This is a genomic window from Vreelandella sp. ssv (genome assembly GCF_059448525.1).
This window is the reverse complement of record NZ_CM182545.1, coordinates 805844-921186: the sequence shown is the minus strand read 5'-3', so window position 1 is coordinate 921186 and position 115343 is coordinate 805844. Positions and strand designations below refer to the sequence as shown.

General features: G+C 54.5%; 98 protein-coding genes (2 of these 98 running past the window's edge). 46 read left to right on the top strand and 52 right to left on the bottom strand.

The window, feature by feature from the left end; all coding sequences use genetic code 11:
• The 4 genes from AC5TBW_RS04275 to AC5TBW_RS04260 all read left to right on the top strand — a co-directional run.
• Positions 1–203, top strand: the 3' end of a protein-coding gene (locus AC5TBW_RS04275; protein WP_495510882.1) for a gamma-glutamyltransferase family protein. The gene continues 1405 nt to the left of window position 1, outside the view; only the last 203 of its 1608 coding nucleotides appear in the window; its start codon lies off the left edge, out of view; its stop codon occupies positions 201–203.
• A 143-nt stretch (positions 204–346) separates the two neighbouring features.
• Positions 347–2194, top strand: a complete 1848-nt coding sequence (locus tag AC5TBW_RS04270) for an ABC transporter ATP-binding protein (RefSeq protein ID WP_495510881.1) — start codon at positions 347–349, stop codon at positions 2192–2194.
• Between the two features lie 163 nt (positions 2195–2357).
• Entirely contained in the window at positions 2358–4028 is a 1671-nt protein-coding gene (locus AC5TBW_RS04265; RefSeq protein WP_495510880.1) for a methyl-accepting chemotaxis protein, read from the top strand.
• A gap of 137 nt (positions 4029–4165) precedes the next feature.
• The gene (locus AC5TBW_RS04260) at positions 4166–5413 is read left to right on the top strand and encodes an EAL domain-containing protein (protein WP_495510879.1); all 1248 of its coding nucleotides are present in this window, start codon (positions 4166–4168) and stop codon (positions 5411–5413) included.
• Here AC5TBW_RS04260 and AC5TBW_RS04255 read toward each other — a convergent pair.
• Complete coding sequence (locus AC5TBW_RS04255) at positions 5338–7578, bottom strand: ATP-binding protein (RefSeq protein WP_495510878.1); 2241 nt, start codon at positions 7576–7578, stop codon at positions 5338–5340. The two genes, AC5TBW_RS04260 and AC5TBW_RS04255, sit on opposite strands and share 76 nt — an antisense overlap.
• An 18-nt stretch (positions 7579–7596) precedes the next feature.
• Positions 7597–8112, bottom strand: a complete 516-nt coding sequence (locus tag AC5TBW_RS04250; protein WP_495510877.1) for a putative pterin-binding protein — start codon at positions 8110–8112, stop codon at positions 7597–7599.
• A gap of 170 nt (positions 8113–8282) precedes the next feature.
• Here AC5TBW_RS04250 and AC5TBW_RS04245 point away from each other — a divergent pair, with 170 nt between their 5' ends.
• Complete coding sequence (locus AC5TBW_RS04245; protein ID WP_495510876.1) at positions 8283–8996, top strand: response regulator transcription factor; 714 nt, start codon at positions 8283–8285, stop codon at positions 8994–8996.
• Between the two features lie 281 nt (positions 8997–9277).
• The gene (locus AC5TBW_RS04240; protein WP_495510875.1) at positions 9278–9526 is read left to right on the top strand and encodes a hypothetical protein; all 249 of its coding nucleotides are present in this window, start codon (positions 9278–9280) and stop codon (positions 9524–9526) included.
• 105 nt (positions 9527–9631) lie between these two features.
• On the opposite strand, the gene arfA is transcribed toward AC5TBW_RS04240, so the two are convergent.
• Together arfA and dkgB are read right to left on the bottom strand one after the other, a co-directional pair.
• Complete coding sequence (arfA, locus tag AC5TBW_RS04235; RefSeq protein ID WP_495510874.1) at positions 9632–9793, bottom strand: alternative ribosome rescue factor ArfA; 162 nt, start codon at positions 9791–9793, stop codon at positions 9632–9634.
• Positions 9794–9890: 97 nt separating this feature from the next.
• Complete coding sequence (gene dkgB, locus AC5TBW_RS04230) at positions 9891–10709, bottom strand: 2,5-didehydrogluconate reductase DkgB (protein ID WP_495510873.1); 819 nt, start codon at positions 10707–10709, stop codon at positions 9891–9893.
• A 92-nt stretch (positions 10710–10801) separates the two neighbouring features.
• Here dkgB and AC5TBW_RS04225 point away from each other — a divergent pair, with 92 nt between their 5' ends.
• Positions 10802–12061, top strand: a complete 1260-nt coding sequence (locus AC5TBW_RS04225) for an MFS transporter (RefSeq protein ID WP_495510872.1) — start codon at positions 10802–10804, stop codon at positions 12059–12061.
• A 20-nt stretch (positions 12062–12081) separates the two neighbouring features.
• Here the strand turns inward: AC5TBW_RS04225 and AC5TBW_RS04220 are convergent, their stop codons facing one another.
• The 3 genes from AC5TBW_RS04220 to AC5TBW_RS04210 are packed head-to-tail and all read right to left on the bottom strand — an operon-like array spanning position 12082 to position 17428.
• Positions 12082–13803, bottom strand: coding sequence for a bifunctional protein-serine/threonine kinase/phosphatase (locus tag AC5TBW_RS04220; RefSeq protein WP_495510871.1), 1722 nt, complete (start codon positions 13801–13803; stop codon positions 12082–12084).
• Between the two features lie 3 nt (positions 13804–13806).
• Positions 13807–14703: a uroporphyrinogen-III C-methyltransferase gene (gene cobA / locus AC5TBW_RS04215; protein ID WP_495510870.1), complete on the bottom strand. Its 897-nt coding sequence runs from the start codon at positions 14701–14703 to the stop codon at positions 13807–13809.
• Positions 14663–17428 carry a nitrate reductase gene (locus AC5TBW_RS04210; RefSeq protein ID WP_495510869.1) on the bottom strand — a complete coding sequence of 922 codons (2766 nt, stop codon included), beginning with the start codon at positions 17426–17428 and terminating at the stop codon, positions 14663–14665. The genes cobA and AC5TBW_RS04210 overlap by 41 nt, the downstream gene beginning before the upstream one ends.
• Before the next feature lie 764 nt (positions 17429–18192).
• Here AC5TBW_RS04210 and AC5TBW_RS04205 point away from each other — a divergent pair.
• Genes AC5TBW_RS04205 through nirD form a run of 3 tightly spaced genes read left to right on the top strand, consistent with a single transcriptional unit; the run spans position 18193 to position 22466 of the window.
• Positions 18193–19500, top strand: coding sequence for an NAD(P)/FAD-dependent oxidoreductase (locus AC5TBW_RS04205; protein ID WP_495510868.1), 1308 nt, complete (start codon positions 18193–18195; stop codon positions 19498–19500).
• Complete coding sequence (gene nirB, locus AC5TBW_RS04200; protein ID WP_495511911.1) at positions 19500–22022, top strand: nitrite reductase large subunit NirB; 2523 nt, start codon at positions 19500–19502, stop codon at positions 22020–22022. The genes AC5TBW_RS04205 and nirB overlap by 1 nt, the downstream gene beginning before the upstream one ends.
• A 36-nt stretch (positions 22023–22058) precedes the next feature.
• Positions 22059–22466: a nitrite reductase small subunit NirD gene (nirD, locus tag AC5TBW_RS04195; protein WP_495510867.1), complete on the top strand. Its 408-nt coding sequence runs from the start codon at positions 22059–22061 to the stop codon at positions 22464–22466.
• Between the two features lie 63 nt (positions 22467–22529).
• On the opposite strand, the gene AC5TBW_RS04190 is transcribed toward nirD, so the two are convergent.
• Complete coding sequence (locus tag AC5TBW_RS04190) at positions 22530–23366, bottom strand: alpha/beta fold hydrolase (protein WP_495510866.1); 837 nt, start codon at positions 23364–23366, stop codon at positions 22530–22532.
• 168 nt (positions 23367–23534) lie between these two features.
• Here AC5TBW_RS04190 and AC5TBW_RS04185 point away from each other — a divergent pair, with 168 nt between their 5' ends.
• Complete coding sequence (locus tag AC5TBW_RS04185) at positions 23535–24470, top strand: cation diffusion facilitator family transporter (RefSeq protein WP_495510865.1); 936 nt, start codon at positions 23535–23537, stop codon at positions 24468–24470.
• Here the strand turns inward: AC5TBW_RS04185 and AC5TBW_RS04180 are convergent.
• A complete protein-coding gene (locus AC5TBW_RS04180; RefSeq protein WP_495510864.1) occupies positions 24460–25641 on the bottom strand; it encodes an MFS transporter in 1182 nt (393 codons plus the stop codon). The two genes, AC5TBW_RS04185 and AC5TBW_RS04180, sit on opposite strands and share 11 nt — an antisense overlap.
• Before the next feature lie 137 nt (positions 25642–25778).
• Between AC5TBW_RS04180 and AC5TBW_RS04175 the strand changes: the two genes are divergently transcribed.
• Complete coding sequence (locus tag AC5TBW_RS04175; RefSeq protein ID WP_495510863.1) at positions 25779–27167, top strand: aminotransferase-like domain-containing protein; 1389 nt, start codon at positions 25779–25781, stop codon at positions 27165–27167.
• Between the two features lie 50 nt (positions 27168–27217).
• Here AC5TBW_RS04175 and AC5TBW_RS04170 read toward each other — a convergent pair whose 3' ends face one another.
• From AC5TBW_RS04170 to AC5TBW_RS04105, 14 genes are all read right to left on the bottom strand, one after another.
• The gene (locus AC5TBW_RS04170) at positions 27218–28708 is read right to left on the bottom strand and encodes an alanine/glycine:cation symporter family protein (protein ID WP_495510862.1); all 1491 of its coding nucleotides are present in this window, start codon (positions 28706–28708) and stop codon (positions 27218–27220) included.
• Positions 28709–28914: 206 nt separating this feature from the next.
• The gene (locus AC5TBW_RS04165) at positions 28915–30492 is read right to left on the bottom strand and encodes an aldehyde dehydrogenase (NADP(+)) (RefSeq protein WP_495510861.1); all 1578 of its coding nucleotides are present in this window, start codon (positions 30490–30492) and stop codon (positions 28915–28917) included.
• A 42-nt stretch (positions 30493–30534) separates the two neighbouring features.
• Positions 30535–31290 carry a FadR/GntR family transcriptional regulator gene (locus AC5TBW_RS04160; protein ID WP_495510860.1) on the bottom strand — a complete coding sequence of 252 codons (756 nt, stop codon included), beginning with the start codon at positions 31288–31290 and terminating at the stop codon, positions 30535–30537.
• 65 nt (positions 31291–31355) lie between these two features.
• Positions 31356–32156, bottom strand: a complete 801-nt coding sequence (locus AC5TBW_RS04155; protein WP_495510859.1) for an NAD-dependent epimerase/dehydratase family protein — start codon at positions 32154–32156, stop codon at positions 31356–31358.
• Between the two features lie 34 nt (positions 32157–32190).
• Positions 32191–33051: an amidohydrolase family protein gene (locus AC5TBW_RS04150; RefSeq protein WP_495510858.1), complete on the bottom strand. Its 861-nt coding sequence runs from the start codon at positions 33049–33051 to the stop codon at positions 32191–32193.
• Between the two features lie 2 nt (positions 33052–33053).
• On the bottom strand, positions 33054–34190 hold the full coding sequence (locus AC5TBW_RS04145; RefSeq protein WP_495510857.1) for a mandelate racemase/muconate lactonizing enzyme family protein: 1137 nt from the start codon (positions 34188–34190) through the stop codon (positions 33054–33056).
• A 38-nt stretch (positions 34191–34228) separates the two neighbouring features.
• Positions 34229–35509: a TRAP transporter large permease gene (locus AC5TBW_RS04140; protein ID WP_495510856.1), complete on the bottom strand. Its 1281-nt coding sequence runs from the start codon at positions 35507–35509 to the stop codon at positions 34229–34231.
• Between the two features lie 3 nt (positions 35510–35512).
• A complete protein-coding gene (locus AC5TBW_RS04135) occupies positions 35513–36049 on the bottom strand; it encodes a TRAP transporter small permease (protein WP_495510855.1) in 537 nt (178 codons plus the stop codon).
• A gap of 62 nt (positions 36050–36111) precedes the next feature.
• Positions 36112–37101 carry a TRAP transporter substrate-binding protein gene (locus tag AC5TBW_RS04130; protein ID WP_495511910.1) on the bottom strand — a complete coding sequence of 330 codons (990 nt, stop codon included), beginning with the start codon at positions 37099–37101 and terminating at the stop codon, positions 36112–36114.
• 100 nt (positions 37102–37201) lie between these two features.
• Entirely contained in the window at positions 37202–38119 is a 918-nt protein-coding gene (gene kdgD / locus AC5TBW_RS04125) for a 5-dehydro-4-deoxyglucarate dehydratase (protein WP_495510854.1), read from the bottom strand.
• Between the two features lie 221 nt (positions 38120–38340).
• Positions 38341–39102 carry a metallophosphoesterase gene (locus tag AC5TBW_RS04120; RefSeq protein WP_495510853.1) on the bottom strand — a complete coding sequence of 254 codons (762 nt, stop codon included), beginning with the start codon at positions 39100–39102 and terminating at the stop codon, positions 38341–38343.
• 92 nt (positions 39103–39194) lie between these two features.
• Positions 39195–40907: a thiamine pyrophosphate-dependent enzyme gene (locus AC5TBW_RS04115; protein ID WP_495510852.1), complete on the bottom strand. Its 1713-nt coding sequence runs from the start codon at positions 40905–40907 to the stop codon at positions 39195–39197.
• Between the two features lie 781 nt (positions 40908–41688).
• Positions 41689–42240: a spermidine N1-acetyltransferase gene (gene speG / locus AC5TBW_RS04110; protein ID WP_495510851.1), complete on the bottom strand. Its 552-nt coding sequence runs from the start codon at positions 42238–42240 to the stop codon at positions 41689–41691.
• A 106-nt stretch (positions 42241–42346) separates the two neighbouring features.
• Positions 42347–43567, bottom strand: coding sequence for an NAD(P)/FAD-dependent oxidoreductase (locus AC5TBW_RS04105; protein ID WP_495510850.1), 1221 nt, complete (start codon positions 43565–43567; stop codon positions 42347–42349).
• A 115-nt stretch (positions 43568–43682) separates the two neighbouring features.
• Here AC5TBW_RS04105 and ltaE point away from each other — a divergent pair, with 115 nt between their 5' ends.
• Complete coding sequence (gene ltaE / locus AC5TBW_RS04100; protein WP_495510849.1) at positions 43683–44690, top strand: low-specificity L-threonine aldolase; 1008 nt, start codon at positions 43683–43685, stop codon at positions 44688–44690.
• A gap of 29 nt (positions 44691–44719) precedes the next feature.
• Here the strand turns inward: ltaE and AC5TBW_RS04095 are convergent, their stop codons facing one another.
• Positions 44720–45334, bottom strand: coding sequence for a LysE/ArgO family amino acid transporter (locus AC5TBW_RS04095; RefSeq protein ID WP_495510848.1), 615 nt, complete (start codon positions 45332–45334; stop codon positions 44720–44722).
• A 137-nt stretch (positions 45335–45471) separates the two neighbouring features.
• Positions 45472–47472, bottom strand: a complete 2001-nt coding sequence (fhuB, locus tag AC5TBW_RS04090; protein WP_495510847.1) for a Fe(3+)-hydroxamate ABC transporter permease FhuB — start codon at positions 47470–47472, stop codon at positions 45472–45474.
• Positions 47473–47660: 188 nt separating this feature from the next.
• Here fhuB and AC5TBW_RS04085 point away from each other — a divergent pair, with 188 nt between their 5' ends.
• From AC5TBW_RS04085 to AC5TBW_RS04070, 4 genes are all read left to right on the top strand, one after another.
• Positions 47661–48593, top strand: a complete 933-nt coding sequence (locus AC5TBW_RS04085) for a siderophore-interacting protein (protein ID WP_495510846.1) — start codon at positions 47661–47663, stop codon at positions 48591–48593.
• A gap of 16 nt (positions 48594–48609) precedes the next feature.
• Positions 48610–49197, top strand: coding sequence for a cytochrome b (locus AC5TBW_RS04080; RefSeq protein WP_495510845.1), 588 nt, complete (start codon positions 48610–48612; stop codon positions 49195–49197).
• Between the two features lie 108 nt (positions 49198–49305).
• Positions 49306–50073: an ATP-binding cassette domain-containing protein gene (locus AC5TBW_RS04075; RefSeq protein ID WP_495510844.1), complete on the top strand. Its 768-nt coding sequence runs from the start codon at positions 49306–49308 to the stop codon at positions 50071–50073.
• A complete protein-coding gene (locus AC5TBW_RS04070; protein ID WP_495510843.1) occupies positions 50070–50933 on the top strand; it encodes an ABC transporter substrate-binding protein in 864 nt (287 codons plus the stop codon). Before AC5TBW_RS04075 ends, AC5TBW_RS04070 begins: the two co-directional genes overlap by 4 nt.
• 1 nt (position 50934) lies before the next feature.
• On the opposite strand, the gene AC5TBW_RS04065 is transcribed toward AC5TBW_RS04070, so the two are convergent.
• Positions 50935–53103, bottom strand: coding sequence for a TonB-dependent receptor (locus AC5TBW_RS04065; RefSeq protein ID WP_495510842.1), 2169 nt, complete (start codon positions 53101–53103; stop codon positions 50935–50937).
• Positions 53104–53297: 194 nt separating this feature from the next.
• Here AC5TBW_RS04065 and fhuF point away from each other — a divergent pair, with 194 nt between their 5' ends.
• Positions 53298–54086, top strand: a complete 789-nt coding sequence (gene fhuF / locus AC5TBW_RS04060) for a siderophore-iron reductase FhuF (protein WP_495510841.1) — start codon at positions 53298–53300, stop codon at positions 54084–54086.
• Between the two features lie 5 nt (positions 54087–54091).
• Here fhuF and AC5TBW_RS04055 read toward each other — a convergent pair whose 3' ends face one another.
• The 5 genes from AC5TBW_RS04055 to AC5TBW_RS04035 form a co-directional block, all read right to left on the bottom strand.
• Complete coding sequence (locus AC5TBW_RS04055; protein WP_495510840.1) at positions 54092–55744, bottom strand: multidrug ABC transporter permease/ATP-binding protein; 1653 nt, start codon at positions 55742–55744, stop codon at positions 54092–54094.
• An 84-nt stretch (positions 55745–55828) separates the two neighbouring features.
• Positions 55829–56917 (bottom strand): DUF1513 domain-containing protein, encoded by a 1089-nt coding sequence (locus AC5TBW_RS04050; protein WP_495510839.1) that lies wholly within the window; start codon positions 56915–56917, stop codon positions 55829–55831.
• Between the two features lie 3 nt (positions 56918–56920).
• Entirely contained in the window at positions 56921–57946 is a 1026-nt protein-coding gene (locus tag AC5TBW_RS04045; protein WP_495510838.1) for an imelysin family protein, read from the bottom strand.
• 23 nt (positions 57947–57969) lie between these two features.
• Entirely contained in the window at positions 57970–59421 is a 1452-nt protein-coding gene (locus tag AC5TBW_RS04040) for a di-heme oxidoreductase family protein (protein WP_495510837.1), read from the bottom strand.
• A 108-nt stretch (positions 59422–59529) separates the two neighbouring features.
• Complete coding sequence (locus AC5TBW_RS04035) at positions 59530–60816, bottom strand: imelysin family protein (RefSeq protein WP_495510836.1); 1287 nt, start codon at positions 60814–60816, stop codon at positions 59530–59532.
• Positions 60817–61028: 212 nt separating this feature from the next.
• On the opposite strand from AC5TBW_RS04035, the gene AC5TBW_RS04030 reads away from it, so the two are divergent.
• Both AC5TBW_RS04030 and AC5TBW_RS04025 read left to right on the top strand, forming a co-directional pair.
• Entirely contained in the window at positions 61029–61895 is an 867-nt protein-coding gene (locus AC5TBW_RS04030) for a LysR family transcriptional regulator ArgP (protein WP_495510835.1), read from the top strand.
• A 226-nt stretch (positions 61896–62121) separates the two neighbouring features.
• A complete protein-coding gene (locus AC5TBW_RS04025) occupies positions 62122–63936 on the top strand; it encodes a sensor domain-containing diguanylate cyclase (protein WP_495510834.1) in 1815 nt (604 codons plus the stop codon).
• 10 nt (positions 63937–63946) lie between these two features.
• On the opposite strand, the gene AC5TBW_RS04020 is transcribed toward AC5TBW_RS04025, so the two are convergent.
• Positions 63947–64504 carry a cytochrome b gene (locus tag AC5TBW_RS04020; protein WP_495510833.1) on the bottom strand — a complete coding sequence of 186 codons (558 nt, stop codon included), beginning with the start codon at positions 64502–64504 and terminating at the stop codon, positions 63947–63949.
• A gap of 137 nt (positions 64505–64641) precedes the next feature.
• Positions 64642–65517 (bottom strand): LysR substrate-binding domain-containing protein, encoded by an 876-nt coding sequence (locus AC5TBW_RS04015; protein WP_495510832.1) that lies wholly within the window; start codon positions 65515–65517, stop codon positions 64642–64644.
• Positions 65518–65618: 101 nt separating this feature from the next.
• Here AC5TBW_RS04015 and AC5TBW_RS04010 point away from each other — a divergent pair, with 101 nt between their 5' ends.
• Positions 65619–66497 carry a DMT family transporter gene (locus AC5TBW_RS04010; RefSeq protein ID WP_495510831.1) on the top strand — a complete coding sequence of 293 codons (879 nt, stop codon included), beginning with the start codon at positions 65619–65621 and terminating at the stop codon, positions 66495–66497.
• Between the two features lie 111 nt (positions 66498–66608).
• Here the strand turns inward: AC5TBW_RS04010 and AC5TBW_RS04005 are convergent, their stop codons facing one another.
• Positions 66609–68054, bottom strand: coding sequence for a hypothetical protein (locus AC5TBW_RS04005; protein WP_495510830.1), 1446 nt, complete (start codon positions 68052–68054; stop codon positions 66609–66611).
• Positions 68055–68380: 326 nt separating this feature from the next.
• Here AC5TBW_RS04005 and AC5TBW_RS04000 point away from each other — a divergent pair, with 326 nt between their 5' ends.
• From AC5TBW_RS04000 to AC5TBW_RS03990, 3 genes are all read left to right on the top strand, one after another.
• On the top strand, positions 68381–68761 hold the full coding sequence (locus AC5TBW_RS04000) for a septal ring lytic transglycosylase RlpA family protein (protein ID WP_495510829.1): 381 nt from the start codon (positions 68381–68383) through the stop codon (positions 68759–68761).
• A 260-nt stretch (positions 68762–69021) separates the two neighbouring features.
• The gene (locus tag AC5TBW_RS03995) at positions 69022–70020 is read left to right on the top strand and encodes an NADP-dependent oxidoreductase (RefSeq protein ID WP_495510828.1); all 999 of its coding nucleotides are present in this window, start codon (positions 69022–69024) and stop codon (positions 70018–70020) included.
• Between the two features lie 247 nt (positions 70021–70267).
• Positions 70268–72808, top strand: a complete 2541-nt coding sequence (locus AC5TBW_RS03990; protein WP_495510827.1) for a glucose/quinate/shikimate family membrane-bound PQQ-dependent dehydrogenase — start codon at positions 70268–70270, stop codon at positions 72806–72808.
• A 76-nt stretch (positions 72809–72884) separates the two neighbouring features.
• On the opposite strand, the gene AC5TBW_RS03985 is transcribed toward AC5TBW_RS03990, so the two are convergent.
• Positions 72885–74945 carry a TonB-dependent receptor family protein gene (locus tag AC5TBW_RS03985; RefSeq protein ID WP_495510826.1) on the bottom strand — a complete coding sequence of 687 codons (2061 nt, stop codon included), beginning with the start codon at positions 74943–74945 and terminating at the stop codon, positions 72885–72887.
• A gap of 155 nt (positions 74946–75100) precedes the next feature.
• On the opposite strand from AC5TBW_RS03985, the gene AC5TBW_RS03980 reads away from it, so the two are divergent.
• Entirely contained in the window at positions 75101–75274 is a 174-nt protein-coding gene (locus tag AC5TBW_RS03980) for a YqaE/Pmp3 family membrane protein (RefSeq protein ID WP_035538925.1), read from the top strand.
• Positions 75275–75352: 78 nt separating this feature from the next.
• Here the strand turns inward: AC5TBW_RS03980 and AC5TBW_RS03975 are convergent, their stop codons facing one another.
• Positions 75353–75835, bottom strand: a complete 483-nt coding sequence (locus AC5TBW_RS03975) for a nucleoside deaminase (RefSeq protein ID WP_495510825.1) — start codon at positions 75833–75835, stop codon at positions 75353–75355.
• A gap of 35 nt (positions 75836–75870) precedes the next feature.
• Positions 75871–77133 carry a dicarboxylate/amino acid:cation symporter gene (locus tag AC5TBW_RS03970; RefSeq protein WP_495510824.1) on the bottom strand — a complete coding sequence of 421 codons (1263 nt, stop codon included), beginning with the start codon at positions 77131–77133 and terminating at the stop codon, positions 75871–75873.
• A 540-nt stretch (positions 77134–77673) separates the two neighbouring features.
• Between AC5TBW_RS03970 and AC5TBW_RS03965 the strand changes: the two genes are divergently transcribed.
• The 4 genes from AC5TBW_RS03965 (at position 77674) to AC5TBW_RS03950 (ending at position 79513) form a co-directional block, all read left to right on the top strand.
• The gene (locus AC5TBW_RS03965; protein ID WP_495510823.1) at positions 77674–78030 is read left to right on the top strand and encodes an Atu4866 domain-containing protein; all 357 of its coding nucleotides are present in this window, start codon (positions 77674–77676) and stop codon (positions 78028–78030) included.
• A gap of 263 nt (positions 78031–78293) precedes the next feature.
• A complete protein-coding gene (locus AC5TBW_RS03960) occupies positions 78294–78782 on the top strand; it encodes a DUF6438 domain-containing protein (protein ID WP_495510822.1) in 489 nt (162 codons plus the stop codon).
• 53 nt (positions 78783–78835) lie between these two features.
• Complete coding sequence (locus AC5TBW_RS03955) at positions 78836–79051, top strand: TIGR02450 family Trp-rich protein (protein WP_495510821.1); 216 nt, start codon at positions 78836–78838, stop codon at positions 79049–79051.
• Between the two features lie 255 nt (positions 79052–79306).
• Positions 79307–79513 (top strand): cold-shock protein, encoded by a 207-nt coding sequence (locus AC5TBW_RS03950; protein ID WP_007111402.1) that lies wholly within the window; start codon positions 79307–79309, stop codon positions 79511–79513.
• A 130-nt stretch (positions 79514–79643) separates the two neighbouring features.
• Here the strand turns inward: AC5TBW_RS03950 and AC5TBW_RS03945 are convergent, their stop codons facing one another.
• The 3 genes from AC5TBW_RS03945 to AC5TBW_RS03935 are packed head-to-tail and all read right to left on the bottom strand — an operon-like array spanning position 79644 to position 81451.
• The gene (locus AC5TBW_RS03945; RefSeq protein WP_495510820.1) at positions 79644–80510 is read right to left on the bottom strand and encodes a putative RNA methyltransferase; all 867 of its coding nucleotides are present in this window, start codon (positions 80508–80510) and stop codon (positions 79644–79646) included.
• A gap of 36 nt (positions 80511–80546) precedes the next feature.
• A complete protein-coding gene (locus tag AC5TBW_RS03940) occupies positions 80547–80672 on the bottom strand; it encodes a hypothetical protein (protein ID WP_495511909.1) in 126 nt (41 codons plus the stop codon).
• Between the two features lie 23 nt (positions 80673–80695).
• Positions 80696–81451 carry a helix-turn-helix domain-containing protein gene (locus AC5TBW_RS03935; RefSeq protein WP_495510819.1) on the bottom strand — a complete coding sequence of 252 codons (756 nt, stop codon included), beginning with the start codon at positions 81449–81451 and terminating at the stop codon, positions 80696–80698.
• A gap of 159 nt (positions 81452–81610) precedes the next feature.
• Between AC5TBW_RS03935 and AC5TBW_RS03930 the strand changes: the two genes are divergently transcribed.
• The gene (locus tag AC5TBW_RS03930; protein WP_495510818.1) at positions 81611–84796 is read left to right on the top strand and encodes an acyl-[ACP]--phospholipid O-acyltransferase; all 3186 of its coding nucleotides are present in this window, start codon (positions 81611–81613) and stop codon (positions 84794–84796) included.
• A 95-nt stretch (positions 84797–84891) separates the two neighbouring features.
• On the opposite strand, the gene AC5TBW_RS03925 is transcribed toward AC5TBW_RS03930, so the two are convergent.
• Positions 84892–86676, bottom strand: coding sequence for a mechanosensitive ion channel family protein (locus AC5TBW_RS03925; protein WP_495510817.1), 1785 nt, complete (start codon positions 86674–86676; stop codon positions 84892–84894).
• Positions 86677–86908: 232 nt separating this feature from the next.
• Positions 86909–87871 (bottom strand): AraC family transcriptional regulator, encoded by a 963-nt coding sequence (locus AC5TBW_RS03920; protein WP_495510816.1) that lies wholly within the window; start codon positions 87869–87871, stop codon positions 86909–86911.
• A 170-nt stretch (positions 87872–88041) separates the two neighbouring features.
• Here AC5TBW_RS03920 and AC5TBW_RS03915 point away from each other — a divergent pair, with 170 nt between their 5' ends.
• A complete protein-coding gene (locus AC5TBW_RS03915) occupies positions 88042–89379 on the top strand; it encodes a tetratricopeptide repeat protein (protein WP_495510815.1) in 1338 nt (445 codons plus the stop codon).
• Between the two features lie 56 nt (positions 89380–89435).
• Here the strand turns inward: AC5TBW_RS03915 and AC5TBW_RS03910 are convergent, their stop codons facing one another.
• The 4 genes from AC5TBW_RS03910 to AC5TBW_RS03895 are packed head-to-tail and all read right to left on the bottom strand — an operon-like array spanning position 89436 to position 93716.
• Positions 89436–89966: a GDYXXLXY domain-containing protein gene (locus AC5TBW_RS03910; RefSeq protein ID WP_495510814.1), complete on the bottom strand. Its 531-nt coding sequence runs from the start codon at positions 89964–89966 to the stop codon at positions 89436–89438.
• The gene (locus AC5TBW_RS03905; RefSeq protein ID WP_495510813.1) at positions 89956–91035 is read right to left on the bottom strand and encodes a DUF4401 domain-containing protein; all 1080 of its coding nucleotides are present in this window, start codon (positions 91033–91035) and stop codon (positions 89956–89958) included. Before AC5TBW_RS03905 ends, AC5TBW_RS03910 begins: the two co-directional genes overlap by 11 nt.
• Positions 91032–92003 (bottom strand): DUF2157 domain-containing protein, encoded by a 972-nt coding sequence (locus AC5TBW_RS03900; RefSeq protein WP_495510812.1) that lies wholly within the window; start codon positions 92001–92003, stop codon positions 91032–91034. The genes AC5TBW_RS03905 and AC5TBW_RS03900 overlap by 4 nt, the downstream gene beginning before the upstream one ends.
• Positions 92004–92060: 57 nt before the next feature.
• Entirely contained in the window at positions 92061–93716 is a 1656-nt protein-coding gene (locus tag AC5TBW_RS03895) for an FMN-binding glutamate synthase family protein (RefSeq protein ID WP_495510811.1), read from the bottom strand.
• A 175-nt stretch (positions 93717–93891) separates the two neighbouring features.
• On the opposite strand from AC5TBW_RS03895, the gene msrP reads away from it, so the two are divergent.
• From msrP to AC5TBW_RS03880, 3 genes are all read left to right on the top strand, one after another.
• On the top strand, positions 93892–94908 hold the full coding sequence (gene msrP / locus AC5TBW_RS03890) for a protein-methionine-sulfoxide reductase catalytic subunit MsrP (RefSeq protein WP_495510810.1): 1017 nt from the start codon (positions 93892–93894) through the stop codon (positions 94906–94908).
• Positions 94908–95525, top strand: coding sequence for a protein-methionine-sulfoxide reductase heme-binding subunit MsrQ (gene msrQ, locus AC5TBW_RS03885; RefSeq protein WP_495510809.1), 618 nt, complete (start codon positions 94908–94910; stop codon positions 95523–95525). The genes msrP and msrQ overlap by 1 nt, the downstream gene beginning before the upstream one ends.
• 102 nt (positions 95526–95627) lie before the next feature.
• Complete coding sequence (locus tag AC5TBW_RS03880) at positions 95628–97421, top strand: S8/S53 family peptidase (protein WP_495510808.1); 1794 nt, start codon at positions 95628–95630, stop codon at positions 97419–97421.
• 61 nt (positions 97422–97482) lie between these two features.
• Here AC5TBW_RS03880 and AC5TBW_RS03875 read toward each other — a convergent pair whose 3' ends face one another.
• The gene (locus AC5TBW_RS03875; protein ID WP_495510807.1) at positions 97483–98061 is read right to left on the bottom strand and encodes an NAD(P)H-dependent oxidoreductase; all 579 of its coding nucleotides are present in this window, start codon (positions 98059–98061) and stop codon (positions 97483–97485) included.
• 194 nt (positions 98062–98255) lie between these two features.
• Here AC5TBW_RS03875 and AC5TBW_RS03870 point away from each other — a divergent pair, with 194 nt between their 5' ends.
• On the top strand, positions 98256–99158 hold the full coding sequence (locus AC5TBW_RS03870) for a LysR substrate-binding domain-containing protein (RefSeq protein WP_495510806.1): 903 nt from the start codon (positions 98256–98258) through the stop codon (positions 99156–99158).
• A gap of 205 nt (positions 99159–99363) precedes the next feature.
• On the opposite strand, the gene AC5TBW_RS03865 is transcribed toward AC5TBW_RS03870, so the two are convergent.
• The gene (locus AC5TBW_RS03865) at positions 99364–100101 is read right to left on the bottom strand and encodes a YoaK family protein (RefSeq protein WP_495510805.1); all 738 of its coding nucleotides are present in this window, start codon (positions 100099–100101) and stop codon (positions 99364–99366) included.
• Between the two features lie 276 nt (positions 100102–100377).
• On the opposite strand from AC5TBW_RS03865, the gene AC5TBW_RS03860 reads away from it, so the two are divergent.
• Genes AC5TBW_RS03860 through AC5TBW_RS03850 form a run of 3 tightly spaced genes read left to right on the top strand, consistent with a single transcriptional unit; the run spans position 100378 to position 103595 of the window.
• Positions 100378–100596: a DUF1656 domain-containing protein gene (locus AC5TBW_RS03860; protein WP_044629809.1), complete on the top strand. Its 219-nt coding sequence runs from the start codon at positions 100378–100380 to the stop codon at positions 100594–100596.
• A gap of 35 nt (positions 100597–100631) precedes the next feature.
• Positions 100632–101516: an efflux RND transporter periplasmic adaptor subunit gene (locus AC5TBW_RS03855; protein ID WP_495510804.1), complete on the top strand. Its 885-nt coding sequence runs from the start codon at positions 100632–100634 to the stop codon at positions 101514–101516.
• Positions 101517–101519: 3 nt separating this feature from the next.
• Complete coding sequence (locus tag AC5TBW_RS03850; RefSeq protein WP_495510803.1) at positions 101520–103595, top strand: FUSC family protein; 2076 nt, start codon at positions 101520–101522, stop codon at positions 103593–103595.
• On the opposite strand, the gene AC5TBW_RS03845 is transcribed toward AC5TBW_RS03850, so the two are convergent.
• Complete coding sequence (locus tag AC5TBW_RS03845) at positions 103564–104496, bottom strand: LysR family transcriptional regulator (RefSeq protein ID WP_495510802.1); 933 nt, start codon at positions 104494–104496, stop codon at positions 103564–103566. The genes AC5TBW_RS03850 and AC5TBW_RS03845 overlap by 32 nt on opposite strands.
• A gap of 141 nt (positions 104497–104637) precedes the next feature.
• Here AC5TBW_RS03845 and AC5TBW_RS03840 point away from each other — a divergent pair, with 141 nt between their 5' ends.
• Complete coding sequence (locus AC5TBW_RS03840) at positions 104638–105030, top strand: RidA family protein (protein WP_495510801.1); 393 nt, start codon at positions 104638–104640, stop codon at positions 105028–105030.
• Positions 105031–105044: 14 nt separating this feature from the next.
• On the opposite strand, the gene AC5TBW_RS03835 is transcribed toward AC5TBW_RS03840, so the two are convergent.
• The gene (locus tag AC5TBW_RS03835; RefSeq protein ID WP_495510800.1) at positions 105045–105977 is read right to left on the bottom strand and encodes an AraC family transcriptional regulator; all 933 of its coding nucleotides are present in this window, start codon (positions 105975–105977) and stop codon (positions 105045–105047) included.
• A gap of 170 nt (positions 105978–106147) precedes the next feature.
• Here AC5TBW_RS03835 and AC5TBW_RS03830 point away from each other — a divergent pair, with 170 nt between their 5' ends.
• Complete coding sequence (locus AC5TBW_RS03830) at positions 106148–106891, top strand: SDR family oxidoreductase (protein WP_495510799.1); 744 nt, start codon at positions 106148–106150, stop codon at positions 106889–106891.
• Positions 106892–106990: 99 nt separating this feature from the next.
• Here AC5TBW_RS03830 and AC5TBW_RS03825 read toward each other — a convergent pair whose 3' ends face one another.
• Positions 106991–110050, bottom strand: coding sequence for an efflux RND transporter permease subunit (locus AC5TBW_RS03825; RefSeq protein ID WP_495510798.1), 3060 nt, complete (start codon positions 110048–110050; stop codon positions 106991–106993).
• Positions 110047–111165 carry an efflux RND transporter periplasmic adaptor subunit gene (locus tag AC5TBW_RS03820; RefSeq protein ID WP_495510797.1) on the bottom strand — a complete coding sequence of 373 codons (1119 nt, stop codon included), beginning with the start codon at positions 111163–111165 and terminating at the stop codon, positions 110047–110049. Before AC5TBW_RS03820 ends, AC5TBW_RS03825 begins: the two co-directional genes overlap by 4 nt.
• Before the next feature lie 265 nt (positions 111166–111430).
• On the opposite strand from AC5TBW_RS03820, the gene AC5TBW_RS03815 reads away from it, so the two are divergent.
• The 6 genes from AC5TBW_RS03815 to AC5TBW_RS03790 all read left to right on the top strand — a co-directional run.
• Positions 111431–112246 carry a MipA/OmpV family protein gene (locus tag AC5TBW_RS03815; RefSeq protein WP_495510796.1) on the top strand — a complete coding sequence of 272 codons (816 nt, stop codon included), beginning with the start codon at positions 111431–111433 and terminating at the stop codon, positions 112244–112246.
• Positions 112246–112932, top strand: coding sequence for a response regulator transcription factor (locus tag AC5TBW_RS03810; protein ID WP_495510795.1), 687 nt, complete (start codon positions 112246–112248; stop codon positions 112930–112932). Before AC5TBW_RS03815 ends, AC5TBW_RS03810 begins: the two co-directional genes overlap by 1 nt.
• The gene (locus tag AC5TBW_RS03805) at positions 112901–114349 is read left to right on the top strand and encodes a sensor histidine kinase (RefSeq protein WP_495510794.1); all 1449 of its coding nucleotides are present in this window, start codon (positions 112901–112903) and stop codon (positions 114347–114349) included. Before AC5TBW_RS03810 ends, AC5TBW_RS03805 begins: the two co-directional genes overlap by 32 nt.
• A gap of 12 nt (positions 114350–114361) precedes the next feature.
• Positions 114362–114475 carry a LuxR C-terminal-related transcriptional regulator gene (locus AC5TBW_RS03800; protein ID WP_425356807.1) on the top strand — a complete coding sequence of 38 codons (114 nt, stop codon included), beginning with the start codon at positions 114362–114364 and terminating at the stop codon, positions 114473–114475.
• Positions 114476–114737: 262 nt separating this feature from the next.
• On the top strand, positions 114738–115163 hold the full coding sequence (locus AC5TBW_RS03795; protein ID WP_495510793.1) for a Rid family hydrolase: 426 nt from the start codon (positions 114738–114740) through the stop codon (positions 115161–115163).
• Between the two features lie 130 nt (positions 115164–115293).
• Positions 115294–115343: the beginning of an alpha/beta hydrolase gene (locus AC5TBW_RS03790; RefSeq protein WP_495510792.1), read on the top strand. It continues 1102 nt past the right edge of the window; only the first 50 of its 1152 coding nucleotides appear in the window; it begins with the start codon at positions 115294–115296; the stop codon falls past the right edge of the window.

The following is a 115343-nucleotide window of genomic DNA, read 5'->3' as shown; positions in this document are numbered from 1 at the left end:
GGACCAAAGGCAAAACCATCGAAGTCGAGGCCGACTTCCCTAATCACTTAGCGCTTGCGCTGGCCCGCCGAGGCCACGACATCGTTAAAGTCGCCGATTCCATCAGCTTTGGCCGTGGGCAAATCATTCTACGCGACCCTGAAACGGGCGTACTGCAAGGCGGCACCGAGCCGCGCACCGACGGGGCAGTGCTTCCCTGGTAAATTGTTGCCCTGAAAAGGATCTATACATGTAATTTTCTCTCCGCCGCGCTGCCGTTGAAGGCAACCGGCGGTTGAGCTGGCTATCCACGCTTAACCACCGCATCATGGCACTCCTTTTTTGCTAGATGCTTGCCTGTCCAACTATGTCACCACCACCCTCTGAATCTACCTCCTCACCGATAAGCAGCTTTTTGGGCGTCTTCCGATACAGTCGGCGCGCGCTTGGCTTGGTGTGGGAAACCTCCCGATGGATGATGCTTGGCCTAGCACTGTGCACGTTGGTCGCGGGGGTGCTTCCCGCCGTCGCAGCCTGGGTAGGCCAATTGATTGTGGATGGCGTGGTCAGTGCCATGGACGCTCATCAAGCCGCTTCAGACCCCAACCTGTTGACGTCTATTACCCCCGTATTGAAGCTAGTGGCTATTGAGGCGCTGATCATTGGATTAATCGCGCTGGCCCAGCGCGGCCTTTCAGCCCAGCAGTCGCTGTTAAGAGCGCTATTGGGTCAGAAGGTCAACGTCATGATTCTGGAAAAGGCAGGCACGCTGTCCCTTAGCCAATTCGAAGATTCAGAGCTCTACGACCAGCTCACCCGGGCACGGCGTGAAGCGTCTACGCGCCCGCTTGCGCTAGTGAACAAAACCTTTGGGCTGCTGCAAAATGCCATCTCTCTCGGTAGCTTTGGCGTACTGCTGGTGCAGTTCTCTCCTTGGGCCCTGCTGATCCTGGTCGCTGGCGCTCTGCCAGTATTTGTATCGGAGGCCAAATTCTCGGGCGATGCTTTTCGCCTGTTCCGATGGCGCTCGCCACAAACCCGCATGCAGATTTATTTAGAGACGGTACTCGCTCGGGAAGACAGTATTAAAGAGGTCAAGCTCTTTGGTCTTGAAGGGCTATTTCTTAAGCGCTACCGCGATATTTTCACCCAGCTGTTTGCAGAAGATCGTCGTTTAACCCTTCGCCGGGAAAGCTGGGGGTTTCTGCTCGGCTTGCTCGGCACTCTAACGTTTTATTTGGCCTATGGCTGGGTAGTGATCGAAACAATTGCCGGGGCGCTCACGCTGGGCCAAATGACCATGTATTTGATGGTCTTCAAACAGGGCCAGGCGGCGCTCTCCGCCAGCCTTACTGCCATTAGCGGCATGTACGAAGATAACCTTTATCTATCCAATCTTTATGAGTACCTGGAGCAACCGGTTGAAGCCGAAAGCGGCACGCTAACCCAGGGTGCACAGCCGGGGGATGGGCTACGTTTTGAGAACGTTAGCTTCTCCTACCCTGGCGGCGCTGCTGTTCTACACGATATTTCGCTGCACCTCTCCCCTGGGCAGAGCTTGGCTTTGGTGGGTGAAAACGGCTCAGGCAAGACCACCCTGATCAAACTGTTAACGCGGCTCTACCAGCCTACACAGGGCCGAATTCTGTTAGACGGTAGCGACCTACGTGACTGGAGCGCTCAAGCACTGCGTGAGCGCACCGGTGTTATCTTTCAGGACTTTGTGCGCTATCAGTTGCAGGTGGGCGAAAACCTTGGTGTCGGCGATACTCATGCCTTTAATGACCAAGAACGTTGGCAGAACGCCGCTCGTCACGGCATGGCGGATGAGTTTATTACGCGCATGACTAACGGTTACAAAACCCAGCTGGGACGTTGGTTTAAAAATGGCCAGGAGCTCTCCGGCGGCCAATGGCAAAAAATTGCCCTTTCCAGAGCGTACATGCGCGAAAATGCGGATATCATCGTGCTCGATGAACCCACTGCCGCCATGGATGCCGCCGCAGAAGCCGAAGTATTCACCCGTTTTCGTGAACACAGCCGCGATAAAATGGCGATACTGATCTCGCACCGATTCTCGACAGTACGCAGTGCTGATCTCATTGTTGTTATAGATCAGGGGCATATTATCGAGCGTGGCACCCATGAAGAGTTGCTTGCTGAAAATGGCCGTTATGCGAACCTTTTTCAACTACAAGCGGCTGGATATAAATAAACTCTCAAATATAAATCGTTCTTATTATAATCATAAAAAATGTTATACAGCTAACTAAAAGGCGGAACGTAAACAAAAGTGACAAGTATCATTAAACTATCGACCAAAATAATACTTTAAAGGTAATGTGCTCTCATCGTTTTCCACTACAGGAATGGCACATATGAACCGCCTTCATCAGATAAAAGTTAAGTATGCTCTTGCCTTTATAAGCGTTGCGTTAGCACTACTGGCTATTGTGGTAGCCGATGCGCTGCTCGTTAACATGGTAAAGGGTCGCTTAGATACGTTTATTAAAAATTATATTCCTGCTAGCTCCACCGTACTCAATGCCGATAGAGACCTGTACCAAGCTCGGGTAGCTGAGATCGAGTACCTGTTAGCAGACCCCGGCACGGAGCGTGCATCGGCGCTAATCACCGAATTCGAAGAGAATTCACAGCAGGCTTATGACCGCATGGGCCAGTATGCCGAATATATGCAGGACTACCCAGAATTAACCACACAACTAGCCAACTTTGAAACGTTGTATAGCGATTGGCAACAAGAGGCAACGCGTGTATTTGAGTTGCATCGAAGCGGCAACTCCGCAGCAGCATTAACTATGCTATCCGGCTCATCACTCGCTAATTTTAGTGCACTGCGCGATGTATACGATGTGTCAGGAATGAATATTGAGACGGCCATTAAACAAGCAGAAGCAGCGGTAGTTAATAGAATTCAAGTACAACAAACCTCTACTATCATTATTGCATTAATCATCTTTATTGCAGCAACGCTAATTGCGCTATTAGGGCCGCTAATGATGTCTCGGGCTATCCGCCAAATCAGCGGTCGTATTAAAGATATTACCGAAGGCGATGGCGATTTAACCGCGCGGATTGATAACAAGCGACGCGATGAAATTGGTGAATTGGCACAACAGTTTAACGCCTTTATTAAACGTATTGACGATACGCTTCAGTCAGTTAGCAGCAGCACAGTGAGCCTTCAGCATGCATCCACTGAAATTGCTAAAGGCAGTCAAGAACTTGCAGCACGCACCGAGCAAGCCGCTGCGAACTTGCAGCAAACCTCTGCTTCGATGGAGCAAATAGCAGCGGTGGTCAACAACGCCTCAGACTCCGCCCAGCAGGCTGACCAGCTCGCACTTTCAACCAAAGAGTTCGCACAGCAAGGTTTGCATTCAATGAAGGCTGTTGAGCAGACTATGGGGACGATTAACGACTCTTCATCAGAAATCAGCAATATCGTTAGCCTCATTGATAGCATCGCTTTTCAAACCAATATCCTGGCGCTAAATGCGTCGGTGGAGGCTGCCCGCGCGGGTGAACATGGCCGAGGCTTTGCAGTGGTCGCGCAAGAGGTGCGCATATTGGCCAGCCGCTCCAGTGATGCCTCCAAAAACATTGCCACTTTGATCAATACCTCCTTAAGCCGCACAAAGGCGGGCGTCGACCAAGTGAAACAAACCGGCGTAACCATGCAGGAGATGGTAAAAAGCATTGAACGTGTGGCTGACGTGATTGCCGAAATTAGCGCCGGCGCGAAAGAGCAGAGTGTGGGTATTGGGCAAGTCAACGACGCGGTCAACGAGTTGGACAGCATGACCCAACACAACGCCTCGATGGTGGAAGAGTCCAGCGCTGCTGCGGCAGAGCTAAGAGAACAAGCCGACCGACTGGGCGTGCTGGTGGGGGCCTTCAAGCTCAGCAATGCTAACGAGCAACCAACTCTTGGCCAAGCAGCGCTTGCCCCTGCGGCTAATAAGCCCTTGCCTGCGCCTCCACGTAGACTGGCGACTCCCCAGCAACCTGAATGGGAGTCGTTCTAAACAGACTGTCTCTATGCTTCCTTGGGCTTACATAAGCCCAAGGAATTTTACCGCTTAGCTATAAAGCAGTGTCCTTTCGAACTATCGCGCAAATCGATAACTGATCGTTAAGAGTATGGGGCATCAAGAGAACCACTATGCTGTCGAATGCTTTAATTATTGATGATGATCTTGATGTGCAATTGCTGGGTAAGATGTTATTGCTCCAGCTGGGATATGAGGTCGTTACAGCGGGCAGCCTAGAGGAACTCGCGCGACAACCAGCTCTACTCAATGCCGAGCTCATCCTGCTTGATTTTGGGCTTGGCGAGTTTACAGGCCTGGATATTCTCGACTATCTATACGATTTACACCTAAAAGCTTCAATCCTATTGATCAGCAGTGGCTCGGCAGAAACCTCGGCAAGTGCCATTGCAGCAGGAAAGAAAATGGGCTTCCACATGCTCGGATTTCTGCCCAAAGCCAAGCTACTCACTGACCTAGCACTATTCCTTCAACCATTAAAAACAGCCCCCAAAGCGCCCACAAGCGATGACCTGGCGAAGGCCATTCGTGAAAAACAGCTGTTTCTAGCCTTTCAGCCCCAAGTCGACCTTCAGCACGTGCCTCAACAAGACCAAGTTATTGGCGTTGAAGCGTTGGTTCGCTGGCAAGATCCTCAACGCGGAGTGCTCTACCCGGATAGCTTTATCCCCCTGGCAGAGCAGAGTGGGCAGATGGTAGCACTCACTTGGTACGTGTTGGAGCTTGCCCTGCAGCAACAAACCCAATGGCTATCGCAAGGTTGGAACTTAAACCTCTCAATCAATATACCGGCAGCTTTTATTCTAGCAGAAGGCGTACTCGAAGCGTTTGACCAGCTCACCCAGCAGCACCAAGCCGTGCTTAGCAATATCACTCTGGAGCTCACTGAAACGGTAGGCGTGGAGTGTTTGGGATTTGCTCGCCATGTGTTTAAAGCGTTGCGAAAGAAGGGCTGCAAACTGGCATTAGATGATTTTGGTACCGGTCACTCTTCATTAACTCAGCTCTACCGACTGCCTTTCAGCGAGCTAAAAATTGATCGCAGTTTTGTCTCTCTGATCGACCAGGACAACGACGCTTTTGCCATCACAGTATCCATCATCGAATTAGGCAAACGCCTTGGGCTGACGGTAGTCGCCGAGGGGATCGAAACAGCAGCACAACACGCCATGTTGGTCGAAGCAGGTTGCGCGGTGGGTCAGGGTTACTTTATTTCTCGACCACTCACCGCGGCTGCCTTTAACGCTTGGATGTGCGAGCAATCACAGGCCCAAGTAATGGTTGCTCAGGACGAGAGCATGCTTTCTCGCTGTAACGCTTGCTGTGTAGAGGTGTGCAGTGCCGCTAATCGCTCCACATAAATGGCCAGCTCATTCAGCGGCGCTTTTAACGCCGCTTGTTCCAACTGGCTGGCTTGCTCAGCAATAGCAGCACAGCCGAGAGAGGCCGCAGCTCCCTTCAATGAATGCGCCTCCTGGCCCATAGCCTGGCGATTTTCTGACTGCCAGTAGCCGTTAAGGCGAGCGACACGCTCATCAAGCCGCGTTAAAAACGTGGTCAGCAGCGCATCCAGAGCCTTGGGTTCAAAAGTGCTTAGCAGCTCTTCGCAAAGACGCTTATCGAGCACTTGCACCGCCCCAATACTATCGCCCAGCGATTCGGGCCGTTTAGTAGGAACAGTAGCGTGAGTGCTGACAGACTCAGCGCTTTCGTCGTTTGAGAGATAGCGGCTAATCACCTGATACAACTCATCGCGCGTAAAAGGCTTATGGATCATATCGTCCATGCCGCTTTGCATGCAGCGCTCTCGGTGCTCAGGCATCACATTGGCGGTCATCGCCACTATGGGCAGCTTAGGCAATTGATGTACAGCTTCATAATCGCGCCAACGTTGGGTGGTTTCTGTGCCATCCAGCTTGGGCATCTGCATATCCATTAACACCAAATCAAACCGGCCATGGTCTGCTTTCAACTGATCGAGCGCTTCCTGTCCGTTATCTGCAACAGTCACTTGCTGGCCAAGGCGTTCAAGCATGACGCGAGCCACCGTTTGATTTAGCGGATTATCTTCTACCACCAAAATATGATGGGGGGTGATTGCTCGCGGGTGTTCACCGCTTTGATAAATCGCCACAGGTTCGGTTTCCGGTAGGCTGACGGTGAACCAAAACCGACTACCTAGTCCCAGCTGGCTGTTAACGCCTATATCGCCCTGCATAACCTCGACCAACCGTTTACAGATTGCGAGACCAAGCCCGGTGCCTTCATGACGACGCGCCATTGAGGTATCCACTTGCGAGAAAGCTGAGAAGAGCTGCGTTTGATCCGCTTCCGCGATACCACAGCCAGTATCGTGTACCTCCACTAAAATATTATCGTCCCCAAGAGGCTTTACCTGGCACTTAACGAATCCCTCTTCCGTGAACTTTAAAGCATTATTGATTAAGTTCATCATGACTTGGCGCAGCCGCGCGATGTCTCCCAACACATAGCGAGGTAGTGCCGGATCGATCGCGTAACTAAAGGCGACCTTTGCCCTCGGTCCGCGAAGGGTATAGCTTTCACAAAGCTGGTCAATGCATTGGTGGAGATCAAACGGCTGGATATCCAGATCGAGGCGTCCCGACTCAATTTTGGTGTAATCGAGAATATCGTTAATCACCGCACGTAGGCTCTCGGCACTACGCTTCAATGCCGCCAAATAAGTCTCTGCTTTAGGTGTTTTAACCTCCTCGCTTAACAAATCCGCCATACCCACGACGCCATTTAACGGGGTCCGAATTTCATGACTCATCACCGCCATAAACTCTGATTTTGCGAGGCTCGCTTTCTCTGCTCGTTTGGCTACCTCATTTAACTCTTGGCTCTTGGTTTCTAACGCCCGAGCCTTACTATGGCTGAAGCGCCCTTCTATAATTAGCGCGCGAACCAGCATACCGCCTGAAAACATTAACAAGACGATAAGCAACAGCACCAACCCGTAGAGACGCGTCAAGGCGCGGTGTTCCTCACTGTGCATTTTGGAAAGATGGGCGTTAGTTTCGTTCAAAATGTTACCGGTGAGTTGCTGTAGCTCAGCCGTTTTTTGCAGGAGAGTCGCCGTTAATTCGCTATTTAACTGAGCAGGGTCGTTCCATACCGCTTCGAGTAGGATTTCCATCTCTAAAATGTGGGTTTGAGTTTGTTGAATGACCGCCTCAACAGTCTCAAGTTTCGCCACAAGCTTTCCTATTTCACCTTGAAAAAAAAGCGATTGCCGACTGTAAAGAATTTCGTAACGCAGCAACACATCATCAACCGTGGCGCTCCCGGCACTCGTTTCGAATAGTGAGAGGCGCAATTCGCGCACCTCTCGGTCAAACTGATAGCCAGCCCATAAAACGTTTTCGAGCAGCCGATTCTCCAGCACGTGTTGACGGCTATAAATAATCCCGCCAGTGGTTAGCGCCGAAAGAAAAAAAAGGATCGCTGAAAATGTAGCGACCCTGGTGCTCCGGGCAAAAAAGAACTTCAATAAGGCCAGCATGGCAATTGTCCGATTATTTTATTCGACGTCGATGCGCGCCACCTGCCACACAGAGCGCGAAAATATCTCTTCATTTAGCAGCTCAGGGTGCTGGTCAAAAGGGTAAATGACAAACAGCGGCCCCTGGTCGCGAATTCGCAGCGGTTTACCGTTTGCAGTCATGGCAAGAATGACATCGTAATTCTCAAAATCACTGATGGGCACTGTCGCGGCGTACTCATTCAACGCTACAATACGAATATCCTCCCTCTCAGCATCGACGGCTTCCAGAATAGTTCGCACCAATGGGCCGGAGAAGCTAATCACGCCGTCGTGCCAGGGCGTACGGGTAACCGTTTCGTGCTGCCCTAAGCTTTCTAACATCGCTTTATCAAAATGGGCTTCGTCACCCACATTAGTCTGCCCCACCTTTCCACTCACTACCAATACCGCCGGGCCTTCAGGTACTTCCAAGGCAATAGCCTGGAATGACAGCAAGGCCATACCCATCGCGACGATGCCCGCCCTGAATTTGAGAAACAAAGAACGACACATTGGGCTGCACCTCGGTATTAGCGATTAAATAGTGCAATGAGTATATATCGGCCGTCTGCGGATAAACTGTGAACCTTTGTGTCAACGCATCATCATCAACTAAGCTTAACGTATGAGCTTGCCGCTTCTACGCGTGTGACGTTTATAAAACGATAATACGGAAAATCACCATGCATATTGGCGTACTTGAAGATGACCTCGACCAACAGGCCTTTATTGAACAGTGCCTACTAACGGCAGAGCACCAAGTTTCGCTGTTTAGCCGCTCAAGCGAGCTTCGCCGGGCGACACAGCAGCACAGCTTTGACCTGCTGATTATCGATTGGCGCCTACCCGACAGCGATGGCATGGATGTAGTGGCTCATCTTCGCCAGCACGACAGCTGGCGTGGGCCAATCCTGTTTATTACCGCCAGCCAGGGCGAAGACGATGTTGTTAAAGCCCTGGAGCAAGGCGCCGATGACTTTCTCGCCAAGCCCCTTCGCCCCAGCGAACTGATTGCCAGAGTGAGCGCATTAGGTAGACGCTCAGGCTATGCCACTCCACGCGCCGCACCAACCTGCCCCAATATCTTTACTATGCATACTGAGGAGCACTATATCAGCGTGGCGGACAACCCCGTTGATTTAACCGAACGTGAGTATCGGTTAGCCGCCCTTTTCTTCTCAAAAATCGGCGAACTTATCACCCGTGCGCATTTATTAGAGTTGGTGTGGGGCATTAAAGGGGATGTTTCGACGCGTACCGTGGACACCCACGTAAGTCGCCTACGCCGAAAATTGGAACTGGATGGTCGTCATGGGCTGCGGCTCAGAAGTGTGTATCAGTCAGGATACCGGATGGAGACCTGTCAAATCACCACGCCAGAAGAGGCGGTTAAATAAGTTGACGCTCTTATAATCATCGGTTAAAAGAAAAGAGCTGCCTATAAAAGGTAGCTTAGTTTTTTATTAACGAGACCTTCTCATGCGCTGGCAAATCCGCGTTACACGAATGAATAAGCTGCATCGCATTATTAATAATGCGGTATCAGCTTATTGTCGCGCGCCAGATATTTATTGAGAAAATTGGCCGCGGCAGGTGTCGCGGCCATGTGTTTTATCGTTACTTTTGATCTTTCCTGACCGCGATGTTGCCCGGCCTCCTAACCAAGGAGACCGACCCCATGACAGTGGCAACGATCACTCGTAAACTGGTTAATGCTTTTACCCATTCTCGTACTCAGCGTCGTCTTTACGAAGACCCACGCTTGCACGACCCTCATCTGCTAAACGATATCGGCCTACGCTGGGAGCAGGGCCAATTGGTATCCATTCACGGTGTAGTGGAGCCAACCCTGCTCAACCAGCGCCATAAGGCTGAAACCCGCGAGGCTTATGACACGTGTCCACATTGCGGGAGTAGTTTGGCGTAGCCGTCGCCCCGGTCACAGGGAGTGGCCGGGGCCTCTCATCGTTAGAGGATCGTGTAGAAGATAATTCAGAGATATAGCCAAATCGCCCGATGCATGAAACCTAGTTCAAGCGGCTTGGCTATATCCCTGCTTAGCGCCTGCACTGGTGATGCGCCCTTTACGTGAGTAGCTGCCCTTACCCTTTTTAGGCGTTTGCTGCTGCATTTTGAACATCGGTGTTCGTAGCTGCGCTTTTAACGCGTTATCTTGAATCTTGCGCTGTTTCATCATGTTCTCCGCTAATTTAAGGATGCCTGCCAATGGCAAACATCCGTTAGGACAGCTATTAAATTTTAGCGTTCCAAGCCTTAATTATTCAGTCCACTTACTCATCCCACGCGGGCGCAAAGTCGGGATTAGCGATACGCTCTTGGCGATCCAACATGGCAATATCTGCCATTTCACTGTCGCTTAACACTAAATCAAAAGCGGAAATATTGCTTTGAATATTACGTGCCTTAGTGGAAGAAGGAATGGTGATCATATTGCGTTGTTTTATCCAGGCCAGGGTAATTTGCGCAGGCGTTACGCCATGGGCGTCGGCAATTTTCTGAAGAGTCGGATCTTCCATTACTTTGCCCACTGCCAGTGGCATAAAGGCGGTGACCTGAATACCTTGATGCTCGCAGTGATCAACTAATTTACGGTTTTGAAGAAAAGGGTGAACTTCGATCTGATTGGTCAGAATTTCACCTTCGCCCAGAATACTAATCGCTTCGTCCACCTGTTCGCAGGTGAAATTGGAAATACCAATATGGCGCGCTTTACCTTCTGCTTTGACTTCTTTAAGCGCCGTCAAATAATCTACCATCGGCACTTCATTTTTGGGTGACGGCCAGTGAATCAACAGCAGATCAACGTAACCTGTACCCAATTTCTGAAGACTTTCATCTACGCTGGCCTTAAGCGTGGCAGGCTCAAGGTTGTCAAACCACACCTTGGTGGTGAGGAAAATATCGCTGCGGTGCACATCACTGTCATGAATCGCCTCCCCTACGCCGGCTTCATTACCATAAAACTGTGCCGTATCGATGTGCCGATACCCCGCATCAAGCGCCGCATGGATGCTCTGCTTTAGCGTATCGCCTTCCAGGCGAAAGGTACCGAAACCGGGGTTAGGCATTACATTTTGCATCATTAACATCCTTTTCTATTGATAGCGTGTTAACTAACATTGGGTGTCAGCCGCCCTACTTCAACCCTTCGCTAGTGAAATTCGCCTATCATGACGACGCTATGACCCCTTCTACCGATGTCCCCATCAACACAATAGACCCTTTATTACCACTTCATCGCCAATCGGGCTTTTTGAGTTTTTTGCTATCGCGCTTAGCCGCGGTATTTGCCATGCAGATTCAGGCCATTGTGGTGGCCTGGCAAGTCTACGACATCACCCGTGACCCTATGGCCCTGGCCTATGTGGGGTTAGCCCAGTTTCTACCCATGGTGCTGCTTCTGCTTCCTGCAGGAGATTTCGTTGACCGTTTCTCACGCAAACGCATTTTGCAATTTAGCTGGGTAGTACAAGGAGTATGCAGCGCGCTATTGCTCACGCTTTCGCTGAATGGAAGCCGAAATGTAGGTGGCTTTTACGCGGTGCTGGCACTGTTTGGCGCGGCTCGAGCCTTTACCGGTCCTGCCTTACAAAGCTTGCTGCCCAACATTGTGCCCCGCGCGCAGCTTGCCTCTGCCATTGCGTTGAATAGCTCCATCATGAAAACTGCCGTGATTGGCGGCCCACTTTTGGGCGGCATTCTGTATGGCGCGGGCGGCGGCAGCCTAGCTTATAGCGTATGTTTAGGATGCTTTGTTGTGGCGCTAGTGCTGCTGACGCCGGTGCCTATTCGCTATGCAGAAATCTCTAAAACACTGGAAAGTACTGCCATCAAACGCTTTACGGCGGGCATTCGTTATATTCGCTACCAGCCGATTATTCTGGGCGCTATTTCGCTGGATCTATTTGCGGTGTTATTGGGCGGGGTCGTGGCGCTGCTCCCCATCTACGCCCAGGAAGTACTTCACGTTGGACCGGAAGGGTTAGGCGCACTACGAAGCGCTATTGCGGTTGGCGCGCTGCTAATGGGATTGTACTTAGGCATACGTGGCATTAAACGCCGCGCTGGTTTAGTGATGTTTGTGGCGGTGGCGACATTTGGCGTTGCCAATCTCGTGTTCGCCTTTTCGACGTTTTTTTGGCTCTCGATGATGGCCATGCTAGTGGCCGGCGCCGCCGATATGATTAGCGTTTATGTCCGCATGACCCTGGTTCAGCTTGCCACTCCCGATGAAATGCGCGGGCGTGTCAATGCGGTCAATATGCTGTTTATCGGTTCCAGTAATGAGTTAGGTGAGTTCCGCGCTGGCAGCATGGCGGCATGGTTTGGTGCTGTACCCGCGGCTATCATTGGCGGTGTCGGAACACTAGCGGTGGTGGGTGCCTGGATGAAAATTTTCCCCACCCTACGCCTCGTTGACCGCTTCGACGATGCCCGCTGATAGCATCCTCTTAGCCACCCCTAACGTACTAATAGGGCAATCACCACAATAGCTAACGCCAGAGATACACCTTTCCAAAAAAGTACCGGATCGCGCTCTAGTAGTGGTAACTGGGCGCGCTTAAGCACCTCAGTGCTTGGGGAGCGCAGTTCAAAAACAAACTCCGACAGCGCTGGATAACGCTTGTGAGGGCTGGGGTGCAGTGCTTTTTTAAGCACTTCATCCACCCAGGCGGGTAGTTCCCGGTTTTCGCTGAGCGCCGATTGGTAGGCAAGCTTATGTTGCGCCGCCCGCGTTCTGGTTTTGGCTACCTCGGTGCCATAAGGCAGCGTGCCGGTTAGCATTTGATAAGTGATAACGGCCAGAGAGTATTGATCCCCCTGCGGCGACCCGCCTTCTCCCAGAAAATACTCCGGCGCGGTGTATTGAGCGGTGCCCAAAATATCGTTACTGGGCTGCCCTTCGCCTGCCGCTTCGGCGATACCCGCCACCTTGGCTGCGCCAAAATCAATCAGCTTCACCGTACCCTGGCGATCAATCATGACGTTGTCGGGACGTAAATCTTGATGCAACATTTCCAGGCGATGAAAGGCGCGCAGTCCTTTGGCAATTTGCTCGACGATGGGGCGTACACTGGCTAATTCTGCGTCGGGGTGATCGCGCATCCACTGGGTTAGGGTTTGCCCGTCGATATAGGCCAACACCGTATAAAGATAGTGACGTGGCCGCTCTTGAGTGGGTGCTTTGAGAACGTTGACATTGTCAATGCGCCGGGCTATCCACTCCTCGCGCACAAATCGTTCAATGCTCGCCGGGTCTTGGCTTAGCTCGGTAGAAAGCGTTTTCAGCGCCACCTTTTCGCCACTGATGACGTCTTCCGCCAGGTAGACATGGCTGCGGCTGCTGGCATGCAGTTGACGCACAATGCGGTAGCCGTCTAACTCACTCCCTGCACGCAATTCAGACGGTGACGGTAGAGTGCTTAGCGCTGCGTAGAGTTCATTGGCGTGCGAGTCTGGCAGGCTATCAATGCGCACTATCTGCACGGTGAGGTTATCGTCGCTACCGTTATCGATGGCAGCCGCGATAAGCGATTCTGCCGCCGCCTCAAGATCCCCCCAGTGGGCATGAATTAACGTAGCCATTTCTGTGCCGGTTAACCACTCATAAACACCGTCGGTGGCGATTACAAACACATCGTCTTTAGTGATCGGTACTGCACGATAATCCAACTCCAGGTGCTGACTGGCCCCCATGGCGCGGCTTAAATGACTGACTTCCCGCGAGGCCCAGAAGCGGTGGTCCTCCGTCAACGGCTCCAGCGTTTTTCCTACCAATTGATAAATGCGACTATCACCAACGTGGAACAGGTGTGCGGTGGTGGACTTAATCACCATCGCGCTCAGGGTACATACATAGCCACGATCCAAGTTGTAGCGGTACTGGCTTTGACGGGTTTGGGCATAAAGCCAGGCATTGGTAGCTTGCAGTACCCGCTGGGCCGAGGTTTTAACTACCCAGGTGGCCGGAGTGGCGTAGTAGTCTGTCAAAAAACCGCCCACCGCCGCTTCGCTCGCTTCGCGGCTCACGTCGCTGCTGCTGATCCCATCCGCTAATGCGATCGCAATCCCTTTAGTCGAGCGCTGAGGCTCATTGGGTAGGTAAGCGCCAAAAAAATCCTGATTACTCGGCTTGCGCCCTTTATCCGAATGCTGGCCGAGCGAAATGGTCAGTGTTGCCATTGGCTAACGAGCGCCTTCGCTGGCATCACATGCGGCGGCCAACGCCACGGGCGACCTAGCGACCCGCTCCACCACACTACCCACCATAATCAAGCAAGGAGATGGCAAGGGGTGGGCATCAAGCTTCTCTGGCATATCAGCAAGTGAGCCCACCAGGGACTGCTGTTCAGGCTGGCTGGCGTTGGCCACCAGCATGATGGGCCACTCATCGGGCATGCCCGCCTGACGCAAGCCCTCACAAATTGCCGCCACTTTTGAAAGGCCCATATAAAACACCAGGGTTTCATCTTTGCGCGCCAGCGACGCCCAGTCTGGCGTACCGTCTTCGCGGCACAACTGGGCGGTCACAAAGCGCAGTTGCTGCGCATGGCCACGGTCCGTTAATGGAATACCCATGCAAGCGGCGGCAGCGGAGGCGGCGGTAATCCCCGGCACTATAGCGGCAGGGATATGAGCGGCAGCCAGGGCATCCAGCTCTTCACCCATCCGCGCGAAAACTGCAGGGTCGCCGCCCTTAAGGCGCACTACCGATTTACCTGCTTGTGCCAGTTTAATCATCAGCGCGCCAATCTCTGCCTGGGGAACGCTGTGATGGCCACGGGCTTTGCCCACGTAGTAGCGCTCGCTGCCCTGGGGAATCAACGCCAACACCTCGTCGCCGACCAAGCGGTCATACACCACGGCGTCTGCCTGCATTAACAGTCGGGCCGCCTTGAGGGTTAACAACTCTGCATCGCCGCTGCCAGCCCCCACCAAGTAAACCTGCCCCGCGCGGCAATCACCACTCAGTGGCAAACGTATATCAGCAGCATGCTGAACCAACGGCGACATCGCACGGTGCGATAACCGCATCACGGCGTTAAACCACTTCTGTAGTAAGGGATTGCTTAGTGCGAGCATGGGGCCGCTCCTCTTCAATAAGTGATTTCAATTCGGGAATACAGCTACCGCACTGGGTGCCACAGGCGAGCCTGGCGCCCAGCGCTTCAATGCTGGTATCGCCTGCACGGATAGCGTTGGCAATGGTGGTTTGACCCACCTGATGGCAACTGCAGACTACCGGGCCAGTATCCGTGGCGCCATCGTCGCAGCCGGCCAATAGTCGACGGCGATGGGTATCGCTAAGCGACGTCTCGTTAAAACGCGCTTCCAGCCACGCTAACCCTGGCAACTCTTTGGGTGGGCCGACCATCAGCCACCAGCGCAGTTGGCCATTTTCCACGCAGGCGGCGCGCAGCCGTCCGTTAGCCGGGTCTTGGCTGACGACCGATATATCGCCGGGCAACCACGTTTTCAGTTGCGCCAACCAGTCGTTGATCGACTGCGTATTGGCAAGCTGCCAGCGCTGACAGCCACGCATGGGAATACGGGCCCAGTAGGCACTGGTGCGCCAAGGCGTTGATTCCGTTGCCCCTTCGGCGACCAATAGGGTGGCCTGCCAATCAGTAGCCAGAGGCGCCAAAGCAACAGCGCCGTGCTTCGACTCCGGCTGCCCAGAGAGCGGATCGGTGATGCTATCGATCAACGCGCTGCTTCTGGCCTGGCGGGTAAAACAGTCAGTCCAGTGGATGGGCACAAAGACCTCACCGCGGCGTTGGGCATTGGATACCCGTACCCGAGCGCGAAACTCGCCTTTCGCGGCGGTTAACACTGCCAATCCCTGATCGATAACACCAGCGACGCGGGCATCGTCCGGGTGTATATCCATGAAAGGCTCCGCGCGGTGATTCATCAACCGTGGTGCACGCGCCGTCCGGGTCATGGTGTGCCACTGATCACGAATTCGTCCAGTGTTCAGACGCAGCGGATAGGCTTTACTCAGTGTCTGTTCAGGCCCTTGAGGCTGGATCGCCAGCAGTTTGGCGCGACCGTTGGCGGTGGCAAATTGGCCATCCTCAAACAGCCGGGCAGTGCCATGGGGTGCGGCCTTTGTGACCGGCCATTGAATAGGTGCTAAGGCGTCGTAGCCATCCCGCCCCAGGCCCACCAATCCAGATATATCAAACAATCGCTGCGGGCTGCCGGGCCACGCGCTGTTATCAACACCGTTTTCAAACCCTGACAGTCGAGCGTGCTCGTCAAAAATTTCCCAGGGGTGCACGTAGTTAAACGCTTCGGCAAACCCCAGGCGTTTCGCCACCTCGCCTATAATCCACCAGTCATGGCGCGCTTCCCCGGGGGGCGCTAGCATGCCTCGCTGACGAGAAATACACCGCTCGGAGTTGGTGACGGTGCCATCTTTTTCCGACCACCCCGAGGCAGGCAGCACGATATCCGCATAAGGCAACAGGTCGGTGTGGGCGGCGCACTCGGAAACGATGACCAGCGGGCACTTTTGCAGGGCAGCGCGAACTCGCGCCGCGTCGGGCAGACTAATCGCGGGGTTGGTGGCCATTACCCACAGCGCTTTTATTTCACCGCGCTCGATAGCTTCAAACAGCTCCACCGCTTTAAAACCCGGCCCTTCCGGCAGGATCGGCGTAAGGCTCTCGGTGGTCCAAAAACGGCTAACCAGATCGCGTCCGCCTGACGTGTGATAATCCATATGCGCGGCTAGCTGGTTGGCCAGCCCACCCACTTCGCGGCCACCCATGGCGTTGGGCTGGCCGGTAATGGAGAACGGCCCTGCCCCCGGCAAGCCGATTTTGCCGCCCGCCAGGTGGCAGTTGATAATGGCGTTGCACTTATCGGTACCGCTGGAGGATTGGTTAACGCCTTGAGAGTAAAGCGTGACTACATGCAGCTGGCTGGCAAACCAGTAGTAAAAGGTTTCCAGTCGTTCGGGGTCAACATCGCAGGCCACTGCGACTTCCGCCACCGAGCCCGTGGTTTGCTGGGCCGCCGTCAGGGCATCGTCAAACCCTTCGGTGTGGCGCTCAAGGTAGCGGGTATCGAGCTTGCGACGCTGTGCCATCCACGCCAGCAGGCCGTTAAACAGGTAAGCATCCGTCCCCGGCTTGATGCCCAGGTAGAGATCGGCGATTTCACAGCTATCCGTCACCCGCGGGTCGATCACTACCAAACGCATCAGCGGATTGCGCTCTTTAGCGACTTTAATACGCTGATAAAGCACCGGATGATTCCAGGCGAGATTGGACCCCACCAGCACCACCAGCTCCGCCTCTTCCAAATCCTCGTAGTTACACGGCACCGCATCCGCACCAAAGGCGCGCTTGTACCCGGCCACCGCGGACGCCATGCAGAGCCGCGAATTTGTATCTAAATGGGGCGTACCCAAGAAGCCTTTAAACAGCTTATTGGCCACATAGTAATCTTCCGTTAACAGTTGGCCGGAGAGATACGCCGCCACACTGTGATTGCCATGCTCGGAACGCAAAGTAGTTAAACGATCAGCGGTGGCGCTTAGCGCGGCATCCCATGAGACCTCAATGCCATCCACCCGAGGATGCGTGAGACGGCCTTGCTCACCCAGGGTTTCGTGCAACGCAGTACCTTTGACACACAGCCGCCCGTAGTTAGCGGGATGTTCACGGTCACCCTCGACGGCGCTCAGCGTGCCTGCTTCAACGGTCGCCATCACGCCACAGCCAACACCGCAGTAGGGGCATGTGGTTTTGGCTCGCTGCGTCGTTTTGGACTGCTGCCCTGCTTCTGCCCCTCGCATAACACCTCCTCGGGTCAAACGTGAACGCCGTATATACGTATATAAATGCTAGGCATAAAAAAACGTCCAGTCCCTCTTCTCTTAATGCGCTATACCAACGCATTAAGAGAAGAGGGCTGGACGTCGTTGCCACAGCGCACCTTCATCGGTGCATTACTCTTTACAATAGTCTCTTCAAACAAATGAAGACTTTCTAACAGCTACACATTCGGCTACTTATTTTTCTACAGGCTTTGGAGTTGTTCGCTGCCATCGCCTAGCAATGAGCGCTTATCCCTTGTTAACTAACTTGTTGCCAAGATAACTGCAAAAGCCAAGCCTAAAACCCACCCTTTGAAAACTTACTCTTTATAAACAGATATTTGAAAATAAAGTGATGCCGACGCAACGCTCTTTTTAGACTTGTTTTAGTACCTGGCACTCGATAAATGGTGTGTGGAAGTGCACGCCGCCACCCTTTTCGCACCATCACTGTGCAGCCTATCCGAAGAGTCTTGTTATTGCTTTTCCATCATCCATATCTAAGCAGCTGAAGTTAATTAAAAAAATATGCTAAACGGCTAGTTGGCTAGCTCCTTGCTTACTAAAGAGTAAGGTTTTTAATCAATTGACAGCCAATGGCGGTTGTCGCGCGTTTAAAAAGACGCTATCGGGCAACGACGCCCCTGTTACGTACGCTTTTGCGATTCTTTGCAAAGAGGTGCGAGACAGGGGCGTTTTTTGTTTGGTGCTCAAGCAGCCGCAAAGACACAGAGGAGACACCCATGGAAACCACTTCCCGGTGTTCACCCAACGACCACCTAGTGATCATTGGCAATGGTATGGCAAGCCACCGCCTAATTGAGGCGTTGGTAAAACAGCCCACACGCCCACAGCGCATCACGGTAGTGGGCGCAGAGCCAACCCCCGCCTATAACCGTATTCTGCTTTCGCCACTGTTGGCCGGTGAGATGCAGCAGGAGGCGCTTACGCTGCGCGACACCGCGTGGTACGCAGAACAGGGCGTCACCCTGATACTCGGTGAAAAGGTCGAGGCGCTTGACCGCTCACACCAAACGTTGACCACCGATAGCGGGCGATCACTTGATTACGATCATTTGATCATCGCCACCGGCTCGCGCCCAGCGCTGCCTGATGTTCCCGGGATTGAGCTTGAGGGCGTACACGGCTTTCGCGACCTGCAAGATGCCGAAGCACTTGAGGCCATTGCTCAGCGCGGCGGCGACGCTGTAGTGATTGGTGGCGGCCTACTCGGTCTTGAAGCGGCTGAAGGGCTGCGTAAGCGCGGCAACGGTATCAACGTTAGCGTGCTCCAGCGCAGCGAGCGGCTGATGAACCGCCAGTTAGATGCGCCCGCTGCTCACCTACTTAAAGGCACCCTCACTCAGCGCGGTTTACAGATCATCACTGGTGCCCAGCTAGCGCGGCTAGAGAGCGACGCCCAGGGTCGGGTCGCCAAGGTACATCTTGCCGATGGCCGCCAATTGAAGGCCTCCAGTGTGATCGTTGCCGCGGGCATTACCCCTAACGCGGAACTTGGCCATCAGGCGGGCCTGAATACCCAGCGTGCCATCGTGGTGGACGAATGGCTCACTACCAGCGACCCGTCAGTTTCCGCCTTGGGTGAGTGCTGCCAGTTCAATGGCACCACCTACGGCTTGGTGGAGCCAATTTGGCGTCAGGTAGAGGTCCTCGCCGCCACGCTGTGCGGCACAACCACCCAAGGCTACGCGGATGCCCCTAGCGCCACCAAACTCAAAATCAGTGGCGTGGCGCTCTACGCCTTTGGCCCCACCGAGGCCAGCGCCGAGCATGACGTATTGAATTACCACGACATTGAGCGCGGCGACTACCGTCGCCTGCTCTTGCGCGACGGCCAGATAGAGGGCGCGGTGCTTTACGGCGACACCAGCCAAGGCCCTTGGTACTTCGAGCAAGCGCTCGCTGGCAATAACCTTCACGACTACCGCCAAGCACTACTGTTTGGTGCCGCTGATGTCGAAGTACTTCAGGCGGACATGGCTGACCAACAGAACGATACCCTCCATTTATCGACCGCAGAGGTGGCATGATGTCTACCAAAAAAACGGCAACTCCCGAACAGCTTATTATCATTGGTAACGGTATGGTCGGCCACCACCTGGTCGAACAGATCGTCGATAACGGCGCCCTTGAACGCTATCAGGTCACCGTGTTTGGGGAAGAGCGCCACCGCGCCTACGACCGGGTACACCTATCCGAATATTTCAGCGGCCGCGATGCCGATTCGTTGGCGTTATGCGATGCGGATTACTACGCCGTTAGCGGTGTGGAGCTGCGCAGTGGCGAAGCCGTGATTGAGATTGACCGCACTACTCACGAAGTCATTACCGACCAAGGCCGCTACCCCTATGACCGCATCGTGCTGGCAACGGGCTCTTTCCCCTTTGTACCGCCGATCCCCGGCAACGACCGCGAAGGATGTCTGGTGTATCGCACCCTGGACGATTTAGACGCCATACGAGCTGCCGCTGAAACCGCCACTAACGGGGTGGTCGTGGGAGGTGGCTTGCTGGGCTTAGAAGCGGCTAACGCCCTGCGTGGATTGAATCTTGATACGGCCGTGGTGGAATTCGCCTCTCGGCTAATGCCCATGCAGGTAGATAATGAAGGCGGCGAGCTGCTGCGCGAAAAAATCGAAGCTCTGGGTGTCCAGGTGCTTACCGAACGGGCGACTCAGCGTATTGAAGATGGAGATGCCAGCCGTCACCGTATGGTCTTTCAAGACGATAAAGTGCTTGAAACAGACTTGATCGTCTTCTCGGCAGGCATTCGCCCCCGCGACCAGTTGGCTCGGGACTGCGGCCTGGAAATTGGTGAACGCGGCGGCGTGGTAGTAGACAACCAGTGTCTTACCAGTGACCCAGCCATCCTCGCGATTGGCGAAGTGGCCCTGTGGAACCAGAGCATTTTCGGCCTGGTAGCGCCCGGTTATCAAATGGCCAAAGCGGCATTTTCGACATTGACCGGTGGCGATACCCATTTTGGTGGCGCCGATATGAGCACCAAGCTCAAACTCCTTGGCGTGGATGTGGGCTCGATTGGCGACGCCCACGGCAACCAAAATCCCGGTGCGCGGATGTTCCGCTACCTGGATCCCATCAAGCAGGAGTACCGTAAGCTGGTGGTTTCCAGTGACGGTAAAAAACTGCTCGGCGCCATGCTGGTGGGCAACAACGGTGTTTACGATACCTTGCTGCAGTACTACGCCAATGGTATTGAGTTGCCTGAAGAACCCGCCTCGCTGATCCTGCCCCAGAGCAGCGGCGCCGCTCCCACTCTCGGCCCCGGCGCGTTACCAGAAACCGCGACCATCTGCTCCTGCCATAACGTCAGCAAAGGGGATATTTGCGCCACCATTGATGGCGGTGCCGAGGATCTCGCTGGCGTCAAAATCGCCACCAAGGCCAGCACCGGCTGCGGCGGCTGTACCGCGTTACTCAAAAGCGTGGTGGATCACGAGCTGGAAGCGCGCGGTGTCGAAGTCGATAAATCGATTTGTGAACACTTCGCCCATACCCGCCAGGGGCTTTATGACATTGTGCGCGTCGAAGGCATCAAAACGTTTACTGATTTAATTGAGAAACACGGCAACGCCGACACACATCGCCTGGGCTGCGATATTTGCAAACCTGCCGTGGCGTCCATTCTGGCCTCCTGCTTTAACGAACCGATCACCGACGCCGCGCATATCCCCTTGCAGGACACCAACGACACCTTCATGGCCAATATGCAGAAGAACGGTACCTATTCGGTGGTGCCGCGTGTGGCCGGTGGTGAGATCACGCCCGATAAACTCATTGCCCTGGGCGAAGTGGCTAAAAAATATAGCCTCTACTCCAAGGTCACCGGCGGCCAACGTATCGATCTGTTCGGCGCCCGCCTGGAAGACCTGCCGGATATTTGGGGCGAGCTGATTGCCGCAGGCTTCGAGACTGGCCACGCCTACGGTAAATCGCTGCGCACGGTGAAATCCTGCGTGGGCAGCACCTGGTGCCGCTACGGCGTGCAGGACAGCGTCGGCATGGCGATTCAGTTAGAGAACCGCTACAAGGGCCTGCGCTCACCCCACAAGATCAAGTTTGGCGTTTCCGGCTGCACCCGCGAGTGCGCAGAAGCCCAGAGCAAAGACATTGGCATTATCGCCACCGAAAACGGCTGGAATCTTTATGTCTGCGGTAACGGTGGCATGCGCCCTCGCCACGCCGAACTGTTTGCCACCGACCTGGACGACGAGCAGCTCTACCGCACCATTGACCGCTTCTTGATGTTCTACGTGCGCACCGCCGACCGTTTACAGCGCACATCGGTATGGCGTGAAAACCTCGACGGCGGCCTGGAGTACCTCAAAGAGGTGATTCTGGAAGACAGCTTAGGCATCAACGACGAGCTGGAGCGTCAGATGCAAACCGTGGTGGATACCTATCGGTGCGAATGGTCGGATGCCATCAGCGATCCGGAGAAACTCAAGCGCTTCCGCAGCTTCGTCAACGACGACCGCCCAGACCCCTCGATCATTATGACCTCTGAACGCGGCCAGCCACGGCCCGCTTAAGCACCCTGTGCATTCTCAATAAAAACGAGGCAACCCATGACCGCAACGGCACTGAAAAAAGAGATGGATACCATGGCTTCTCAAGACAGTAAGACGTGGCAAAAAGTCTGCACCAAGGCTGACCTAGTAGAATTTTCGGGCGTAGCCGCCTGGATTGAAACCAGCGAAGGCCCGGCCCAGGTAGCGATTTTCTACCTGCCTGGGCATGTGGGAAAAGGACAGGGTGATGGGCTCTTCGCTCTCGACCACCATGATCCCTTCTCCAAAGCCAATGTCATCGCCCGCGGTATTGTCGGCGATCTTAAAGGCGCTGCTGTCGTCGCCTCCCCCATCTATAAGCAGCACTTCCGTTTAGAAGATGGCCAGTGTCTGGAGGATGAGAGCGTCCAGTTGCGTGCCTGGAAGATCGAGTTTCAAGGTGATGAAGTGTGGGTTGAGGGGTAAACCGAGTCATCATAAAAACGCCGCCTGATAGGCGGCGCGGTAGATATTACTCATTGAGGAAAATTAGCTATCCAAGAAAGCAATCAGCGCCTGATTAAACTCATCAGCGTGTGTGGCATTTAGGCCGTGGGGGCCGCCTTTGATCACCTCTAACGTCGCCTTAGGCAGCATCTCATGCGCCCGCTTGCCGCTTACTTCAAACGGCACGATGCCATCTGAATCGCCGTGCAATACCAGGGTGGGGATATCGATATTGGGCAAGTCTTTACGGAAATCGGTATAGCTAAAGGCTTTAATGCAATCGTAAGTGGCTTGAGGAGAGGCGAAGGCGGCGATATCGCGATGATACTGGCGGTTCGGCTCGCTGATTAAGTCACTGCGCTCACCGGCATTGAAAAAGTTCTTGGTAAAGTCTTCCAGGAACGCGATACGATCGCCCTTCACTCCCTCTAAAAACTGATTGATCGTGGCGTCATCCAGGCCACCTTCGGGGTTGTCGTCTGACTTGTACAAGTAAGGTGGAACGGCTGCTGCAAAAACGGCTTTATCGACTCGCCCCGTGCCGTAGCTTGAAAGATAACGAGCCACTTCACCGCCACCCATTGAGAAACCCACTAACGTTGCATCATTGAGATCAAGCGCTTCAAGAAGCCTTTTAAGGTCGGAGGCTAACGTATCGTAATCGTACCCACCATCAGGTTGAGTGGACCAGCCGAAGCCACGCCGATCATAGGTCACCACCTTATAGCCTGCCTCTACTAATGCGGGTACCTGCTTCTCCCACGAGCGCCCACTCAGTGGCCATCCATGAATCAATATCACCGGCTTGCCCGCCCCGTGCACTTCATAGTAAAGCTCAACCGGCGTGCCTTTTTCCGTTCCTACGCTCAGCATTGGCATCGTTTAACCCTCCTGTTTGGCTTAACGTGAATCCAACAAACGCCTCATTAGGTTAGTAGAACTTACGATGCTTTCCAAAAGTGCGTAATCCATCGGCATCCGATACTTCGCTAACAAAGTTGCTATGCTGACTGGATATTTTGACGACGCATACCGGAAGAAACCTTCGTGAAGACAGAATCGAGCACTCTAGCGTTCTCCGCCTTTATGGCGCTGCTGATTGGTTGCGCAGGCATTATGGCCACGCTAGCCTCCAACTCCCAGGCGATCCTGCTGGATGGCCTGTTCAACCTGATCTATTTCAGCGTCGCCCTGGTGACGATTAAGGTGAGCAAATTAGCCAGCCGCCCGGATAGCGAATCTTATCCGTTCGGCTATAGCTACTTTGAGTCATTGGTCAATCTCTGCAAGGGGCTGCTGATTTTAGGCGTCTCCATCTTTGCGCTGGTTGATGCCATTGCTGCCTTGCTTACCGGCGGCCGTGTAATCGCAGCGGGTTTGGCAGTCCTTTATGCCCTGTTTGCTACCGTTGCCTGTTCGCTGACGGCCTGGGTGATGCACCGTAGCCAGCGACATGTGAGTAGTCCATTGGTGGCTGCAGACAAGCTTAACTGGGTGGTCAACAGCGTGATTTCAGCTGCGGTATTAACGGCATTTTGCCTAGTGATAGTGTTCGAACGCTTAGGCTGGCAGGCGATTCTGCCCTATGTAGATTCAGTGTTAGTCATTGCGGTGGTGGTGCTCTGTTTAGGCGTGCCTGTCCGAATGGCCTCGCAGGCACTACGGGAACTGCTCAATAAAACGCCGGAAGAAGCTATTGCGGTGCCCGTTCGCCAAGCCGTGGCGAACGCCTTGGCGGCTACCGACACACAAGAAGTGCGCGTACGCATGGTTCGCCCTGGCCGACTGATGTATGTCATTGTGCATGTGGTGCTGCCGGAAACATCCCTCCTTTCAATCGCCAGCCAGGATGCCCTGCGCGCCCGAGTCGATGAAGAAGTACGCCACTACTACTCTCCAGTGGTATGTGATGTGGTGTTTACCGCCAATACCCGCTGGGCAGCCCCCTCGTGCGGGTTATTAGTAGAAAAAATCAAATCTTGAGCGCCGTGATTAACGGTTGTGTCTTGCGCAGCAAAATGATCGTTGTGACAACGCCACCCAGCAGTACAAGGCCAAACAACGTTAGTGCGAGGGTATGACCCACGGCATCAATCAGTATCCCGGTGGTGATCACCGGAATACTGAAGCCAAGATAAGCCATCAGAAAATAGCCTGCACTGGCCTGGGGAGAGCACTCACCTGCAACCGCCAATACGCCACTTAAACCACCCAAATAGATAAACCCATAGCAAGCGCTGCTGGCAGCCACCGTACCTAGCAGCACCGCCACAAGGTAGCCTTGAACGGCGCCCCATGCGATCACTCCATAGGCCATCGGCAGTATCACTAATCCCAATAGCGTAGCGCTTTGCGGCGCAAGCCTTCTCGCCCAAGGCTGAAACAGCACTCCGCAACTACAAATCCCAAACGTAGCGAAGCCACTCCAGGCAGATAAACCGTGCTGCTGCAACGTAGAGGGTAAAATCGCAATCACTAATCCGACCATCGCCCAAGCCAGCATGATGGCAAGCCCATAAGCGAATGCGCCTGGAGGATAGCTGGGAGGTCGAAGCATAGGGCTTTTAATGGCATTGGGTGCGCGATCTTTAAGTGTGAAGACACCCATTAATGCCAGTGAAGCGATAGCGAGATAAAGCCACAGGCTGGGAGGCGATACGCTTGGGATATGAAAAACAAACAGGCTAGTGACGGCGGCCCCCAAACCAAACCCAAGCGCGGTGCTGGCCGTCACATAGTTCGTCGCGACACGGTGATCCTCGCCACCCAATAGCAATTGCATATAAGCGGGGGCTACCATTGATGTCAGCCCCATGCTGATACCAAGTAGAAAACGGGCAACCCCCAGCGCTACCAGACTCGGCGCTACCAAAGTGATAACAGTAGCCAACAGGCTTAGCAGCAAGGCAATCACGATTAATGGCTTGCGCCCAACCCGCTCAGCAAGCCCATTTAAACCAAGCAATACCGGCAAAACGCCCACCACGTAGCAGGCAAAGGCGACGGTGGTCGCCCCAACCCCTAGACCATCCCGAGCAGCGAAGGCGTCGTAAAGCGGTGCCTGTAAATTAACCGCCGTGGTAATCATACACAGCACAAATGCCAAACAGGCGGCACTTCTTCGATTGATAGCGGGGTTAACAGTGTGACTCATCGATAGTTCCTGAGTGAGTAAAGCAGTGAACCGCTAAGCTCGCACGCTTACTGCACAGCGGTAAGGTACACTTAACCACCACTATCCAGACACTGTTCCGCCTTTTTTAAGAACAGTTGAAAACCATTGGGTCAGTTATGAAACTAGAGGTTAATCGCCACGCCACTACCCCCATCGCGCAGCAGCTTGAATCAGGTATTCGCGCTTGGATTGAAGCACACGGTGCAGGCGGTGGCCGACGCCTGCCATCGATTCGTCGTTTAGCCGCCACCCACCACATCAGCCGTAATGCGGTGATTGAAGCCTACGAACGGCTTGTCGCTTCTGGCTTAGTGCGCTCACGACCCGGTTCAGGTTTTTATGTGGCAGATAGCGCTTCATCGTTTGTCTCGCAGCCTGCTGTTAATCCCGCGATGGAAGAAGTCACCAACGGTTTGTGGGGGCTTTTCAATACCAATGAGCACACCCTAAAACTGGGCTGTGGCTGGCTGCCCAGCGATTGGCGCGAAGGAGATGACTTAACCCACGCGATCCGTTACGTCGCGCGCAGGAGCCGTCCAGGGATTTTCGAATACAGCACGCCTCATGGTTCCCAGGTGCTACGTAGCTTGATCCAAGAGCGCCTACGCCCAATGGCCGTTGCCGCTGACGCCCAGCAGATTGTCATGACCGGTGGCGGTAGCCACTCGCTCGACTTGTTGGTGCGTATGCTGCTGCAACCAGGCGACACGGTGTTTGTTGAATCACCCGGCTACTACAACCTGTTCGGCCTGCTTCACTTACAACGCATTCGCGTCATTGGCGTACCGCGCCTTGCCGATGGACCTGATATCGAGCGCTTGGAGGCTTTGCTAGCCCAGCACCGCCCGAAGCTGTTTTATATCAACAGCGTGTTTCATAACCCCACGGGCAGCACCCTCACTCCCGCGGTAGCGCACCGGGTATTACAGCTCGCCGAACAGTACGATTTTCAGATTATTGAAGACGATATCTATGCGGATTTTCAGCACACCCCCACTACGCGCTTAGCAGCGCTCGACGGGTTGCAGCGGGTTTTCTACCTGGGTAGCTTTTCTAAGAGCCTCTCTTCTTCACTAAGAGTAGGCTTTATCGCCGCACCGGTGGCTTGGGTACAGCGTTTAGTGGATATCAAGATGCTGACCAGTATTTCCGCCTCGCGCTTTGCGGAGCAAGTGGTCACCACTCTGCTGCAAAACGGTAGCTATCGGAAGCTCACCGAGCGGCTGCGCACCAAGCTCTCTAGCCAAATGGCCATGGCGCTGATGATGCTCAAAAAAGCAGGTTGGGAAGTGTATACCGAGCCAACAGGGGGGATGTTTATCTGGGCAAAACCACCGGTGGCCATTTCGCCCGAAACTCTGAGCGAACTGGCTCACCGGTGGGAAGTCACGCTATCGCCGGGGCACCTGTTTTTTGCCGATCACCAACCGACACCCTGGCTGCGACTCAATGTTGCTTACATGCAGGACCCAAGGGCGAAAGCATTTATTGAGGCAGTAAGCTAAAAGCGGCGCTGATGCTGCTACTGTCAGGCCGCAATGGTTAGGCGCTACCCTCACTCTTCTTTGACCTCCTTCACTGGCCATACATCGGCATCCACCAGTTCTGGGCGCTTAAGAATGGCCGGATCGAATATCGGTTCGTGAATGCCTTCGCGACGCTGACGCTCATAGTCTTTCAGCACGGCCACCGCGATCGGCCCCATGATGAGAATCGCAAACAAGTTAGTGGTCGCCATCAGTCCCATCGCTAAATCAGCAAAGTCCCACACCACGCTTAGCTCTGCCACGGAACCAAGCATTACCATAGCGATAACAATTACCTTGAACACGCTTACCGCTTTTGTGGCGTGACGGCGGAACAGAAACTCGATGTTGACCGACGAAAAAGAGAAGTTTGCCAAGATGGAGGTAAAGGCAAAAAACAGAATCGCCAGCGCGATAAATATTTCACCAAAGCCGCCTAAATGATCCACCATGGCATCCTGGGTCAGTTGAATACCCTCAATGCTGTCGCCCGGCGACTCCGACATCAGTCGCTCATAAACGCCGGAAAGCAGGATTACCACGGCTGTGCAGCTACAGATCACAATGGTGTCCACAAACACGCCAAAGGATTGCACTAAGCCTTGGGCCGCAGGATGCTTTACGGTTGCCTGAGCGGCCGCGTTGGGCGTTGAACCCATGCCCGCTTCGTTTGAGAACAGGCCGCGCTTGACGCCATTTTCCATCGCCGCTTTAATCGCGTAACCAGCAGCACCACCAACAGCCGGACCAAGCCCGAAAGCGCTCATCACGATTAGCGAGAGCATATCGGGCACGGCCGAAATGTTAACAACCAGTATCCATAGTGCCACTAGCAGATACGCAATCGCCATTGCCGGGACAATCTTCTCGGCGGTGCGCGCTACCGACTTGAGGCCGCCATAAATAACCAAACCTGCAAAGAAGGCAATCACTACACCGGTAAGCCAATTGGGTATTCCAAAAGCGCCATTCATGCCTTGGGCGATGGTATTCGATTGGGCCGCGTTAAAGGCCAAGCCATAAGCAATAATCAGAAACACCGCAAACAGCGCGCCTAGCCAGCGCCACCCCAGGCAGCGCTCGATATAGTAGGCAGGGCCACCACGAAAGACGCCATCTTCATTACGGTGCTTATAAACCTGTGCCAAGGTCGACTCAATGAACGCGGTGGCAAACCCCAATAGCGCCGTCACCCACATCCAGAAAATCGCCCCTGGCCCACCAATCCACAGTGCCAGCGCTACCCCGGCTAAATTGCCAGTGCCGACCCGTGCGGCCATCGAGGTGGCAAACGCCTGAAAGCCGCTAATACCATCGCCAGCGCCACGGGCTGTGAACGTGACATAAGCCATATGCCTAAACATACGGAACTGCATACCCCGGGTCATGATGGTAAACAGCAAGCCAGCGCCTAGCAGCAGATAAACAAGAATGTAGCTCCAGATAAAGTCACTGACGGGCATCATGATGGTATAGAGACCATCGCGCAGCGGGGCAATGAGTAATTCGAGGGTCTCCATGGGAATGCTCTCCAGTTAGCTTATATTCACACGCGGTTTCCTGGAAAACCCAGAAAAATACCCTGTCCGACGTGCCGAGTTGGTTCGCCTAAAGCGCGAAACCACACATCGATTCTAGACAGTTTTTGCACCAGCCCCAAAAAAAGCTATAAAAAAGCGGCCCGTAGGCCGCTAATAGAGCTAAAACATTTTCGGTATGAAGACGATTATGACAGCTCGCGTTTACCATCCACTAGGCGGGAGACCTTGAGCGGATTACCGTCCTTCAGCGCATCGGGCAGCAGGCCTTCTGGTAGGGACTGGTAGCAAACTGGCCGTAAGAAGCGGTGAATAGCCGCCGAACCCACAGAGGTCGTGCGCGAATCAGACGTCGCCGGGAACGGCCCGCCGTGCACCATGGCATGGCACACCTCGACCCCAGTGGGCCAACCATTGGCGAGAATACGTCCCGCTTTACGCTCCAGGGTCGGCAGCAGCGCTTTTGCAGCATCAATGTCTGCATCGTCCATATGCAGCGTCGCGGTTAGCTGGCCTTCTAGCTGTTCAGCAACACGCTTTACCTCAGCCGCGTCGGCGCATTCAATCACCAGCGAACTGGCGCCGAACACTTCGGCTTGCAGCGTTTCAGAACCGAGGAAATCGCTCGCTGAGGCGGCAAACAGAGCGGTCTGGCACTGATAGTCGCTGCCGCTTTGACCACGGGCGATTTCTCGCACGTTGGCTGCGCCGCTCAGACTGGAAACGCCCTCCTGATAGGCACCGTGAATACCTGGCGTCAGCATGGTCTGTGCGCCGCTGGCTTCTACCGCGCCACGTGCCGCTTCAATGAAGGCATCTAGCTCAGGGCCTTTTACCGCAATCACCAGGCCGGGGTTGGTGCAGAACTGGCCTGCGCCCATGTTAAGCGAGCCGACAAACGCTTCACCCAGCGCTTTACCGCGAGCTTTAAGCGCCGCCGGTAAGACGAATACTGGGTTAATGCTGCTCATCTCAGCGTATACCGGAATTGGCTGAGGCCGTGCTTGGGCAGTTTTCATCAGCGCCATACCGCCACTGCGCGAACCGGTAAAACCAACGGCTTGAATACGTGGGTCATCCACCAGCGCCTGGCCAATTTCGTTACCAGCACCAAACAGCAATGAGAACACGCCTTCCGGTAAGTTGCAGGCTTTCACGGCTTTTTGAATCGCCTGTCCGACCAACTCTGAGGTACCTGGGTGAGCCGAATGGCCTTTCACCACGACCGGACAGCCTGCAGCTAGCGCTGACGCGGTATCGCCACCCGCGACGGAGAATGCCAGCGGGAAGTTGCTGGCACCGAAAACGGCCACAGGGCCTAATGCGATATGGCGCTGACGAAGATCCGCACGCGGCAGCGGCTCGCGATCCGGCATGGCAGGATCAATACGAACATCCAACCACTCACCGGCACGTACAACCGAAGCAAACAGGCGCAGTTGCCCGCAGGTTCTGCCCCGCTCTCCTTCAATGCGCGCTTGCGGCAGGCCGGTTTCGGCCATGGCGCGCTCAATCAGCTCACTGCCAATGGCTTCAATTTCACTGGCGATGGTTTCAAGAAACGTAGCGCGCTCTTCAAGGGACGTTTCGCGGTAAGTGGCATAGGCCATTTCAGCTAGCTCGCAGGCTTGCTCAACCTGTGCCCGGCTGCCGCCGATATAGATGGGCTCTAGCTTTTCGCCAGTGGCGGGGTTAACCGCTTGAATGTTGGCTTGGGTTCCGGTCACTGCTTGTTGACCGATTAGCATTTCGCCTCGAATCGTCATAGGTCGCTCCTTATCTTGTCAGTGATGTCACTGGTCGTGATGCTACTGATCACGATATTGGGCATAGGTATTGCGCGCCCGATTAAGATGCTGAAACATCGTTTCGCGGGCAGCTTGAGCATCGCGGGAAAGAATAGCTTCGAGTATGTAAGTGTGTTCCTCCTGAACTCGCTCCAAATAGCGTTCGGAAGAGATCGGATTGATGTCGATACTCAGCAGCTTGGCACGAGGAATCACGCTCTGACTCCACTGCTTGTAAAAAGATTGGAAAAAAGGATTTTTGGTCGCCGTGGCGATGGCAAAGTGAAACTGATAATCCTCTTCCCTGGCCTGTGTTTTGGCTGCAAATGCATTACTAAAAGCGAGGTGCTGCGCCTCAAGCCGCTGACGATCCTCATCGTCATGGCGTAAGGCGGCTAATTCAGCCGCCGCAGGCTCTAAGGTTAGCCGCAGTTCCAGCAGGTGCAAGATATCTTCTACGGTAGTGGGGTTTATGCGCTCTGCCGGCCTCGCTTCAACGGTCGAAGAACGCAGCACCGAGGTTCCCACACCGCGGCGGGTCTCTACCAACCCCAGTGATTTAAGATGCGTAATCGCCTCTCGAATCACCGTGCGGCTAACCCCAAAGGAGTCACAAAGGCTGTTCTCAGTGGGCAGCTTATCACCCACCGCCACTTTCCCCTGGGTGATGAGAGCTTCCAGTTGATCGGCCACGTGAACGGACAAGCTTCCCTGCTGCGTCACTTTACTTATTTGAAGCGGTTTTAGGGCTGAAGCCGTTGCGCTAGGTTTGTCCATGAAAGCAATCCTTCAATAATGTCCAAGTTGTATTATATCGTACAACTTAGGTCTTATAAGTACCATTAAACGTCGTCCGGATGACCCGATTTGGTAAATTTGCCGCCCTGATAACGTACGGCGAAATCGTTACCATCTATACTGCGGTCAAGCAGCTCGGTCTCTTCCCGCCATGGCTCAGAGCTATCTTTAGGTGTCCAGCCCAAGAAGCTAGCATGGGCGTTATCCCACCATTTTTCAGCATTATTTGACGCCCCATAAATGACCGTGTAGCCCAAACGCGGTGTCACAAAAGCGCGCTGCAGCAAGCTGACAAAATCCGCCAAGCTCAGCCATGTAGCCATCATGCGGGTATCAGCAGGCTTGTCAAAGCACGAGCCAATGCGAACGCTCAGCGTCTCTACTCCAAACTTATCGTGATACAGACTGGCAAGGTTTTCCCCAAAACACTTTGACACACCGTAAAGAGAATCCGGTTTCTGTGCCACATGGGTGTCGATGTGCTGATGGCGCTCATAAAAACCGATGGCGTGGTTGGAGCTGGCAAATACAATCCTTGGTTTTCCCTGCTTTCTTGCCGCTTCATAAAGATGGTAAGTGCCCATAATATTGGCCTGTAAAATGGCCTCCCAAGGGCTTTCTACCGACATACCGCCTAGGTGAACAATCCCGTCGCAGTCGCGGACCAGTTCCGAGACTGCCTGCATATCGCTAAGATCGGCTTGAACTAGTTCTTCCCCTTCACCCGCCTCTCCTAAAGGCGCCACATCAGATAAGCGAACATGCTTGGCGAGTTTGGATAGGTGCGGTCTCAAGCTTTTGCCCAGTCCCCCGGCCGCGCCAGTCACTAAAATACGGTTTAACATTTGAACTCCTTGCTAATGAGTAAAAGAAAATTTTTTAAAAGCCGTAAAGTGTGGCGGGGTTATCTACCAGTATCTTTTGCCGGGCGCTTTCATCTGCCCAATGCAGCAATGTATCTAACTGCTCGGCATCATCCGGGTAGTGCTCGCGAGGTACCGCCACGTGGGGCCAATTGGATCCCCAAATAACACGTTCAGGGGCGTGCTGGATAAGCCGCTTTGCGATAGGGCTTACGTCGGCATAGTCAGGTCCGCCGCTTAGGCTGGTTTCATAACCACCGCAGATTTTTAACCACGCATTACCACGATCCAGCAAACTAAGCAGTTGATCAACGCGGTGATCATCAGCGGCAACTGGCGGCATAAACTTGCCAATATGGTCAATGATGTAGTCAGTTTCGATAGCGTTGAGAGTGTCCATATAGTCATTAATTTCACGGCTATTGAACTGCACCATTAAGTGCCAGCCAAACGCTTTTACCCGCGCTTCCACTGCGGCTAAACCATCCAACCCCACTGCCCCACCGGGTAGCTGCATGATCCTTGCGCCACGCGCACCCTGGGCATGCAACGCTTCAACTTGCGATTCTGAAACATCAGGGGGAACAGCCACAATAGCCCTTGCGCGCTCCTGACCAATTTCTGCAACACCTTTTAAAATAGAACGATTATCAAACTGGTAGGCGTTAGATTGTGTTACCACAACACGCTCAAGCGAGAGACGCTGCTGAACGACACGGTAATCCGCTACTGTTGCCAGCTCGGCAATATCTGGCCCACCCGGCTGCGCTTCATAGCCGGGCAGGTATAAATGCATATGGCAATCGGTTGCCCCTGCTGGTGCCTTTAAGTTGGGCGGCAGCCCTGTTAACGGACGTGTATTAACGGGAATCGACAACGTTATTTCTCCCTAAGAGCGTAGGTGGATAGCGCATCGCGATTAATTTCAACACCCAAGCCTGGACCATCGGGAATCGTCATCACGCCTTGGGTATGCTCGATGGGTGTTTGAACGACAGCTTGGCGAAAGGGATTCTCGGTGCGGTCAAATTCCATAATGGGTTCGATAGGTTTTCGGCGTGGCGGGTTGGGCGGCAGCGCAGCCATAAACTGCAGGCTTGCTGCCAAACACACCGCGGTGCCCCATACATGGGGCACTAACCGAACACCGTGCATCGCGGCCATATCTGCCACGCGGCGCATCTCGCTAAAACCACCCACGCCACAAATATCCGGTTGCACAATATCGACCGCACGACGGGCCAACGGCTCATGCATGGCATAGCGGCCGTGCCAGTTCTCACCACTGGCAACAGGAATTGGCTGACCGGCCCGAACGGCTTCATAAGTGGCAATCTGTTCGGGCAAGACGGGTTCTTCAAACCAGTCGATACCGTACTGCGCAGCACGCTGTCCCAACTCAATCGCTTCTAGGTAATCGTAACCATGATTGGCATCAATCATCATGCGCATATCCGGCCCGATGGCATCACGTACGGCGGCAATCACCGCAAGATCTTCCTCGACATCGAAGCCAATTTTTATCTTAACGGCGTGAAAACCATCGCGACGGTAGCCTGCCACTTCTGCGGCTATATCAGTGACCCGATCAACGCCCTCTCGGCGAAAAGAGCCGGTGGCGTAAGCGCGCACGCTGTCGCGAAAGCGTCCACCCAGCAACGTCGAGATAGGTACGCCAAAGTGCTTGCCTTTGATATCCCACAACGCAATATCAATGCCGCTTAAGGCGGTCACGGTTAAACCGCGCTGCCCTTGGTCGCGTAATCGGTTATAGAGCGTTAACCAAACTTTCTCTGTCTGGAGTGGATCTTCGCCTACGAGTGACTGGGCGTAGACCTCCACAATGGCGGCATTAGGCTTCGCGGGCCCTAAGCACTCGCCCCAACCGATGGTCCCATCATCACAGATGATTTCGACTAAGCAGTGTTGGCGGCGAGAAAAATGCATGGAGGCACTTTCAAACGCCGTTTCGAGTTGGTAATCCAGTATATGGGTTTTTACGGCGACAACTTTCATAAACGATCTATCCTGTTAGCGGCTTTTTGAAAGCGCCCTTATTGGAAAAAGCTGGGCAGCGTCAAAGAGATAGCAGGTATGTAAGTCACCATCATCAAGGCAACGAACAGTGCTAAGAAGAAAGGCCATATAGTGCGCACCGCTTCTTCGATTTTAATTTTCCCGATCACACAACCGACAAACAGACACGCACCTACCGGTGGCGTACACAAGCCAAGCCCCAGGTTCATCATCAAAATGATGCCGAACTGAATCGGGTCCATACCGAACTGCATAGCAACGGGCAGGAAAATAGGTGTACAGATAAGAATTAACGCGGCCATGTCCATAATCATGCCTAAAATCAACAGGATGATATTAAGCATTAGGAAAATAACCAGCGGCTTGTCGGAAATAGCCACCAAGCCCGTAGTTAGCATTTCCGGAACATTGTAGAGCGCGAGCAGATATGAAAACGCAGAGGCGCACCCCACTAAAATCATTACTAACGAGGTGGTTTTTACCGACTGAACAACAGCGGCTTTGAAAGAGGCCCAGGACAATTCGCGGTAAACCAAGCCGGTCACGACAATAGCGTAGATAGCTCCGAAAGCACCGGATTCTGTCACTGTTAGAATGCCCGAGAGCACCCCACCGACGATAATCACTGCGGTCATTAGCCCAGGCAGGGAGGCGAAAAAGCTGATAATTAGCGCATTCCAACCAGGAAAGGCTTCTCCTTTATAACCACGTTTCACCGCCACAATATAAGCAGCAACGGCTAAGCTAAGGCACATCAAAACCCCAGGAACAATACCGGCGATAAACAGCTGGGTAACGGAAATACCGCCGCCTGCGGCTACCGCATAAAGAATCATGTTATGGCTAGGAGGAATCACTACGCCTGCGATCGACGAGGTCACAGTAACGTTCACTGCATAGTCGGCATCGTAGCCTTTCTCTTTCATCACCGGGATCAGGATAGACCCTAATGCGGAAGTGTCCGCCACTGCAGAGCCAGATATGCCTCCGAACAGCATGGAAGAGCTAATGTTGACCATCCCCAGACCGCCACGCACCTTACCGACCATGGCGGATGCTAAACGCACAAGGCGTGTGGAGATACCTCCGTGCATCATTAACTCCCCGGCAAAGATAAAGAAGGGAATTGCGAGCAGTGAAAAAACCGAAATACCGGAAAGAATACGCTGGAACGCAACAAACAGAGGCAAACCTTCATAAAGAAACGTTACAACAGCCGCTAAACCAACGGCAAAAGCAACTGGCGCACCGACTATAAGGCCTAGAAAGAATATCCCGAAAAGAATAATAAGACCCATCGTTTAAACCCTCTTAACTTTTCGAGACAGTAGGCGCTGTGCTATATCAGCGGCTGCAAAAAGCATAATTAATACACCACAAATTACTAAGGGAGCCGCACGCCAACTTTCCGACAAACCTATCATGGGAATAGCCCTTTCCAAGTTGGTCATTACTAATGTCCAACCTTGAAAAGCCATAAAACCACCAAAAGATAGGATAAAAAGATCAGAAATATGGTGCATCAAACCGCGCAATGGACCAGCGAAGCTTTCACGAATAAAATCAATATTCAGATGGCTATGGTGCCTAACCCCAGCAGCTGCACCTAAGCAGGTGATATAAACAACCAACACCAACGAAGCTTGTTCAACCCAAGTAGGAGTATTATTCAGCACATAACGACCAAAAACCAACCACCCAAATATTATAATAAGGGTGACTAATAAGACCCCTGCAACAAGAATACATAAGCTGGCGATACCATCTAGGATTCGATTCAGCGAGCCGCTTTTTTCCACGTCTTCCTTATCGACCTGCGATTCAAGTTCGATACTCACGGCACATTTCCTTTTCAACTTCCGGCAGCGCTTAACTGCCGGAAGCGTGTGGGCGACAAAGTTTACTCAGTAGCGCGAATTTCCTCGATCAACTCACCTGTGCCAGGATTATTCGCAATGAACGTTTCATACATAGGTTCCATAAGCGCCTGGAAGGCCGCTTTATCATCAACTTCGTTAATCTCGACACCGTAATCGAGAACAATCTGGCGACTCTTCTCAGAGCTTTCTACCCACAGCTCACGCTGGCGTTCAGAAGCCTCTTCAGCTACCCCACGAATAATCTCTTGATCTTCTTCGGAGAGAGCTTCCCAACTTGATTTAGCCACACATAAACACTCAGGAATAATCAAGTGTTCGGTTAATGAGTAGTAACCAGTCGTTTCATAGTGGTTGCTAGACTCAAAAGAGGGGTAGTTATTCTCAGCGCCATCGAGTACACCGGTGGTTAAGCTTTGATAAACTTCACCATAAGACATAGGCGTGGCATTACCTCCCATCGCGGCGATCATATCGACGTAAAGATCGTTATTCATTACCCGGATCTTCAAGCCTTCAACATCTTCAGGGGTTCTAATAGGGCGCTGGTTGTTATAAATACTGCGGGCACCCGAATCGAACCAGGAAAGAACCACTAAGCCTTTATCTTCCAAGGCGTCGGCAAAGCGTTCACCAATTTCACCGTCCATCACCGTATGCATGTGATCAACATCGTTGAACAAAAAGGGTAATGAGAACACATTCGTTTCTGGAACGATGGGGCCCATTGGCCCCATGTTGAAGTTGGCAAAGTCTAACGCCCCATTGCGAGTCTGCTCGATGGCATCCGACTGGTCGCCAAGCACGGCATTGTTGTAAACACGTGGTTCAACGCGACCTTCCGTTTGCTCCTCCACCGCTTCGGCAAATTCTTCTAACGCCACCGTATTGGGATAGCCGTCAGGATGGATGTTCCAACCACGCCAATCTTCTGCTTGAGCAGGTAGCGCAATGGCAACCAATGCTGCAACGCTGGCGATGGGGGCTAACGTTTTTAAAGTACGGGGGCTCATAAAGCTGGCTTTCATGCAGTTATTGTATGTGCGCATGTCTAACATCCTCTTATTATTGGTGGTTATTTAATGATGCTGGTTAACAGGGCCAGTGGGGGGATCAATACTTATTTGCTACTTCAATAAGGGCTTCCAACTGCTGGCACTCAGCATCGGTTGGCATGGTCAGCGGCGCGCGGACACTGCCTGCAGGTCGGCCTACAATCGCGGCACCTGCTTTGATAAGGCTAACGGCGTAGCCTGCTTTTCGGTCCCTGACATCTACGAAAGGAATAAAAAAGTCGTTGGTGATCTGCTTAACGAGCTCTTTATTGCCTTTACGCAACTCCTTATAAAACGTCACAGCCATTTCCGGAACGAAGTTGAAAACGGCTGAGGAGTAGGTATTCACGCCGATGGAGACATAGGCTTCAGCGAAAATTTCCGCCGTCGGTACACCACCGATATAAACCAGGCGGTCTCCTACGGTTTTGATGATTTTATTGAGTGCCTGTATATCGCCTTTGCCATCCTTCAGACCCACCAAATTAGGGCACTGGTCGGCCAGGTGCTGAACGGAAGGTGCCGTCAAAACGCCGTTACCGCGGTTGTAGTAAATGACGCTAATCGAGGTAGCGTCACAGATTTGACGGGCATACTCGACCAAACCATCCTGAGGGCATTCGGTCAGGTAAGGCGGCATCAGCAAAATACCGTCTGCCCCCGCCTCTTCCGCCGCCGCTGCAAAGGCTTTGCCTGTTTCGACGCTTAAGCCTGCGCTGGCAATCACCGGTAAGCGTCCGTCAATCACCTCGACTGCCACGCGCACGATCTCGCGATACTCATCTAGCGAAAGACTGAAGAACTCCCCCGTACCACCCGCGACGAAAACCGCGGAAATTTCGTGGCTAATGAACCACTCAAGTCGCTTGCGGTAGCTCGCTTCATCGAAGCGACCCTGGCTATCGAAGTCCGTAATCGGGAACGATAGCAGGCCATCGCCGATGGCATTGGTTACAGCTTCTCTTGAAAACGTCACTTTGTGCCCTCGTTATGAATGCGTTGACTATTGGTGAGCATGCTTCATTGGCTAGTCAACATCCTATGTTATACATCATACAACTAAGAAGATAAGTACCCGGTCGCCAAGGCGCAAGTAGAAGACGTTGAATTTAAACCAAAGTAGCACTCTCTGGACCTTGAATAAGGTCTATAACAGAGAGCACAAAGTGACCTTAAATCTATGAAATGATGACGCTTTTAGAGGTCTAAAACACAATCCGGCCTAAATTTCGCTGGATTGAACTCATAGGGATAACCGCCGGGATTGGCGATGATGCGGGTGCCGTTGCGCAAAATGTCGACAGGTTCATGAACATGCCCATGAACCCACACGTCCATTTTGCCCATTAACTCGGGCAGATGTGAGGCAAACGCGGGGGATAAAGCATCGCCCAAATATTGCCCTGGAATACAGTCGTGCAGCGGCGCGTGATGGCTGACCACCACTTTTGGCCCGTCAAAGGGTTGAGAGAGCTCGGCTTCGAGCCATGCCAACGCTTGTGCATGCAGCAGAGAGCTTGCTGACGGTGTCAGGGTTACGCCTGGGGAGCTTTGGACGATTTTAAAATCGGGCATATAACGCAACGCTTTTGATTCGGTATCGGCAAGGTTTTGGGTCGGGTCATTGGCATACAGCGCAAAGTCCGTCCACAGTGTTGTGCCATAAAAGCGAATGCCATTAAGCGTAACGGCACGATTATCCAGAAGCTCGATATCGAGGCGCTCAGCCTCCAGCGCCAAGTCACCACGCAAGTGCGGCATACATGTGCCATAAAATTCATGATTGCCAGGTACATAAATAATCGGCATATCTGGAAAACGATGGCGGGCCCACGCGAGCCCTTCACACTTACGATGAATATCCCCGGCCAGAATCAGCACGTCTGCTTCCACCTGCGGGAGCTCGCGGTTTCCGTCGAAAAACTCCAGGTGTAAATCAGATAAAATATGCAGCCGCATAAGGCTCCTCAGAAAGACATCACTTAAAAGAACAACACTCAATAAACTGCCTTATGCAGACCACTACAACTGCCATCGTGACGCTAAACCCCTCAGCGTTTTAGGAAGTTACTTTTAACTAAGTGAACTACTTCATCCATGCGCCCACTCAGCACCGCTTTCGCGGAGTAGAGTGCAGTAGAAGCCATTTGCCCAGCTTCCACTTTAGGCGGCATGACGAGTTCCATTGGGTTCACGACCACATCCAACAGCGCTGGGCCGGGATATGCCAGCCAGTCGCCCATAGCGTCCTCAAGCTGGTCCTCTTGCTCAACGCGCTTACCCCACAGCCCCATGGTTTGTGCGACACGCCCAAAATCAGGATTCTCCAGCTCGGTATAGGCATCCAGTAGCCCTTCTACTTTCTGCTCTAACTCCACAAAACTTAACGAGCTGTTGTTATACACCACGATTTTAAGTGGAATACGCCGCTGCACCAGGGTTAGCAGGTCGCCCATTAACATGGAAAGCCCACCGTCACCGCACATGGCGATGACCTGACGATCCGGATATGCCAGTTGAATACCCAGCGCTTGAGGGTAGGCATTCGCCATGGTGCCGTGCTGCAAGCTGGCGAGTGTGCGGCGCTGGCCTAGCGAGCGTATATGCCGCAACATCCATACATTAACACTGCCGGTATCCGCCGTAATTAGCGCATCATTATTGGCCAAACGATCAAGGGCGAGCGTTAGCTCCTGCGGATGGATTAGCCCATCGTCCTTACTCTTATGAGCCGACTTCTGCAGTGATTTTTGGTAGCGTTTGCGGCATTTTTCCAACCAGCGCGTGCTGCTATTAGGCTCGACGACCTGAGAAAGCGCTTCGCACGTATCTCGCGCACTGCCTATGATGCCCACATCAACAGGGTAACGCTTACCAATCTGAGCTGGATCGTGATCTACCTGGATAATCGCAGCGCTCTCAGGGTAAAACTGGCTAAACGCAAAGTTACAGCCAAGTAGCAGCAACGTGTCGCACTCTGCGACAGCGTGGTAGCCACCCTCCAGACCATAAACGCCGGTCATCCCAACCTGGTACGGATTATCATGCTCGAGAAAATCTTTGGCACGGGAGGTCCAGGCAATGGGGGCCTGCAGCTTTTCAGCCAACGCAATCACCTGTTCACGGGCATCTTCACAGCCGGCACCGGCAAATATCGTGATATTGCCGCCTTTATTGAGCTGCTGAACAGCGGGAACTAAGGCCGCCGCCGAAGGACGCAGTGAATAGCTAAAACGGTGGGTACGATAAGCAAGCTGGTTTTGCGGCGTTTGGTTGAAAATATCCCCAGGTACAATTAATACCGCGACCCCACGCTTTGCCAGCGCGGTTTGCGCAGCAAGCGACGTCATGCGTCGCGCCTGTTCAGGCGAGTTAAGGGTTTCACAAAATACGCTGTACTGTTCAAACACACGCGACTGATCGACTTCCTGAGGAAAACTGCTGCCCGTTTCGCCCAGTGGCACCTGAGTCGCAATAAACACGACAGGTGAGCCATTGCGATGCGCATCGAAAAGGCCGTTTACAAAGTGCAGGCTGCCTGGCCCACAGGAACCGGCACACAGCGCTAACTCTTGGGTAAGATAGGCCTCTCCGCCAGCCGCAAAACCACCGACTTCCTCGTGCCGAACCCCGATCCACTCTATGTCACTTTGTCGCAGGGCATCGGTAAAGTGATTGAGGGTATCCCCTACTACTCCGTAGCAGCGCTTTGCGCCTGCATTTTGGAGAGTTTCAACCATGATTTCAGCAACATTGGTACTCATTAGCGACTCCTTTCGCAACGACCTGATAGATAAGTGGCGCAGCGTATAGCCTAGCGGGTTATCGCCAATCCTGCGTAATGTGCGACCTTTTACAAGACTATTCACAGGCTAAATGCTGCGCCGCAGCAAAAAAGCGCTATACTGTAAATGTAGTCCCACTAGGAGGACCACACTATGACGTTTCTAATAACTCCCCCTGCACGCGATAAAGAAGTTCTAGAGTTCTGGAACTTGAATGCCCAATGGAATCGTGCCGCAGCAGAAGCGCTGAAAGCCTATTTAGGTTAATTCAGGTGCTTTAGACTAAAAGATAATCACAGAAGCCGGGAGTAACTCCCGGCTTTTTTATGACTATGAAAACCTTTTCCATTCAATTGCATAGTAGAGTGAGTGGCGCATTTGTAAGCAAATGCTTACACGGAATGGCAAATCACCTACGTCATTTGGACTACCAGAAGCTGGCAAAAGCCCTTATTATCGTTATCAACAGCTAAAATGCTGCTTTGCACAAATTAACGTGCGTATAAGAAATAAGCTGTGAATTACAACGCCTTTCACCTAACCCCTGAAAAAGGAGTAGCCGCCATGCAGCATCCAGTCAATCACGGACAGTCGAGGGAAGCCGATATTATGGAAGTATGGGCTAAGCGTGCTCAACAGCAGCGTGCGGCACTTGATGCGCTCAAGGCCTATCTCGGCTAAGCGTCAGCGCTGGTTTACACCATGCAGTATCAGCTATATCCCACGCCTCGTCTCAGCGAGGCGTTTTATTTGAGCATGTTCACAACCAGTTAGATTCAGGCGCTTCGATGGTATCAAGTTGATCGAGATAGGTGCCCTGCAGGATATACATACGCTTCACATCCCGGTACTTGCCATTGATAAAGAACTCCTGCACTAGATGCCCCTCTTCAATAAAGCCGCTCTCTTCGTAAAGATGGATCGCTTTGACGTTTTCCACCGCCACAATGAGATATACCTTATGCAGATTTAGGATGGTGAAGGAGTAGTGCAATGCCTGCCCAATCAACGAACGGGCAAACCCTTTGCCCTGATGGTCCGGGGTAATGATAATTTGAAACTCGGCACTGCGATGGATGTAGTCGATCTCAATCAGTTCCACCAAACCAATCGCATTACCGTGGCTATCTTCGGCGACAAAGCGCCGCTCGGCATTGTCATGAATATGCTTGTTATAGAGCTCCTCTAACTCGTCGAACGACTCGTAAGGTTCTTCAAACCAGTACGACATGATGCTCTGGTTATTATTGAGCTCGTGGACAAAGCGCAGATCATTGCGCTCTAGTGCCCGTAAGTACAGTGTATGGCTCATGGCCCTCAACCCTTGTGAATATCTATTCAGATATACTCATTTTCCACGAACGCGCCGCTAGATTTTATGGCTATTTTTAAGGCCGTTGCCAAGATCGCATTGACAGTTAAGTCATTTTGGCTAGGCGCCGGAATGAAAACAGCTCTGCCAGCGGATGCTCCTCTCCTTCAATCAGCGCCCGCAGTAATGTTGCCCCGATCATGCTATAGCTAATGCCGTTACCGCCATACGCCATGGCGAAATGCACCCGTGGCCCGTGTGCCTCATGGGGACCAAAAAAAGGCAGGCCATCATCGGTTTCGGCAAAGGTACCTCCCCATGAGAACGTAGGGTTAATATCGAGTTTAGGCCATAGTGCTTCTACCTTCCGCGCAAGCCCTTCGGCTTTCTCTTCTACCCGAGCATCGCGACGCTTGGGAATGTCTTCATCATCATCGTCGCCACCCACTAAAAGGCGACCATCGCAGGTCGTACGCATATATAAGTAGGGCCGCGCGGACTCCCACACCATGGTATGACGCAATTTACCTAATGCCTCTGGCGGTAGCGGGTCGGTAATCAGCGCATAGCTACTGCGGTTAATGGCAACCTTCTCGGGCAACCAGGCTTGCGATTCATAGCCAGCTGCCATTACCACGTACTGGCAACGCAGGGTGGCACCGTTGGTAAGCGTAAGCGTGACACCCTGCTCGTCCGGCGTCATCGTCTCCATTTGCGTACGGTCATACACTTCCCCACCGCGCTCTACTAACTTGGAAAACAGCTGATAAGCCATGCGGTACGGATCAATACTGGCGGCCAGTTGGGTAAGTATCGCGCCGGGCGCCACAAAGCCGTACTCCTTCAAGATGGTCTCACTTTCAAGCCAGGAAGCGTCAAAGCCGTGCTTAAGGCGAAGCGCCAGCTCCTCTTTTATTGACGCCACATCCTCTTCGTTACTGGCATAGTAGAGACTCTGCTGACGCTCAAAATCGACATCTCCCAGGCCCGCCGCCAAGGTTTCAATCTCACCGATGGCATCGGCACACGCGCGATAAGCAAGCACCGCATCGGCTTCACCGTAACGCTTCGCTAGCTCTGTCATATGCGTGTCAATTTCATACTGAAGCAAGGCGGTGCTCGCAGCGGAGCTGCCCCACCCCACATCGCGTCGTTCAAGTACTACCACATGGTGGCCGTGACGGCTGAGCTCATCCGCAATTAGTGCGCCCGTAATACCGCCACCAATCACCACCACTTCGCTTTGGTGGTCTCGGGTAAGCTGTGGGAAGGTTTTCAACAGGCCGTTTTTTACAGCCCAAAAGGGGTAGCCACTTTTTAAGTCCATCGGGATGCCTATGCTGGAGAGACTTGCAGTATGCTGTTAACCATAGATGGTTCCGCAAAACTTGCTCAATAAAATAGCTCTAAGTGGTCGCTATTAAACAAAAAAGGAGTTCCGCATGATTGATTTACGCAGTGATACGGTAACGCGCCCCACTCCCCCGATGCTTGAAGCCATGCTGGCCGCACCGGTAGGTGATGATGTATGGGGCGATGACCCAACGGTGAATGCTTTCCAAGCAAACTTGGCTGAACTGGCAGGCAAAGAAGCAGCGCTACTGTTTCCTAGTGGTACGCAAAGTAACCTAGTAGGACTCATGGCACACTGCGAGCGCGGTGATGAGTACATTGTTGGACAGTCGGCCCACACTTATCGTTATGAAGGCGGTGGCGCAGCAGTCTTGGGTAGTATCCAACCTCAGCCTATTGAGAATGCGGCCGATGGCACGCTACCAATGGAAAAAATAATCGCTGCCATCAAAGCTGACGATTTTCACTTTGCCCGCAGCAAACTGCTGGCGTTGGAAAATACCATTGGCGGTAAAGTGCTGCCCGAAGAGTATGTTCTAAAAGCGACAGAACTCGCTCGTGAACGCGGTTTAGCAACGCACTTAGACGGAGCACGCCTGTTTAATGCTGCCGTCGCAACCGACAGGTCGCTTAAGCAGCTCTGCCTACCTTTCGATAGCGTTTCATTATGCTTTTCAAAAGGTCTAGGAACCCCCATGGGATCGGCATTGGTGGGCTCTCAAGCGTTGATTGATAAGGCTCGCCGTCTACGCAAAATGGTGGGAGGTGGAATGCGCCAAGTGGGGATTATCGCAGCGGCCTGTCAGTACGCCATCGATCATCATGTGAGTGATTTAAGCGAGGATCACCGCCGTGCCGCAAGGCTGGCCGAAGGCTTGGCAACACTGCCTGGGGTCGAAATCACCTCACAGGCAACCAATATGGTGTTCGCACGCCTTCCTGACCATCATGTGCCGCCCCTTTCCGCCTGGCTAAAAGAGCACGGTATTTTGATTGAGCTTCTTTACGCCACCCGGTTTGTTGTCCATCGCGATATTAACGACGCGGACATTGATAAAGTCATCGCGGTTATGGAGGCCTACTTTAGTCGCCATTAAACATTCGCCGCCATCAAACGCTCAGCTGCTCAGCTGAGCGCCGCTGCGCTAAGCGCAAGTTGCATGGCAATGCCTGCCATCATTATGCCAATCAACCCATCGATGACGCGCCACGCAATGGGCTTTGAGAGCCACGGTGAAAGCGCGGCGCCACCCCAAGCCAGCAGGCTAAACCACAGGATTGAAGCCGTGGAGGCACCCGCTACAAAAACGCCCGCACTCTCTTGCTGGGCACCGATGGCGGGTATGAGCAGCAGCGTATCCAGATAGACTTGCGGGTTGAGCACGGTAACGGCAAGAGTCGCGAAAATCACTTTGGTTAAGCTGCGCGCTTTGCCAGCTTCGGCGCTCAACCCTTGCCGACCGCTAACCGCCCGAAATAGCGCCTGGGCGGCCAGCCAGCTTAAAAACACCACGCCCACCCAACGCATCACTTCCAAGGCACTGGGCATGGTGAGCAGGAAAGCGCTAACCCCAAACATACCGGCCGTAAGCAGAATGATATCCGCACTCATACACAGGCCAGCTGACCACCAATGGTATTCGCGGCGAACTGCCAGCCCCAGTATGTAGGCATTCTGCGCGCCAATCGCCATGATAATACCGCCGCACACCACCAGCCCGGTAAGGTAGCTTTCCCACATTGCCCAATCCCCATTAGTCAGAATAAGTGCCGCGTTAATCAAGCCTTACATCAATCAAACATGCGCTACGTTAACGGACAGCTTTAATAACTAATAATCATCCTGCTAATAGGGCATTAGTTTTTCTAATACCAATTTTATAGGCGTCGTAGCCCCCACATAAAGTAAGCACCGCCAATCAAGGAAGCGACCAAGCCCGCCGGTATCTCATAAGGAAAAATCAGCTGACGCCCGACCCAGTCGGCCAACACCATCAACAGCATACCGATCAGCGCAGCCCCCAGCAGGTGTTGCCCCGCTCGCGAGAAACCCACCAGGCGCGCCATATGTGGCGCCAGCAGACCAATAAACGACAGCGGCCCCACTACTAACGTGGCGCAGGCGGTTAGCAGCGCGACGAGCAACAGCAGCGCCAACCGCGCGCGATTGAGGGTAACGCCCAAGGCCTTCGCCGTCGGCGCACCCAAGGGCAGGATATCCAACCAACGAGTGAAGGGCAGCGTGACCAGTGCCAATACCGCGGCAATACCCCCTACCACTACCGCGTTCGTGACATCTACGTAATAGGTAGACCCCGCCAGCCAGGCGATTACCTGCTGGCCACGAGGATCTCCGCCTGCCAGCATCACGCTGCGCACAGCGTCAAACAGCGCACTGATCGCCACCCCGGTGAGCAGCAAACGCTCAGGCAGAAAGCCGCTCTTACGGTTGATGCCGACTAATACCAACAGCGTCGCAAAAGCACCCAAGGTTCCCACCCCAATCAGCATCATATTGGTAGGTGCGGGTAGTAGGAAAATCCCCAGAATCAGCGCAATTGCGCAGCCACCGCTGATACCTAATACTTCGGGGCTGGCCATGGGGTTGGCGGAAAGGCGCTGGAGAATAGTGCCCGCAATCGCCAGCATCAACCCACTGGCCGCTGCCGCTATCACACGAGGCAAGCGCCACTGCATCACGCCCCAGTTATTGGGCGCTAGCCAATACCAACCATCGACGCCCTGACCAAAGAGCAGCCCGAGTAGCGTCGCGCCCAGTAGTGCGAGGATTAAACCTGCGGCCAAGCGCGAAGGGGCAGGATGGCGGTGGGTAAAAACACCTGCGCTTTTCGGCGGCCGATCACCCTGCAGCTTCAAACGGGGAATCAACCACATCAGCAGCGGCGCGCCTAAGGCGCCAGTAATCGCCCCGGTAGGGATAAGCGTGGCCGCCATACCAGAGAACTGCTGTAGCAACAGGTCCGTAGTCGCTAACAGCACGGCTCCCAACAGCGTCGACCATAGTAGCCTGGGGCCTAAACGCCTTGCCCCAGCCATACGCACAATATTGGGGGCAGCCAGACCGATAAAACCAATGATACCGACGACGCTCACGATGCTACCGGTAATAAATACCGCCAGCCCCATGCCCGCAAAGCGCAGATAGGTCAGCGAGACCCCAAGACTCTTGGCACTGGCATCATCCAGTTCCAGCACCGCCAAGGGGCGTAGCAAAAACCAAGCAGCTACACAGCAAACCACCAACCGTGGCCAGAGTATCGCCACCCCGTCCCAGCCGTTTTGAGCCAGCGAACCGGCCCCCCAAATAAGCAGTCCCGAGAGGGCCTCGTGGTTAAACAGTAGTAGCGCCGTGGAGAGTGCGCCCAAGTATAAATTGACGACTAAGCCCGCCAGCACGACCACGATAGGCGCCAATCCGCGGCGCCAGGAGAGAAGAAAAACCAATCCAACCGCCAGCGCACCGCCCAATAAGGCGACCCATTCGCGCCCGGCCACAAGCAGTCCCGGCGCCAGCAAGGTGGCCGTCATCAGCGCCAGATTAGCGCCAGATGCCACCCCCAGGGTGGTGGGCGAAGCCAGCGGGTTGCGCAACACCTGCTGCATCAGCACCCCTGCCAGCCCCAGGCCACCACCGGCGAGCAGGGCGATCGAGAGGCGGGGCCACCAAGCGAAGTAAAGCAGTAGCTCGTCAACATTTTCAAAAGAGGGGGACACTAATGCCTGCAGGCCCAGCGCAAAACCGCCTTGGCCCTCCAAGCATACCCAAAACAGCACCACCATCGGCAGGCTAAGCAATAGACAGGCTTTAGCGGGCGATACCCCCCCCATTTTTTTGGCAAATTGCGCGGCGCCTAGCATAGCGAGCATCCTTTTGTGATAACCGGACCGTTCGCCAAAAGAGACGTTACAGGCAGCAGCGTCATGTTCTTAGCCTTACTATTGATGCAAACGAGTTTATGGAAATTAGCGATTGAATAACTAACAACGATTCTAAATGATAACTATTAGCACTACAATTGACTCCTTATATAAAGGAGACGCCTCATATGGCAGCCAAACCGAGCTACCAGCTTTTTGATATCACTCTCGCGAGGCGCACCCAAGTCAGCGCCTCATTAGTCAGGTTCACTTTCACTGGCTCAGACGTCAGCCAAATGGCGACCTACGCACCGGATCAGCGCGTCAAGCTGTTCTTTCCCGAAGTCGGTAGCAGCCTCGATCCGCTGTTTGAGATTGCCAAGCTGGAAGAGCACGACTGGTATGACGCCTACCGTGCCCTACCGAATGCCCAAAGGCCCTCAGCGCGCACCTACACCATTCGAGCCCTGCGCCCTGAGCAGGCCGAGGTGGACATAGAATTCGTGCTCCACGGCGACAATGGCCCCGCATCGCGCTGGGCAATGCACGCCCGCCCGGGTGACCGCCTCGCCATGACAGCCCCCGTCGCCAGTTGGAAAGGTCCAAAGCTGGGCTACGAGTGGAAACCGCCCCAAGGCGTGCGCCGCATTTTGATCATCGCCGATGAAACCGCCCTCCCCGCTGCTGCAGGTATTCTGGAAACCCTCGACGACTTGCCTCTCAAACCTGACGTCGAAGCGCTGATCGAAGTGCCCCGTAGCGACGATGTCCAGCCGCTGCCCCAGGCCGCCAAACTACGTTGGCTGGCACGTGATACCGAACCTGACGGTCAACACGGTGAACTGCTAATGCGGGCGCTTCGTGATATCGATTTGCATAAAGAAATTCAAGCGTTAGGCGGTACACCTACGACACCCACTAGCAACGACAAAAGTGACGATGAGGAGGCTGCGCTCTGGGAACCTGCCAACCTGGATGACAGCGCACCCTTCTACGCCTGGATTGCCGCTGAGACCAAGGTCGCCATGCAACTGCGTCGCTACTTAATCAACGAATGCGGGCTGCCCAAACAATACGTCACCAGCATGGGCTACTGGCGCCTGGGCAAAGCCAATGGTTAAAGGAATACAAAACATAATGGCGTTAAGTTTCAAGCACTCCTCGTCAAGGAGCCATCCCCTCCATAAATGGCAAGATAGCCCCAATCGCTATGGGCGTATCAGCCGGGCTCTTCACTGGCTAACGGCCACCCTGGTCACGTTCCAGTTTCTTGTCGTGTTGGCTTGGCGAGTCATGGGTGAAAACACCATGACGCTGCTCTTAGCCAGATTAGGGCCCCACGGCTCATTAGGTATTCTGATATTGATAGTCACCTTGGCACGCATCAGTTGGGCTTGGGTCAACCGGAAACAGCGCCCGCCGAGCTACCCAGGACTGGGTGGGCAACTAGCTCACCTTGTACACTTATCTTTCTATGCGCTGCTCCTATGGCTGCCCGCTGCTGCCCTAATGCGCCAATATGGCCGCGGCGGAGCCATTCAGTTCTATAGCCTTGAGCTACTGCCCGAGTCAGAACGCGAAATCGCCTGGATGATGGCTCCCGCAGGCTTGCTACACAGCCCGCTTTCCTGGCTTCTTTTGGGACTAATCGTCGGCCATGTAGCGATGGCGCTGGGCCACCGCTTTTGGCTCAAGGATCCAATACTGAAACGTATGGTGGGTTGATAGCGCTGAGATAGTGGCATTTTTTAATTGCCTCCAACAGGTTACAAATGAGAACCATTAGCACTAGAATGGAGCCATTACTTCCATTCCCTTCGCCAGGAGTCATTCATGTTCGAGGTCAAAGGCGCCACCTTTGAAATCAATGGCAAGCCGTTGCTACAGCCTATTGAGCACACCTTTCATGAGGGCAAGGTATACGGTCTGATTGGCCACAACGGCTCAGGTAAGTCGACGTTAATCAAACTGATGGCCCAGCAGCAGCCTACCAGCCGAGGGGAGATTCACTTTGACCACCGTCCACTGGGAGATTGGGGTAATCGCGAGTTCGCTCGCCAGGTTGCTTATTTGCCGCAACATTTACCCAGCGCCGAGAACCTGACCGGACGGGAGCTGGTGGGGTTTGGCCGCTACCCATGGCACGGGTTATTGGGCCGCCATACGCAAAAAGACAAAGATGCTATCGAGCGCGCCATTGCCCTAACCCATACAGAAGCCTTTGCCGACCGCTTGGTCGACACGCTCTCCGGCGGTGAGCGCCAGCGGGTGTGGCTGGCGATGCTACTCGCCCAGGGAAGCCGATTTCTGCTATTGGATGAGCCGCTAGCGGCGCTGGATATCGCCCACCAAATGGAAGTACTGGCGCTGATTCGCAAGCTCTGCGATGAGCTGAATCTTGGGGTCATTATCGTACTCCACGATATCAACATGGCCTCGCGTTACTGCGATGAGCTAATGGCGCTGCATAGCGGCCGTTTGCTAGCCCACGGTGCCCCCGGCGAGATGATGTGCGACAGCACCTTAGAGGCAATCTATGGATTGCCGATGCAGGTCATGAAGCATCCTAACGGAGAGCACAACATCGCCGTCGCTCAATGACACGCCGCTTCCGTTATGTGTTATTAGCGTTGGCCTGTCTGAGCACCCTTGCGTCCCATCAAGTAACTGCTTCAACCGATATAGTGACACTGGACTGGACAATTGCAGAAACGCTGATCGCCCTGGACAACCCTCCAATTGGGTTGGCAGAAATTCCCCAATACCAGCGTTGGGCGGGTGCTGAGACATTACCCGAGGACGTGCTTGATGTGGGTATTCGCTCGCAGCCCAACCGCGAACTCATCGCTCAGCAAGCGCCCGATCATATTTTGCTTTCGCCGCTATTTATACGCTTAACAGACCAGCTCAATGCCATTGCTCCCGTCACCGCGCTAGCCACCTATCAGCTTGACATTCCTTTATGGCAACGTCTGCAGAATACAACGCAGACCTTAGCTGAGTTAAGCGGTCATCAAGAGGCCGCCGCTACGCTGATCAATGCCGTTGAAACCTACCTGGATCAACAAAAAGCGCAGCTTGAGCAACAGCCACCGCTGCTGGTAGTCCAGTTTATTGATGCGCGGCATCTGCGGGTATTTGGCGAGCACAGTCTGTTTCAAGCGGTGATAGAGCGTTTGGGACTTACCAACGTTTGGCAACACCCCACCAACCAGTGGGGCTTTTCGACGGTGGCGATTGAGGAGCTGTTGGCTTACGCCGACGCCGCGATCGTTGTCGTTGAGCCGCTGCCAGCGGGCATGCGTGATGGTTTTTCCAGCAACGCACTGTGGCAACACTTGCCCGCAGTGAAAGAAAACCGCGTTGTTCGCTTGCCGGCAGCATGGAGTTTTGGGGGCTTGCCATCGGCGGCACGCTTCGCCGAATTGCTCAGCGAAGCGCTATTAGCCCGCCAGGGATAAGTTAGAAATCAAGTGAAGCGGAGAGTTTGACCGTGCGCGGCTCACCCTGAGTCAAATAACCCCCGGTTGCCGAAGCCCAGTAGTTCTCATCGGTAAGGTTTTCGATATTGGCACGCAGAGTGAGTGTGTTGGTATTTAGCGGCATCGCGTAGCGCACACCGAGATCCCAGCGGGTCCAGGCATCCACCTCAAGCTGGTTTGCGGCGTCTAAATACTGGCTGCCATTACGAACGGCTCGCCCACTGAGTGTCCAACCCGGCGCTTGGGGAATATCCCACTCGCTGCCCAACACTAAACGATAGCCCGGCACGCCCACTGCGTCGTTGCCTTGGTTCGTGCCATCGTCCGTTCGGGTCAACTCAGGATCAATCCACATGGCGCTACTCAACAGGCGCAGCCCTTCTATCGGCTCCCCGTAAACGCTCAGCTCCACGCCCCGGTTGCGCTGTTCACCGTAATAGCCATAAACGCGGGTCTCAGGGTCAATAAAGGCGTTGGGCTGTTCGATCTCAAACAGACTCAAACTGCCACCCAGGTTGCCAAGATCGAGTTTAGCGCCCATTTCGTTCTGTTCAGCTTCAACCAAACCAATGCTTTGCCCTGCATTCACTGCCGTGGTGGGCGCCGTATCACCCGGCTGCAGCGCTTCGATATGGTTAGCGTATAGCGATAGGGATTCGGTCGGTTTTACGACGACGCCATACACAGGCGAAAGCCGCCTATCGCTAAAGTTATTATCAAAACTGCCTTCGTAATCAAAGTTGGTGACGTCGACCTCCTGATAACGGGCGCCTAAGGTAAACAGCAGCCGATCATCAACAAAACCTAACGTATCAGACAGCGATACACCGTTATTGCGAGTACGGCTACGCAGGTTCGGGTTAGTCATATCTCCCCCTGCAAACACCGGTTCACGCAACGAAATGTAGGCGGGCTGGTAAATATTGGTGGGCAAACCTGGCGACGCCATCTCATAAGCTGAGCGGGTGGTGCGATAGACACTAGAGTAGCCAAGATCCAACTGATGACTCACGGCCCCTGTATCAAAAGCGCCTCGCAGCCCTGCTTGACTGCCCACGCTTTCCGCACGATACGGCACGCGCATTTGGCCGACCGTGGCGTCGCCTTGCGTATTATTCACCGTTGGCGAAGCATACATGCCACTTTCGCGGGTATTGTTGCCACCCAGTGCCGCATAGGCTGTCCAACTGTCGGTGACGTCATACTCGCCGCGTACCATCGCGAAGTTGGTGTGAAGATCCGTGTTCGTCCACGACGGCGTGTAGTTAGTACTGGCTGAAGGTGCATCAGGCACACTGGTTAAGCCTGCCCCCGCGTACACCACTGAACGGCCACTGTTTACCGTGTGGGCTTGATGGCCAATGTCTAAGGAGGCACGCACGTGTTCACCACGGTAATCAAGCCCCACCACTGCCGACGTCACACGGCGCTCTTCATCGTCAATAGCCGTGTCACCGCGCCCCCTGACAAGGTTAGCCCGCACGCCAAACTGGTTCTCATCACCAAACCGTCGTCCAAGCTCAACACCGCTTTCCACATAGCCACTACTCGTCACCCCGGTAGTGAGCCGGTTGAGCGGCTCATCGGCAGCGCGCTTAGGTTCAACGTTGATAGCGCCGCCGACGCCAGATCCACTGGGCGAAACCCCGTTAGCGAAGGCGTTGGCACCCTTAAATAGCTCCACACGCTCGGCAATATTGGTCGCCACTACCTGACGCGGTAATACGCCATACAGCCCACCGTAAGCGATGTCTTCGCCGTCAAGTTCAAACCCACGTATCTGGAACTTCTCAGCATAGTTGCCGTAGCCAAAACCACTTTGTACCGATGCATCATTGATTAACACATCGGCCAGTGTCTCCGCCTGCTGGTTGTCGATCAGCTCAGCGGTAAACCCAATGACATAGAACGGCACATCGGCTGCACTGCGCTGCCCCCAGGTGCCAACGCGCGCGCCAGCGGCTACTTGTCCACCGGCAAACACAGGTGCCAGGGCATCGCCGCTTGCGGTGGCTTCACCGATCACGGTGACGGTCGTCAGTGAGGCATTAGGGCTTGAAGTGTCTTGCGCCCAAACAACGCTATGCATCGGTAGTGTTCCCAGCAATACATAAGTCAGCGTGCGCCAGGAAGGGGAAGGCAGTGGCATGAGGTTTCCTCTTAAAGTAAGAGCAGGCCGTGAATTTTGACAAAAGATGGAAACCTGGATACTACAATAAAACAGAATCATTTTCATTTGTAATTTATACGCATTTAAAGCCTTGGAGAGCTTTTATTGATATGCATTATCGTTTAAAATAAGCGTTCTTTTATTTTCCCAGCGCCCAGTGTTGGAGTTCGGTTATGCCCCTTGCCCTGCATCAGCCACAGATAGTCGAGCCCTCATTAGCCGCCTGCTACACCGGACCGTTGGCGAATTTTACGCCGCCTCTGATTGGCGGCACGCCTCCGTTACAGGCTTTTAATACCGCACGCTGGCGCGATGATACTTGGTTAAAACAGGATATTTCCCGCTTTGCGGAACAGTATCCAGATGGTGACCAGCGAGCGGTGGTTTCACTGTGGTCTAAGTGGCACTTTAGTGCTCTTACTGTACCTACCCTGACAGCCAACCTGTTGCTTAATCGTGAACTGCCGGTGGGATTAGACGATATGCAGGTTATCTTTAACGATAACGGCGCGACGTCACGGCTGTGGCTGCCCAACGAAGGTACGACGCTAACCACCCAAGACCCGTTTGAACGCTTTACTGCGTTGATTGATCAGCACTGGGCGCCACTCATCGAGCAGCTTGCGGCCATCTCAGGTGCCGCCCAGCGTGTGTTCTGGAGTAATGCCGGAGGCTACGTGGATTACTACGTAAGTGCGTTAGCCGAGCATCCACTTGTTAATAGCGAGGCGCATGAAGCCGCCAAAGCGCTTTTAGATGCGCGCACCCTACCCAATGGCAAACGCAACCCGCTGTTTCAGCCGGTGCGTTATTTTCAGCCCAAAGGCAGTGAGAAGGTAAAGCGGGTGCGCAAGCTCTGCTGCCTGCGCTATTTACTGGATGAGTTTGATACCTGCGGCACCTGCCCGCTAGAGGGTTGCGACCTGGAAGCGCGAAAGCGCGCCAAACAGGCCGCCCGTTAAAGCGGTTAGATGTTTATTTGAGCAACAGCGTCCTCACTCGCCCGCGCACGCTGCTCGCCTTTCAGCTCGCTCAGCTGCCCCTTCGACATTTCCAGCAACCGATCAGCATGAACAAAGTAGCTATCGTCATGGCTGATCGCAAACACCGTTTTACCCATCGCTTTCAAGTACGGCAACAGCTCGCGGTAGAACAGCCGACGGAACTGCGGGTCTTGATCCGCCGCCCACTCGTCGAGAAGTAAGATATCGCGTTTTTCGGCAATTGCCAGCAACAGCGCAAGGCGCTTGCGCTGTCCTTGGGAGAGCTGAGTATTAACAACGCGATCGCCCTCCCACTGCAATTTGTGCTGCATCTGCAGTCGTTCAAGCCAGGTATCAACGACCTTCTGGTCAGCAGGTAATCCTTCATGACCCATGGCCTGATCAAACTGGTGAAAATCGGTGAACACGCTGGCAAAGCGAGCGCGGAATGCATCCCATTGAGCCGCAGTGACCACCTGCCCATCAACTTTAATAGTGCCGCTTTGCGGGCGGTATAGCCCTGAGAGCAGCCTAGCCAGAGTCGACTTACCGCTGCCGTTACCGCCGATCAGAAACACCAGCTCACCGCGCTCAAGGGTCATATTAAGAGGCCCCACCTGGAAGCCCTCGCCCTGGGCAGTGTCCGGGTAGTGGTAAGTGACTTCTTCCAGCTCAAGACGCTGCCAATCGGCCAGCGTATCGTCGACGGCAAAGCTTGGCTGGTACTCGGCGAGCTCCAGGCTGCTCAATTTATCAAAGGCCACTTGAGCGCTGATCAAGGTCGGCCAAGCGCCTACCGCTTGAATCAGCGGCGTGCGCAGGAACAGCAGCGTTAGTGCAAAGGTGGATGCCACTGTAGTGTTCGCCCAGCCGAGCCCGTTGGAAAGAAAGAACACCACGCCGATGGCACCTAACATCATGATGTTAGACCAGTTATTGGCACTCAAATGATACGTATCGGCACGGATAATATGGTAACGATAATCGCGGGCATTGGCGGTGTACCGTTCATCAAAAAAACGCCGGGCACGGTCACGGTTGAGTGCTAACTCTTTGCGCCCTTCAATCGCCGACTGAAAATCTTTATAGAGACGATCTTCACTTTCCCGCACAAGATGAAAGTGACGATACACGCGCGATACCAGCATCCAGCCCACGCCCATCGTAAACGCGATCCACGCTACCGTAATGACCACCATTTGCGGCGAGAGCCACGCCAGATAGGCCACCGAGGCAAGCGTTAATACCACGCCCTGAATCAACTCCGGCAGCCGCACAAAACCAATCGTGATATTGCGCACGTCACTCGACAAACTGGCAAGCAAAGTGGCATTTCCCAACTGCTCCAAGCGCTCAATGTCGGTGTCGAGAATCCGCTTCACCAGCCGCGAGCGTAGGTCAAACACAAAGTGGTGCCCCAGCACCGTCAGCGCAAGTTGCGTACTGAGGGTGACCGCCAGCAGCACCGCCAGCAGGCCTAAAAATTGCGGCAGCGCCGCCATACTGCCTACTTCAATAAGCCGCTGGTTGATAAAGGCGATTACTCCGACCCCTAAGCCAGCGCTCAATAGACTCAAGGCGATGGCGCCCATAAAGGGCCAGCGGTAGTGATGAAATACTAAACGCAGCAGTTCCATGGGGTTCCTTGCCTTCCTATAAATAGCGCTGAAGTCTACCAGCAGCGACCCTCACCAAAGAAGGCGCCATTCAATTCCTAGCGACTATGTCAGATGATTATCCCAGCGAAGATCCAGGCTAGCGAGCAGTTCGGGCATCGCAAGGTCAGGCGTTACCCGGTAGAGCCCACCCTGGCCGGAGGAGACCAGAAAACCCCCACGGCCATCGCAGCGGGCGCCGGCGGCATCCGGCAGTTCCAGGCGGGCAACAAGCTTACCGTGCGCGGCATCCAGCAACAGCACTTGGTTGCCGCGGGGTGCGGTAACCAACACATTGGCCGAGATACGGCTAAACGCGACGCTGGCGGTGTAGTGTTTCAGGCTGGCGGTTATCTCCTCGGGCAGCCCTATTTCTGAGAAGTGCCCGGTAGCATCCAGGCGGCAGATAAGCGGGTGGGATTCCCACTCAGGGCCTTCAAACTGGTAACCCGCGACTACCGTACCGTCTGCCGCCACATCCAGATGACGACAGCTGAGCTGGTGGTGCGAAGGCGTGTGGCGGGCCATTATCTTGCCGCTGTGGCGATCCATGAGCACCAGCGCCGATGCCATGGTGTCCAGGTTGAGCTTTACCCGACCGTAGTCAGGATGGGTCTGAATGCCGCCCAGGCCGATGACGAGAGTGTCGCCATCCGGCATCAGCCGAAGCTCATGGGGGCCAATACCCTCCAGTAACATGTCGCGCACATGGGCGTAGTCGCTTTCAGCGTCGTAAACCCGAACGAGCCCGGCGCTGTCCTCCAGGCGATTAGCGGTGACATACAGGTAGCGCCCACTTAGGTCGAACACGCCATGCCCGTAAAAGTGATAACCCTCCCCGGCCGCAATGGAATGGGCTAATTGGCGGCTGTCGCCATCGATCACATGCATCCGCGTGCCAGGGCGACGAGCAAACAATACCGCTTGGCGTGAATCTGGCCGTAAACAGCCGCCGTGGCAGCGCTCGGGCACCTCAATCATAAAGCGGGTCTGACCATCCAGCGCTACCCCGGCGATGAAATGCCCTCCACTGGGGTCATCTACTGCGCTGAACAGCCAAGCGGCTTCCTCCCGCGCGGGCAGTGCCCAGCTCAACGGGGTCAGCATCATAGCGACGCTGCCCAATCCTGCTTTAAGTACCTGCCGTCGATGCATGGCTCAATCCCCATCGCTGGAGTTAAAACCGCGGACCAAGCCGAGTTCGCCAGCGATCTCGTTACCCAGCAGATGGCGTAGCTGGCTGATATCGAGATAGAGCGACTGCAAACCGCGAAATGCTTCTTCGTCTTCAAGGGAGGGCACCAAGCCCGCCGGTAGGTCGCGAGCCTGGGCAAGGGTTTTATCAAGCTGATCTCGAAACGCTTCAGCAAGCGGCATCGCACCGGCTTCGCGCAGCAGCGCGGTAAGGCCAGGCAAAAAGCCCGTACGCATCCCTTCCAAGCTGCTCTCCACAAGACGCACTGAGTATTCACTACGCCAAGCTTCTGCCAAGTAACCATTGGCAGACGCCCCCTTCAGCCCCATGGGCTCGCCGAGCCGTTTATCTTCGAGTATTTCGAGCGCCTGAATGGCACTGGCCAGTGTAGTTTCGGTGTAGTCAGGGGTATCAAGATAGTGCCCACCAAAGGCCTGCCAATCGCGATGCAGAGCACTTGTCGTATCCGCCAGATGGGTCGTAATGGCCTGCATAAGGGCACAGGCATTCGGGTCTCGAAGGGCCTGTTCGCCCATGGCGTCGTCATAAAGCAGGTACTCAAGGGCGGGAAAGCCCTGAATCGCCACGCTATCGTTAGCAATATCCTCAGTATGCGGTGCGTCGGCTGCTTTCAACCACACACCTACCTTGCTGCCCACCAGGTTTTTGCGGTCCGGCCAGAACTGCAGCTGCCAGCCTCGGCTGTTCTGTTCAATGGGGCCAAACTGGACAAAGCGCACCGCCTGCCAAGCTTGATAGGCGCTCAGCCAGTCATTTTCCAGGCGCAGCCTGAGCGCCTCGTCAGGGGCCTGACAAAAGCGCGCGGCGGTGGTTTCCAAACGTTCAGAGGCCGTGTTCAATTCGGCATACTGCAGTTCCACCGCGCCATGCCACATTTCCCGGGGTGTGGGAGTGTCCGTGCCAAAGGAGAGCGGCGCGGCCAGTAATGTACAGGCCAACAAACTCAATCGGCGAAGGGAAGCAATCACATTAACTCCTTAACAACAAAGACTTACAGAGACTCAAGGAAACGAATAAGTTCCGCTCGCTGGTCGGCAGGCAGGTCACGATAACCCTGGGTAGCACTTTCTGCCTCGCCACCGTGCCAGAGTATCGCCTCTTCCAGGGTACGAGCGCGACCATCGTGGAGAAAGCCAGCCCGAGGATTCACCGTTTGTGCCAAGCCGATACCCCATAGGGGCGGCGTGCGCCATTCGCGGCCATCGGCCTGGAACTCGCTGCGACGATCGGCCAGGGCCTCGCCCAGGTCATGAAGTAGCAGATCACTATAGGGCCATATTTCCTGCCCAGCCAGCGCTGGACGGGCGGCGTTCGCGGCGGTGCGATGGCGCGGCGTATGACAGCTTGCGCAGCCCAGCGTGTTAAACCTCTCAGCGCCCTGTTTCACCGCCGGGTCATCCATATGGCGGCGCATCGGCACCGCCAAGCTGGAGGCGTAGAAAGTGACGAAGTCGGCCACGTCATCGCTGACTTCGGGCGTGCCACCGTTGGGAAAAGCATCGCAACCTTGGCTCTCCATGCAATCGGTATGCGGCACCAAGTTGGAGGTCAATCCCATATCCCCAGCGAAAGCGTGCAGGCCTTGTTGCTCGATACTAGGCTCGCCCGCTTTCCAGCCGAAGCGCCCCATGACCGTAGTGCCACTGCGCGCATCCCACACGTGGTTGGCGCGGCCGGAAATGCCGTTACCATCGGCGTCGTCAGGGTCGGCGGCCGCCAGCAGGTCGGCTTCGGGGATCGCTTCAATCAGGCCCAAGCCGATCATGGGCGGCGCCAGCCGCGGTGAGGTTTTCAGCGACTCGGGCAGCTCTCCGTAGGCGGGCTCGGCAATCGAGTAGATCGGCTCCTGCAAGGTGACGCTAGTACCATCGGTGAAGCTCACTTCCCGAGGGCGGTACTCAATCACTAGTTTGGCTTCAGGCTTGGCACCGCTAATTGCGGCGGTTTGTAGTTGCAAGCCGTAGTTAGGTACCGGAAGCGCGCCCCGCTGTTCCAGTGTCTCTGGATCCGCTTGGCTAGCGGGTAGCGAGAGGCGCAAAAACAGCGCAATGGGGTTTTCATCGCCGGTGGGGGGGTGCCCCCGACCATCTTTAAGGTGGCAACCCTGGCAGCTATTGGTATTAAGCAGTGGCCCCAGACCATCCCGGGCCTCGGTGCTGGCGGGCGCCGCCACCCAGGGGTTGCGAAAGAAGCTATTGCCAACGCTGAAATCCAGCCGCTTGGTCATCGACATATTACCCAGCGGCAGCGAATAGGCGTTGTGGTCAAACTGCTCCACCGAGCCATCGCCGCCACTCATGGGCGTCGTTTGAATGGGATAAGTTTGGGTAGATGATTCGGCTGTTTGCAAGGAGGCGGCCAGCAGGAAAAGTAAGCAACTGCTTTGGGCTAAGGTGCTGGGCACCCGCTTGGCTAGAAGGATAAACCGGGGTAAGCGGTACATGGTGATACCTTGAGAAGGGTGATACTAAAGACGAGTCATTCAACAAAAACCAACAGAGCCGCTCGATAGCAACACTATCGGCGGCTCGTGCTAAAACGCTAGACCCGTCTAGAAACGGTGACCGGCATCATCGGGCTGCAAGGAGGTCACGCCGAGCTTGCCTGCGGCCTGTTCGATAGATACTGTTTGCGCCACCAGGGTGAGAATGGCCTCGTTGATCACTTCACTGCCCTGCTCGTTACCCGGCGCAATCATCATATCGAATGCCATTGGCGAGTTCTCGGCCTCTGCAGCCTGCTTGATAGCATCAAGGCGAGCCATTGTGGCTTCGAGCTGTTGAGTAAGCGTACCGGCCAGCTCGCTATCTTTCTCGGCTAATAACGCCTCCAGTGAAGGCCCCTCTACCACACTGCCATCAAGGCGCTGATAGCTGCCGGTGTAGATATTCTGCACACCTTGGCCGTTGTAATAGTGGGAGTTGTGAGTATTGTCACTGAAGCAGTCGTGCTCATCCTCAAAAGAGTTGGCTTCAAGGGCGACTTTTAGGCGCTCACCGGCCAGCTCGCCCAGTGACAGTGACCCCATGCCGAACAGCATGCGGCGCAGGCCTTCCTGATCGCTTTCCGCCAACAGCTCCTGACGATAGTTACCCTCGGTTTCAGGCGCCCACTGGGCTACCATCCATTCAAGGTCGTCAACGAGCAGGTCGGACACCGCGTCTAGATAGCTACCGCGGCGGTCGCAGTGGCCGTGAGTACACTCGTCGCCAGTTTGGTAATCGCTGACCGGACGTTCACCGTTGCCTAGCTCAAAACCATGCAGATCCTGGCCCCAGAGCAGGAACTCGATGGCGTGGTAGCCGCTGGCGACGTTGGCTTCAGAGCCGCCAATTTCATTCAGTTCGGCGAGGAGTTCTGGGGTAATCTCGCTAACGTCGAGAGTGTCGCCGCCGACAGTGATTTGCTCATTGGCAATGATATTCGCGGTAGCGCCTTCATTACCCAGCTCATGCTGGTAGTCATCGCCTTCGACATAATCGATCATGCCTTCATCTAGGGGCCAGGCGTTTAGCTGCCCTTCCCAGTTGTCCACCACCGCATTACCGAAACGAAATACTTCGCTCTGCTGATAAGGCACCCGCGCCTGCAGCCAGGCTTGCTTGGCTGCGCTCAGGGTGTCGGCCGTGGGATTGGCGAGCAATTCGTCGATGCGCTCGTTCAATGCTTGGGCAGCATTCAGTGCATCGGCGTAATTGGCATGGGCCAAATCGGCGTAGTGATTGACCACGGCGTCAGCGCTAACGGTATCGGCTACAGCGGTGTCAGCCGCAAATGGCATCAGCGCGCTAAGCGCAACGATGCCAGCAAGAGGGCGACGGAACATGATGGCGGGCATTACAGTATCCTTTAGGCGTTGGCTTAACAGAAACTACTCACATAAAGTGCTAGGCAACTCGCTTGGGATTGGGAGCTCTAGCCCTCCCTGAAATGTAATCCATTAGCTTATGAGATTCAATCCCATTTAAGCCCAAATAAATAAAGGGCGCTATGCCGTTTAATCGCCATTTTTTACTTTAAGTCACTTTTTGCTGGCTTGGGAACACCACCATGCTTGATTACAAACTGCTTCATGCCCTGGCGACCGTTGTAGAGTGCGGTGGCTTCGAGCGTGCAGGCGACGAATTGGGGCTATCGCAGTCAGCCGTGTCGCAGCGCATAAAAGCCCTGGAAATTCGCCTTGGCCAGCCGGTACTTATCCGACACCCTCACCTGGCGCCCACTCCTGCAGGCCAGCGGCTGCTAACCCATTACCAGCAGGTACAGCTATTAGAGCGCGACCTCCGCGGCTCTCTACCCACGCTGGATGACCAGGCACCGCGCCTGCGGATCGCCATCAATGCGGATAGTTTGGTCACCTGGTGGGCCGAGGCCGTTGCTACCATCTGTCAAGAAGAAGGTGTCCTGCTGGATCTGGTGATTGAGGATCAGGATGTGGGGCTCAAGCGCTTGCGCGATGGCGATGTAGCGGCCTGCCTGTGTGCCACACCGCAGCCGATAGCCGGGGCGCGCTGTGTGGCGCTGGGAGAAATGCGCTATCACCCTTTGGCAACCCCCGCTTATATTGAACGCTACTTCCCTGAGGGCCCCACGGCTGAAAGTTTTCAGCGCGCCCCAGCTATCGTCTTCGGCCCTCACGATCAATTACAGCACCGCTTCCTGGCGCTATTTGGTTTCCACAGTCACTTCCCCTACCACCTCTGCCCTTCTTCAGAAGGGTTTGTTCGCTTAGCCGCAGCTGGGATCGGTTACGGTATGATGCCGCAGTTGCAGGCTGGCGACTTGATGAAAAGTGGCCAACTGGCCAGCGTCGCGCCAGGCCACTATTTATCAGTCCCCCTCTATTGGCATTTTTGGCGACATAGCGGTGAGTTAATACAGCGGCTTACCCAACGTTTGAGTCTTACCATTTATTAAGTATGAAGGTTTTAAACATTGTGATTTTAAAAGCCGTCTACACTAAAAGAGCTTATCGCGCAGCACAGGATAGTTTGTTTAAACATTGTCCCCTAATGCGTTCGTGCCCAGGCGGCTAGTCAGTTATTACCCCACCTGGGCGCTAGAAGATGGGCGGCCCCCGGCATGGGTAAGGGAACCCAGGGAACAAAAACGGGGTTAAAAAACTAAAAAAAAGCGATGTCTTATGCATGCTCGACGTTTGACGGCGGGTGTTTACATCGGCCTGTTGCTATTGTTGGCTGGGTGGGGGGTGCCGGGGGCACATGCAACGACTCTGCTCTCAGTATCGCCTAATCAGGCGAGTTACTCGCTTGTGCCTTATAGTCAATTTTGGCACGCAGCCCAAAGAACAACATCGCTGGACGATTTGCTCCAACTCTCACCTGACTTTGAGCAGGCGAGTTACGTTGAGGACCTCAACTTCGGCTATACCCGGCGCGATGTGTGGTTAAGAACCCAGGTGCAAAATGCATCGTCTGACCCTCAGCGTTGGATTGTGCAATTTGAATTTCCTTTTTTAGATTATGTGACGCTTTATACGCTACGCCAGCACTTCAGCGGCGTGCAACACAGCGGCAGCGCCGTTCCCGTTGAACAGCGCGCACTGGCTCACCGACAAGTGGTTTTCCCTTTGGAGCTAGCCCCTGATGAGACCGTCACACTTTATACCCGTGTGGCGGCGTCAGGCAGCAAGATGCTTAGCTATAACCTGATGACGCCAGAAGCCTTTTATGTTCAAAATGATCGTTACAATTTTTGGCTTGCCACTTACTTCGGCATGCTATTGGCGTTGGGCTTATATAACTTACTGCTATTTTTAGGCTTGAAAGAGCGAGTATTTCTTTACTACTCCCTCTTTGTCGGTGGCTTCGGGCTTGCTATATTGGCATTCGATGGCATTGGGACGCTGATGTTTTGGAGCTCTTTAGGCGAAAATACCGCGCGTCTTGTGGCGCTAGGGTTCACCTTTTCATCCACGATGGCCACGCTGTTCACTCAACACTTTCTCAATACAGAAACGTACTGCCCTCGCTGGCATTTGGCTCTGAATAACTTTCGTAACTACTGCTGGCTGGCCGTGCTTGCCACGCTACTACTGCCCATATCTTCTGCTCTTCACTTAATGGACGTAACAGGGTTTATGGCAGCGTTACTGCTGCTGGCATGCGGTAGTTACTGCAGCTTACGGCGGGTACCGAGCGCCCGACTGTTTGTATTTGCATGGTCGCTATTTTTGCTAGGCGTTGTCGTTTTTGCCCTGCGTAACCTGGGCATTTTTCCAGCCAATTTTATTACCCTTCACGGCATTCAAATTGGTTCAGCACTGGAGATGTTACTGCTCTCGTTCGCCCTGGCAGCGCGTTTTAATAAACTTAAACGGCAAAAAGAGCGGGCTCAATCGGCTATGTTAGCGACGCTTAGAAAACAGGAAGCGGTGTTAGAACAGAAAGTCGCTGCTCGCACGAGAGCACTGGAGCACTTAGCCAACTGCGATGTACTCACCGGATTGTTAAACCGCCATGGGTTGATGCGCTGCGCTGAAAACGCCCTGCTGCGCAATCAACAGCAAGGCGCTCAGTTAGCGCTGATGATGCTCGATCTGGACCGTTTCAAACCCATTAACGATCATTACGGGCATGAAGCTGGTGACTTTGTATTACAAAAAATTGCCAAACGCATCGCCCACTTAGCCCGCACGGGCGACCATTGTGCTCGCTTTGGCGGCGACGAATTCATTATCATTATGGAGAGCATCGAATCAGTCGACACGCTAGCGACTATTCAGGCAAGAATTGCACAAACCATCCAATCACCGATTAAACTGCCCTGTGGTGACCGAGTCAGCGTTAGCGTGAGCATTGGGGTGAGCACTTGCCAGGGGGCCGATAATGCCACCCTGGAAAGCTTACTACGTGAGGCCGATAGCAATATGTACGCGGTTAAATCTCGGCAAGCAGAAGCTTGCTACCGCTATGGCTCGACAAGCTCGCAGCTTTAATCAAATAGCATTAATCAAACAAGCTCATACGTTGCATAACGTTGTCGCGTTTGATCTTCCAGTGGAACATGGCCCCGGCAACATGCAGTACCACCAAACCTAAAATGATCCAGCCCAGACGTCCATGCCACATGAAGAGCTGTTCAGACAGCGGCTCATTTTTACCGATTAATCCAGGCAAGTGCCAATGGAAAAACTCAACCGGAAAACCGCCCGTTGCCGTAGCAGTCCAGCCGAGTAACGGCATAATCACCAGCGCCAAATAGAGCAAATGATGAACACTGGTACTGGCAATCCGTTCGAACGCATTTAAAGGCGGAACATGGTCTGGCACCACAAAGGCCAGCCGAGTCACAATTCGCAATGTCATTAACAATAATATCAACACACCCAGGGTCTTATGGCTGGTATACAGCAAATTAGTTAACGTATTGCCTACCCAGGCTACGGTGCGTTCAAAGCCCAAAAAGCCTAGCGTTAAACCACTGGCCAACGAGAGTAATACCGCGCCAGCTACCAACCAGTGCAGAACCCTGTGCGGGTAGATATAGCGATCCAATTCGTGCATGCAGTGCTCCTAACAGCAAATTCATTTGCTTTTCATTCTAGTCAGTCACGCTTCCCTTTGCTGATTAAAGCACTACCTGCCATCAACGTTAAGCGTTACTTATACGTAACGGACTGTGATCGTTATATAAATCATTTTTATATCGCTTGTTCAGGTGCTGCTAGCTGCTCACGTATTAACTCACCTAATCGCCGCGCTGGCTCTGATGGGCGGTGCGGGGCACGGTGCAACGCCAACTCAATCATCGGCAGTGCAGGCAGGCCGCTACTCTCATCCAGCGGCCTCAGTGCGGGGGTTAACATGCTGCGTGTAACCACCACGATGGCGAGCCCAGCGGTGACAATCGGCGCCAGCCCTGCCATGGATTGGCTAGTATAGGCCACACGCCAACTACGTCCGGCGGCTTGCAGCGCCTGCTCGGCCACTTCGCGGAATACATCCGCTCCCGGTGAGTAAAGCGCCAACGGCAGCGGATCGCTAAGCAGCGGCTGCCGGTTAATTCCCACCGCCCATATCAATGGTTCACGGCGGATTACATCGCCACCCGGCGATGAATTACGCTGCCGGGTGACTAAAGCAAGATCAAGCTCTTTGGCCTTCACCTGCTCAACGAGATGTGAGCTGGTACCACAGACCACCTTGAGCCCCACAGCAGGGTAAAGTTGGTGAAAGTAGGCAAATACCGAAGGCAGCAGCGAAGCGTAATCTTCCGGTATGCCTAACGTAAGGTCTCCCGTGATTTGGCGTGTCTGCATATCGCTCCACGCTTCATCGTTTAGGGCCAGTAGCCGCCGAGCATGGCTGAGTAATCGCTCCCCCTCAGACGTAAAGCGTATTCGCCGCCCCTCGCGCTCGTGCAGCGCCAACGACAACTGGGCCTCAAGCCGCTGGAGCTGCATGCTCACAGTGGATTGCGTATAAGCCAGGCGTTTTGCAGCCGCGGTCACACTCCCGGTATCCGAAATAGCCACCAAGGTACGCAGCAGGGTTAGGTCTAAGGTAGGCGCTCGCATATATCACCAAGCGTGATGAAATGGATCATAAAAGATCGATATTGTGATGCTTTGGCAATGAGTATGCTGCTCGACACATGCTTTAATCAAGGAGACCTTCCATGCATCGCGTTCACTCCCCCGCCTTTTTTCCGCGTTGGTACAGTATTGTAGCGGCTCTCGTGGCCGTGATGCTTTGGAGCTCGGCGCCGCTGCTGGCTGAATTTGCCAAAGCGACACCGCCTTTGCAGCTAACCGCCGTTACACTGCTAGCGGGGGCGCTGGCAACGCTCCCGTTGAGTCGACGCGTTAACGTCGCAACCTGCGGCGCGGGCTGGCGGTTAAGTGTCTGGGTGGGCATACCACTGCTCATTTTAGGCGCCGTTAGCACTTACTTTATTGGTATGCGCTTAGCCCCCGCCGCCGAGGCGGCGCTAATAACCTATACTTGGCCGGTACTGTTTGTGCTGCTTAGCCAGTGGAGACGCTTTGGTCGATTGCGCATTGCTGGCGTTATCGGTGCGCTGATTGCGTTTTCAGGCGCGGCGCTGCTGCTCATTCCCCAAGCCATCAGCGGCGGCTTGGGTGGCGCAAGCATAGGTTATGCATTAGCGTTGCTAGCCGCCTGTTGTTGGGCACTCTATTCATGGCTGAGTCAGGCAGCACCGGTGGCATTGACTCCCCTTCTGCCCAGATTACTGCTCATCGCCAGCGCTATTGCCGGAGCAGCCAGCCTGATGCTTGAAGGCCAGCTCCCTTTACCGAACGGTGAATCCTTACTCGCGGGCGTTGCGTTGGGGCTAGGCCCATATGGCGTAGCCATGGTGGCGTGGGATAAAGCACTGCGCTGGGGGCACGCCAGCCTTGTGGGCAGTTTGGCGTATGGCGTACCGATTCTGGCCGCTCTGCTGTTGGTCTTAGCCGGAATGAGCGTTCTCGACTGGCGCCTGCCCGTGGCTACAGTGCTGGTGGTGGTGGGCTGTCTCAAAGCGGCCCGTTAATTCGCGGCGTAATAGTGAGTTGTTGATAACAAAAACATAAACGCCCTTGCCGCTAAAGCGACAAGGGCGTGATGGGGTCTCTATCAGCAGCCTCTCTAACCTGCCGAGCGATTAAAGCTCTGGGGGGATGTCCGTGGGTTCCATCTCAAGGCTTAGCTCGAACATACCGCTAGCGCTAGCGCTAAAACCGCGCGCACTAACGGTATAGGTACCGGGCAGCAGCTGCTCTTGTAGACGTGAGTCTGTTCCACCTGCGCTATCATCATCACTGACGGAAACGCCTTGTCCGCTGATTTCGATGAAAGTATCAAAATCTGAAGAGCGCATTTCCAACGTGACTAACGAGCTCTCTTCTACTTCTAACTGATAGGTCAGCGGTTCGCTGCTATACCAACCGTTAAGCGACTCACCAGGTGTCAGTGTGCCTTCATTGCGCAGTTCCACATCGGGCATATCCCGCGCCGCCATAGAGAGCGAGAACATACCGCTGCTATCGCCGTAAGCGGTTCGTGCCGTAAGCTCATAGACACCAGGGGCAAGGAAATCAGCAATACGTGCATCCAGATTGCCGGCACTGTCATCATCTTCGCGGTAGTAACCGTTCGGCCCCTGAAGCACGAGATAGGCATCGATATCGTCGGCACGCATTTCAATGTGGTACATACCCGCTTCTTCTACTTCAACTTGATAGCTAAGATCTTGACCACTGTACCAACCGTTTAGGGGTTGATTGGGGGTGAGCGCGCCATCATTACGTAGCTCGCCATCACCCGGTAGTTCGTGAGGCGCGACTGAAAGCGTGTACACACCGCTGCCGTCACCGTAGGCACTGCGCGCGGTCAAGGTATACTCACCGGGCTCCAAAAAATCTGCAATCCGCGCGTCTAAATCGCCAGCACTGTCATCATCTTCACGGACATAGCCATTCGGCCCTGCTACTTCCAAGTAAGAGTCGAAATCGTCAGAGCGCATCTCCAATTGATAAAGCCCTGCCTCTTCAATAGTCAGCGTCACTTCACGGGGCTCACCTTGCAACCAACTATCGATTGGCTCGCCCACCGAAACAGTGTCGGCATCCGTTAGCTCAACACTTCGGCTATCCAGAGCAAACGGACCGTAGCTGTGGGCATCGGCACCACTGACCACCACCACATAGTCGCCGCTCTCTTCAATGCGATGCCGCACAATCGGCGCATTATCAAGTAACTGTAACTGATCATCATAGAGAGCCACGACGCCTTGCAGGGCGCCACTCAGGGAGATTTCAACGATCTCATCCTCGTCCAGGGAGATCGCATAGCGCACAAACCGGCTGCCATCATTGCCGTTAAGTTCGCTCGCCGACGTTATTTCTCCCCGCATGCGCTCCGCAAAGGTGAGTCTTTCCAGGCCAACCAAGGCTTCAGCAACTGATGACTGATCCGTCGTTTCAGCGTTTTCGATAGGGGCCTCATCGGAGGTTTGCGCCGGGAATGGCAGCACCTGAGCAACGAGAAATCCGACGGCAGCGCCGCCAACAGCCACCAATACGAACGCTAGCGAAGAAGATTTAGCCATGAGCAGTTCCTTGTTAAGTCACAATGATAAATATTAATTAGTTAAGCAAAGATGATTATAAGATGCCTAGCGAATTCAAGTGAGCGTTTCATGAAAAATACTGCATTGCACAAATTTTATTCTCTAAGAACTTCATGCTGGAGCCGTTAAGTAACTGAAACTCAAAGACGTTGGCACTAGGTTTAGAAAAATCTTGAAACTGAACCTAATTGCGTCGATCTTCTCAAAGCTTGCTGACCCGCAACGACCACGGTAGTATCGTAAGGCCGACTCGGCACCTCATCAAAGAATGCGGGATCCGTAATACGCAAAACTGAGGTACTCCTATGGGAGCCCAAAAACGACTGATCCGAACGATTTGTTTGGCAGCGGTAGTAGTGGGTAGCGCTGCCAATAGTGCTTTCGCACACGAAACAGATACACAGGAAGGCGTCGCCTCCTTTTACAGTGACCGCTTCCAAGGAGCGACCACTGCTAGCGGAGAACCCTTTGACCAGCAGGCGCTGACAGCAGCCCACCCTAGTTTGCCGTTTGGCTCCAAGGTGTTGGTGACGCGCCCGGACACGGGGCAAGAAGTAGAAGTATTGATCAATGACCGCGGCCCCTTCGTTCCAGGGCGCATTATTGATTTATCCAAACGCGCGGCCGTGAAGCTTGGCATGCTCCGCCGCGGTACAGCACCGGTTATGGTAACGCTGTTGGATTAACGGATAACACATTCTTGGTTGGTGTGTGATACCCCTTAGCCTAATTAATGCGACAGTAAACCAGTCAAAATAGTGCCAGCACGTAAATACAGAGCGAACCAGCAATGGTTCGCTCTGTTTCTTTATGGGGTCTTTTCAGAGCAAAGACGAACTTGAAAGCAGGCTAATGGTCTCTATAGTGCAAGGATTTCAACGCGCGTCGCTGAAACAGAGAGCCGAAACAGATAGCTCAAAACGCCAAGTATTCGCAGGAGGCACTTATGCAGTCACAATTTTATACGCTTACCGATTACCCCAACGGCTTGCCCGATCGCGCCCTCTTTAAGCTGGAAACCCAACCGCTGCCCGAACTCGCCGAAGGCGAAGTACGTATTCGTAACCGCTGGCTCTCGGTCGATCCCTACATGCGTGGACGCATGAGTGGTGTTCGCACCTATGTCGAACCGTTTGAACTCGGCAAACCCATGGAAGGCGGTGCCATCGGCGAAATTATTGAGACAAACGACGACCGTTTTAAAGTAGGGGATAAGGTAAGCCATATGGGCGGCTGGCGAGACATCGCCCAACTGCCTGCTCAGGGCGTTACGCCGTTACCTGACCTTGATGTACCTGAACAGGCCTACCTGGGCGTTTTAGGCATGCCCGGCATGACCGCATGGACGGGCCTTAACATCATCGCTGAGTGTAAGCCGGGCGATAACGTTTTAGTCAGTGCGGCCAGTGGCGCCGTGGGCTCGCTAGCCGTTCAACTGGCCAAGGCAAAAGGCTGTCATGTGGTGGGCATCGCTGGCGCGGCTCATAAGCTCGCTTGGCTTGAGTCGCTGGGCGTTGAACCCGTTAGTTATCGTGACCGTACTGCCCAGGAGTTAAGCGACGCTATTAAACTCGCAAGCCCCAATGGCATTGATGTCTATTTCGAAAATGTCGGCGGTATTTGCCTTGAGGCTGCACTTAGCCAGCTAAATGAAGGGGCTCGCATCGCCGTGTGCGGCATGATCGACAGTTATAACGCCAAAGCGCCGACGCCCGGCCCCAGCAATCTCGCGCAACTGGTGATGCGCAAAGCGAAAATGCAGGGGTTCATTGTGGCTGACCACTGGTCAAGCTACCCCTATTTTCTGAACGAAGTAGCCCCGCAAGTGGCTGCTGGGAAGGTTGTCTATAAAGAGACAGTCAAAGAGGGGCTAGAAAGCACGCCTGATGCATTTCTGGCACTTTTTGAAGGTGGTAACACCGGAAAAATGCTGGTTAAGCTATAATATTCACCCTTGCTAATTTACTTTACCGCAATGGTAACCGTATTGCGGTAAAGTGCCCGCCTAAGAAAAAACCATCAAATCGTTAGACCAATAGCGAATTGATTATTAAAATCATCCATCATAGCAGGGTGTTTTAACCCATCGGCGCTGCCGATGGGTTAGAGCGCGTTGTCTGTTCGTCGCCTGAATCTCAAATCAGGCGATATAGCTACATTGTAATTGACGCGTTGTCTCAAGGGAGCATCTCATGGAAGAAAGCAGGCACGATCACGGTAAAGGTCCAGCTCTATTTATTGGCCTGTTATTACTTGTTGCGGGATTGGCGCTGGCCATAGGTGGCACCAAGCTGCTCAGCGTGGGCGGTAGCGCCTACTATCTATTGGCTGGCCTTAGCATTATTGTTTGTGGCGTTTTATTCGCTTTACGTCGAGGCGCAGCCCTATGGCTTTACGCACTGACGCTTGTTGCCACCTTAGCGTGGGCGCTATGGGAAGTGGGCCTTGATTGGTGGCAGCTCGTGCCTAGGGTCGCCATTCTCTGCTTGATCGGTATTCTGCTGCTACTGCCCTGGTGGCGAAAGCCGTTACATTCTCGCGGCGGCAGCTTAGCGCTGGTGGGCAGCATTACCGCTGCTGTTATTGTCGCTATTGCCAGCCAGTTTAATGACCCCGGCGCTATCGAAGGAACGCTGGCAAGTAATAGTCAATCCTCCACCGGCAGTGCCAACCCTGCCCAAATGGCTGGCGACGACTGGCCTGCCTACGGCGGCACCAATGCGGGCACCCACTACTCTTCACTTGATCAAATCACGCCCGATAACATTGGTGAGCTAAAAGAAGCTTGGCGCATCCAAACCGGCGATGAGGCAGGCCCCAATGCTCCCCCTGAAATCACCAATCAGAATACACCACTGAAAGTAAACGATAGCCTGTATATCTGTACGTCGCATAGCCGGGCAATGGCGCTGTCTCCTGAAACGGGTGAAACGCTATGGGCGTTTGATCCTGAGATCAGCACCATGGGCGCAGATGATTTCTCAGGCTGGGCGCATATGACTTGCCGTGGCCTGGCTTACTACGATGCCGCTAGCTATTCAGACACTGGTAGCACTTCCACCGACGTAGCGGCCAACAGCGATGCTGCAGCCAGCAGCGATACAGCGCTCTCTTTCGATATTTTCGACAACAACGATATATTCAGTCTGGACCTCTCCTTCCTTTCACTGCTGTTTGGTGTAGATAACGAGAGCACCACACAGCCCATGCTCAGCGACACCGACGTCATGTGCCCACGCAGGCTCTACCTGCCCACGGCGGATGCACGTTTGATTGCGCTAAATGCGGATACGGGTGAGCGGTGTGCCAGCTTTGGCAATAACGGCGAAATTGATCTCACCAACAATATTGGTGATTTCTCACCGGGCGGTTACTACTCTACGTCCCCACCGACGGTCACAGAAAACCTGATCATTCTGGGTGGCCATGTCACCGACAACAGCTCCATTGACGAGCCCTCCGGCGTTATTCGTGCCTTTGATGTGCATACCGGCGAGCTGGTGTGGAACTGGGATAGCGGCAATCCTGACGATACCGCCCCATTAGCAGAAGGTGAGACTTACACCCGCGGCTCCCCTAACGTGTGGGCACCCATCAGCGTTGATGAAGAGCTCGGCATGGTTTACCTGCCCATGGGTAACGCCACACCGGACCAGTATGGCGCCGACCGCACTGAGAACGATGAAACCTATAGCGCAGGCTTGGTGGCACTCAACCTCGCAGATGGTCAGGTGGAGTGGGTTTACCAATTCGTACACCATGATCTATGGGATATGGACTCACCTGCGCAACCGGTACTGATTGACCTAGCCACGAGTGATGGCACCCAGCCTGCGGTGATTCAGCCGACCAAGCAGGGCAGTCTGTATGTATTGAACCGTGAAACCGGTGAGCCGATTGTGCCCATTGAAGAGGTACAGGCACCTCAGGGTGCCGTGCAAGGCGACTGGACCGCCGAAACTCAGCCGCGCTCGGCACTGAACCTGCTGCCTCCGCCGCTCACCGAGCGCGACATGTGGGGCGCATCGCCGTTTGATCAGATGATGTGCCGCATTCAGTTCAACTCCTTGCGCTACGAGGGCCAATACACGCCGCCTTCACTGGAAGGCAGCATTGTGTATCCCGGCAATGTGGGCGTGATGAACTGGGGCGGAGTGGCCGTTGATCCTGAGCGCCAAGTGCTCTTCACTGGCGCTAAATACCTGGCGTTCGTGTCTACGTTAATTCCTCGTGAAGAGGTAGAAGAAGGCCAAGGCTCTGCCAGCGAACAGGGTTTGCAAGCGAATGAAGGCGCACCTTATGCCGTTGAGCTTGGCCCACTGCTTTCCGTGCTAGGGCTGCCCTGCCAAGCGCCTTCCTGGGGCGATGTGGCCGGCATCGATCTACAAAGCGCAGAAGTGGTATGGAAACATCGTAATGGCACGACACGCGATAGCATGCCGTTCGAGCTGCCAATTGGTCTGAATGTCGGTGTTCCAGCGCTCGGTGGTCCGTTAACGACCGCTGGCGGCGTGTCGTTCTTGAGCGGCACGCTTGATCAGTACCTGCGCGGTTACGACATCACCACTGGCGAAGAGCTTTATAAAGCGCGCCTACCGGCTGGCGGACAAGCCACGCCGATGACCTACACCGGTGAAGATGGACGTCAGTATGTGGTCGTCACGGCGGGTGGTCACGGCACCTTTGGTACCAAGATGGGCGATTACGTGATTGGTTACGCGCTGCCTGAGTAACAGATCGATCTAGTAGACTCACCAACGAAAACGGGCGGCCCAAATGATGGGCCGCCCGTTTTTATTCTTGCAGGGTTTAGAAACGCACTTCTAAACCGCCATAAACACTGCGTCCGGGAGCAGGTTCATAGAAACGGCCGAAAGTGCCGTTCAAGCGTACGTTGGCATAATGCTCTTCATCCAGAAGATTACGCACGCCTACATAGGCATTGAGCCGCGTATCGCTTCCCAACGGCCACCCATCGCCGACACGCAGGTTCACCAACCAGTAGCTATCGACCTCGGTTTCATTAGCGTTGTCCGCCACCATATCGCCGACATACTGAGTTTCTACAGTAGCAAAGCGCTCATCAATCCCCTGCCAGGTTAGCTGGTTGACCCAGGTTTGTTCGGGCAAGCCAGGAATGCGATTTCCGTCAAAGCTTTCAGTCGGTGTCGAAAACTGATCAAACTCATAGCGCGCCAGCGTTAAGGCGCTATCCAGGCGCCACTGATCGGCTAACTGCCAACCCAGTGCCAGCTCGATACCGTCACGATCAGTATCCCCCGCGTTCTGGTAGAACGTGCGGCCACCCTCATCAAACGGCACTAGCTCATCGCGCACGCGTACTGAAAACAGCACCAGGTCATAATCCATGGCGAGTGGTTCCACATAGCCACGCAGTCCGACCTCGCGGTTCCAGGCTTTTTGCGGCGATACGGAGGGATTAAAACCACCGCCTGCCGGGTTCGCAAATTCTGAGAACGTCGGTGTCTCGAACGCGGTACCGGTGTTGATATACGCCTGATGCTGCGGGCGATAACGGTAGCTCAGCCCCGCCGAGCCGCTCCACTCATTAAAGGTTTGCTCGCCACTTTGATCGCCATCACTCTGAAAGCGGTCATCTACTTCCAACTCCACCCGGTCAAAGCGCGCCCCCAATGAGAGCGTTACCTGTTCAGTCAGCGCCAAATCACCTTGGGCAAATACCCCAGCCGAAGTCGCCGTTTGGGTCTCTTCAGCCAGTTGCTCGCCCACAACGCCCTGCGGATTAACATCGTTCCTAAAGCGCTCGTCGTCTTGGCGAGCCACATCAACTCCGGTGATATAGCTCAGTGGCAGGCTGCCCAAGTTCACTTCATGGTGATACTCAGCACTCGCGCCCAGGTAATCACGCTGATAGCCGATACGGCTATCGCCCACATAGGGCAACTGCTGCTCAAAATCCCGCTGGGAAATAAAGCCTTTCAAGTAGAATTCGCCGGGCCCTGCAGACAAATCTTCGTACTGTAAGCCGAGTAGCTGCTGATCAACATTCTGTCCGGCATCCAATGCCAAAGAGTTCGGTGCGGCCTGATCACGACCGCGCGCTACTCCTATTGCATTCAGTGCGCCGGGGTCTTCGGAACGCGGATTGTCAAGCAGATTGATAATCGCTGTTAAGGCCTGGTCGCTGCCAAACTCTCGACGCAGCTTAGCGTTAAGCAAGTACTTTTCCGTGGAGCTCTGCTCCCGGTAGCCATCCACATTGAGCGCTGAGAAGCTCACGTGATGCGACCAATCACCTTGGGCGCCACCGGTTTGTACAACTGCCTTACGGTAGCCGTCGCTTCCCACCTCGGTGCGTACACTCGAGCCTGGGTCATCACGACCATCGGCCGTGGTGACATCGATTACCCCGCCCGCCGCATTGCCGTAAAGCACCGAAGACGGTCCGCGAATAACTTCGATACGCTCGGCACTGTCCAGATCAATGGCATCTAACTGCGCCTGGCCATCGGGCAGCGTGTAAGGAATACCATCGACCATCACGGTAATACCGCGCACGCCAAACGGCGCCCGGGCACCGAAGCCGCGAATAGAGATACGCTGGCCCTGGGCAAAGTTATCGCGGTTTTGAAGAAAAACACCCGGCACGCGCACCAGCGCCTCGTCCAATCGCGTGCGCTGCTGGCCTTGAGCAATCGCCTCCCGATCGAGCGTTGAAACCGCCGCAGGAGTGGAATACAGCTCTCGCGCTAAACGTGGTGCCGTTACTTCAATCGTCGCCAGCTCATCATTACTAGCGCCACTCGCCTGGGCCCAGCTTTGACTTGAAGCAAGGCAGCCTAATAAACCAATAGACGCAGTGGTCACTTTTAAGGGTACTTTGAACACGGGGTCCCTCCCAAATAGCTGATAGCGGAAATTAATAGGGGAATTGAACGATTTTCTATTAGGCTAGTCTGAGATTGATTAACCAAGGCCTGGATAAAAATCCTGATAGTGCCTACACTTGTACAAGTTACATCCCTGAAAGCAAAGGAGGCTTCATGGCGTTTACAGCGACTGATCCGATTAAGATGATTTTTGCCGTTATTCTTCCACCACTCGGCGTATTTTTTGAGGTCGGTTTTAAAGGGCATTTCTGGCTGAATATTATTCTAACGCTATTTGGCTTCATTCCAGGCATCATCCACGCGTTTTACGTGATTTTGAAGCACTAAAGAGTGATGAACTAAAAGCTGCTCAATACGTTGGATGAAACGCCGTCTAGGCTACTACCTAGACGGCGTTTTTATGTCTTATCCCCGCCCGGCATGACGACGCTGGTGCAGCGTGTGAACCTTTTCATCCAATTCTGCTATCGGCCCTTCTACCTTCAGCCCTGGCACAATTTGTTGAATAGGCAACGTTGCGACAGGTGACGGTGGCGCGCCTAATTCAGCGAGCCAGCGACTTAACTGCTCAGACGAGCTGACATAGACAATACGACCTAGGCCTACCCAACCATGGGCAGCAGCACACATCGGGCAATGTTCGCCTGAAGTATAGACAGTCGCCTGCGCTCGCGCCTCTGGCGTCATATGCTGCGCTGCCCAGCGCGCCAGAAAGAATTCGGGATGCTGCGTAGAGTCACCACCGGCTATTCGATTCCGGTCTTCTGCCAAGATATCTCCTTCGGCACTTACCAATACGCTGCCAAAGGGTTCATCTCCCGCCTCAAGGGCTTCTTCCGCTAACTCCACGGCACGCGTTAAGTAGGTGAGTTCTCGATCATCCAACATGCGCTTTCCTTATCGTCGTCATTGGGTTACTGCTTTTACCCCTTTACCGCCGCTGGTGCTTCTTCGACAAACTCTTCTTGCAACTTCTCTCCTTCACTACGGGCTATCACGGAGGTACCGACCAAGTCGCCTGTCACGTTCAGCGCCGTACAGCCCATTCCTACCAGTGCATCGATAGCAGTGAGCAGCGCGACAGTTTCAATCGGCAGGCCCACTTGGGTAAATACGGTGGCAATCATTATGATGCCGGCCCCCGGCACGCCTGCCGTGCCCACTGACACTAACGTGCCGATCAACACTATTTGCACCATGCTAATGAAATCCAGCGGTGCACCAATCACGTTGGCGGCAAATACAGCAGAGATGGCGATACGAATCGCCGCGCCATCCATATTTAACGTAGCGCCTAATGGCAGACTGAAGCCATAGATGCTTTTGGGAATCCCTAAGCGGTGGGCAGCATTAACCGTGAGCGGTAACGTACCCGAGCTACTTTGGGTGGCAAACGCCGTCGCCATCGGCGTACGGGCTTCGCGGAAAAAGGTGCGCAGCTTCACGCCAAACAGCCGCATGATGCCGCAATAAATCAGCAGTTGGGTTGCCAGAGCGATATACAGCACCACCACCATATCGCCCAATGAGAGCAGCGTTTCCAACCCCTGCTGACTCACCGTTTCGGCAACAATCGCAAACACGCCGATGGGCACGTAGTGCAATACCCCCGACATCACTTTTAGAGTGACCTCATTTAGCGACTCAATCACCCCATAAAGGCGTTCACCCATGGCATGCTGACGCTCCGACTGACGCATTTTCAGCAAGGCAATACCAAACACGAGTGCTGTGAAAATAATGCCCAGCATATTGAGCTCGGCAAACGCGCCAATAATATTATCCGGCACTATATTCAGTAGCGCATCAACAACGCCTGGATTGTCGGGCACCGAGAAACTGGCGCTCTCATCCAACGTCATACCACTACCGGGACTAAACAGTGTGGCAACCGCTAAGCCCACCATGATCGCCAGCGCCGAAGAGGTAAGGTAATAACCAAACACCTTAGCACCGACGCGGCCAGCGCTTCCCTCCCTGGACTGATTCATCCCGACCATCAGCGTAAACAGTACAATCGGGACAATCAGAAAAGTGAGCAGCCGAAGCAGCAAATCGCCTAACGGCGCTAACCAAACCGCTACCGGCTCTCCACCCGCCAGCCCAACCACAACGCCCAGCACCAGTGCGATGGTGACGCGTAAAATCAACGACGCCTGACAATAGGCCTTCCATATGCTTGTCATTTAAGTCCCTACGGTTCGGTTTAAAACTTACGTTACTAACGGGGTAGTGTGGCACAGCCTTATCAGTCTGCCTTCATGCTACTAACTTCCGACACCAAAAGGTGACCATGAACGAAAATCCCCTTGCGCCGCGAGCGCAACCTGCCTTTTTCTACATACGGCAGGATTAGGCAAGCATGCAATAGGATCATCTCTATTGGCTTTTGCTGCCGCTCGTTACTCTTCTCCAGGTAGTGATAAACAAGAGGAGTATGAAATGACGACTGCAACTAACCCTTCAATAATGGGCCATCCATCAGCGGCTCTACCTTCAAAAGTTGTCTTATTGAACGGTGCGAGCAGCGGTATCGGGGCAACCACAGCTCGTTGGCTAGCGGGTCAAGGCCACCGCCTCATGATCGGCGCACGCCCATGTGATTAACCAACCGGACGACGTCGATACCAGCGACATCGTCGTGCGGCCCACCGCTAGCCTATAACACTGCATAAGCCACACTGGAGCGACTTGTCGTGTGTGGCGGTTAGAACGAGTGATCTCACATGCAAGACGTTAAGCTTCCCATTTACTGGAAACGCGCCGTCGTCGTCGCTGGCATTGTCACTATTATGCCAGCACTAACGACGGCGGAAACCATCCCTGAGACAGGAAAAAATGCCATGGCAGACCACCCCTATGTTGGTATGTGGGTTACCGAAGATGGCTTAATTCGACATGAGCTTTTACCCAATAATCGTTACGATGAAGCTCGGGGCGAACGCCAAAGCGCTTACCAAGGACGCTATCGAGTAACGGATAATTACATCGAATACTGGGATGACACAGGCTTCACCGCCGATGGGGAATTCATCGATGATGTGCTCTATCACGGCGGCATGGTGCTATATCGCCAAGAGTAAGCTGTCAAAGCCATCGGGCCTTCATCATTGATGAAGGCCCGATGGCTTTTTTAAGAGCGAGACTCCTCAAACATGCATGTCTCTATGCACTCTATTTATGCATGTTTGTTAATTTAGTAATTATTTTATGAAAACTAATGGCGTTAACATACACTGCAAAGCCTAATACCTGATTCAATCATTGCGGTATTTCTGCCCCTAATGAAGCCCTTTGCAAATAACGTATCAAATCAGATTATCTTTACAAGAAAAGGAGTTTTCGCATGCGTTTTTCTATCACCTGCTTCGCGGCATCCACATTGGCGCTAATGACAGCGGGCTGCGCGCAGCATTACGACGCGACCAGCGAAAACAGCCTAGCTGAAATCAGTTATGAAGTAGGCCCTTGCTACGGCACTTGCCCTGTCTATAGCGTTGCGGTTGAGGCGGATGGTACAACCCGCTACACAGGTGAACGTCACACTGCCGTGGAAGGTGAGCGCATTCAACCAGGAAATGCGATTGTCTTCCGTTCGCTGCAAGAGCGACTAGCTACAATGCAACCCGAAATGGGAACAACGCAGCAAACCCTTGATTGCGAACCCCGTGCCACCGACCTGCCTAACTATACAGTGACGTGGGTTAATAAAGATGGCGCACACGCGGTGCTTGAACACGATACTGGCTGTCACTCTGAAAACGGCCGCGAACGAACTGAGATCCTAAGAAGCCTCAATGCAGAGCTTGGCATTGAAGGTTGGGTACAACAGTAAGCGCATAATCACTTATGCCAGCTAACAGGCGATATCTTTGCCAAGGAGCGTCAATGCATACGATTAATCCGAGCAAGCTACACCACAGCAAATGGACGGCTGCCCAGCCAAGCAATAAAGAGAAGCACTTTATGGTTACCCAGCTGCTGCGCGATGAAGAAGAGAACGTAGTAGAGGTCGTACTTGAGGCTATTTACTCTCATCGTGAGTTCGTTGTGCCGTGGGAAAGCTTAAAAGATGACAGCGTATGGAAAGTGGGCTGGCAATAGAGACTATTGAGTGAGCACAAAGGTAAGATAACCAACAAAGGCTTTGACATACGCTACATTTCATGACACTGTAGCGTCAGTTGGTTAGCAAGCAAGCATGGTTTCAGAAGTGTACGAAAAAGATTTAGAAATGTACGAGATAAACGTGTACGAGATCTTTCGGCAAGCCTGTAATTGTATTCCTTGTTTTATCCGCTATTAATCTGGGTGATACCAGGAACTTTACTAAGCGCTTTGCGCGAGAGGATTTTTACTATGTCTACTGGCACAGTTAAGTGGTTCAACGATACTAAAGGCTTCGGTTTTATTGCTCCTTCTGACGGCGGCGATGACCTGTTTGCCCATTTCTCTGAAATTCAAGCAGACGGCTTCAAAACCCTGCAAGAAGGTGCTAACGTTTCTTTTGACGTTACCCAGGGCAAGAAAGGCCTTCAAGCTTCAAACATCAAGCAAATTTCCTAAGCCTAAGTCTTTTAAGACATAGCGCTTTAGAATTTGCTCGAACCTTCCGAGGTTCGGATAACAAAGCCCGCTTATGCGGGCTTTGTTGCGTTTAGAGATATTACTTTTAGCAGATTCTTTACTGAACGGGCTAGGTACGCAGCCACTGCTCTACCCGCACATCTACCGTCACCGCCAGCTCTTCAAGCGCCGCTGCACGAGCACGCCCTTCAGCACTGGCACGGTAAAGATGCGGCGTCATCGCCAACAGATCGGCAATTTCATCCCTTCCGTTTAGTGCAAGCGGGTAACTTACTCTCTCACTGCCATGGTGAGTAAAGCCATCGGGCACTACCGTCTCACTTGAACGCTCAGCTTTTAACGTAGGATAGATAATCTCCCGCAGCTCCCTCAAGTGATTGCCCCCCGCTTCAATCTGCAGCAAGACGCCACCGGTTTTCAACACGCGAGCAAACTCGCTGATGACTGGAAAGCCAAACATACACAGCACACTATTCAGCGTTCCCGTCTGCACCGGCAAGTGCGCATTACTACCCACGACCCAACTGCTTAGCGGTGCCTGTTTAGCATCCTGTTTTGCTGCGGCCAAAACCGCCCACTTAGAGATATCCAGCCCCATTAGCGAAAGTGTCTGCGCGTTAGACGCCGCATCAGCTAATTGGCGAAGGTAATAACCTTCACCGCAGCCCGCATCCAGGCAGCTAAACGGCAGGCTATCGGCCTTTTGAACCTCCGCATGACCCAATACAGCATGACTGACTGCCTCCGCAATGGGTTGGTAGTGCCCTGCTTCAAGAAAACGCTGGCGAGCGGCCACCATCGCTTTGCTATCACCCGGGTCATGGGATCGCTTTTGCTGCACCGGCAGTAGGTTAATGTACCCCTGTTTAGCGATATCAAAACTGTGCCCATCAGGGCATCGCCAAACGCTATCCGACCAACTGAGTGGTTTTCCGTCTAGCGGGCACGCCAGTGCTTGAAAAGGGGTGATGCTCATATCGGTGTCTTCGCAAAGGTAGATGGATGCATGCGTTTAGCGAGTCACCAGAATGATGCCAACTAAAATCACGCCGCCACCGATTATAAAATTAATGCTTAGCGGCTCATTGAGCAGCAGTGTACCAAACAGAATACCGAAAAGCGGCGCAGCGAAAGAAATGGTTCGCCTCGTCCTTACTTAATTTAATCTACCTTCTTGTTTAACCCTTCGCGCTTGTAGCCTTGGAAAAGCCCATACTGCCACTGCCGTACCGCCAGCACAGAGGTCGTGCCAAACCGCTGATGAATGGGCAGCCCGCTCTCTCGTTCGCATAGCGCATGAAACTCTTTCGCCAGGCGCTGCATGGTCTGCTGCCACTCAGCGTTACCTGCCGGGGATAACAGGCCATTGAGCACGATCAGCTTTTCGCTGTCGCTATCGAAACGTGAGCGGAAAAATTCGTTGGCGATATGCTGCTGAAAGAAACGCTGTATAGGCCCATCTGCGCGCCAGCGGAAATTGGCAGCAACCCGTCGCCGGATCCGGTTATCGGGAAGTAAATCAATGAGCTTAAGCCGTTCAAGCTTGAGTAGCTGCCGGGTACATTCCGGTTCACTTAATTGGTACTGGTGATGGATTTCGTCGAAGCTATAGCCATTGATGACGCAGACAGCCACCAGAAACAGCTCACGATCATCCACAATACTCTGCTCTTGAGCATGGGTTAGCTCCTGCAGACGCTGCTCGTCAGCTTGCATGGTCTGCACCAGCTCGGCGAATTCGAGATTCAACTGGTCACAGATACACTCTAGCCGCGATAGCGTAAAGTGCTTCTCAGCGAATAGGCGCTTCACAGAGGCCTCGCTCAGCGCCAACCACTGAGCGACATCGGCATAGGTTTTACCCTGAGCGCGAAGCTGGCGTTTTAGCGTTTCAATCAGCGAATAGGCTTGGGACATAGGAATCTCTTAAACGGCATGAAAAGGCATTACACAAAAAAGTAGCAAATAATGCTACCAAATAGCACCCATGACACAACTTTGTGCAAATGAGTTGCAACCCGCAAGCCTCACAGAGAAAGTGCTACGACTTCCAGGGATTAAGAAGGCTAAACAACGATGCATCGACTACTGCACTTGAAGGGCGCTTGGCCCTATTTGATCGCTATTTTTCTCAATGCCTTTGTGGATCTAGGGCACAAGATCGTCATACAGAACACGATATTCAAAAGTTACGATGGCGAAGCACAGGTCGTACTTACCGCACTGGTCAACGGGTTGATACTGCTGCCGTTTATTTTACTGTTTAGCCCAGCAGGCCATGTGGCGGACAGCTACCCCAAAGTACGCATTCTGCGCACGTCGGCCTGGGCCGCCGTCGTGGTCTCACTGGGCATCACCGCCGCCTACTATCAAGGTTGGTTTTGGCTGGCATTTTCCATGACGCTACTGCTGGCGATTCAATCGGCTTTTTACTCCCCGGCCAAATACGGTTTGGTGAAAGGGCTATTCGGCAAGCCGCGTTTGGCAGAAGCCAACGGCCTGATCCAAGCCATCACGATTGGCGCCATTCTGGCGGGCACCGTGGCGTTTACCGCGCTTTTCGAGACCTGGGTGTCACCGCAAGATCAAACCGCAGCGCAGCTGTTGCGCCAAATCGCCCCTCTGGGCTGGCTGCTGGTTCTCAATAGTCTCCTTCAGGTAGTGGCGCTTTACCGCTTGCCGCTTGATAGTTCCACTCGGTCACACACACCGCTGACCTGGCAGCGCTACATCAAGGGTGCAGCACTAAAAGACAACCTGCGGATTATCGCTCACCAGCCGGTCATCAGGCTCTCGATTATCGGCCTTGCCACCTTTTGGTCAGTGGGCCAAGTGCTGTTGGCGGCTTTTCCCGCTTACGCCAAAGATGCCCTGAGTATCGATAACACCTTAGTGCTTCAGGGAATTCTCGCCGCTAGCGGCATAGGGATTGCGCTTGGCTCCCTATTCGCCAGCAAACTTTCCCACAACCGTATTGAAACCGGCTTGATCCCCGTCGGCGCGGTGGGAGTGGCGGTGGGTTTATGGTGCTTGCCGCTATTAACCACACCCGTTAGCCAAGCGCTGAACTTTGTGTTTATCGGCATCATGGGTGGGCTTTTCATCGTGCCGCTTAACGCGCTGATTCAGTTTCACGCTGCCGACAGCGAGCTAGGCACCGTGCTGGCCGCCAATAACTGGATTCAAAACATCGCCATGATGGGCTTTTTGGTGCTCACGGCGCTGTTCGCGTTGGCGGGTGTTAATAGCCACTACCTGCTGCTACTCATCGCTACTGTGGCCATGGTGGGCGGCGGTTATACGATATTCAAACTGCCCCAAAGCTTGGTGCGCTTTCTGTTGAGCTTCCTGCTGACACGCCGCTATCGGGTAGATGTACATGGACTGGAGAACCTGCCCGCCCAGGGCGGCGTGCTGCTATTGGGCAACCATATCAGCTGGGTGGATTGGGCTATGGTGCAGATCGCCAGCCCGCGTCCAGTGCGCTTTGTGATGCTGAAATCGGTTTATCAGCGCTGGTACCTACGCGGGTTCTTCAAAGCACTGGGCTGTATTCCCATCGAGCGCGGCAGCGGCGCCGAACAGGCGCTCGCCGATGTGGCCACACAGCTCAATGCCGGAGAAGTGGTGTGCCTGTTTCCTGAAGGAGCCATCAGCAGCACTGGTCAACTGGGCGAATTCCGACGTGGTTACGAGCGCGCCTGTGACATGGCAAATCCAGACGTCAAAATCGTACCGTTCTACCTGCGTGGCCTATGGGGTAGCCAGTTCTCGCGCTCCTCCAGCAAGTTAAAGGAGCTGCGTAACGCCCCATTGCACCGTTCGGTTATCGTCGCGTTTGGCAAGCCGCTTCCCAAGGATACCCCGGCGGATGTGCTCAAACGGCGTATTTTTGAGCAGGCAACCCGTTCCTGGCAACGAGCCATGGACGAACTGCCGACGCTACCCAACGCCTGGATTCAAACCGTTAAACGTCGGCCTAGCAACCTCGCCTTGGCGGATACCCTGGGCAGGCCGCTGAACGCAAGCCAAGCGTTGAGCGCCAGCCTGTTACTGGCGAAACGTATTCGCAAACTCAATCCCGGTCAAAACGTCGGCCTGCTGCTTCCTACCAGCAGCACCGGGGTCATTGCCAACATGGCAACACTACTGGCCGGTAAAACAGTGGTGAACCTCAACTACACCACCCCCCAGGAGGTGCTGGCGTCAGCGCTTTCCCAGGCGGACATTGCTGTCGTCTTCACCTCACAGCACTTCGTGAAGAAATTAGAAAAGAGTGGGCTAACTATCAGCCAATTACTAAACGGAAAGCAGGTGATCTACCTGGAGCAACTGCAGAGAGACATTGGCACCGCCGAACGCTTGAGTACCTGGCTAGTCGTTCGCCTGTTGCCGACATGGTTGGTGCAGCATGGTTTCTGCCGTAGTCACGATGCAGATGCCACCGCCGCCATCGTGTTCACAAGCGGCAGCGATGGCTCTCCCAAGGGCGTAATGTTGAGCCATCGCAACCTGATGGCCAATATTAAACAGACCTCTGATGTACTCAATACTCAGAGCGACGATGTGGTCATGGGGTCGCTGCCCCTGTTTCACGTGTTTGGCTTCACAGTGACTCAATTGCTGCCGTTAATCGAAGGGCTGCCGCTGATCAGCCATGCTAACCCCACCGATGCTCCCGGCATTGCTGGCGCCGTTGCCAAGCACAAAGCCACCCTCTTGTTCAGCATGTCCAGTTTCCTGTCGATGTTTGTCAGCAATTCAGCCGTACATCCGATGATGCTGGAAAGCCTGCGGGTGGTAGTTGCCGGAGCCGAAAAGCTCGACGAGGATGTACGCGCCCGTTTTGAACTGAAATTTAATAAGCCCGTTTATGAAGGTTACGGCGCCACCGAAGTTGCCCCCGTGGCCTCAGTAAATCTACCCGACGCTCTGGGCGTTAATTACCAGCAGGTACAGCGCGGCAGCAAACCAGGCACCGTGGGTATGCCGCTACCCGGCACCAGTTTCAAAATCGTCAAGCCAGAAAGCTTTGAGGAACTTCCTACCGGAGAGGCAGGCATGGTATTGATTAGCGGTCCCCAGATAATGCAGGGCTATCTCAACGCACCCCAGCGCACCGCCCAGGCTATCCACGAAATAGATGGCCAACGATGGTATATCACGGGGGACAAAGGGTTCATTGACGAAGACGGTTTCTTAACGCTGCTTGACCGTTATGCTCACCCAATCACTGCAGACAATGATGAGGCTCAGCGATGAGTTGAAGGGGGAGGAGCTCTCCCCCTTACAGGCGTTGATAAGGCAGCATATTGCCGCTGCCTGCCTGTTGATGAGTTTGCCTAAGGGTATCTACTTCAGTATTTATCCGCTTCAGTACTATTTACCTCAGAATTATTTGCTTCAGAACTATTTGTGTCAGAGCTCTTTGCTTCAGCACTGCCCGTTCCCGGCGAGCTTTTACCTTGCGCCCCGCGGGCGATGTCGCTGTGACTGATGACCACAATTTCTCTTGGCCACCACTCTGGATGGTTATCCCGGACAAATGCCAACAGCTGCTCGCGCACGTTCATCTCTGCTGTCCAACCCGCTAACGGGTCTGAGGTCATGAAATAACAGGTGACGGTTTGTGCCGTTCCTGTTTGAGCGGTCACGTAACACAGCAGTTTATGGTGTTCGATAACGCTATCCTCCTCTTTGGCTACTTCGAGGAATTTATCTCTTAACAACCCTATATCGGCACTGAGGTGAAGCGTCAGCGTCAATGACCGATACATCTTGGTGCTCTTCACCGACAAATTATCGAAAGGCTTAGAGGTAAAATAGGTAACAGGCACGATCAAACGCCGCTCGTCCCATGACCGCAGACGGATAAAGGTATAAAAGATGCCTTCTACATAACACCACTCGCCTTCAAAGATCACCAGATCACCAATGCGAATGGGCTTGGCTAATGACAACTGAAATGAGGAGAGAATATTACCAAGCACCGTTTGGCCAGCCACACCCACTAATACGGCCAATACGCTGGCTGAAGCCAGAATGGATAAGCCGAGCGTTTCGAAAAGCTGAACCTGACCCAGTATGTAGATTGAGACACCGGTCACGGTGAACAGAATAATGACCCGGCGCAACGCGTAGAGAGAGGTTAGTAGCCTGCGCTCATCCCTGGGTTTAGTGTCATCTATCTCGCCCACGATTCGCCGCGTTAAACGCAGCATAATGGTATCTACCAAGCGCAACGCAATGGTGCCGACACCCCAGGCCAAAACGCTGATTAACAACACACGGAGCGTGGTGGTGGCAACCGCCGAAAACGACACTACATAGTCCAACATCATCTGGGTGACCATGGACATCGCAATCAGCGCTACTGGCATACCAATTTGACTGGCAAAAATGCTCGACATTCCAGATGGCAGCCATTTCGATATCAACCCAATGAAGCGGTGAACTCCCCATCCGACAAGGCCGACCACTATCAAAAAGAGCGGAATCGCAATCCACTCCCAAATCCTCAGGATGCCAAAGGGTGCCTGGAGGCGCTCGGGAATATAGCTTTCCACCATTGAGGGGCCGTATTGCTCATACAGCACCGGAATATACGAGACGCTGATCGGCATGATCAGCCAAACGGGTTCTTGATCCGCTACGCGATAGCGGCCCAGGCGAATATCGTAGGTTTCTCCATCGGCCTGTAGGGATGACACCTCGATATTTCGACGCGTCTTACCAACGCGAGGGTTTTGGCCTGTGGGGTCTTCAATGAGCCCATCTTCCCGGCCGGGCAAATCAGAAACGCTAAGCCATTCACCACGCTGAAAAATCTCAGCTAACTGCCTGGCCAGCTCACTCCCCTTCTCACGCTGTTCACCCTCTGAAAATTCGGAAAGGTTGAGCATATGGGCAGCGGCCTCATACTCCTCCTGATCCGTCAGGTGAAGAAAACTTCTGACCGATTCTCGTGGTGTTACTCGGTTAGCTTCTTCGGGAGGCTCACCAAGGCCGGTATTTAACTCATCGATAGTAAACCATCGGTCACTTTCGCTCTCTCCTCCTTGAGTTTGTGCCGCGCATAGGTTGGACAAGGTCAGTGCCATCACCAACAAACCCCATGCGAGCCACGAGCCGTTTGCTTTCATAAATGCCTTATTCATTGAAGTGGGTCAGTTTGCCTACCACCGACAGGCCAGCGTTGAGTGCTGACCCATCCATGTCAGAGGTTGGGTAACGGATAGAGTACCTTGCTTAATGAAACAAGGCGATGTGTAGCAACAGCCACATTTCTGACAAACAGTTAGCTCTTCATGTCGCTCGTGGGGCTGGATGACTAAAGTTGGACTGGAGATTGGAGCATACGGTTCAGTCATCGAGTTAGTGCAGCGCGCGCTGTTCGCGACGCCAAGTCGCGGGTGGCGATCCAAATGCGCGCTTGAACGCTTTGTTAAAAGCGGTTTCCGACTCATACCCCGCTTCCAACGCGATACGTGAGATAGGGTCCAAAGATTCGCTAAGGCGCCGCGCAGCGAGCTGCATACGCAGCCTGGCCAGATAACGCATCGGCGGCATACCCACCAGCTCAGTGAAACGTTCCGCAAAGGCAGAGCGCGAGAGCCCAACTTGGCGCGCCAACGCTTGCGTTGTCCAGTGACGCTCGGGGAAATCATGCAGTTGGGTCAGCGCCCGACTGACAAAAGGGTCGCCCAGTCCTCCGACCCAGGCACGTTGCTCGGGTGGCAGTCGGGTGAGATAGCGCTGCGCTGCCTCGATAAACAACACTTCAGCGAGTCTCGCGAGTAGTGCTGGTGAGCGCACCGACCCGCCAGCGAGTTCCGAGGCGGCAAAGCGGAAAGAACTCTCGATCCAGGCTCTGGCCGCGGCCTCCAACACATCCAGCGTCATCATTCTGGGCAGCACGCCGGTCAGCACATCACAAGGGGTCTCGCTATGCAGAAAACCGCACAGTAGATGGGTGGTTTCGCCACCGCCGCCGTAGACGATCCGCGTCAGCCCTCCAGCATGTGTAGGCTGCAGCAGATGATCGACGCTTACCGGCTGCACGCCCAGCTCACTGCTGAGAAGATGCGGGTCGTTGCGAGGTAGCAGCACGATATGCCCCGCCGAAACGGCTACTGGAGGCCCTTGCCCCACCTGCAACAACAGCTGCCCAGCGCTGACGTAGTGGTAAGCAAGAATCCCCTGAGGTACTGGCGAGTAAGGCTGGCAATCCTCTGGGGTGACCTGGGCCGCGACACACCAAGGTGCAGAGAATTCCGCATCAAGAAAGATGCCGCCGGAAAATCGAATCATGCGCAGCACATCAAGTGCAGCATCCATGGGCTTGGGTCTCTATTGCGGCGGATCGGACAACAACACCGGCGCCTCGACCATTATAGTTTTCCGCCTTTCAACTTAGTCTAGCAGCCTGGCAAGCAAAGTGACCGGCGATAGACGGCAGACTTGCTGCCACTAGTAAAAATCACAACGAGAAGCTGGAGGGCCCTGCTATGCTGACCGATCGCCAAGGCAATATCCTGCCAGGCGCAACTGCTGAAACTGTGGCGCTGTATCAACGCGCCATTGACGCCTTTAACCTTTACCGCGGAGACCCCGTAACGCCACTCGATCAAGCCATTGAAGCCACCCCCAATTTCACTATGGCACGTATCGCCAGGGCCTACCTGTTTGCACTGGCCACAGAGCCCGCCGCCGCTGCCGCCGCAAAAATCGACTTAGCCGCCGCTAGTGGCGCCCATTTGAATGACCGGGAGGCCTCCCATGTCGCTATCCTCGCACAGCTGCTTGCCGGCGAGTGGAGCGCTGCTGGGATCGCCCTGGATTACCACAACCTTCGCTATCCCCACGACCTACTGGCTCTGCAGGCTGGCCACCTCATCGATTTCTACCGCGCTAACGCCCGCAACTTGCGTGACCGCCTCGCTCGTGTGTTACCCCAATGGTCGTCCGATATCCCGGGCCATTCAATTGCAATGGGGATGTATGCCTTCGGGCTGGAGGAGACAGGCGACTACGCACACGCTGAGCAGGTCGGCCGACAAGCACTAGATATTCAGCCGCTAGACTGTTGGGCGCATCACGCCGTCGCCCACGTTATGGAGATGCAGGGCCGCGCCCAAGACGGTATTGGCTGGATGACCGCGCGCGAGCCTTACTGGAGCGGCGACGACAATCTGTTCAAGGTACACAACTGGTGGCATCTCGCCCTCTGCCACCTCGACCTCGGACAAACTCAAGAAGCGTTGGCCCTCTATGACGGCCCGATCCGCCAAGAGCACAGCGCCGTGGTGCTAGATATGATCGACGCCTCAGCGCTGTTATGGCGGCTGACACTCACTGGTCAGGACGTCGGAGAGCGTTGGCAGGAACTGGCGGTCGCCTGGGATCAGCATGCGGACGGCCAGCTCTACCCCTTCAACGATTGGCACGCGGTTATGGCTTACCTGGGTGCCGGTCGCGAAGAACGGGTGGAAGCGCTGCTGAAGACGCTACGTAATTCTGGCCGCAGCTCCGAGACGGCGACCTGGGCTCGACACATCGGCCTGCCCCTTGCGGAAGGATTTGTAGCCTTCTGGCGCGGCCACTACACCACTGCCGCCGAACGCCTTCACTCGGCGCGATTCATCGCCAACGCTTTCGGCGGCAGTCATGCGCAACGCGACATCATCGACTGGACGCTGACCGAGGCCGCTCTACGCGGCGGGAATCGCCAGCTTGCCGAAGGTATGGCCAACGAACGCCTAGCGCTCAAACCGCACAGCCCCATTAACCGGGACTTCCTGCGCCGAGCCACGGTTCCAGCCGAGGCAGAACGCCAGATCGCCTGACGCTAGAAAGTGGGTGCTCCCGAACCACGCAACCGGGAGCGCCCAGCACTCCTTGATCAGCCCTTAACCGGCTTCGGGCTGAGATCTTTAAGGGTTTCATCGTGTAGGGACGCCAGTAAGAGCTCTCCTTGTGAGTTAACGAGGAATTGACCATACAACGCTGACTCATAACGTTCGCCGTGGCCTTCCTGAAAGAAGAACGCATCGGTGGCGAAGCGTACCTGACCATTGCGCAGACGATAGCGCAGTCGCCTCTCTTCATCACCAAGGGCAGTGCCATTATCCAGCCGCTGAAAGTGGGCGATACGTTGATCATCCAGGCGCACCACCACATATCCGTTGCTTGCTTGCTGAACTTCATCCTGTTGAAAAAGCGCGCTTTGAATTTGGTTACTTAGCGCAAAGTTTAGCGCCATATAGTCGCCCTGCATCAATGAGCGTGGGTCGACAGGTGCCAGTTCCAGGTAGACGATTTCACCCTCGGCTAGGTGACGCTCTTTCTGCCAAATGGCCCAGTTCACCACCGCCAGCACAACGATTGTCGCTAACACTATGATCCAGCGGTTTCGCTTGCGGTCATTTTTCATTGGCAACGCCTTTTGTTGTTGGCTTGAGCGATGCAAGCCACTTCCCCAACGCCCAGCGTAGCGCCAGCAGTACGCCACCTAACATCAGCAACGTTAGCGCCTTTGTTAATAGCGTCGCTTCCAGCCAGTAGTAATAGCTGCCCATCCCCACCAATAGCGAAAACACCCCCAGCCCCATCACTAGCCGATGACTCATTGCGAAACCTAACAGTAAGACCATCAAGCCCTGGCCTACTCCCGGCGCATAAAATGAGATCAGCAGCAGCCCGATAGGACTTAGATACAAACCCCAATGGATTTTAGAATGAGGAAGGGTATAGAGCAGCAGCACTAGAGAGAGCGCAACTAACACGGCATTTAGCCAAGGCACTGACCATGCAAAAGCGTTAGTGTTCTGTGCGTCGATCCAGAAGGCGAACGACTGGCCGCTATGGACTAAGCCCTGTATCAACAGCAGACCTATCAACAGGCCATAGCCCCATGCTTGTATGTCCCGAATACGCCCAGGCCAGCGAAACTCATTCAGCCAAAGCAGTGTTAGCGCCAACAGCACTAGACCGCTCGCCACTGGCGCCATAGCACTCGTCGCCAAGGCCATATAGAGCGCCAAGCTGGCAGCAAACGCTGAAAACGTACGGTGAACCAGGCTCGGCATTATCAGCGCCAAGACGCACTGTAAGCCAAAGAGAGACCACCCCAGCAGTATCCATAGCGAGTCAGGGGAGGCTTCCCACCATGTCACCAATGACCACGCGACAAGCAGTTGACCCGACAGGCTTATGGCCAACGCCAGATGTTCCAGCACATCGCTGCGAGCCCGGCGAAACAACCCATAAGCCGCGCCGATCATCGCAGCTCCCAGGCCCATTGATGCCGCTGAACTTTCCACCACAAACACCACGCCCATGGCGATAAAACCGAGCAGAAATAGCGCCGCCAACCAGCCGGAAAAGGCCTGCAATACCCGCACAAACCAAGGCGTTTGCAGCTGCGCTGGGGAAGTGGGCTCGTCCAACGGAATACCCGCCTGGTTCAGCCTAACCCTTAAATCATTAACGTTGTTTGTCACTGGGAAAGCTCCCGATGCAGCCGTTTTAGCCACACCACGGCCCCAGCGCCCATCGCCAGTACCGCGATGGTGATCAGCAGCAGACTCCCCTCCTGCCAATCGCCCTCCCATAGCAGAAGCCTTGCCAGCAGCAGCGTGGTCACCGTTATCAATGAGACACAGCCGCCCGCGATCATAATCAGGTCAGGCCGCCAGTAGCGGTAAATGCCATACAGCGCCGCTAGCCAGAGCGGATAAATCGCTAGCACTGGTGACCATACGAGGCCGACATCGACGATCAACGTCACCACTAACAGCGTCATGGGAACCCCACTGCCCACCGCGAGCAAGCGTGGTGCCCACTGCCGTGGCCAGCCCCGGTAACGGGCACCCCATTCCCAGGTTGCCAATGCCAGGGTGTTGAGTAAAAACAGCCCCCACAGCGCAGCGTCGCTACTGGTCAACACACCAAACGGCCCGCCCCAGGTATGGAAATAGAGCCCAATAGCCAGGTTCATTAATCCCAGACACAAAACCCAAAGCGGCTCAAAACGCGCCACCCAGACCCAGGGCATAGCGAGCAACGCCCAGGTAAAGAACAGCTGCCAAGTGTCGGCACCGGTCTGGTATACCTGCCCGAACAGCGCCAACAGCACGCCCACCCATAAAGTGGCCGACGTTAGCGCCACACGCTGCACCATCTGGCTGGCCGTGGGCCAAATGGCGACACCTACCGCCAGCACCATCGCTGCTTGCATCACGCCAAAGCGCAGCCAACGACTCATTTCGGTCCAGTTGTAGGCAATGAAAAACAGTACCGCGAAGGCCAGCGCCAGCCCACCCAGCCACAGCAGCAGGCGATCAATAAACAGGGCCCAAGCGCGAGGCGAAGGGCGCAATCCAGAAGATTGCACTGCACGCGTCACCTGCTCAGGCGGTATCGCGCCCTGCTCTATCAGTGATATCAGTTCACGGCGAGTAGATGCCATGGAGTGTCCTTCTTAACGGCAAAATGGAAACAAAGCCATCCAAGCCAAGCGCCACGGTCACTCCAACTTGGTAAAGCGCAGCCGAGCAACCTGCGCAGGCGGCAGAAAGGAGTCGGCTCGGGCATTTTCCCAATAGTGCTTAAATACCGTGTGCTCGCATTTTGCATTGAGCAGTTCATTGGGCTTCAAAAAAGCAAATATTTGATCATAGGACTGAATTTCGTTTTCCGAGACACGTCGGATAATGTGCTCGGGCCCCAGCTCGCTAGGGTGGCTAAGCCCTGCGGCGCCCAGCATTTCCGCCAGCGCTTTCAGGGTATTCCGGTGGAAGTGGTAGACCCGCGCGGTTTTATCGGCAATATCCAAATGGCGGCCGCGATGGGGATCTTGAGTCGCTACGCCGCTAGGGCACTTATCGGAGTGGCAGTTAAGCGCCTGAATACACCCCAATGAAAACATAAAGCCCCTGGCCGAATTGCACCAGTCGGCCCCTAGCGCCATGGTTCGGGCAATATGAAAGCCAGACATGATCTTGCCCGCCGCACCAATACGAATCTCCTCGCGCAACCCGGCCCCCACCAGGGTGTTATGCACCAGCATGACGGCTTCGGTTAATGGTACCCCCATACGATTGATCAGCTCGAGTGGCGCTGCTCCGGTTCCCCCTTCACCGCCGTCCACGACAATAAAATCAGGCCGCTCACCACTTTCCAGCATGGCTTTAACGATTGCAAACCACTCCCAGGGGTGGCCAATCGCCAGCTTAAAGCCCACCGGTTTACCATCAGAAAGCGAACGCAGGCGGGCAATAAAGTCCATCAGCTCTAGCGGCGTCGAAAAAGCCGAGTGTGCAGCAGGAGAAATGACATCCTGGCCCATGGGCACCTCTCGCGCTTCGGCTATTTCTGCGGTTACCTTGGCCGCGGGCAATATGCCGCCATGGCCGGGTTTAGCACCTTGAGATAGCTTAATTTCGATCATCTTTACCTGATCGTCACTGGCGTTGGCAGCAAAGCGCTCTTCATTAAATGAGCCATCATCGTTACGGCAGCCGAAGTAACCGGAGCCTATTTCCCAGACCAAATCACCACCGTGCCTACGATGGTAGCGGGAGATCGACCCTTCACCGGTGTCGTGATAAAAACCGCCCTTACATGCCCCCGCATTAAGCGCTTCAATAGCATTGCCCGAAAGCGAGCCAAAGCTCATCGCAGAAATATTCAGCACGCTTGCCAGGTAAGGTTGGCTGCAATGACTGCCGCCCACGCGCACGCGGAAGTCCGCGTTTTCAATAGCGCAAGGGAGTAGCGAGTGGTTGATCCACTCATGCCCTGGCTGATACATATCCAGCAGGGAGCCAAAGGGCTTTTTATCGCTCTCATTTTTAGCACGCTGGTACACCACGGCGCGCTGCTCGCGGGAAAAGGGGCGTTCGTCAAGATCCGACTGGATGAAGTACTGGCGGATTTCCGGCCCGATTGACTCTAGAACATAGCGAAAGTGGGCCAGCACTGGGTAGTTACGGCTCACCGTTCGCCGCGTTTGGCTTAGGTCATAAAGCCCCAGCCCAGCAAGCATGCCAAAGACCGCCACGCCCCACAGCCATGTTAATGAGAAAAATACCCCCACCAGCGAAATCAACAGCAGAACCACGCAGGCAACAAAGACGGCATTACGTAGAGGAATACGGGTTAACCCCCGGGCTTCGATCATCTAAAAACGAACTCCTAAGCAACAGTTCATCAAAGGGGCGACCAAGCTACCCCGACCAGTTCAACTTAAAACGTAAGGGTTTTGTGTAAGGTTTGGCGAACTTACGACACCCATTAATATCGAATGCTGCATTCACCGCGTATGCTACCCATAAAGGCCATAGTGGAGACACCTAATGCTAATAAAGATTGCTAAACCGAGTGATTTACACGAATCCGATGTGACCCCGGAATCTATCTACCTCTCACGGCGGCGCTTTATGGGCGGGATGGCGGGGTTAGGCGCAGGGCTTGCCCTTTCCGGCCACGCACGCGCTAATACCGACTATTCCGATGTGCCTGAAGGTAGCGCACCAGAATGGTTGAAAGAAAAAATCAGCGAAACCCAATGGCGTGCCGTTACCCCGAGTAACCCTGACAACGATAAAATTGCCCCCTTTGACGACGCCAGTGGCTACAACAACTTTTTCGAATTCGGCACTGACAAGGGCGACCCGGCCCGCCACGCAGGTAGCCTGCAAACCGAACCCTGGAGCGTGGTGGTCGATGGCGAAGTCAATAACGGTGGCCGCTTTGCCTTAGAGGATTTCGCTAAGCCCTCGCAGTTTGAAGAACGTATTTACCGCCTGCGCTGCGTCGAGGCGTGGTCGATGGTAATCCCCTGGCTGGGCATTCCGCTGGCCGACATCATCAAACGCGCCGACCCTACCAGCAAAGCCAAATATGTACGTTTTGAAACCCTGGTGGACCCCGAGCAAATGCGCGGGCAACGCTCATCGTTCTCGATCATCGATTGGCCCTATGTAGAAGGCCTGCGCCTGGACGAAGCCATGCACCCGCTCACGATACTGGCCATGGGAATGTACGGCCGCGAATTGCCCAATCAAAACGGCGCTCCTCTACGGTTAGTCGTGCCCTGGAAGTACGGCTTTAAGAGTATCAAGTCAATTGTGCGTATCTCTCTGGTGGAAGAGCAGCCGGTTAACTCCTGGCAGAAGATCGCCGCCGACGAGTACGGCTTCTACGCCAACGTTAACCCAGAGGTTGATCACCCCCGCTGGAGCCAAGCCACCGAGCGGCGCCTGCCCAACAGCCTGTTCAACCCCAACACCATCGATACCCTGATGTTTAACGGCTACGCCGACGAAGTCGCCGAGATGTATGCGGGGTTAGATTTAAGGAAGAACTACTGATGGCTACGCATCACAAATGGTTGGCTTGGCGCGTGGCAGTATTTCTGGCGGCGCTAGCGCCGTTGGTGTTTTGGAGTTGGCAGGTAGCCAATAACGCCGCGGGGCCTGAACCGGGACGCTACTTGCTGCTGAATATCGGCATCGGCGCACTGTGGATATTGCTTCTTACCTTGAGCCTTACGCCACTATCCAAACTTACCCGCTGGAAGGGATTTGCATTAATCCGACGCCAGTTGGGCCTTTGGGCACTGGCCTACGCCACGCTGCATATGCTCAGTTACGCACTGTTTATCCTCGGGCTTAACTGGGCACTACTGGGTAGCGAGATCGTCAAACGCCCGTATATTATCGTCGGAATGATCGCGCTGATCGGCCTTGCCATACTCGGGGCTACGTCTAACAAATGGTCGATGCGCCGCCTAGGCAAACGCTGGAAACCACTGCACAAATTTTCCTACGTCATTTTAGGCCTGGTACTGCTGCACTTCTTCTGGGTAGTGCGCGCCGATATGCAAGAGTGGGCCATGTATGCTGCTATTGCAGCGCTCATCATGTCCACTCGCCTTCCGCCAGTCGCCCGAACACTGCCTAAACTCCGTTATCGTTATAACCGTTAAAACATAAACGAATTCCCCTTTCGTATCGACCGGGTTCATGTCCTGTTCAGCTAATACGTTTATGCTACGAGCGGTCAATTGGATACTGTGTGGGGTCGTAATATGCCAGAAACGTTTTTTGGCGCTGGTCGGTTGTATTGGGGGCTGGCATTAATGTTAAGCGGATCTGTCGCGGTTGCGGAGCCGTCTGTCAACGATGAACCGCCTTTGCGCGTCGAACAACTGCAGCGCTGCGGCAACCTGCTTCAGATGGATACTCAGGAATTCTGCCTGCATGTCAGCGGGCTTGATAGCAACGACTTTCAGGTGAAACTGAACGGTACGCCACTCCCAGCAGAAGACCTCACCTACCATGATGATCGGGTACGAGTACGCATCAAGGCTGACGCAGAAAGCGGGCCATTGTGGTTTGAGCAGCATGACCAGTCCAGCAACCCGGTCTGGATCAGCCTCAAGGGCAGTCATGTGGTGGCGGCCACAGACCGGGAAGTGGCTAAGAACATGGATGACATCACCACCTACGTGGATCTAGTCAGCCTGATTATTGAAGAGAGCCACGATGGCGCTCAAGAAGCCCAGCGCTTAGCAGCGAAGTACGACGCTGAGGTAGTCGGCATGATTCCGCCACTCAACACCTATCAGTTGCGCTTGCCCGCCAACAACCTGGTTGAGCGCGACGCGTTAGTGCTTAGGCTTGGCAGCGAAGTCAGCGTGGATGCCGTTGTGGTCGAAGAGTCGGGAGCAGAAGAGAGTATTGAGCGCGAAACAACGACGCCACCCGCTGCGGAAGATGATCAGGAATGGGCATCCAACCGCTTTCTGGATGCGGTGAACTATTATCAACGACGTCTGACCTCTCAGGGCCATGGCGAGGATATCGAGACGCAGCCAATCCGCATTGGGGTCATCGAACGGGAAGTAGATTTCGACGCACCTGATTTTGCTGACTACCTGGGCGAGTGCCGCGCCGATGCACATAGAACCTGCGTTTATGCCCGAGATGCCGCCAAACCTGACGGGCATGGTACGACGGTGGCTGGGGTGTTTGCTGCGGCTTGGAATGAAGGGGGCAACAGCGGCTTTTTGCGTGGATTGGACGATGTCGGTCCTGGCTTCGACGTGATCGTCGATCGCAATTCGGATGCAGGCATTACGGCCAATATCGCCGCCTCGGTCAATCTGGTGGAAGACGGCGTACGCGTACTCAACTGGAGCTGGGGTATTCATCGCGTCGGCGCAATCGACATTAACGGGGAAGAGATTGACTCGTTGGTACGCTCCGGTATCGCCATGAGCGGTTACGAGGAACTGCTTGAAGAGTTCTTTCTATGGCTACGCGAGGAGCACCCCGATGTGGTGGTCGTCAACTCAGCGGGCAACGCGTCTTCCTTTTCAGGCAGTGACGAGTATCGGCTCCCTTCCTCTTTCGTAACCGACCAGCTATTCGTGGTGGGCGGGCATGAGCGTAGCGATGAGGACGTGCAGGTCGACGATCCCCGCTACGTGGTCAAACGCAACGCTTCCAATATCGATATGCGGGTGGATATCACCGCTGCTGCCTGTGTGCGAGGGTCCACCCTGGTAGCAGATGAGCGTGGCGAGGCGCATTGCGGCACTTCCTACGCGACGCCGTTGGTAGCAGGCCTGTTGGCGGCCATGATGTCGATTGAACCTAAGCTGACACCCGCACAGCTCCGCATGCTACTGCGGCGTAGCGCCATGACCATTGGTGAAGAGTACGATTTCGAGCCGACAGACGCGGATGACTTGACCGCCCCGATATTACCTTCCGAACGGGCCAATGAACTGAATCACCCGGATATCGGTCTTTCCGCCCGGCTGGACATGTACAAGGCGCTGGACCTGACCGTGCAAAGCCTCAACCGAGAGCGCTAAGTTCACAACAAGCAGACGAAAGCGCCCACCTGACGAGGTGGGCGCTTCCTGAACAAGGGCTTCATCCAAGTACTTTACGCAGATGGTCGCGATAATCGGCTTTATTACGGTCTACCTGTGGCACTTTCATCACATCGTTGGCAATAAACGTCGGCAGCGCCTCTAGGCCAATAAATTCCTGTGACTTATGGAACGGAAAATAAACACCGTCCACACCACGCCCCTCAAAGAAGTTGTCCGCCTCGTCGAAGGCTTCCAAAGGCGCGTTCCAGGTCAGCGACAGCATGTAACGACGGCCCTGTAATAAACCACCGCTGCCGTACTGTTTGGTGGGGTCTTGCCGCGAGCGGCCATCGCTGGCGTAGAGTGAACCGTGGCCTTCTGTGAACACCTCATCGATGTAGCGCTTAACGATCCAGGGCGTTCCCATCCACCAACCCGGCATCTGGTACACAATGGTGTCCGCCCATAGGTAGTTCTGCACTTCGGTCTCAAGATTGTAGCCTTGATCAACCACCGTCTCGCGGATTTCGTAGCCCATTTCCTGCAATGTCCCCACCGCCACGCCATGCAGGGTATTATTGAGTTCGCCGCCAGAGTGTGCAAATGCCTTGCCACCGTTAATCAGTAATATCTTCATCTAACGCTTTCTCCCAAAAAGTTTGATCATCAAAGCTCAACGACTAGGCTTGATGTTAATGGCGCGTATTGTGAGAGTTATCGCGCGAAAAAAGAAGCGACATACCAGCAAGACTCTTTTGATTTAAAATCAATAATACTAGGCACTCAATCAGCACTATAGAAGGCCAACAGCAGCGTTATGAAAAGCAATTTATGAAAAGCACCCTTGAAGAACAGCAGGCATTTGTGACGGTCGTGGATAGCGGCTCCATCACTGGCGCCGCTGAGCGGCTTGGCATGACCGTTTCAGGGGTTAGCCGTACGCTTAACCGGCTGGAGCAAAAACTTGGCGCCACTTTACTGCGCCGAACCACGCGCCGCTTGGAACTGACCGAAGAAGGCGAAACATTTCTTAACCACTGCCGCCGTATCCTGGCTGCCGTTGAAGAAGCCGAAGAGGCAATGCTGGATCGTCACAACCAGCCCCAGGGCAGGCTGCGAGTTAACGCCGCCCCCAGTTTTATGCAGTTTGTGATCGTGCCGGTGATTGGCGAATTCCGCGCCCGCTACCCCGGAATTACGTTGGAATTGGATACCCACGACCGGTTTATCGACCTTCTGGAACAGCGGGTAGATTTGGCCATTCGCATCGGCGATTTGGAAGATTCATCTCTTCACGCCCGCCTGCTGGGCCATAGCCCGCTGCGACTTCTCGCCAGCCCCGCCTATATTGAACGCCATGGTGCTCCACAAAACATTGATGAATTAACCCAACACAGCCTGATGGGCTTTAGCCAGTTAGAACACCTTAACCAGTGGCCGCTCACCGGCGCCGACGGCAAGCGTTTACACATCATACCAACGCTTTCGGCCTCCAGCGGCAGCACGCTAATAGAGCTAGCCATCGCCGGAGAAGGTATTGTTTGCCTGGCCGACTTTATGACCATCGCTCCCCGCCAGAAGGGGTCGCTGGTCGACGTATTGCCCGACCATACCGAGCTGCAACCTCAAGCCGTCAACGCCGTTTACTACCGCCAAGCCACGCTTTCTCAGCGCACCCGACTGTTTATGGAGTTTTTAGCTGAACAACTGCCGGGCCGATATTTGCAAGGATGAAGGGCGACCCGCCCCCACTCATTGTGTGCCAAAAGTGCTCCAGCACCGAGCATTCCCCCTGTCACTCAATCCCACCATTGGCGAATGGCGGTTGGATCCATGAAGGCAGTGCGATAGGCGCAGCATTAGGTCTTCCCGCCCGGTATAACATGCCTTCAAATATGGCAAGGTGATACAGCAGTCTCTGCAGCCTCCTTATTGGCTGCTATGAACTTCTGGCCTCCACCCACTTACTTGCGGTACGCACTGTTATAACAATCGCGCTCAAGGGAACAACTATTAAAACGGCCCCCAGCCCCAGCATCGCCTTGAAACCAAACCAATCAAACAGCGCTACACCGACGACACACCCAGCCAGAAATGAAAAAATCGTCGTCAAATGAGTGTAGAGCTGCTTTCGACAAGCACGGCGGTCGGTCGCCTCACCGCGTGCCACCACGGATGATAAAAACGAGCCTAATGCGATACCAGCATCCGTCAGTGTGCCGGTCACGTGAGTCGATCTCACCCGACCATTCGATAGTTGCGTCGAAGTTGCGTTATGTACTCCCATTAAGAAGCCCAATGCTATTAGCACTTCAGCGTTAAAGCGGGCCGAGTAAAACAGAAGCTCGAACACAGACACTGCCGTCAATGCCACGCCTTCCGCCAAAAGAATCAAGCAAAAGATAGTTCTGAGCTTCTGACCTACGACCACGGCAACGCGGGCTAACATGCTACCTGTAACGAATGCCAACAGCAGGGTTGCCAGAAACAACAAGCCATAGGTATCAGAGCTAACCACTTCGGACGACATGTGGGAGGCATTGCCGCTCATATGGGAAGGAAGAAACCCAAAGGCGCCCAACGCCATGGCATTCAGTATCCCGGCAGCGGTCGCCAGCACCAGTGCCAAACAACGATCCTCGGTATGAGATCGAGCTTTCTTCTTTTTGATCAACAAGCGCCTTCTCCAACCGCCTAAGAGTCGGCAATTGAGACACTAAGACTAAAGCATAGTTCTTTTTAATCTAAATTAGCTAAAATGCAACTCGACTACTTCTATTGAGTGCTAACAAGCTCTCTTGCCTGCAGAGAGAGCCCTTCTCTCGGTTCATCAATGTCAGGTAAGATTAATTCAAGCTTTCTATGCTACAACTAAAGTGAAACATCGGGCATCCATTCAATAACCGATTAAGCTCTTTTCTCTTTGCAGGACTTAAGCTCACTCAAGGATGTTATGGGTCTTCAAGAAATTGCCGTTGGCGGCATCTATCTCAGTCCACTGCTGATCTACGCCCTGATGGCTTTTATCGGCACACTGGTCATTCGCTCGCTGCTGCACTGGGTGGTTGGCGAGTACGCACTCTGGTATGAAGCCTGGTTCGATATCTCGCTTTTTGTCATCTTAATGGCGGCGACCACCTTCCTGTTTACCGTCTTGCTTGAACGCCTTTGATACAGTCCTTGTGACAGCCCTTGAGAGAACCGTTGATGCGCCCTTCGCTCCGTATTTTGCTTACCCTCGTTATTGTCGCGATTGCCATTGCCGCCGGTGCATGGCTATGGCACTACTACCTCTATACCCCCTGGACTCGCGACGCGCGGGTTCATGCGGAAGTGGTGACGATTACCCCCGATGTCTCAGGCTGGGTACGCACACTCGAAGTAGTGGACACCGACCATGTTGTCCAAGGCGATACGCTGTTTGAGATCGATAACACGCGTTACCAGGCGACAGTGGACAGCGCTCAGGCCACGGTTGACCATCGTCAGGCAACCCTGGAGCTAAGCCGCGCCGAGGAGAACCGACGTAATCAGTTGAGCAACAATCGTGCGATTAGTGCAGAAAACCAGCAGATTGCCCAGATCAACTCGCGCATTGCCGCCGCCGATTTACAGCAGGCTCAGGCGGAACTGGCCAGCGCCCAGCTTGATTTAGCGCGCACTCAAATAACCGCGCCGGTAAGCGGCCATATTCTCAATGTCCATCTTACCGCTGGCACATACACTAATCGCGGTACACCGGTGATGGCGCTGATCGCTGATAACTCCTTCTATGTCGTAGGCTACTTCGAAGAGACCAAAATGACGTCAATCGACGTGGGCGATCCAGTGGATGTGATTCTGATGAACGGCGACACCCACCTGGAGGGCCGCGTGGCGGGTATTGGCCGAGGTATTGCCGACAGCAACACAACCCTTAATCAGCAGCTGCTACCGCAAGTGGAGCCCACCTTTAGCTGGGTGCGTCTGGCGCAGCGTATTCCGGTGCGCATTTCACTAGCAGACGTTCCTGATGACATCCTGCTGAGCGTCGGCATGACAGCGACCGTGCGTGTCCGCCCTGCCGAAAACGCTGCCGAGCAGTCTGAGTAACTCATGTCGCCATTTGTTAGCACCTACCTGACGCCCAACGCTACGGCAGTCAAGTTTGCCATCAAGACCACCCTGGCGATGATGCTCGCGCTCTATATCGCGCTTATGTTCGACTTGGAGCGCCCCTACTGGGCGCTGATCTCGGCGGCATTTCTGCAGATTCGCCCCATGAGTGGCATGGTGGTCGAGAAAGGCATCTGCCAACTTGGCGGCACCTTGATGGGTGCCGTTGCGGGTATCGCGATCATGGCACTCTTTGCTCAGGCCCGCGTACCTGCCCTTATCGTGCTTACCGCTTGGATTATGCTCTGCACTTACGTGGGCTCACTGTGGCGTAATAACTACACCTACGGCTGTCTCATGGCTTCCGTAACGGCCATGCTTATCGTAGTCATCTCCAGCGGTAGCGCCCCCGCCGGGATCTTCGATATCGCCGTGGCGCGCCTTACCGAACTGGGGCTGGGCGCCATCTGTGCCATGCTGGTCAGCTCGCTGCTCTGGCCATCCCATGTGGGCGCCCACCTTGCCACTCAGGCCGACAGCGTGATCAACGCAGCCTTCGAGCATGCCGCCCTGCGCTTAGAAGCCAGCGACGATATCCCGGCGATGCAGAAAGCCCTGCGCAGCAGCCTCGTGCCGTTAACCCTGCTGGAAACCGACAGCCAGGCCGCCCGCTTTGAAGGCCCGGTAGGCCCCGGCCGAGTGCGCGCAACCCACGTACTCACCCGCCGCGCGCTGCGCTTTTTCGCCAACCTGCAGGCGCTGCACCAGCTGATGCACGACCACGCTGACCGTCTCGCCCCACAAAGTATCGAACTCGCAGGCGCGGTCGCAAAAGGCTTTCGCGATGCCGAACACGTCAAAGGGGTCGTTGAAGCCAGAAAAGCCCTTCAGGCACTACGCCACCGGGTTCATGAAAGCGAGGAAGAGAGCACCTTAGCTCCCCTCGATCGGCGCCTGCGATTAGGGCTACGCGAATCAATCGGCCATGCCATGATCATGCTCGATGCCCGGGAGGCGATTGCCTCGCCAGAGAGCCATAAACTGCGTTCGTCACCACTGGCTTGGCACCGCGACCGCCTCACCGCTGGCATTAACGCCATTCGCTCAGGGCTAGTTTTTTCGCTACTGGCGATTTTCTGGATCGTCACCGCCTGGCAGAGCGCCATGATCGCAATGATGTTGGGCACGCTCTTCTCCGCCTTCTTCGCCAGCCGCGACAACCCCCTCGCCATCACCATGATGTTTTATAAGGGCATGCTGGCGGCGATTCCCAGTGCTTTTCTCTTCGGCCATGTGCTGCTCTCTCAGGCCAATGGTTTTCCGATGCTAGCGATGCTGTTTGGCACGCCGCTGTTTTTAGGTCTGCTGGGCGCCACCAACCCAGCCACCATGGGCTACTGTCTAGCCTTTACCATCTTTAATATTCTGCTGACCATGCCCGGTAACGGCATGGATTTCTCGTTCGACAGCTTTGCCAACCGGGTGGTGGCGGTGGTGGTCGGCCTGAGCTGTGTGGTCATGGGCTTTCGGCTGCTGCCGGGCCTCGGCGCAAGGCTCCGGCGGAGGCGCCTGATCAAGGCCATTTCCAGGGATATACACGAGCTTGGACGGCGCTCGATTCGCGACGCCGAGACCCGTTTCAGCGGTCACATGGCAGACCGCCTACTGCAGTTGGCCCAGCACGACGACATGCTGCCTGAGGATCAGCGCCACTTGTTTATTCTTGGTTTGACCGGGCTCGACCTTGGCACCGCCACGCTGCGCCTGCGTGACCGGCTGGATGACGCCCCGCATCCGCTCATTCGCGATGCCCACCACCGCCTGTTGCGCACGCTTGCACAGGGGTTTGAAGCGAGCGCCCACGGGCGACCACCCCAAGGCATTCGTGAATCGGGCAGACAATTGGAAGCGGCGATAGAGGCTTACGGCGACGTGCCCGCCGACCGCCGAGTACTGCTAGAGGGTTTGATTGAGCGGCTCGAACTGGCTCTGGAGCGCCTGGCGCGCATCATGGCGAATCAGCCAACGCGTCCCCGCTCACCTCTCAAACGTCTCTCCCCCGTCGATCAACCGTAGGTGCGTGCTGCTCCATCAACTCGACGACCCAATCGATAAACACACGCAGCTTGGCGCTAACGTGCCTATTCGGTGGAAATGCCACGTACATTGGCATTGGATCGAGGTGCCAATCATTAAACAAACGCACCAGCTCGCCACGAGATACATGCTCTCTGGCCATGTAATCAGGAAGCCAAATGACCCCAAGTCCCGCGAGAGCTGCTGACAGACCAGCGTTCCCATCATCGACCGAGATCACATAGCGCCCCTGCACGGTGACACGCTCTTCATTGCGGTGCAGGGCATAGGGAAAGGCCAAGCCAGAACGTGCCCACCTGAAACCGACAATGTAGTGAGGTGGGAGGGACAGTTCTTGCGGGTGCGAAGGTAAACCAGCTCTTTCCAAATAGCTCGGTGCCGCGTACACACCGAGCGTCAGATCACCCACGCGACGTGCCACCAACGATAAATCGGTAAGCTCTCCGCCGCGCACCACACAGTCCACGCTCTCACCGATCAAATCCACCATGCGATCACTCACCCCCATATCGAGTTGAATATCGGGATACTGAGCGTGGAAAGCGGGCAAGGCTGGAATCAGGATCATGCGTGCAAAAGGGCTGGGCACATCTACTCTTATTCGTCCGCGGGGCAAAACGGATGCGTTGGATAAGCTGGTTTCGGCATCATCCATATCGGCCAGAAGCTTAATAACGCGCTCGTAATAGGCCGCACCGTCCGCCGTCACGTTCACCTTGCGTGTAGTGCGGTTGAGCAGCTTTACTCGTAGCCGTACCTCTAGTTGTTGCACAAGTTGCGTTACGCTTGTCTTACTCATATGAAGCGTCTCGGCTGCCTTGGTAAAGCTGCCCGTCTCCACGACCCGAGCAAAAGCCTGCATTGCGTTAAAACGGTCCATGATTGTGCCAAACACCTAGTGATTGTTTGTAATATACAAACAATGTTGAACAGAATTCGTCGTTTATCCACCAAGAGAGCAGGGCTAAAGTGACTTCATCGTAACTAACAGGTCGATTTCGACCTATTGATGGAGATAACCATGACTAAGCGTGACGTTGTTTTCCCCTCTGGCCGCCAGGCGCTTTATGAACACAACACCTATTCCGCCGCCATTCGATCGGGCGACTTTCTATTCGTGTCAGGCCAAGTTGGTAGCCGTGAAGATGGCTCTCCTGAGCCGAACTTCGCCGCTCAGGTACAGCTCGCGTTTGATAACCTGCAGCGTGTTCTGGAGGCAGCAGGCGCAAGCTTCGATGATATTGTCGATGTGACGAGCTTCCATACCGACCCCGAAGCCCAGTTCCCTATATGGTTAGAAGCCAAGGCGCGCGCGTTTCCAGAAAAACCCTACCCGAACTGGACGGCGGTCGGCGTGACATGGCTGGCGGGGTTCGACTTTGAAATCAAGGTCATCGCGCGACTCCCCGCGTAAACAAGCGATACGGCTCAGGCGCCTAGTCGTTGCGACGCCGCTGCATGGCTGCTGGCAGCCTCGCCCGATTTTTGGAAGCGCAGCGCATCGCGCTTTGGCGACAACTGGAAAAGGCGACCGTATTCGCGAGTGAACTGAGAAACGCTTTCATATCCCACCTCGAAGGCCGCATGGCTCGCGGAACACCCTTCATCGAGCATCAGGCGGCGCGCTTCGATCAAGCGCAGTCGCTGCTGGTATTGCCCTGGCGTAAGCGACGTCATGTGTTTGAAGTGCTTATGAAACGAGCTGAGGCTCATGCCTGCCTGTGTCGCCAACTGCTCTACCGGCACGCGCGATGTGTACTCGGCTCTCAGGATGGCAATAGCGGCGGCAAGGCGGCTCGCGTAGCTATCCGGATCTGCAATATCCCGCAAAGCGATGCCATGAGGGCCCGATAGCAGCCAATAGTGCAACTCCTGCATGATACCCGGGCGTAGAAGTGGTACAGAGTCGGGCCGATCCAGCAGTCTCATCAGTCGTGATACGCAGTCAATCACCTCCGCTTCGGTGTCTTCCGCAAATAGTGTCTGCATCTCGGATGGCCGTTGTGGCCGCGGCGTCCCTAGGTGAGCGGCAAGCTCACGTAAGATGATCATATCCAGTTCGACCGCGACCGCCAGATAGGGCTCGCTCGGTTTCGCTTGGACTATTCGCCCGACGACAGGCATATCTGCGCTCACAATCGCAGATTCCCCCGCCGATATCACTCTGTCCTGACGACCGACCATCATCCGCTTAGCCCCTTGTAACACTAAGCAAACCAGAGGCTTATATATCGATTGCAAGTCACCCGCAGGGGTTTCTACGCACATCATACTAAGCCCCGGCACACGGGATAACACCAAGCCATCGCTATTAGCATGTAGCGTGGCATACGTCTGCACCGCTTGTATGAGTGGGTTCATCTACTTTCCTCCAGCCAGCATCTCGACTCAAAGTTAGCATGACCGAACAGGCGTTTCTCCAAACCTGCAGGATCAAGCAAGTTTTGCGCAGGTGTTGGCAAGCCCCGCCGCCACCGAATTGTTAAAAAGTGAGTGGCATTAAGTCCTAAAAACAGACGGAGAGTGAAACAATGAAAACATCAGGAAATACTATCCTTATTACCGGTGGCGGCTCCGGCATTGGTCGTGAACTTGCGTTACGCTTCAATGCACTTGGCAACACCGTCATCGTCGCCGGTAGGCGCATGGAGACACTAGAGCAAACCATTACTGGCCAGCAAAACATGCACGCGATGGTTCTCGATGTCGAAGATCCAGAAGACATCGCCGCCTTTGCAAAGCGCGTCGTCGCCGAGCATCCCAACCTCAATGTACTGATCAACAATGCTGGCATTATGCGGCGCGAGGACTTGTCCCGCACCCGCGACCTGAGCGATGCGGAGCAGACAGTCGTTGCCAATCTGCTCGGGCCAATCCGGCTAACGAATGCACTGACCGACCATCTGGTAAATCAACCAGACGCGGCGATCGTGAACGTCTCATCCGGATTGGCTTTTGTACCGTTAAGCGGCACGCCCACCTATAACGCCACCAAGGCAGCCATCCACTCCTACACAATCTCGCTGCGCGAACAGCTCAAGGGCAAGGTCGAGCTTATCGAGCTTGCGCCCCCTGCAGTGCAGACGGAGCTGACGCCAGGCCAGTCCACCCGTGAGGGCTATATGCCGCTCAATGACTATATCGATGAGGTCATGACGCTGTTTAGCCAGCAACCGACGCCCAAGGAAATCCTGGTGGAGAACGTGAAGTTCCTACGCTGGGCAGAGCGGGATGGACACTTCGATCAAACGGTGGAAATGCTTAGCCAGATGTAAGTTCATACGTGGCTCCTAGTGAAAGGTTAGATCCATGCCAGCATTCACGATTAACGGGCGTAACATAGAACTCAACGTCTAGTGTAAGCGCTATCATTGTCATGCTTGCCTAATCTCCTGATATGGCTGTCGCTTCCAGCAAAAGCGCAGCCACATCACAAAATCATCGATACCGCTGTAAACAACAGGAATCACCAACAGGCTCAAAAGCGTCGACGTGATCAACCCACCAATGACCACGAAGGCCATAGGAGCCCGGAAGCTGGGATCACCCGCCCATCCCAAGGCAATGGGTACCATGCCCGCACCCATAGCAATGGTGGTCATCACGATGGGCCGGACACGTTTTTTGCAGGCATCAAGAATGGCGTCCACACGTTCCAACCCATGCACCCGACGGGCGATGATGATGTAGTCCACCAGCAGGATTGAGTTCTTGGTGGCGATGCCCATCAGCATGATCAATCCGATCATGGCGGGCAGCGACACGGGCGTCTGCGTGAGGAACAGCGCCAGGAAAGCCCCAGGTACGGAGAGCACCAGCGCCACCAGAATCGTGACCGGCTGCATGAAATCCTTGAGCAGCAGCACCAGCACCATATAGATACACAGCACGCCGGTCAGCATGGCAATCCCGAAGCTTGAGGCAAGCTCCGCCATTTCCTCTGCATCGCCTTCTGGTGTCTGAAACACGCCGCGTGGCAACTGACGTAAACTGGGCAGTGCCTGCACGGCCTGCTCGATTTCTCCCAAAGGCTGCCCTTGCAGGCTCACCTCGAAATTGACGTTGCGCAGACGGTCATGCCGGGTGATTTCCGAAGGACCGCTGCTCCACTCAACGTTAGCCACGCTCTCTAGCGGCACGGGGCCGCTCGCACCAGGCACGGGTAGCCGTTTAAGGGTCGCCATATCCTCCCGAGCGGCATCCGCCAGCCGCACCATTATCGGCACCTGACGCGAGCTGAAGCTCAATTTAGGAAGGTCCTCGGCGTTATCCCCCACTGTCGCGATGCGCAGCGTATCGGCGATGGCCTGAGCCGAGACCCCAAGGTCGGCGGCGCGGGCAAAATCAGGGCGTACAATGAGCTCTGGCCTGACCAGGCTGGCCGTCGAACTCACCGCGCCGATGCCGGGAATGGCGCGCATCTCCCGCTCAACTTGGCGGGCATGCAGTTCAAGCACCCGGCTATCCTCACCGGCGAGCACCAACTCATAGCCATCCCCCTCGTCGCCTACGCGAGTTCGCACGCCGGGAAGCGTGGCGAGTGCAGCGCGTAACTGCTGCTCTATGTCTTGCTGCGTAACGCCCGCGCGGGTTGCACGATCCGCCAAACCAACGGTCAGTTCCACCGAGGTCACATCAGAGCCACTGCTGCCGGAGCCCCCACCGACAGCCGCGAAGACGCTAACGACATGCCGTTGCGTCACCAGTCGTGAGCGTGCCTGCTCGGCAAGCGCCGCCGCTTCAGAAAAAGTGCTACCGGGCGGCAAGGTGAGCGTCGCCTGCGTCTGGGAATTATCATCGGGGGGTATGAAGGTACCCGGCAGAGTCGAGGCCAGCCAGATACCTCCTGCAAAGCAGGCCGCCGCCGCGAGGAGCGTTGTCTTACGGTGGCGCAGGCACCAACGGGCGACGACCAGATAGACGCTAATCCACGTTGGATCGCGCGAGGGATGTTGGGGTTTGCGCAACAGATACGCAGCTAGCATGGGCGTCAGCAGGCGCGCCACCAGCAGCGAGAACAGCACCGCTACGGAGGCCGTCCAACCGAACTGAACGAAGAATTGCCCGACGGTGCCGCTCATAAAGGCCGTGGGCAGAAAAACGGCAATCAACGTAAAGGTGGTGGCGACGACGGCCAAGCCAATTTCCGCCGCCGCGTCCATGGCGGCCTGGCGCGGGGGCTTGTCCATTAGCAGGTGCCGTTCGATATTCTCAATCTCGACAATGGCATCATCCACCAGCACCCCGATCACCAGCGAGAGCGCTAGCAACGTCACAACATTGAGCGAGAAGCCCATCAGGTGCATGAAAGCGAAGGTGGGTATGATCGACAGCGGAAGCGTGACGGCCGCAATCAGTGTGGCACGCCAATTGCGCAGAAAGCAGAACACCACTAGCACCGCCAGTGCCATCCCCTCGAATAGCATGTGCAAGGAGCCTTGATAGTTCTCCAGCACCGGTCCAACAAAATTGAAGGCCTCTTCGATCTCGACATAAGGATATTGCAGCTGCAACGCCGCGAGCGCAGACTGCACGCCCTCGGCCACATCCACCTCGCCGTGTCCCCTGCCACGGGTCATCTCGAAGCCGACGACGGGAACGCCATCCAATAATGCAATTGAGCGCCGCTCGGCAACGGTATCGGTCACCGTTGCCACCTCATCAAGGCGAATACGCCGGCCATCGCTGAGTGCCAGCTCCATCGTCGCCAGCTCGGCTGCGGATTCAGCGTTGGCGATGATGCGCACGGCCTGTTCGGCTCCGCCGACATCCACACGGCCACCGGAGGCCTCCAGCTGCGCCTGACGCAGCTGCCGTGAGATATCCAACGCTGTCGTGTTCATCGCCAGCAGGCGATCCGGATCCAATGCCACGCGGACTTCGCGATCGACCCCGCCGATACGCCGAACCGAACCAACACCGGCCACCGCCAATACGGCCTTGGTCATTTTGTCATCGACGAACCAGGAGAGTGCCTCATCGTCTAGAACGGAGGAGGTCACCGCGTAGCGTACAATCGGATCACTGGAAAACTCACCCTTCCGAATCACTGGGTCGCGCAGGTCGGCGGGTAGCTCCGAGCGGATGCGAGCAACAGCGTCGCGCACGTCCTCAATAGCCTCTTGTAAGGACTTTTCCAACCTGAATTCGATAGCAATGTCGGCATTGCCATCCGTCAACGTTGTAGAGATATTTTTGACGCCGGAGACGGTAGCGATGGCGTCCTCGATCTTGCGGGCAACCTCGTTCTCCATTAAGGCGGGGGCCGCTCCCGGCAATGAGGCAGAGACCTCCACGAGGGGCAGTTGCACATCAGGTAAATCCTGAATAAACAAGCCTCGGAAGGAGATGAGCCCCCAGAAGGTCAATAGGATGAAGAGCAGAACAACCGGAATAGGATTGCGAATCGCCCAGGATGAGGTATTGAGCGTCATACCCCCTCCTCGGCGTCGGCACCGTCCGTTGGAGGTGAATGAAATGGCTCTTCCTCAATCACCCGCACCTGGTCACCGTTGCCGAGAAAAGCACCGCCAGAGGCGACCACCCGGGCATCGGGTTCAAGCCCGGCGCGAATTTCGATTCGATTCTCCGTGTGCTGACCCAAGGCAACTTTCTGCTCCGTTATTTGGCCTTCACCGCTGACCCGATGAACGTAGCCAAAGCCATCACGGATCTGCACTGCGGATCGTGGTAGCGTCAATACTTGTCGGATGCCCAGCTCGAATTCACCCCGAGCAAACATTCCCGCCCGGGCAACGTCGCTTAACGGTAGGTCGACATAGACCAGGCCATTACGGGTAGCGGTGTCCACTAGCGGCGCGATGGTACGCAAACGTCCTTCGAGCTCGTAGCCGCCTGACAAGGTGACCCTGGCATCCTGGCCGGGTCGCAGCTTACTCAGATCGGAAGCGGCGACCTCGGCCCGCCACTCCAGCCGACCGTGGCGCGTCAATCGGAACAGCTCCTGATCGGCGCCGGTAACAGCGCCAACAGTGGCCGTTCGGGAGGTAATCAAACCGTCGTCCGGGGCGACTATCTGCGTCTGGGCCAAACGTAGTTCTTGGGCTTCATTCTGCGCTTGCGCAACGCCTAGCCGCGCCCTGGCGGTGAGTTCTGCGGTTTCGTATTGCTGAATCTGCTGCTCTGAAAGCGATCCCGTGGTTTTCAAACCGCGGGCGCGCTGGGCGTTGGCATTCGCTTCCGCAAGCGTTGCTTCGGCTTCCGCTACGGCGGCGCGGCTCCTCGCCAGCTCTGCGTGCACCATCGTGGCGTTATACACGGCCAGCACCTGCCCTTGCGTGACCTCATCACCCACGCCTACCTTGACGTCTACTAGCCGCAGGCCACCGATTTCGGTGCCGATAATGATCTCCTGCCACGCAGCGATATCCCCATTGGCCGCAATCGTGGTCGGAAGCGTCTGAGATTCTAATGTCGTCACGTTGACGGATAGTGAGGGCTGCGCCGTCGGTTCGGCGACGGCATCGCTTTCCGATGACACCGCCTGAATACCTGCCAGCACGGCGGCGCTAGCGATCACGGCAATCATAATGCCGAAACAACTTTTTCTTTTTGGAAATGGCATAATCCAGGCCTGTTGCAAAGGGTTCAATTCATTGATGAAAAAGAAAATCCAAGAATTTCAGTTGAACCACTATCGGCCTGTCTTCCTTTCTCATTTCTTACTGACGTAACGTTTTAAATAAATCGGCACCAGTAAGAAACGCGTAAGATAGCGCTCCTGATGATGGCACTTTCATACCAATCTCACTTGCACACTACCCTCACTTTCAAACCATGCCAGGAGTGCCACCATGAGTTCTCATCAGTCGCTATTGCTGAACAGCCGCCTCACCACTATAAGATTGACGACAGCCGCGTTTATCGGTGGTCTTGTTATTGCTTCTCCGTTGGCGTTCGCCGACGAAGAGAGTTCAGACGAAACCACTTGGGGATTGGGCGTAGGCGCAATAAGCGAACAGGATCCCTATGCTGGTATCGACAGGGAAAACACCCCCTTCCCCTTGTTCCTGGTCGAGAACCGGTACATTAGTATCTTCGGTCCAGAAATCGAGTTTAAACTGCCGAGTCTTGTCATCAGCGACTCACAACAGCTCAATTTCGGCATCGTCGCCCAGTACGATGAGAGCGGCTACGAGCAAGGCGATGCACAGATTCTCAACGGCATGAGCGAGCGTAAAGGGGGCTTCTGGGCAGGGGCAAAGGTGGAGTGGAACACCAACATCGTTGATGTAGGCGCCGAATGGCTCACCGATGTCTCCGGCAACAGCGACGGGCAGCGCTTCGATCTTGGCCTGGAGAGAACGTGGGAATTCGGCGAACATATAATGCTAACTCCACACGTGGGGGCGTCCTGGCAGGACGACAAGAACGTCGATTACTACTTCGGCGTTCGCGATAGTGAGGTTCGCTTCGATCGCCCTGCCTATTCAGGAGAATCAGCTGTCAATATCGAAGCGGGGGTGCGCGGCGTGTACCAGTTTGACCAGCATCACTCTGTGCTGATAGGTGTTGAGGTCACGAGCCTGGCGGACGAAATCAAAGATAGCCCGCTGGTAGATCGCTCGACCCAAAACGCCGTGTTAGTTGGCTATCTTTATACATTCTGATGAGCCGCATACTGCTGATAGAAGACCACGACCGGCTAGCCCACTTGATGTGCAAAGGGCTGGTGGGCGCCGGTATCGCCGTTGATGTGGTCGACCGCATTGATTCGGCTTGGGCGGCCGTTCAGCAGATGCCCTACCAGGCACTGGTGCTTGATCGCGGCTTGCCGGATGGCGATGGGCTGCTATTGCTCAAGAAGTTGCGCAACGCGGGCCTTAGCGTGCCCTGCCTGGTGTTAACAGCGCGCGATGCGCTGCATGACCGGCTAGAAGGCCTCGAAGCCGGTGCCGACGATTACCTTCCCAAGCCGTTTGCCATGGACGAGATGGTGGCGCGGGTTAGGGCCTTGCTGCGCCGCCCTGCGGAGTTCCATTCAATCGACCCCATTCATGGCGACCTGAGACTGCATACGGAAAGCGGCGTTCTGTTTAGCGGCGATGAGAGCATTACTCTTGCCCCGGCGGAGCTGCATATTATGCAGCTACTTCTCTACAAGCACGATGAAGTAGTCCGCCGCAGCGCGCTGGAGGCGGCGGCCTGGGGGTTAAGCGAGGCAGTGACACCGAACGCCCTGGATGTGGCCCTACACCGTTTACGCCGCAAGCTGCTTGCCATCGGTTCGCGCCAGCAGATCGCCAACGTCAGAGGAATGGGGTATGCGCTTCGTCAAGCGGATAACGCTAAATAGTCTAAGGCTCAAGATACTACTGGCCTATGTGGCGGGCATGGTGCTCAGCCTCATACTGCTCGTGATCGCGGCGACGGCGTTGCTGCAGAGCAATGTATTGGCGCGGATGGATCTGGCCGACGCGACCGAAGGGCTGGTGGACAATATCGAGTTCGACAGTCGTGGCCAGCCCATTGGCTTCGACTCGAGTTTGGAGGATCGCGCCTGGCTGTACGAGGGTCCACAGCGCGAAACGGCTTACCGGATTCTGGATGAAGCCGGAAATGTGGCCATCTTTTCAAGCTCAGGAGAGGAGTTCTGGCCGGCCGACGGTGAGCTTGTTCGACTGGCACGCGGCAACTTCACCTTCGAGCATGAGGGAAAGACCTTCTACGGCGCCACGCAGCCCCTCGAGCATGAGGGGCGAAGGTGGTATCTGCAATTTGCGGTCAGTGCGAGATTCCTGGATGTCGTCTATACCGTGGCCTTTCCACAAGTGGTCGCTGCCGTGGTGGTGTTCGGACTCGTGCTGTTCGTCGCCTTCGGGTTATGCGCCTATATTACCCTGCGCTACACCCTCAAGCCGTTGCGAGACGTATCGGATTCCGCGGCGGCCATCTCGCCGCGCTCCATCAACGCACGACTGAATACGGACGCGGTGCCCGCGGAGATTGCGCCACTAGTGGATAGCTTCAATCACGCCCTGGAACGCCTTGAGCGGGGTTACCGTCTCCAGCAGGAGTTTCTCGCCCATGCCGCGCACGAGTTAAAAACACCACTGGCGTTGATTCGTGCACAGATTGAACTGATCGCGGATGGTAAGAATGATCGCGAGGCGTTATTGAGCGATGTCGAATACATGACGCGGCAGGTGCAACAACTGCTACTTCTGGCCGAAGCGAGCGAGGCACACAACTACCAGTTTACCGTGGTTCGGATGCACGACATTGCCCACGAAGCTTCCACCTACTTGCAACGCATGGCGGAGTCTGCCGACGTGCATTTAACGGTACTCGCCGCCAACGACAATGTGACATGGCAGGCTGATCGCGGGGCATGTTTCACCCTGCTCAAGAACTTGCTGGAGAACGCTATTCAGCATGCCCCCGAGCAATCTCTAGTCAGCATGGAGATCCAGGAAAATATAATAACTGTGCGTGACCGTGGCCCAGGCGTCGAACCAGAGCAATTGGCCCTGCTGTTCTCACGCTTCTGGCGTGGAGCGCATCGGCGCGACCATGGAGCAGGCTTAGGGCTGGCCATCTGCCAAGAGATTACCATGGCGCACGGCTGGGAGCTTTCGGCCCATAACGCCCATCCCGGGTTGATAATGACCTTATGCAGAGAAAACGAGGCCAGTGAAAGCGATTCCCGCGAAAATATTACCAGCGAACGAATGTACCATCGTCAAGATGAACGCCCACCTAAGGCCATTTAAAAAGGCAGTGGCATGGGTATCAGCCACAGCACTGTCAGTGCCCATGTTGAGAGCATTTTCCGAAAACTAAACTGTGCCGCACGTGCTGCAGCCACACTCAAGACGCTCACGGCAGTCCTGCTTTAAATGGTTGGTATTACGAATTGCAGTGCGGTTTGGCGAAAACGTAATGCCAGTAAGAAACGAGAAAGAAAAGTAGGTCGATAGTGGAACCATAGGCTCGTCGAACATAGACGCTCTTAACCAGAATACAAATTAGCGACGACGTTGACTGCATGTATTGAATACATGCTGACAACCAGAGGCCATTACTCATCCAACAGAGTATCAGGCGCGATTGAATGGTCATCCTTACAAGCGACCCTACGAACTTACTAAGGAGGTGGTCATGCAAATTTTAAGACGCAAACCGTTAAACCCGCCCAACCTGCCCAATACTTTGTCAGAAGGTCATAGCCAAGCGGTAGTCGTTCAGGGAGGCACCCGGGTGCTGATGTCTAGCCAGGCTGGGGTGGATACCAAAGGAGAGCTGGCGGGCCCCGAACTGCCCGAACAAACTGAGGCGGCGCTGGACAATATCGAACGGTTGCTATCAGGCCTTGGTGGAGATCTATTTAGGGTGGTGATGTTGAGAATCTACTTAGCCGAATCCGCACGCTACGACCAGCAAGTAGTGATGGAGGCGCTGAAGCATCGATTCCCCATCGCCCCGCCGGCTGCTACTTGGTTGATTGTGTACGGCCTGGCAGAACCGGAATGGTTAATCGCTATCGAGGCCGAGGCAGTGCTGCCGGGGTTTGCCTTAAACAGTTAAATAACCGTAACAGTCAACATAATCACGCTACTCGTTAAACACTACATAATCCGTCTGCCCGACCATGCTAAGTAAGAGGGAGCACATTTGTGACTCTCTGTTAGAGGCAAGCACCTACAGAGAGGGTTACATGATTAGCCGCCTTAGCGTTCTACTTTTCATACTCTTTCTGCTGACTTC

What these genes read in the sequence shown, in the direction of transcription:
- AC5TBW_RS04270 (WP_495510881.1), top strand. Translation starts at nt 347, where the DNA reads ATGTCACCACCACCCTCTGAATCTACCTCCTCACCGATAAGCAGCTTT.
- AC5TBW_RS04265 (WP_495510880.1), top strand. Translation starts at nt 2,358, where the DNA reads ATGAACCGCCTTCATCAGATAAAAGTTAAGTATGCTCTTGCCTTTATA.
- AC5TBW_RS04260 (WP_495510879.1), top strand. Translation starts at nt 4,166, where the DNA reads ATGCTGTCGAATGCTTTAATTATTGATGATGATCTTGATGTGCAATTG.
- AC5TBW_RS04255 (WP_495510878.1), bottom strand. Translation starts at nt 7,578, where the DNA reads ATGCTGGCCTTATTGAAGTTCTTTTTTGCCCGGAGCACCAGGGTCGCT.
- AC5TBW_RS04250 (WP_495510877.1), bottom strand. Translation starts at nt 8,112, where the DNA reads ATGTGTCGTTCTTTGTTTCTCAAATTCAGGGCGGGCATCGTCGCGATG.
- AC5TBW_RS04245 (WP_495510876.1), top strand. Translation starts at nt 8,283, where the DNA reads ATGCATATTGGCGTACTTGAAGATGACCTCGACCAACAGGCCTTTATT.
- AC5TBW_RS04240 (WP_495510875.1), top strand. Translation starts at nt 9,278, where the DNA reads ATGACAGTGGCAACGATCACTCGTAAACTGGTTAATGCTTTTACCCAT.
- arfA (WP_495510874.1), bottom strand. Translation starts at nt 9,793, where the DNA reads ATGAAACAGCGCAAGATTCAAGATAACGCGTTAAAAGCGCAGCTACGA.
- dkgB (WP_495510873.1), bottom strand. Translation starts at nt 10,709, where the DNA reads ATGTTAATGATGCAAAATGTAATGCCTAACCCCGGTTTCGGTACCTTT.
- AC5TBW_RS04225 (WP_495510872.1), top strand. Translation starts at nt 10,802, where the DNA reads ATGACCCCTTCTACCGATGTCCCCATCAACACAATAGACCCTTTATTA.
- AC5TBW_RS04220 (WP_495510871.1), bottom strand. Translation starts at nt 13,803, where the DNA reads ATGGCAACACTGACCATTTCGCTCGGCCAGCATTCGGATAAAGGGCGC.
- cobA (WP_495510870.1), bottom strand. Translation starts at nt 14,703, where the DNA reads ATGCTCGCACTAAGCAATCCCTTACTACAGAAGTGGTTTAACGCCGTG.
- AC5TBW_RS04210 (WP_495510869.1), bottom strand. Translation starts at nt 17,428, where the DNA reads ATGCGAGGGGCAGAAGCAGGGCAGCAGTCCAAAACGACGCAGCGAGCC.
- AC5TBW_RS04205 (WP_495510868.1), top strand. Translation starts at nt 18,193, where the DNA reads ATGGAAACCACTTCCCGGTGTTCACCCAACGACCACCTAGTGATCATT.
- nirB (WP_495511911.1), top strand. Translation starts at nt 19,500, where the DNA reads ATGTCTACCAAAAAAACGGCAACTCCCGAACAGCTTATTATCATTGGT.
- nirD (WP_495510867.1), top strand. Translation starts at nt 22,059, where the DNA reads ATGACCGCAACGGCACTGAAAAAAGAGATGGATACCATGGCTTCTCAA.
- AC5TBW_RS04190 (WP_495510866.1), bottom strand. Translation starts at nt 23,366, where the DNA reads ATGCCAATGCTGAGCGTAGGAACGGAAAAAGGCACGCCGGTTGAGCTT.
- AC5TBW_RS04180 (WP_495510864.1), bottom strand. Translation starts at nt 25,641, where the DNA reads ATGAGTCACACTGTTAACCCCGCTATCAATCGAAGAAGTGCCGCCTGT.
- AC5TBW_RS04175 (WP_495510863.1), top strand. Translation starts at nt 25,779, where the DNA reads ATGAAACTAGAGGTTAATCGCCACGCCACTACCCCCATCGCGCAGCAG.
- AC5TBW_RS04170 (WP_495510862.1), bottom strand. Translation starts at nt 28,708, where the DNA reads ATGGAGACCCTCGAATTACTCATTGCCCCGCTGCGCGATGGTCTCTAT.
- AC5TBW_RS04165 (WP_495510861.1), bottom strand. Translation starts at nt 30,492, where the DNA reads ATGACGATTCGAGGCGAAATGCTAATCGGTCAACAAGCAGTGACCGGA.
- AC5TBW_RS04160 (WP_495510860.1), bottom strand. Translation starts at nt 31,290, where the DNA reads ATGGACAAACCTAGCGCAACGGCTTCAGCCCTAAAACCGCTTCAAATA.
- AC5TBW_RS04155 (WP_495510859.1), bottom strand. Translation starts at nt 32,156, where the DNA reads ATGTTAAACCGTATTTTAGTGACTGGCGCGGCCGGGGGACTGGGCAAA.
- AC5TBW_RS04145 (WP_495510857.1), bottom strand. Translation starts at nt 34,190, where the DNA reads ATGAAAGTTGTCGCCGTAAAAACCCATATACTGGATTACCAACTCGAA.
- AC5TBW_RS04140 (WP_495510856.1), bottom strand. Translation starts at nt 35,509, where the DNA reads ATGGGTCTTATTATTCTTTTCGGGATATTCTTTCTAGGCCTTATAGTC.
- AC5TBW_RS04130 (WP_495511910.1), bottom strand. Translation starts at nt 37,101, where the DNA reads ATGAGCCCCCGTACTTTAAAAACGTTAGCCCCCATCGCCAGCGTTGCA.
- AC5TBW_RS04120 (WP_495510853.1), bottom strand. Translation starts at nt 39,102, where the DNA reads ATGCGGCTGCATATTTTATCTGATTTACACCTGGAGTTTTTCGACGGA.
- AC5TBW_RS04115 (WP_495510852.1), bottom strand. Translation starts at nt 40,907, where the DNA reads ATGAGTACCAATGTTGCTGAAATCATGGTTGAAACTCTCCAAAATGCA.
- speG (WP_495510851.1), bottom strand. Translation starts at nt 42,240, where the DNA reads ATGAGCCATACACTGTACTTACGGGCACTAGAGCGCAATGATCTGCGC.
- AC5TBW_RS04105 (WP_495510850.1), bottom strand. Translation starts at nt 43,567, where the DNA reads ATGGACTTAAAAAGTGGCTACCCCTTTTGGGCTGTAAAAAACGGCCTG.
- ltaE (WP_495510849.1), top strand. Translation starts at nt 43,683, where the DNA reads ATGATTGATTTACGCAGTGATACGGTAACGCGCCCCACTCCCCCGATG.
- AC5TBW_RS04095 (WP_495510848.1), bottom strand. Translation starts at nt 45,334, where the DNA reads ATGTGGGAAAGCTACCTTACCGGGCTGGTGGTGTGCGGCGGTATTATC.
- fhuB (WP_495510847.1), bottom strand. Translation starts at nt 47,472, where the DNA reads ATGCTAGGCGCCGCGCAATTTGCCAAAAAAATGGGGGGGGTATCGCCC.
- AC5TBW_RS04085 (WP_495510846.1), top strand. Translation starts at nt 47,661, where the DNA reads ATGGCAGCCAAACCGAGCTACCAGCTTTTTGATATCACTCTCGCGAGG.
- AC5TBW_RS04080 (WP_495510845.1), top strand. Translation starts at nt 48,610, where the DNA reads ATGGCGTTAAGTTTCAAGCACTCCTCGTCAAGGAGCCATCCCCTCCAT.
- AC5TBW_RS04075 (WP_495510844.1), top strand. Translation starts at nt 49,306, where the DNA reads ATGTTCGAGGTCAAAGGCGCCACCTTTGAAATCAATGGCAAGCCGTTG.
- AC5TBW_RS04070 (WP_495510843.1), top strand. Translation starts at nt 50,070, where the DNA reads ATGACACGCCGCTTCCGTTATGTGTTATTAGCGTTGGCCTGTCTGAGC.
- AC5TBW_RS04065 (WP_495510842.1), bottom strand. Translation starts at nt 53,103, where the DNA reads ATGCCACTGCCTTCCCCTTCCTGGCGCACGCTGACTTATGTATTGCTG.
- fhuF (WP_495510841.1), top strand. Translation starts at nt 53,298, where the DNA reads ATGCCCCTTGCCCTGCATCAGCCACAGATAGTCGAGCCCTCATTAGCC.
- AC5TBW_RS04055 (WP_495510840.1), bottom strand. Translation starts at nt 55,744, where the DNA reads ATGGAACTGCTGCGTTTAGTATTTCATCACTACCGCTGGCCCTTTATG.
- AC5TBW_RS04050 (WP_495510839.1), bottom strand. Translation starts at nt 56,917, where the DNA reads ATGCATCGACGGCAGGTACTTAAAGCAGGATTGGGCAGCGTCGCTATG.
- AC5TBW_RS04040 (WP_495510837.1), bottom strand. Translation starts at nt 59,421, where the DNA reads ATGTACCGCTTACCCCGGTTTATCCTTCTAGCCAAGCGGGTGCCCAGC.
- AC5TBW_RS04035 (WP_495510836.1), bottom strand. Translation starts at nt 60,816, where the DNA reads ATGCCCGCCATCATGTTCCGTCGCCCTCTTGCTGGCATCGTTGCGCTT.
- AC5TBW_RS04030 (WP_495510835.1), top strand. Translation starts at nt 61,029, where the DNA reads ATGCTTGATTACAAACTGCTTCATGCCCTGGCGACCGTTGTAGAGTGC.
- AC5TBW_RS04025 (WP_495510834.1), top strand. Translation starts at nt 62,122, where the DNA reads ATGCATGCTCGACGTTTGACGGCGGGTGTTTACATCGGCCTGTTGCTA.
- AC5TBW_RS04020 (WP_495510833.1), bottom strand. Translation starts at nt 64,504, where the DNA reads ATGCACGAATTGGATCGCTATATCTACCCGCACAGGGTTCTGCACTGG.
- AC5TBW_RS04015 (WP_495510832.1), bottom strand. Translation starts at nt 65,517, where the DNA reads ATGCGAGCGCCTACCTTAGACCTAACCCTGCTGCGTACCTTGGTGGCT.
- AC5TBW_RS04010 (WP_495510831.1), top strand. Translation starts at nt 65,619, where the DNA reads ATGCATCGCGTTCACTCCCCCGCCTTTTTTCCGCGTTGGTACAGTATT.
- AC5TBW_RS04005 (WP_495510830.1), bottom strand. Translation starts at nt 68,054, where the DNA reads ATGGCTAAATCTTCTTCGCTAGCGTTCGTATTGGTGGCTGTTGGCGGC.
- AC5TBW_RS04000 (WP_495510829.1), top strand. Translation starts at nt 68,381, where the DNA reads ATGGGAGCCCAAAAACGACTGATCCGAACGATTTGTTTGGCAGCGGTA.
- AC5TBW_RS03995 (WP_495510828.1), top strand. Translation starts at nt 69,022, where the DNA reads ATGCAGTCACAATTTTATACGCTTACCGATTACCCCAACGGCTTGCCC.
- AC5TBW_RS03990 (WP_495510827.1), top strand. Translation starts at nt 70,268, where the DNA reads ATGGAAGAAAGCAGGCACGATCACGGTAAAGGTCCAGCTCTATTTATT.
- AC5TBW_RS03980 (WP_035538925.1), top strand. Translation starts at nt 75,101, where the DNA reads ATGGCGTTTACAGCGACTGATCCGATTAAGATGATTTTTGCCGTTATT.
- AC5TBW_RS03975 (WP_495510825.1), bottom strand. Translation starts at nt 75,835, where the DNA reads ATGTTGGATGATCGAGAACTCACCTACTTAACGCGTGCCGTGGAGTTA.
- AC5TBW_RS03970 (WP_495510824.1), bottom strand. Translation starts at nt 77,133, where the DNA reads ATGACAAGCATATGGAAGGCCTATTGTCAGGCGTCGTTGATTTTACGC.
- AC5TBW_RS03965 (WP_495510823.1), top strand. Translation starts at nt 77,674, where the DNA reads ATGCAAGACGTTAAGCTTCCCATTTACTGGAAACGCGCCGTCGTCGTC.
- AC5TBW_RS03960 (WP_495510822.1), top strand. Translation starts at nt 78,294, where the DNA reads ATGCGTTTTTCTATCACCTGCTTCGCGGCATCCACATTGGCGCTAATG.
- AC5TBW_RS03955 (WP_495510821.1), top strand. Translation starts at nt 78,836, where the DNA reads ATGCATACGATTAATCCGAGCAAGCTACACCACAGCAAATGGACGGCT.
- AC5TBW_RS03950 (WP_007111402.1), top strand. Translation starts at nt 79,307, where the DNA reads ATGTCTACTGGCACAGTTAAGTGGTTCAACGATACTAAAGGCTTCGGT.
- AC5TBW_RS03945 (WP_495510820.1), bottom strand. Translation starts at nt 80,510, where the DNA reads ATGAGCATCACCCCTTTTCAAGCACTGGCGTGCCCGCTAGACGGAAAA.
- AC5TBW_RS03935 (WP_495510819.1), bottom strand. Translation starts at nt 81,451, where the DNA reads ATGTCCCAAGCCTATTCGCTGATTGAAACGCTAAAACGCCAGCTTCGC.
- AC5TBW_RS03930 (WP_495510818.1), top strand. Translation starts at nt 81,611, where the DNA reads ATGCATCGACTACTGCACTTGAAGGGCGCTTGGCCCTATTTGATCGCT.
- AC5TBW_RS03925 (WP_495510817.1), bottom strand. Translation starts at nt 86,676, where the DNA reads ATGAAAGCAAACGGCTCGTGGCTCGCATGGGGTTTGTTGGTGATGGCA.
- AC5TBW_RS03920 (WP_495510816.1), bottom strand. Translation starts at nt 87,871, where the DNA reads ATGGATGCTGCACTTGATGTGCTGCGCATGATTCGATTTTCCGGCGGC.
- AC5TBW_RS03915 (WP_495510815.1), top strand. Translation starts at nt 88,042, where the DNA reads ATGCTGACCGATCGCCAAGGCAATATCCTGCCAGGCGCAACTGCTGAA.
- AC5TBW_RS03910 (WP_495510814.1), bottom strand. Translation starts at nt 89,966, where the DNA reads ATGAAAAATGACCGCAAGCGAAACCGCTGGATCATAGTGTTAGCGACA.
- AC5TBW_RS03900 (WP_495510812.1), bottom strand. Translation starts at nt 92,003, where the DNA reads ATGGCATCTACTCGCCGTGAACTGATATCACTGATAGAGCAGGGCGCG.
- AC5TBW_RS03895 (WP_495510811.1), bottom strand. Translation starts at nt 93,716, where the DNA reads ATGATCGAAGCCCGGGGGTTAACCCGTATTCCTCTACGTAATGCCGTC.
- msrP (WP_495510810.1), top strand. Translation starts at nt 93,892, where the DNA reads ATGCTAATAAAGATTGCTAAACCGAGTGATTTACACGAATCCGATGTG.
- msrQ (WP_495510809.1), top strand. Translation starts at nt 94,908, where the DNA reads ATGGCTACGCATCACAAATGGTTGGCTTGGCGCGTGGCAGTATTTCTG.
- AC5TBW_RS03880 (WP_495510808.1), top strand. Translation starts at nt 95,628, where the DNA reads ATGCCAGAAACGTTTTTTGGCGCTGGTCGGTTGTATTGGGGGCTGGCA.
- AC5TBW_RS03875 (WP_495510807.1), bottom strand. Translation starts at nt 98,061, where the DNA reads ATGAAGATATTACTGATTAACGGTGGCAAGGCATTTGCACACTCTGGC.
- AC5TBW_RS03870 (WP_495510806.1), top strand. Translation starts at nt 98,256, where the DNA reads ATGAAAAGCACCCTTGAAGAACAGCAGGCATTTGTGACGGTCGTGGAT.
- AC5TBW_RS03860 (WP_044629809.1), top strand. Translation starts at nt 100,378, where the DNA reads ATGGGTCTTCAAGAAATTGCCGTTGGCGGCATCTATCTCAGTCCACTG.
- AC5TBW_RS03855 (WP_495510804.1), top strand. Translation starts at nt 100,632, where the DNA reads ATGCGCCCTTCGCTCCGTATTTTGCTTACCCTCGTTATTGTCGCGATT.
- AC5TBW_RS03850 (WP_495510803.1), top strand. Translation starts at nt 101,520, where the DNA reads ATGTCGCCATTTGTTAGCACCTACCTGACGCCCAACGCTACGGCAGTC.
- AC5TBW_RS03845 (WP_495510802.1), bottom strand. Translation starts at nt 104,496, where the DNA reads ATGGACCGTTTTAACGCAATGCAGGCTTTTGCTCGGGTCGTGGAGACG.
- AC5TBW_RS03840 (WP_495510801.1), top strand. Translation starts at nt 104,638, where the DNA reads ATGACTAAGCGTGACGTTGTTTTCCCCTCTGGCCGCCAGGCGCTTTAT.
- AC5TBW_RS03835 (WP_495510800.1), bottom strand. Translation starts at nt 105,977, where the DNA reads ATGAACCCACTCATACAAGCGGTGCAGACGTATGCCACGCTACATGCT.
- AC5TBW_RS03830 (WP_495510799.1), top strand. Translation starts at nt 106,148, where the DNA reads ATGAAAACATCAGGAAATACTATCCTTATTACCGGTGGCGGCTCCGGC.
- AC5TBW_RS03825 (WP_495510798.1), bottom strand. Translation starts at nt 110,050, where the DNA reads ATGACGCTCAATACCTCATCCTGGGCGATTCGCAATCCTATTCCGGTT.
- AC5TBW_RS03820 (WP_495510797.1), bottom strand. Translation starts at nt 111,165, where the DNA reads ATGATTGCCGTGATCGCTAGCGCCGCCGTGCTGGCAGGTATTCAGGCG.
- AC5TBW_RS03815 (WP_495510796.1), top strand. Translation starts at nt 111,431, where the DNA reads ATGAGTTCTCATCAGTCGCTATTGCTGAACAGCCGCCTCACCACTATA.
- AC5TBW_RS03810 (WP_495510795.1), top strand. Translation starts at nt 112,246, where the DNA reads ATGAGCCGCATACTGCTGATAGAAGACCACGACCGGCTAGCCCACTTG.
- AC5TBW_RS03805 (WP_495510794.1), top strand. Translation starts at nt 112,901, where the DNA reads ATGCGCTTCGTCAAGCGGATAACGCTAAATAGTCTAAGGCTCAAGATA.
- AC5TBW_RS03800 (WP_425356807.1), top strand. Translation starts at nt 114,362, where the DNA reads ATGGGTATCAGCCACAGCACTGTCAGTGCCCATGTTGAGAGCATTTTC.
- AC5TBW_RS03795 (WP_495510793.1), top strand. Translation starts at nt 114,738, where the DNA reads ATGCAAATTTTAAGACGCAAACCGTTAAACCCGCCCAACCTGCCCAAT.